The organism is Paludibaculum fermentans, assembly GCF_015277775.1.
In the GTDB taxonomy this organism is placed as follows: Bacteria; Acidobacteriota; Terriglobia; order Bryobacterales; family Bryobacteraceae; genus Paludibaculum; species Paludibaculum fermentans.
Genome location: NZ_CP063849.1, coordinates 3,400,986 through 3,516,328 on the forward strand (window position 1 = coordinate 3,400,986; position 115,343 = coordinate 3,516,328).

At 63.5% G+C, this 115,343-nt stretch carries 85 protein-coding genes (2 of these 85 cut by a window edge); 47 read left to right on the forward strand and 38 right to left on the reverse strand.

What is annotated here, in order from left to right:
* Positions 1 to 612: the beginning of a GNAT family N-acetyltransferase gene (locus IRI77_RS13245; protein ID WP_194452522.1), read on the reverse strand. The gene continues 750 nt to the left of window position 1, outside the view; only the first 612 of its 1,362 coding nucleotides appear in the window; the start codon lies at positions 610 to 612; its stop codon lies beyond the left edge, outside the window.
* A 289-nt stretch (positions 613 to 901) separates the two neighbouring features.
* On the opposite strand from IRI77_RS13245, the gene IRI77_RS13250 reads away from it, so the two are divergent.
* From IRI77_RS13250 to IRI77_RS13305, 12 genes are read left to right on the forward strand one after another with little or no spacing between them, the layout of a single operon-like run.
* Positions 902 to 1,882 carry a polysaccharide biosynthesis/export family protein gene (locus IRI77_RS13250; protein WP_194452523.1) on the forward strand — a complete coding sequence of 327 codons (981 nt, stop codon included), beginning with the start codon at positions 902 to 904 and terminating at the stop codon, positions 1,880 to 1,882.
* 24 nt (positions 1,883 to 1,906) lie between these two features.
* Positions 1,907 to 4,126 carry a GumC family protein gene (locus IRI77_RS13255; RefSeq protein WP_194452524.1) on the forward strand — a complete coding sequence of 740 codons (2,220 nt, stop codon included), beginning with the start codon at positions 1,907 to 1,909 and terminating at the stop codon, positions 4,124 to 4,126.
* Positions 4,127 to 4,137: 11 nt separating this feature from the next.
* A complete protein-coding gene (locus IRI77_RS13260; RefSeq protein ID WP_194452525.1) occupies positions 4,138 to 5,391 on the forward strand; it encodes a lipopolysaccharide biosynthesis protein in 1,254 nt (417 codons plus the stop codon).
* Positions 5,388 to 6,617 (forward strand): O-antigen ligase family protein, encoded by a 1,230-nt coding sequence (locus IRI77_RS13265; protein WP_194452526.1) that lies wholly within the window; start codon positions 5,388 to 5,390, stop codon positions 6,615 to 6,617. Before IRI77_RS13260 ends, IRI77_RS13265 begins: the two co-directional genes overlap by 4 nt.
* 1 nt (position 6,618) lies before the next feature.
* Positions 6,619 to 7,758 (forward strand): glycosyltransferase, encoded by a 1,140-nt coding sequence (locus IRI77_RS13270; protein ID WP_194452527.1) that lies wholly within the window; start codon positions 6,619 to 6,621, stop codon positions 7,756 to 7,758.
* A complete protein-coding gene (locus IRI77_RS13275; protein ID WP_194452528.1) occupies positions 7,758 to 8,954 on the forward strand; it encodes a glycosyltransferase in 1,197 nt (398 codons plus the stop codon). Before IRI77_RS13270 ends, IRI77_RS13275 begins: the two co-directional genes overlap by 1 nt.
* The gene (locus tag IRI77_RS13280) at positions 8,951 to 9,712 is read left to right on the forward strand and encodes a hypothetical protein (RefSeq protein WP_194452529.1); all 762 of its coding nucleotides are present in this window, start codon (positions 8,951 to 8,953) and stop codon (positions 9,710 to 9,712) included. The genes IRI77_RS13275 and IRI77_RS13280 overlap by 4 nt, the downstream gene beginning before the upstream one ends.
* A gap of 5 nt (positions 9,713 to 9,717) precedes the next feature.
* Positions 9,718 to 10,461 carry a DUF2334 domain-containing protein gene (locus tag IRI77_RS13285; RefSeq protein ID WP_194452530.1) on the forward strand — a complete coding sequence of 248 codons (744 nt, stop codon included), beginning with the start codon at positions 9,718 to 9,720 and terminating at the stop codon, positions 10,459 to 10,461.
* Positions 10,462 to 10,473: 12 nt separating this feature from the next.
* Complete coding sequence (locus tag IRI77_RS13290; protein WP_194452531.1) at positions 10,474 to 11,613, forward strand: glycosyltransferase family 4 protein; 1,140 nt, start codon at positions 10,474 to 10,476, stop codon at positions 11,611 to 11,613.
* 2 nt (positions 11,614 to 11,615) lie between these two features.
* Positions 11,616 to 13,034 carry an undecaprenyl-phosphate galactose phosphotransferase WbaP gene (gene wbaP / locus IRI77_RS13295; protein WP_194452532.1) on the forward strand — a complete coding sequence of 473 codons (1,419 nt, stop codon included), beginning with the start codon at positions 11,616 to 11,618 and terminating at the stop codon, positions 13,032 to 13,034.
* 17 nt (positions 13,035 to 13,051) lie between these two features.
* Positions 13,052 to 14,302, forward strand: coding sequence for a right-handed parallel beta-helix repeat-containing protein (locus IRI77_RS13300; RefSeq protein ID WP_194452533.1), 1,251 nt, complete (start codon positions 13,052 to 13,054; stop codon positions 14,300 to 14,302).
* A 15-nt stretch (positions 14,303 to 14,317) separates the two neighbouring features.
* Positions 14,318 to 15,310, forward strand: coding sequence for a polysaccharide deacetylase family protein (locus IRI77_RS13305; protein WP_194452534.1), 993 nt, complete (start codon positions 14,318 to 14,320; stop codon positions 15,308 to 15,310).
* On the opposite strand, the gene IRI77_RS13310 is transcribed toward IRI77_RS13305, so the two are convergent.
* The 4 genes from IRI77_RS13310 to IRI77_RS13325 all read right to left on the reverse strand — a co-directional run bounded on the left by IRI77_RS13310 (position 15,277) and on the right by IRI77_RS13325 (position 19,708).
* Positions 15,277 to 16,281 carry a VOC family protein gene (locus tag IRI77_RS13310; RefSeq protein WP_194452535.1) on the reverse strand — a complete coding sequence of 335 codons (1,005 nt, stop codon included), beginning with the start codon at positions 16,279 to 16,281 and terminating at the stop codon, positions 15,277 to 15,279. The genes IRI77_RS13305 and IRI77_RS13310 overlap by 34 nt on opposite strands.
* An 83-nt stretch (positions 16,282 to 16,364) precedes the next feature.
* Positions 16,365 to 17,774 carry an L-fucose/L-arabinose isomerase family protein gene (locus IRI77_RS13315; RefSeq protein ID WP_194452536.1) on the reverse strand — a complete coding sequence of 470 codons (1,410 nt, stop codon included), beginning with the start codon at positions 17,772 to 17,774 and terminating at the stop codon, positions 16,365 to 16,367.
* 3 nt (positions 17,775 to 17,777) lie between these two features.
* Positions 17,778 to 17,990, reverse strand: a complete 213-nt coding sequence (locus tag IRI77_RS13320; RefSeq protein WP_194452537.1) for a hypothetical protein — start codon at positions 17,988 to 17,990, stop codon at positions 17,778 to 17,780.
* A 5-nt stretch (positions 17,991 to 17,995) separates the two neighbouring features.
* On the reverse strand, positions 17,996 to 19,708 hold the full coding sequence (locus IRI77_RS13325; protein WP_194452538.1) for a sodium:solute symporter family protein: 1,713 nt from the start codon (positions 19,706 to 19,708) through the stop codon (positions 17,996 to 17,998).
* A gap of 524 nt (positions 19,709 to 20,232) precedes the next feature.
* Here IRI77_RS13325 and IRI77_RS13330 point away from each other — a divergent pair.
* Entirely contained in the window at positions 20,233 to 21,093 is an 861-nt protein-coding gene (locus IRI77_RS13330) for a dienelactone hydrolase family protein (RefSeq protein ID WP_194452539.1), read from the forward strand.
* Positions 21,094 to 21,178: 85 nt separating this feature from the next.
* Here the strand turns inward: IRI77_RS13330 and IRI77_RS13335 are convergent, their stop codons facing one another.
* The 3 genes from IRI77_RS13335 to IRI77_RS13345 all read right to left on the reverse strand — a co-directional run bounded on the left by IRI77_RS13335 (position 21,179) and on the right by IRI77_RS13345 (position 23,266).
* Positions 21,179 to 21,601, reverse strand: coding sequence for a DUF1398 domain-containing protein (locus tag IRI77_RS13335; RefSeq protein ID WP_194452540.1), 423 nt, complete (start codon positions 21,599 to 21,601; stop codon positions 21,179 to 21,181).
* A 57-nt stretch (positions 21,602 to 21,658) separates the two neighbouring features.
* On the reverse strand, positions 21,659 to 22,126 hold the full coding sequence (locus IRI77_RS13340; protein WP_194452541.1) for a MarR family winged helix-turn-helix transcriptional regulator: 468 nt from the start codon (positions 22,124 to 22,126) through the stop codon (positions 21,659 to 21,661).
* A 330-nt stretch (positions 22,127 to 22,456) separates the two neighbouring features.
* A complete protein-coding gene (locus IRI77_RS13345) occupies positions 22,457 to 23,266 on the reverse strand; it encodes a DUF899 domain-containing protein (RefSeq protein WP_194452542.1) in 810 nt (269 codons plus the stop codon).
* A 107-nt stretch (positions 23,267 to 23,373) separates the two neighbouring features.
* On the opposite strand from IRI77_RS13345, the gene IRI77_RS13350 reads away from it, so the two are divergent.
* From IRI77_RS13350 to IRI77_RS13360, 3 genes are read left to right on the forward strand one after another with little or no spacing between them, the layout of a single operon-like run.
* Positions 23,374 to 24,594 (forward strand): helix-turn-helix domain-containing protein, encoded by a 1,221-nt coding sequence (locus tag IRI77_RS13350; RefSeq protein ID WP_194452543.1) that lies wholly within the window; start codon positions 23,374 to 23,376, stop codon positions 24,592 to 24,594.
* A 9-nt stretch (positions 24,595 to 24,603) separates the two neighbouring features.
* On the forward strand, positions 24,604 to 25,245 hold the full coding sequence (locus IRI77_RS13355) for a Vgb family protein (protein ID WP_194452544.1): 642 nt from the start codon (positions 24,604 to 24,606) through the stop codon (positions 25,243 to 25,245).
* A gap of 30 nt (positions 25,246 to 25,275) precedes the next feature.
* Complete coding sequence (locus IRI77_RS13360; RefSeq protein WP_194452545.1) at positions 25,276 to 25,644, forward strand: VOC family protein; 369 nt, start codon at positions 25,276 to 25,278, stop codon at positions 25,642 to 25,644.
* Between the two features lie 283 nt (positions 25,645 to 25,927).
* Here IRI77_RS13360 and IRI77_RS13365 read toward each other — a convergent pair whose 3' ends face one another.
* Both IRI77_RS13365 and IRI77_RS13370 read right to left on the reverse strand, forming a co-directional pair.
* Complete coding sequence (locus tag IRI77_RS13365; protein ID WP_194452546.1) at positions 25,928 to 26,938, reverse strand: hypothetical protein; 1,011 nt, start codon at positions 26,936 to 26,938, stop codon at positions 25,928 to 25,930.
* Complete coding sequence (locus IRI77_RS13370; RefSeq protein WP_194452547.1) at positions 26,917 to 27,675, reverse strand: ABC transporter ATP-binding protein; 759 nt, start codon at positions 27,673 to 27,675, stop codon at positions 26,917 to 26,919. Before IRI77_RS13370 ends, IRI77_RS13365 begins: the two co-directional genes overlap by 22 nt.
* A 1,653-nt stretch (positions 27,676 to 29,328) precedes the next feature.
* Here IRI77_RS13370 and IRI77_RS13375 point away from each other — a divergent pair.
* The 5 genes from IRI77_RS13375 to IRI77_RS13395 all read left to right on the forward strand — a co-directional run bounded on the left by IRI77_RS13375 (position 29,329) and on the right by IRI77_RS13395 (position 35,530).
* Entirely contained in the window at positions 29,329 to 30,480 is a 1,152-nt protein-coding gene (locus IRI77_RS13375; RefSeq protein ID WP_194452548.1) for a hypothetical protein, read from the forward strand.
* Positions 30,481 to 31,422, forward strand: a complete 942-nt coding sequence (locus IRI77_RS13380; protein WP_194452549.1) for a M26 family metallopeptidase — start codon at positions 30,481 to 30,483, stop codon at positions 31,420 to 31,422. It begins immediately after the preceding gene.
* A gap of 172 nt (positions 31,423 to 31,594) precedes the next feature.
* Positions 31,595 to 32,416, forward strand: a complete 822-nt coding sequence (locus IRI77_RS13385) for an ABC transporter permease (protein WP_323745349.1) — start codon at positions 31,595 to 31,597, stop codon at positions 32,414 to 32,416.
* 382 nt (positions 32,417 to 32,798) lie between these two features.
* Positions 32,799 to 34,544: an AIPR family protein gene (locus IRI77_RS13390; RefSeq protein WP_194452551.1), complete on the forward strand. Its 1,746-nt coding sequence runs from the start codon at positions 32,799 to 32,801 to the stop codon at positions 34,542 to 34,544.
* A gap of 323 nt (positions 34,545 to 34,867) precedes the next feature.
* Positions 34,868 to 35,530 (forward strand): hypothetical protein, encoded by a 663-nt coding sequence (locus IRI77_RS13395; RefSeq protein WP_194452552.1) that lies wholly within the window; start codon positions 34,868 to 34,870, stop codon positions 35,528 to 35,530.
* Between the two features lie 1,051 nt (positions 35,531 to 36,581).
* Here the strand turns inward: IRI77_RS13395 and IRI77_RS13400 are convergent.
* A complete protein-coding gene (locus IRI77_RS13400) occupies positions 36,582 to 37,292 on the reverse strand; it encodes a hypothetical protein (RefSeq protein WP_194452553.1) in 711 nt (236 codons plus the stop codon).
* Between the two features lie 445 nt (positions 37,293 to 37,737).
* On the opposite strand from IRI77_RS13400, the gene IRI77_RS13405 reads away from it, so the two are divergent.
* Both IRI77_RS13405 and IRI77_RS13410 read left to right on the forward strand, forming a co-directional pair.
* Entirely contained in the window at positions 37,738 to 38,877 is a 1,140-nt protein-coding gene (locus IRI77_RS13405) for an RCC1 domain-containing protein (protein WP_194452554.1), read from the forward strand.
* A 681-nt stretch (positions 38,878 to 39,558) separates the two neighbouring features.
* Positions 39,559 to 41,865 carry a GH92 family glycosyl hydrolase gene (locus IRI77_RS13410; RefSeq protein ID WP_228486723.1) on the forward strand — a complete coding sequence of 769 codons (2,307 nt, stop codon included), beginning with the start codon at positions 39,559 to 39,561 and terminating at the stop codon, positions 41,863 to 41,865.
* Between the two features lie 318 nt (positions 41,866 to 42,183).
* Here the strand turns inward: IRI77_RS13410 and IRI77_RS13415 are convergent, their stop codons facing one another.
* On the reverse strand, positions 42,184 to 44,583 hold the full coding sequence (locus IRI77_RS13415) for an ABC transporter permease (protein WP_194452555.1): 2,400 nt from the start codon (positions 44,581 to 44,583) through the stop codon (positions 42,184 to 42,186).
* 264 nt (positions 44,584 to 44,847) lie between these two features.
* On the opposite strand from IRI77_RS13415, the gene IRI77_RS13420 reads away from it, so the two are divergent.
* On the forward strand, positions 44,848 to 45,801 hold the full coding sequence (locus tag IRI77_RS13420; protein ID WP_194452556.1) for a lipase family protein: 954 nt from the start codon (positions 44,848 to 44,850) through the stop codon (positions 45,799 to 45,801).
* Between the two features lie 34 nt (positions 45,802 to 45,835).
* Here IRI77_RS13420 and IRI77_RS13425 read toward each other — a convergent pair whose 3' ends face one another.
* The gene (locus IRI77_RS13425; RefSeq protein ID WP_194452557.1) at positions 45,836 to 46,150 is read right to left on the reverse strand and encodes a hypothetical protein; all 315 of its coding nucleotides are present in this window, start codon (positions 46,148 to 46,150) and stop codon (positions 45,836 to 45,838) included.
* Between the two features lie 547 nt (positions 46,151 to 46,697).
* Between IRI77_RS13425 and IRI77_RS13430 the strand changes: the two genes are divergently transcribed.
* The 6 genes from IRI77_RS13430 to egtD all read left to right on the forward strand — a co-directional run bounded on the left by IRI77_RS13430 (position 46,698) and on the right by egtD (position 53,745).
* The gene (locus IRI77_RS13430) at positions 46,698 to 47,633 is read left to right on the forward strand and encodes an aldo/keto reductase (RefSeq protein ID WP_194452558.1); all 936 of its coding nucleotides are present in this window, start codon (positions 46,698 to 46,700) and stop codon (positions 47,631 to 47,633) included.
* Between the two features lie 120 nt (positions 47,634 to 47,753).
* Positions 47,754 to 48,533: an ATP-binding cassette domain-containing protein gene (locus IRI77_RS13435; protein WP_194452559.1), complete on the forward strand. Its 780-nt coding sequence runs from the start codon at positions 47,754 to 47,756 to the stop codon at positions 48,531 to 48,533.
* Complete coding sequence (locus IRI77_RS13440) at positions 48,530 to 50,053, forward strand: glycine betaine ABC transporter substrate-binding protein (RefSeq protein WP_194452560.1); 1,524 nt, start codon at positions 48,530 to 48,532, stop codon at positions 50,051 to 50,053. The genes IRI77_RS13435 and IRI77_RS13440 overlap by 4 nt, the downstream gene beginning before the upstream one ends.
* 63 nt (positions 50,054 to 50,116) lie before the next feature.
* Positions 50,117 to 51,517, forward strand: a complete 1,401-nt coding sequence (locus tag IRI77_RS13445; protein ID WP_194452561.1) for an FAD-containing oxidoreductase — start codon at positions 50,117 to 50,119, stop codon at positions 51,515 to 51,517.
* Positions 51,518 to 51,519: 2 nt separating this feature from the next.
* Positions 51,520 to 52,773: an SUMF1/EgtB/PvdO family nonheme iron enzyme gene (locus tag IRI77_RS13450; protein ID WP_194452562.1), complete on the forward strand. Its 1,254-nt coding sequence runs from the start codon at positions 51,520 to 51,522 to the stop codon at positions 52,771 to 52,773.
* Positions 52,774 to 52,779: 6 nt separating this feature from the next.
* A complete protein-coding gene (egtD, locus tag IRI77_RS13455) occupies positions 52,780 to 53,745 on the forward strand; it encodes an L-histidine N(alpha)-methyltransferase (RefSeq protein WP_194452563.1) in 966 nt (321 codons plus the stop codon).
* A 68-nt stretch (positions 53,746 to 53,813) separates the two neighbouring features.
* Here egtD and IRI77_RS13460 read toward each other — a convergent pair whose 3' ends face one another.
* The 4 genes from IRI77_RS13460 to IRI77_RS13475 all read right to left on the reverse strand — a co-directional run bounded on the left by IRI77_RS13460 (position 53,814) and on the right by IRI77_RS13475 (position 56,367).
* Positions 53,814 to 54,746: an SMP-30/gluconolactonase/LRE family protein gene (locus tag IRI77_RS13460; RefSeq protein WP_194452564.1), complete on the reverse strand. Its 933-nt coding sequence runs from the start codon at positions 54,744 to 54,746 to the stop codon at positions 53,814 to 53,816.
* Between the two features lie 214 nt (positions 54,747 to 54,960).
* On the reverse strand, positions 54,961 to 55,161 hold the full coding sequence (locus tag IRI77_RS13465; protein ID WP_194452565.1) for a hypothetical protein: 201 nt from the start codon (positions 55,159 to 55,161) through the stop codon (positions 54,961 to 54,963).
* Positions 55,162 to 55,237: 76 nt separating this feature from the next.
* Positions 55,238 to 55,831 (reverse strand): hypothetical protein, encoded by a 594-nt coding sequence (locus IRI77_RS13470; RefSeq protein WP_194452566.1) that lies wholly within the window; start codon positions 55,829 to 55,831, stop codon positions 55,238 to 55,240.
* On the reverse strand, positions 55,828 to 56,367 hold the full coding sequence (locus tag IRI77_RS13475; protein WP_194452567.1) for an RNA polymerase sigma factor: 540 nt from the start codon (positions 56,365 to 56,367) through the stop codon (positions 55,828 to 55,830). The genes IRI77_RS13470 and IRI77_RS13475 overlap by 4 nt, the downstream gene beginning before the upstream one ends.
* 170 nt (positions 56,368 to 56,537) lie before the next feature.
* Here IRI77_RS13475 and IRI77_RS13480 point away from each other — a divergent pair, with 170 nt between their 5' ends.
* The gene (locus IRI77_RS13480) at positions 56,538 to 56,807 is read left to right on the forward strand and encodes a hypothetical protein (protein WP_194452568.1); all 270 of its coding nucleotides are present in this window, start codon (positions 56,538 to 56,540) and stop codon (positions 56,805 to 56,807) included.
* 16 nt (positions 56,808 to 56,823) lie between these two features.
* Here the strand turns inward: IRI77_RS13480 and IRI77_RS13485 are convergent, their stop codons facing one another.
* Positions 56,824 to 57,534, reverse strand: coding sequence for a low molecular weight phosphatase family protein (locus tag IRI77_RS13485; RefSeq protein WP_194452569.1), 711 nt, complete (start codon positions 57,532 to 57,534; stop codon positions 56,824 to 56,826).
* A gap of 235 nt (positions 57,535 to 57,769) precedes the next feature.
* Between IRI77_RS13485 and IRI77_RS13490 the strand changes: the two genes are divergently transcribed.
* Positions 57,770 to 58,861, forward strand: a complete 1,092-nt coding sequence (locus IRI77_RS13490; RefSeq protein WP_228486724.1) for an alkene reductase — start codon at positions 57,770 to 57,772, stop codon at positions 58,859 to 58,861.
* Positions 58,862 to 58,906: 45 nt separating this feature from the next.
* On the opposite strand, the gene IRI77_RS13495 is transcribed toward IRI77_RS13490, so the two are convergent.
* Together IRI77_RS13495 and IRI77_RS13500 are read right to left on the reverse strand one after the other, a co-directional pair.
* Positions 58,907 to 60,547: a carboxylesterase/lipase family protein gene (locus IRI77_RS13495; RefSeq protein WP_194452571.1), complete on the reverse strand. Its 1,641-nt coding sequence runs from the start codon at positions 60,545 to 60,547 to the stop codon at positions 58,907 to 58,909.
* Positions 60,548 to 60,831: 284 nt separating this feature from the next.
* Positions 60,832 to 64,149, reverse strand: a complete 3,318-nt coding sequence (locus tag IRI77_RS13500) for a TonB-dependent receptor (protein WP_194452572.1) — start codon at positions 64,147 to 64,149, stop codon at positions 60,832 to 60,834.
* 547 nt (positions 64,150 to 64,696) lie between these two features.
* Between IRI77_RS13500 and IRI77_RS13505 the strand changes: the two genes are divergently transcribed.
* Positions 64,697 to 65,605 (forward strand): 3-keto-disaccharide hydrolase, encoded by a 909-nt coding sequence (locus IRI77_RS13505; protein ID WP_194452573.1) that lies wholly within the window; start codon positions 64,697 to 64,699, stop codon positions 65,603 to 65,605.
* A 24-nt stretch (positions 65,606 to 65,629) separates the two neighbouring features.
* Here the strand turns inward: IRI77_RS13505 and IRI77_RS13510 are convergent, their stop codons facing one another.
* From IRI77_RS13510 to IRI77_RS13520, 3 genes are all read right to left on the reverse strand, one after another.
* Positions 65,630 to 67,207, reverse strand: a complete 1,578-nt coding sequence (locus tag IRI77_RS13510; protein WP_194452574.1) for a tannase/feruloyl esterase family alpha/beta hydrolase — start codon at positions 67,205 to 67,207, stop codon at positions 65,630 to 65,632.
* 67 nt (positions 67,208 to 67,274) lie between these two features.
* Positions 67,275 to 69,821 carry an AMP-binding protein gene (locus IRI77_RS13515; protein ID WP_194452575.1) on the reverse strand — a complete coding sequence of 849 codons (2,547 nt, stop codon included), beginning with the start codon at positions 69,819 to 69,821 and terminating at the stop codon, positions 67,275 to 67,277.
* Positions 69,822 to 70,163: 342 nt separating this feature from the next.
* Positions 70,164 to 71,777: a right-handed parallel beta-helix repeat-containing protein gene (locus IRI77_RS13520; RefSeq protein WP_194452576.1), complete on the reverse strand. Its 1,614-nt coding sequence runs from the start codon at positions 71,775 to 71,777 to the stop codon at positions 70,164 to 70,166.
* Positions 71,778 to 72,186: 409 nt separating this feature from the next.
* Here IRI77_RS13520 and IRI77_RS13525 point away from each other — a divergent pair, with 409 nt between their 5' ends.
* Together IRI77_RS13525 and IRI77_RS13530 are read left to right on the forward strand one after the other, a co-directional pair.
* Entirely contained in the window at positions 72,187 to 72,597 is a 411-nt protein-coding gene (locus IRI77_RS13525; protein WP_194452577.1) for a hypothetical protein, read from the forward strand.
* A 16-nt stretch (positions 72,598 to 72,613) separates the two neighbouring features.
* Entirely contained in the window at positions 72,614 to 73,729 is a 1,116-nt protein-coding gene (locus tag IRI77_RS13530) for an RtcB family protein (protein WP_194452578.1), read from the forward strand.
* A 102-nt stretch (positions 73,730 to 73,831) separates the two neighbouring features.
* On the opposite strand, the gene IRI77_RS13535 is transcribed toward IRI77_RS13530, so the two are convergent.
* The 3 genes from IRI77_RS13535 to IRI77_RS13545 all read right to left on the reverse strand — a co-directional run bounded on the left by IRI77_RS13535 (position 73,832) and on the right by IRI77_RS13545 (position 77,075).
* Positions 73,832 to 75,415, reverse strand: a complete 1,584-nt coding sequence (locus IRI77_RS13535; RefSeq protein ID WP_228486725.1) for a carboxylesterase/lipase family protein — start codon at positions 75,413 to 75,415, stop codon at positions 73,832 to 73,834.
* Between the two features lie 149 nt (positions 75,416 to 75,564).
* The gene (locus tag IRI77_RS13540) at positions 75,565 to 76,503 is read right to left on the reverse strand and encodes an NAD-dependent epimerase/dehydratase family protein (protein ID WP_194452580.1); all 939 of its coding nucleotides are present in this window, start codon (positions 76,501 to 76,503) and stop codon (positions 75,565 to 75,567) included.
* 200 nt (positions 76,504 to 76,703) lie between these two features.
* A complete protein-coding gene (locus tag IRI77_RS13545; RefSeq protein WP_194452581.1) occupies positions 76,704 to 77,075 on the reverse strand; it encodes a hypothetical protein in 372 nt (123 codons plus the stop codon).
* A 214-nt stretch (positions 77,076 to 77,289) separates the two neighbouring features.
* Between IRI77_RS13545 and IRI77_RS13550 the strand changes: the two genes are divergently transcribed.
* Positions 77,290 to 77,661, forward strand: coding sequence for a VOC family protein (locus tag IRI77_RS13550; RefSeq protein WP_194452582.1), 372 nt, complete (start codon positions 77,290 to 77,292; stop codon positions 77,659 to 77,661).
* 71 nt (positions 77,662 to 77,732) lie between these two features.
* Here the strand turns inward: IRI77_RS13550 and IRI77_RS13555 are convergent, their stop codons facing one another.
* Positions 77,733 to 79,271, reverse strand: coding sequence for an alpha-N-arabinofuranosidase (locus tag IRI77_RS13555; protein WP_194452583.1), 1,539 nt, complete (start codon positions 79,269 to 79,271; stop codon positions 77,733 to 77,735).
* Between the two features lie 366 nt (positions 79,272 to 79,637).
* Between IRI77_RS13555 and IRI77_RS13560 the strand changes: the two genes are divergently transcribed.
* From IRI77_RS13560 to IRI77_RS13570, 3 genes are all read left to right on the forward strand, one after another.
* Positions 79,638 to 80,255 carry a PadR family transcriptional regulator gene (locus IRI77_RS13560; RefSeq protein ID WP_194452584.1) on the forward strand — a complete coding sequence of 206 codons (618 nt, stop codon included), beginning with the start codon at positions 79,638 to 79,640 and terminating at the stop codon, positions 80,253 to 80,255.
* Positions 80,256 to 80,311: 56 nt separating this feature from the next.
* Positions 80,312 to 80,959: a class I SAM-dependent methyltransferase gene (locus tag IRI77_RS13565; RefSeq protein ID WP_194452585.1), complete on the forward strand. Its 648-nt coding sequence runs from the start codon at positions 80,312 to 80,314 to the stop codon at positions 80,957 to 80,959.
* A gap of 230 nt (positions 80,960 to 81,189) precedes the next feature.
* Positions 81,190 to 81,525: a hypothetical protein gene (locus IRI77_RS13570; protein ID WP_194452586.1), complete on the forward strand. Its 336-nt coding sequence runs from the start codon at positions 81,190 to 81,192 to the stop codon at positions 81,523 to 81,525.
* A gap of 219 nt (positions 81,526 to 81,744) precedes the next feature.
* Here IRI77_RS13570 and IRI77_RS13575 read toward each other — a convergent pair whose 3' ends face one another.
* Entirely contained in the window at positions 81,745 to 83,832 is a 2,088-nt protein-coding gene (locus IRI77_RS13575; protein WP_194452587.1) for a winged helix-turn-helix domain-containing protein, read from the reverse strand.
* 195 nt (positions 83,833 to 84,027) lie between these two features.
* Complete coding sequence (locus IRI77_RS13580; RefSeq protein WP_194452588.1) at positions 84,028 to 84,735, reverse strand: hypothetical protein; 708 nt, start codon at positions 84,733 to 84,735, stop codon at positions 84,028 to 84,030.
* A 343-nt stretch (positions 84,736 to 85,078) separates the two neighbouring features.
* Between IRI77_RS13580 and IRI77_RS13585 the strand changes: the two genes are divergently transcribed.
* On the forward strand, positions 85,079 to 87,553 hold the full coding sequence (locus IRI77_RS13585; RefSeq protein WP_194452589.1) for an ABC transporter permease: 2,475 nt from the start codon (positions 85,079 to 85,081) through the stop codon (positions 87,551 to 87,553).
* 32 nt (positions 87,554 to 87,585) lie between these two features.
* On the opposite strand, the gene IRI77_RS13590 is transcribed toward IRI77_RS13585, so the two are convergent.
* The 3 genes from IRI77_RS13590 to IRI77_RS13600 all read right to left on the reverse strand — a co-directional run bounded on the left by IRI77_RS13590 (position 87,586) and on the right by IRI77_RS13600 (position 95,767).
* Positions 87,586 to 91,329, reverse strand: coding sequence for a response regulator (locus IRI77_RS13590; RefSeq protein ID WP_194452590.1), 3,744 nt, complete (start codon positions 91,327 to 91,329; stop codon positions 87,586 to 87,588).
* Between the two features lie 266 nt (positions 91,330 to 91,595).
* A complete protein-coding gene (locus IRI77_RS13595; protein ID WP_194452591.1) occupies positions 91,596 to 92,411 on the reverse strand; it encodes a DeoR/GlpR family DNA-binding transcription regulator in 816 nt (271 codons plus the stop codon).
* A gap of 176 nt (positions 92,412 to 92,587) precedes the next feature.
* Entirely contained in the window at positions 92,588 to 95,767 is a 3,180-nt protein-coding gene (locus IRI77_RS13600) for a DUF5107 domain-containing protein (protein ID WP_194452592.1), read from the reverse strand.
* Between the two features lie 108 nt (positions 95,768 to 95,875).
* On the opposite strand from IRI77_RS13600, the gene IRI77_RS13605 reads away from it, so the two are divergent.
* On the forward strand, positions 95,876 to 97,960 hold the full coding sequence (locus tag IRI77_RS13605; protein ID WP_194452593.1) for a WD40/YVTN/BNR-like repeat-containing protein: 2,085 nt from the start codon (positions 95,876 to 95,878) through the stop codon (positions 97,958 to 97,960).
* On the opposite strand, the gene IRI77_RS13610 is transcribed toward IRI77_RS13605, so the two are convergent.
* From IRI77_RS13610 to IRI77_RS13620, 3 genes are all read right to left on the reverse strand, one after another.
* Positions 97,957 to 98,793 (reverse strand): PAS domain-containing protein, encoded by an 837-nt coding sequence (locus IRI77_RS13610; protein WP_194452594.1) that lies wholly within the window; start codon positions 98,791 to 98,793, stop codon positions 97,957 to 97,959. The two genes, IRI77_RS13605 and IRI77_RS13610, sit on opposite strands and share 4 nt — an antisense overlap.
* A gap of 4 nt (positions 98,794 to 98,797) precedes the next feature.
* Positions 98,798 to 99,811, reverse strand: coding sequence for a diguanylate cyclase domain-containing protein (locus tag IRI77_RS13615; protein ID WP_194452595.1), 1,014 nt, complete (start codon positions 99,809 to 99,811; stop codon positions 98,798 to 98,800).
* A gap of 72 nt (positions 99,812 to 99,883) precedes the next feature.
* Positions 99,884 to 100,753 (reverse strand): DMT family transporter, encoded by an 870-nt coding sequence (locus tag IRI77_RS13620; RefSeq protein WP_194452596.1) that lies wholly within the window; start codon positions 100,751 to 100,753, stop codon positions 99,884 to 99,886.
* Positions 100,754 to 101,131: 378 nt separating this feature from the next.
* On the opposite strand from IRI77_RS13620, the gene IRI77_RS13625 reads away from it, so the two are divergent.
* The 6 genes from IRI77_RS13625 to IRI77_RS13650 all read left to right on the forward strand — a co-directional run bounded on the left by IRI77_RS13625 (position 101,132) and on the right by IRI77_RS13650 (position 107,253).
* On the forward strand, positions 101,132 to 102,631 hold the full coding sequence (locus IRI77_RS13625; RefSeq protein WP_194452597.1) for a hypothetical protein: 1,500 nt from the start codon (positions 101,132 to 101,134) through the stop codon (positions 102,629 to 102,631).
* Between the two features lie 70 nt (positions 102,632 to 102,701).
* Entirely contained in the window at positions 102,702 to 103,841 is a 1,140-nt protein-coding gene (locus IRI77_RS13630) for an SIS domain-containing protein (RefSeq protein WP_194452598.1), read from the forward strand.
* Positions 103,835 to 104,758 carry a carbohydrate kinase family protein gene (locus IRI77_RS13635; protein ID WP_194452599.1) on the forward strand — a complete coding sequence of 308 codons (924 nt, stop codon included), beginning with the start codon at positions 103,835 to 103,837 and terminating at the stop codon, positions 104,756 to 104,758. Before IRI77_RS13630 ends, IRI77_RS13635 begins: the two co-directional genes overlap by 7 nt.
* Positions 104,739 to 105,665, forward strand: coding sequence for an amidohydrolase family protein (locus IRI77_RS13640; protein ID WP_194452600.1), 927 nt, complete (start codon positions 104,739 to 104,741; stop codon positions 105,663 to 105,665). The genes IRI77_RS13635 and IRI77_RS13640 overlap by 20 nt, the downstream gene beginning before the upstream one ends.
* Positions 105,662 to 106,114, forward strand: a complete 453-nt coding sequence (locus IRI77_RS13645) for a secondary thiamine-phosphate synthase enzyme YjbQ (RefSeq protein WP_194452601.1) — start codon at positions 105,662 to 105,664, stop codon at positions 106,112 to 106,114. Before IRI77_RS13640 ends, IRI77_RS13645 begins: the two co-directional genes overlap by 4 nt.
* Positions 106,111 to 107,253, forward strand: a complete 1,143-nt coding sequence (locus IRI77_RS13650) for an amidohydrolase family protein (RefSeq protein WP_228486726.1) — start codon at positions 106,111 to 106,113, stop codon at positions 107,251 to 107,253. The genes IRI77_RS13645 and IRI77_RS13650 overlap by 4 nt, the downstream gene beginning before the upstream one ends.
* A gap of 20 nt (positions 107,254 to 107,273) precedes the next feature.
* Here IRI77_RS13650 and IRI77_RS13655 read toward each other — a convergent pair whose 3' ends face one another.
* From IRI77_RS13655 to IRI77_RS13665, 3 genes are all read right to left on the reverse strand, one after another.
* Positions 107,274 to 108,374 carry a winged helix DNA-binding domain-containing protein gene (locus IRI77_RS13655; RefSeq protein ID WP_194452602.1) on the reverse strand — a complete coding sequence of 367 codons (1,101 nt, stop codon included), beginning with the start codon at positions 108,372 to 108,374 and terminating at the stop codon, positions 107,274 to 107,276.
* A gap of 35 nt (positions 108,375 to 108,409) precedes the next feature.
* Positions 108,410 to 111,670 carry an outer membrane beta-barrel protein gene (locus IRI77_RS13660; protein ID WP_194452603.1) on the reverse strand — a complete coding sequence of 1,087 codons (3,261 nt, stop codon included), beginning with the start codon at positions 111,668 to 111,670 and terminating at the stop codon, positions 108,410 to 108,412.
* 141 nt (positions 111,671 to 111,811) lie between these two features.
* On the reverse strand, positions 111,812 to 115,343 hold the 3' portion of the coding sequence (locus IRI77_RS13665) for an outer membrane beta-barrel protein (RefSeq protein WP_194452604.1). The gene runs 71 nt beyond the window's last position; only the last 3,532 of its 3,603 coding nucleotides appear in the window; the start codon falls outside the window, past its right edge; it ends in the stop codon at positions 111,812 to 111,814.

A 115,343-nucleotide genomic window follows, 5' to 3' on the forward strand; every position in this document is an offset into this window, starting at 1 on the left:
GATCTCGAAAAGCTGCGGCAGCAAGGCCAGGGCCTCAGCCCGCTGGGCATCGAAATCGATCGTCCGGAACTCATACTGGCCCATTGCGGCCAAACGCCGCTCATAGGACGGAATGCGCTGCTGGAACTTCTTGTTCGACTTCGACGCTTCCGCCGTCCCGGGCGTCAGGACACGGTAAGGACAACCCTGCACCGTCATCGACTCCGCGCCCGGCAGTAGCTTCAGGAGAGGATCCCCATCCGCCAGCTCCCGCCAATCCGCCACCAGGGGCTGCGGTGCGTCCATCAATGCATCCCGGACCGCACCCAGCACCTCTTCCGAACACTCGCCGGCAAGCCCCTGTCGATCGGCCCGCCCATCCGTGGCGAAACCCAGCCGCGTCACCCCACCGCCCAGGGTAGTCAGGGCGAACGGCGCAAACGCCACCATCTGCCCCTCCCGGAACACGCCGACGAAGAAGGCCCGCGCCCCGGCCAGCCGGCGGATGGAGTCCCAATAATGATGCAGCCAGCCCGCGCATTGAAACGGTCCGGGTGCATGTTCTTGAAGAAAAGGGACATAATGCGGCCGAGCGGCTTCCTCTGTCCGCCACACGGTAACCAGTAGAGACATCCCATTCCTCCTTAGTGAGCGCCATGGCGCATAAGTGCCCGCAATCCTGGCACTCACCTCTCTATCAGGCCTGACGGCGGCTCTAAGGCGTGAGAGAGAACGGCTCTAGTACCCCACCCTTCCGGTACTGGAACTATGGTTCGACAAACTCTCGGGTAGTCCCTAGTCCTGGTACGCGCTGGTACCACCAATCCATGGCGGGTCTCGCACTTAACCATCAGACTTCGTTTGTGGGGCGATTCCGGTAGCCCGCCTCGGTCAGATGGGGCGCCGGAACACCAGAGGGATCATGACTAACCAGACCTGGAAACTGCAAGGCAATACGTGGAGGAGACTGGCCGCATTTGCCGTCGTACTCGCGGCGGCCATCCTACCCGCAAGCGGCATTGATCAGGCCCGCAACTCCGATCAGCTCGGCGCCGGCGATCAAGTGATCATCCGCGCCATGCACGTGGCCGAGATCTCCGACAAACCGATTCGCATCGGCGACGACGGCACTCTGCAACTGCCGCTGATCGGCCGCATTAAGGCCGCCGGCCTCACCGTCAACGAGCTCTCCGATCAGATGCGCAAGCGCCTGGCGGAATTCCTGGTCGAGCCGGAAGTCGCGGTCGAACTGGTCGAAATGAAGAGCCATCCCGTCTCCGTCATCGGCGCGCTGGTCACCCCGGGCGTCTACCAGTTGCACGGCCAGAAGCGGCTGCTGGAAATGATCTCCGGAGCCGGCGGCCTGCGCGACGACGCCGGCAGCATGGTGCGCATCACCCGCGTCCGGACCCAGGGCGCCCTGCCCCTGGCCGCGGCCAGGCTCGACGCCACCGGCGAATACTTCGTCGGCGAAGTTCGCGTATCCGATTTGATGTCCGCCAAAAACCCCGCCGAGAACATCCTGGTCCGCCCCGACGATGTCATCAGCATCCCGCGCGGCCGCCTGGTCTACGTCATGGGCGAAGTCCGCAAGCCCGGCGGCTTCGTACTGCGTGAGCAGGAGACCCTCTCCGTGCTGCAGGCCCTGGCCCTCTCTGAAGGCCTCATGCCGACCGCCGGCCGCAAGAACGCCCGCATCCTGCGCCCCACCCTGGACGCCGGCCCGGGCAAGAAGGAAATCCCCGTGGACATCGCTTCCATCCTCTCGGGCAAGACCAATGACATGGGACTTCAGCCGGACGACGTGCTCTTCATCCCCAACAGCGCGCCAAAGTCGGCCACGCTGCGGGCCGTGGAAGCGGCGGTGCAGATCGGCACCGGCGTCGTGATCTGGCGGCGGTAGGGAACGGCGGAGGAGGAGATAGACATGAAGCAACTGAATTCAACAGCGTGGGCGTCCGGCGATGGCCAGCTCACCAGCGTCGCTCAAGTGATCCCCGCCCGGCCGATGCTCGCCGAACTGCCCCGCAACTCTGAGGCCCACGAGTTCGCCAGCTTCGGCGGCATCTTCAGTGCGCTGCGGCAGCGCTGGATCCTCATGACCGCCTTTGTCGCGGCCGGCGCCGCGCTCGCCGTCACGCTCGCCTTCTCCCAGGCCAAGGTCTACGAAGCCAAGGCGTCCATTGAGATCAACAGCCCCAACGGCGACTACCTGAACAGCCGGACGCTCGACCCCAGCTCCAACGCCGACATCCTCATCGAGCCTTACCTCCAAACCCAGCTCCGGCTGATCCAGAGCGACTCCCTGCTGGTGCGCGTCGCCGCCAAAACCAATCTCGCCGATCGCCCGGAGTTCCGCGGCGGCGCCTCCAAGCCCATTCCCACCCGCGAGAAGCTGCTCGAAAAGATTCACGACCGCCTCACCGTCCGCCTCTTCGGCCAGACCCGCATCCTGGAGATCCTCTTTCAGGCGCAGGATCCCGCCCTCGCCGCCCGCTTCGCCAACACGCTCGCCTCTGAATTCGCTGAACAGTCCCTGGAACGCCGCGTGAGCGGCACCCGCCACACGGCGGAGAGCCTGGCCGGCCAGGTGGATGAGCTCCGCGCCACCCTCGAGAAGTCTGAAGCGCAGCTCGAAGATTTTGTCCGTCGCAATCAGCGCACCAGCATCCCGGAGAAGGAAGACGTCGCCGACGCCCGCCTCCGTCAGCTCCAGTCCGCCTTGAGCACCGCCCAGGACGCCCGCATCGCTGAGCAGTCGCGCTACCAGTTGGCCCGTGCCACCGCCGCCGCCCAGGAGAACGGCCTCCTCGACAGCGACACCCTCCGCGCCTACCGCGCCCGCCAGACCGAACTGCGCCAGAAGCTGGCCGAGGCAGCCAGGATCTTCAAGCCCGGTCATTATAAGGTGCAGCAGATTCAGGCGGAACTCACTGAAGTCCAGAACGCGATGGACCGCGAACGCGGCCTGTCCCTCGAACGCCTCCGCGGCGCCTACGAATCCGCCCAGCTTCGCGAAGACGCCTTGAAGTCCGACTTCGAAAGCCAGGCTCGCCTCGTCAACGGCCAGACCGTCCTGGACGTGCGCTACACCGCCCTGCGCCACGAAGTGGACACCAACCGCGTCCTCTACGAGTCCACCCGCCAGAAGTTCCGCGAAGCCAACATCTCCTCCGCTTCGCAGGCCAACACGGTTCAATTGCTCGACTCCGCCGCCCAGCCCGAACTGCCCATCAAACCGAACAAGCGCATGTACGGCGCCATCGGCCTCTTCGGCGGCGGCTTCCTGGGCCTGCTCACGGTCCTGCTGGTCGAAGGCAAGGATCGCCGCATCAAGAGCCCCGACCATGCCGCGCAGAGCCTGCGCTCGCCCATGCTCGGCGCCATCCCCTCCGCCCCCTGGGCCCTCACCGACAATGCCCGCCCCGCCCTGCCCATGCGGCCCACCTCCGGCCAGACCGCCGCCGTGCAGGGTCACGGGGAGCAGCTCGAAGCGCTGCTCAAGATGCGCCGCAACCCGGCCGTCGCCAACGCTTACCGTAGCGTCCTCGCTTCCCTGCTCTACTCCCCGCAGTGCGAACGCCGCCCGCAGGTCATCGCCATCACCAGCGCCGAGGCCGGGGAAGGCCGCACCAATCTGGCCTGCAACCTGGCCCTGTCCCTCGCCGAAGCCGGCCGTAACGTCCTGCTGGTCGACGCCGACAGCGAGAACCCCCGGCTGCACGACATCTTCGGCGTGCCGAACGACTACGGCTACTACGATCTGGTCGCCACTGCGCCCCAGGAACGGACCCGCGAAATTATCGACTCCATCTACGTCACGGCGATGCCGGGCCTGCTCTTCCTGCCCGCCGGCCGCTCCGGCCACGGCACCACCCTGGTCGACAACCTCCGCGTCGCCGAACTCATGATGCTGCTGCGCTCCGAGTACGACGCCGTCATCGTCGACGTACCCCCGGTGCTGCGCTCCGCCAACGCGCGCGGCCTGGCCCGTCAGGCCGACGGTGTCGCCTTCGTCATCCGCGCCAACCGGGTACCGGTCGAGGTCGCCTCCAAGGCCCTGCAGCAGCTCTCCAGCGATGGCGTGAAGGTCCTCGGCACCGTGCTCAACGATTGGGAGCCGGAAGGGCTCACCCTGGCGTCCTAAGGATCCACCCGATGCAAGCCGCCGCCAACACCAACATCCTGCCCGCCCCGGCGCCGTCGCTCCGGCTCAACTTCGCCTGGACGGCCGCGGGCAACGGCGTCTACTCGGCTTGCCAGTGGGGCATGGTGGCTGTCCTGGCCCGCACCTCTTCTCCGGAGCTCGTCGGCCGCTACGCCCTCGGAATGGCGGTCTCCGCGCCCATCCTGCTGCTCGCCCAGATGAACCTGCGAGCCCTGCTGGCCACGGACGTCCGGGGCGAGCACCGCTTCTCTGACTACACCCTCCTCCGCTTCGTCACCCTCCTGGCCGCGGTCGCCCTCTCCGCCGGCTTCGCCCTCTTCGGCGGCTACGCCCCCGAGGCGGTCTGGACCATCGTCCTGGTCGCCGTCGCCCAGGCCATCGAAGGCATGAGCGACATCTACCAGGGCCAACTCCAGCAGGCCGAACAGATGGACAAACTGGCGCTCTCGCTCAGCGTGCGCGGCCTGCTCTCGCTGGCTGCCGTCACCGCCGTGATGATGGCCACCGGCAGCCTGCCCGCCGCCCTGCTCGCCATGAGCGCCTGCCGCCTCGCCGTCCTCTTCTTCTACGACCGCCCGGCCGCTGCGGCCTGCGCCATCCAGGCTGAGAACAGCCAGGACGTGCTCAGCCGCCGCCTGTGGAGCCTCGTGCGTCTCGCGGCGCCGCTCGGTGCCGTCATGATGCTCGGCTCGCTCTCCACCAATGTGCCCCGCTACTTCATCGCCCGGGCCATGAGCGAAGCGTCCCTCGGCATCTTCGCCGCGGTCTTCACCTTTGCCTCCGCCGGCAACATGGTCGTCAATGCTCTCGGTCAGGCCGCCACCCCCAAGCTGGCGCGCCTCAGCGCGGAGGGCAACCGCGCCGGCTTCCTCCGCTTGAGCCTCCGCCTCGGAGCCATGATCGCCGGCCTCGGCGCACTCTCCGCCCTGGGTTGCCTCCTCTTCGGCAAAGCCGTACTCACCCTCGTCTTCGGACCTCTGTATGCCGGTCACAGCGCCGCCATGGTGGCCGCTGCCCTCGCGGGCGGCGCCGGCTGGCTGGCCTCCATGAGCGGCTATGTCCTCACCGCGGCCCGCTGCCTCGGTCCGCAGGTACCCATCCTGCTGGCCTCCGTAGCCGTCACCGCCGCGGCCTGCGCCTTCCTCATTCCGCCCTTCGGACTCATCGGAGCCGCGGCCGCCCTTGGCGCCGGCTCGCTGGCCCAGGTCACCGGCAACTGCATCGCCATGCGAGGCAAGCTATGAACCCGAACCGCTCGCTGTTCGCCCGCTTCGCGTTCATCACGATGTGGATCTTCATCTTCGCGCTGTCGTGCGAGAAGAGCCTGGAACTGCCCGGCATCGGGTCACTCGGCCGCGTCACCGGGGCACTAGCCATGGGCGCCGGTCTCGTCGCGATCCTCGCCGAGGGCAGGTTCCGGATCCCCTCCCCGGCGCACATCGCCCTGATGCTGGTCGTTCTCTGGTCGTCCCTCACTTACCGCTGGACGGTCTCCACGGCCGCCACCGAGGAACGCATTACCACCTATGTTCAGCTGCTGTTCATCGTCGTCCTCATCTGGCAGCTCTGCCTGGAAGTGACCGACGCGAAACTGCTGATGGCCGCCTATGTCCTGGGCACGCTGGTGCCCGCGCTGGATACCTTCCGCCGCTATCTCACGGCGCAGGAGACCTTTTATCAGCGCTACGCCACCGTCGGCTTCGACCCCAACGACCTCGCCCTCACCCTCGCCATCAGCATCCCCATGTCGCTGTACCTGGCCGCCAACAGCGGTCCGCTGCTCACCTGGTGCTGCCGCCTGCAACTGCTCGCCGTCGTGGCCACCATCCTGCTGACCGCCTCGCGCTCCGGCACCGTAGCCATGACCGTCGCATTCTCCTTCGCCCTGGTGCTCTGGCACGGCGCGCCGCGCAAGCAGAAGATGCTCTCCGCCGCCGCCGCCGGCGTCATGGCCTGCATCATGATCGCCGCCGTACCGGCCAGCAGCTGGCTGCGGATCGCGACTCTTGGTTCCGAAGTGAAAGAAGGCACGCTCAACAGCCGCACCGTGCTGTGGGGCGCCGGTGTACGCGCCCTGGGCGACGTACCCCTGCAGGGCGTGGGCGCGGGAGCCTACCCCGACGCTATCGCTTCCGTGGTCGGCCGCCCCCAAACCTGGACGCCGGTCGCTCACAACACCTTCCTGTCCCTTCTGGTGGAGACAGGCTTTATCGGTTTTTCGCTGTTCCTGGCGTTCTTCGGAATGCTGCTCTGGACAGCCTTTCGGATGCAGGGACAGTCCCGCTGGATGTGGCTGGCCTGCCTGTTGGCGTGGACCATCGGAGTCTCCGCCTTAACGTGGGAAAATCGCAAACCCACCTGGATGATCTTCGGCCTGCTGCTCGCCCATTCCGCGGCCCGCGCACCTGCACTGGCGAGCCCGGGCAAGCGACAGGCCCTGCCAATGACTCCTGTCTGGAGGATGAGTTGAGATGAAGAAGCGGATTCTCCATGTCGTGCCCGACCTCATGCCGTATGGCTTGGAGCGGGTGGTCTGGTCGCTTGTTACGCGCGCCGATCGCGACGAATATGAACCCGGTGTCGTCAGCATGTACGACGCCGAGCCCGGCAGCATGGGCCCTGAGCTCGAGCGCCGGGGCGTGAAAGTCTTCCACCTGGGCAAACGCCGCGGCTTCGATCCGCGTACGTTCGGCTCCATGGCCTCAGTCCTGCGCGACTGGCGCCCGAACCTGCTACACACCCACAACTACGTTTTGCGCTATGTCCTGCCCGCGGCCGCCGCGGCCGGCATGCCGCCCATCGTGCACACCATCCACAACGTCGCCGATCGCGAAGTGGAACGTGTCGGCCAGTGGCTCCACCAGCTCGCCTTCCGGCGCTGGGTTCGCCCCGTGGCCATCGCCGACGAAGTCGCCGCGTCCTTCCAGCGCGTTTACAAGCTCGATCATCCGGCGCTCATTCCCAACGGCATCGACCTGACCCCCTATGCCGCCGCCCGGCAGGACCGCGGCGCCTGGCGGCAGCGTGAAGGTTTCACAGAAGACGAACTGCTGCTGGTCTGCGTCGCCCGCTTCTACGAACAGAAGAATCACAAGACGCTGCTCGATGCCTTCGCCCAACTCAAGGACGAACTGCCCAAAGCGCGCCTGCTGCTGGCCGGCGACGGCCACCTGCGCGGTGCGGTGGAACAGCAGATAGCTGCCCTGGGCCTCGGCAGCCGCGTCACCCTGCTGGGCCGCCGCGACGACGTCGCCGGCATCCTCGGCGCCAGTGACATCTTCGTGCTGCCCTCTCTCTGGGAAGGCAATCCGCTGTCGGTAATGGAAGCCATGGCCGCCGGACTCCCCGTCGCGGTCACTGCCGTCGGCGGCGTCCCGGAACTCGTCGAGACGGGCCGCAGCGGCCTGCTCTGCAACCCCGGCGACGTCGACAGCCTCGCCTCCGCCCTTCGCACCTTAGCCGGCAGCGCGGCACTCCGCCGCGGCTTCGGTGAACAGGCCATGGCGCGGGCCGAAGCCCGCTTCGGCGAACAGGCCATGGTTCGCGCCTACGAACAGCTCTATGCCGAAGAACTGGCCGGCAGGACTTCGAATGTAAGGAGGGCCGCGTAATGGCGACAAGCGTGGCACTGGAAACGAGAGAGGCTCGCCGGATGGGCGACGGCCGCCGCATCCTAATGTTCCTCACCAGCCTGGATGATGAAGGCGGAGCCGAGGTACAGGTCGTTCAGCTCGCCATTCGGCTCCACAGCCGCGGCTGGAAAGTCATGGTGGTCTCCATGCTCCGGCCCCAGTCGGCCGAAGCCCGCCTGCGCTCGGCCGGCATCCCGGTCTTCGGCTTGAATATGACACCGTCCGTGCCCGATCCGCGCGCCCTGCTTCGGCTGCGCCGCATCGTCGCCGGCTTCAAGCCGCATGTCATGCATGCCCACATGGCGCACGCCAGCCTGATGGCCCGCTCCCTGCGCCTGGTCGCTCGCATCCCGCGGCTCATCTGCACCCTGCATGGCGCCCGCATGTACAACACCCGCGGCCAGGGCTGGGCGCTGCGGGAACTCGCTCACCGCTTCACTGATCCCCTGGCCAACCGCACCACCGCCGTCAGCCGCGAGGCCGCCGCCCACTACACCGCCACCGGCGCCGTCTCGCAAAAACGCATGTTTGTCGTGTACAACGGCATCGATTGCGAGAAGTACAACTTCGACGCCGGCATGCGCATGATGATGCGCAGCGAGCTGGGCCTCACCGGCCAGTTCGTCTGGCTGGCCGCCGGCCGCCTGCAGCAGGTGAAGGACTTCCCCACCATGCTCCGCGCCTTCGCCCTGGCCTGCGACGACAGGCCCGACAGCCTGCTTCTCATCGCCGGAGACGGTGTCCTGAAACCGGAGCTCCAGCAACTCGCCTCGGAGCTGCATATCGAATCCAAGGTGCGCTTCCTCGGCCGCCGCAAGGACGTGCCGGCCCTGATGAGCGCCGCCGACGGCTTCCTGCTCACCTCCGTGTTTGAAGGTCTCCCCCTGGTGCTGCTCGAGGCCGCCGCCAGCAAACTGCCCGCCGTCGCCACCAACACCGGCGGAAATTCGGAAGCACTCGTCGATGGCCGCACCGGCTACCTCGCCGAGGTCGGCAATCCCGCCTCCATCGCCGCCTCCATGCTGCGCCTCTGCCAGCAACCCCAGGCCGAGCTGCAGGAAATGCAGCACGCCGCCCGCGAACATGCCCGGAACAACTTCGAGTTCTCCGGCATCGTGCGGCAGTGGGAACGAGTTTACGAAGAAGTCATCGCCCCCCAAGGAGCAAAGCGTTGATCACCTATTCCAAGAAGGGTCTGCGGGTCGCCGAAGCCTACTACGACGAGCCGGCCATCCAGTCGGGCGCGGACGTGCTCCGCTGCCTGAACTACGCGCAGCCCATCCACGGCGCCAACAGCCAGGTCTTCCATACCATCCACGTCGATCTCAGCCTCACGCCCGAAGAGATCCTGGCGCAGATGAAGCCCTCCACCCGCAGCGACGTCCGCCGGGCCGAGCGTGATGGCGTGCGTTGTGAAGCCACCGCCCAGCCCGACAACCGCTGGCTGGACGAGTTCTTCGCCTTCTTCGAACAGTTCGCGTCGGGCAAGGGCCTGCCCTCCCCCAACCGCGACCGCATCACCGGCATGCGCGATGCCGGCATCCTCGACCTCTCCCGCGCCCTCGATGCCGACGGAAACGTCCTCGTCTGGCACTGCCAGTACGGCGCCCAGGCCCGCATCCGCCAGCTGCACTCCGCCTCCCTGTTCCGCCATACGCCCGACAAGGACCGCGCCCGCCTCATCTCGCGTGCCAACCGCTACCACCACTACTGCGACATGCTGCGCTTCCGTGAGAGCGGCTACGCCATCTTCGACTTCGGCGGCTGGTACGCCGGCAAGGACGACGTCGAAAAGCTCCGCATCAACGAGTTCAAGGAAAGCTTCGGCGGCCAGGTCGTTCGCGTCTTCAACACCGACCGCGGCCTCACCGTGAAGGGCGTCCTCGCCGTCTATGCGCGCCAGGCGCTCGACCGCCTGCGGGGCGAGAGGTAACCGCCATGGGCAACCGCTGGACCACTCGCTACCTGCTCCGCTTCGACGACATCTGTCCCACCATGAACTGGGCCGTGTGGCGCGAAGTCGAGCCCATCCTGCTCGACAACGGCATCCGCCCCATCCTCGCCGTCGTGCCCGACAATCAGGATCCTCACCTCGTCAAGGGCGAGCACGACGCGGCCTTCTGGTCGAACGTCCGTGCTTGGCAGGCTCGCGGCTGGACCATCGGCCTGCACGGCTACCAGCATAAGTACGAGACGAAGTCCGCCGGCATCATCGGCCGCAATCCATACAGTGAATTCGCCGGCCTGCCCGAGGCCGAACAGCGCCGCAAACTGGCCGCCGCCTTCGGCATCTTCCGCTCACAGGGCGTCTGGGCCGACGCCTGGGTCGCCCCCGCTCACTCTTTCGACGCGCTCACCGTCCAGCTCCTGTCGGAGTTCGGACTGCACACCATCAGCGACGGTTACTCGCTGCTGCCCCACCTTGGCCCGCAGGGGACGCTGTGGGTACCCCAGCAGGGCGGCCGGTTCCTGCCCGTGCCCTGCGGCACCTGGACCGTCTGCATGCACTTCAATAGCTGGACCCGTGAAGACATCGCCAGGTTCCGCGCCGACGTGACCAGGTACCGGGCCCACATCGCCACGTTGCCCGAAGTCGTGGCCTTGAACGCGCAACGCCCCGAGAGCTGGCACGACCGCCTGTTCTTCCAATCACTGCGCACCCTGCGCGGAATGCGCGGGTAAGTGGAGCAGACGATGCATATCGCCTTTCTCATCACCAGAGCCGATGCCGTGGGGGGCGCCACCATCCACGTGCGCGACCTCGCCCGGTCACTGGCGCAGCACGGCTGCCGCGCCACCGTGCTGGTGGGCGGAGAAGGGCCTGTCACCGAAGAGTTCCAGCGTTACGGCATCGCTTATGAGAGCCTGCGCTGGCTCAGCCGCCCCATCCACCCCGTGCGCGATGCCCTGGCCACGGCTGAAATCGCCCGTGTCCTGCGCCGCCTGCGGCCCGACCTGGTGTCGCTGCATACCTCCAAGGCCGGCCTCGTCGGCCGTGTGGCGGCCGCCATCGCCGGCGTGCCGTCTGTCTACACCCCGCACGGCTGGACCGTCGGCGACCGCATCTCGCCAGCCGCCGGCAAGGTCTTCACGCTGGCTGAGCGCCTGGCCGCGCCCCTGTCCAAGCGCATCATCAATGTCTGCGAGGAAGAACGCGCCCTTGCTTTGCGGAAGCGCATCGCTCCGGCCGCTCAACTCGCCGTGGTTCACAACGGCATGCCCGACGTCGCCGCGCACCTGCGCGCCATGCCCGGACGGCAGCCCGCCCGCATCTTGTGTGTAGCCCGTTTCGAAGCGCCCAAGGATCATGCGACTCTCATCGAGTCACTGGCCCTCATTGGCCACATGCCCTGGGAAGCTGAGTTCATCGGCGAAGGCCCGCTCGAAGAAGCGGCCCGCCAGTTGGTGGAGGCGCGCGGCCTGGCGAATCGGATTCGCTTCGCAGGTGTCAGCGCCAAAGTGGCCGACCGGCTTGCCGCCGGCCAATTGTTCGTCCTGCCGACCCTGTCGGAAGGCTTTCCGCGCAGCATTCTCGAAGCAATGCGCGCCGGCCTGCCCGCCGTGGCGTCGGATGTTGGAGGTGTGAGGGAGGCGATCGTCGATGGAATCACCGGCACGGTGGTTCCACGCTCTAATGCCGCGGCCATGGCCTCGGCATTGGCGCAGTATGTGGCCGACCCGGCCTGCCGCGAAACACGCGGCGCAGCCGGCAGAAGCCGCTACGAATCCATGTTCACATTCGATCGCATGCTTGCCAGGACTCTCCGCGTTTATGAGGAGATTCTGCCGGCCAATTCCACGCTGCGCGCCCTGGTACCCCTCGGAGGTCAATAGAAATGGCTGCCACTTACCCCCTCTCCCTTCCCGCATCCCGTACTTTTCGCCCCGGACTGTGCACAACCGTCCTCTTCAGCGGCGACCTGATCGCCGTCGGCTTGTCGTTGGCCGTCGCCGCCACCATCCGGTTTGCACTCGGCGGCGAATACTCGCCGTCGTTCTATCTGCGGCTCATGCCGCTGTCAATCCTGTTTGCCCTCGTCTATGGTCTGTTCGGGCTCTACCCCGGCATCATCAATAGCGCCGTGACGGAGATCCGCAAGCTCTCCCTGGCCACCACCGTCGTCTTCGTCCTGCTGGGCACCCTGATGTTCCTCTTCCGCACCGGCGTCTACTACTCCCGCGCGGTGTTCTTCATCGCCTGGCTGATGGCGCTCTTCGCCGTGCCGCTCACCCGCGCCCTCGCCCGCGCCATCTTCGGACGCAGCGACTGGTGGGGTTACCCGGTATTCGTGATCGGACCTTCGGCTCTCACGGAAAGAGTGGTCGACGATATGCGCCGCCATCCCGAAGCCGGCCTGCGGCCTGTCGCCAGCTACGAAGCGGAAGCACTGGAAGAACTCGACAACTCGCATGGCGGCAGCTGGCTCGCCCAGTCGGCCAAGCTCCATGGCGTCGAACGCGCCGTCCTCGCCCTGCCCGAAGCCGGCCGTGAGGATATCCTGCGCTTCCTGGAATCCGAAGACTCCGTCTTCTCCCGGGTCTACCTCGTGCCCGGCATCGGCGGACTGTCCAGCTTCGGCGTCGAGACCCGCGACTTGGGCGACAGCCTCAGCCTCGAGGTTCGCCAGGATCTCGCGCTCTCCCGCTATCAGCTCGCCAAACGCCTCGTCGACCAGAGCCTCAGCCTCTTCGTCCTGCTTACGCTCAGCCCCGTGCTGGCGCTGGTGGCCGCCGCCATCCGGCTCGACTCCCGCGGTTCCGTCTTTCACCGCCAGACTCGCCTCGGGCTGGGCGGCAAGCAGTTCCGCATCTGGAAATTCCGCACCATGCACAGGGACGCGGCCCGCATGCTCGACGAGCACCTCGCCGCCTGCCCCGAAGCCCGCGAAGAGTGGGAAGCCAACCAGAAGCTCAAGAACGATCCGCGCATCACCCGCGTCGGCCGCATCCTGCGCAAGACCAGCCTCGACGAACTGCCTCAACTCGTGAACGTCCTGATGGGCGACATGAGCCTGGTCGGCCCGCGCCCCATCGTCCACAATGAAGTGTCCAAGTATGGCCGGCACTTCTCCATGTACACCCGCGTGCTGCCCGGTCTCACCGGACTGTGGCAGGTCTCCGGACGCAGCGATGTAGGCTACGGCCGCCGTGTGGAACTCGATACCTACTATGTGCGTAACTGGTCTCCATGGCTCGATGTCTACCTGTTGGCTCGCACAGTGCCCGTCGTGATCAAGGGCTCGGGCGCCTGCTAGTCCGGAGATCCGGAGAGATGCTTCGCACCGTTTCCATTCTGACCTTCCTCGGGCTGGCGCTCAGCGCACCGGTTCCCGCGGCGACCTATTACGTCGACCGCGTGAACGGCTCCGACGACGCCGACGGACAAGCGTCCAACAGCGCCTGGAGCAGCCTGGCGAAGGTCTCGAATTCGAAGTTTCAACCCGGCGACCGCATTCTGTTGCGGCGCGGCCAGCGCTGGAGCGAACGCCTCGTGGTGCCCTCCTCCGGCAGCCTGGATCTGCCGCTGTATGTCGGCGCCTTCGGGACCGGCAACCGGCCCATCCTCGATGGAACGAACGTGACTCTAGCCGACGATGCCTACGGCCTGTTGACCATCGAAGGCCACCTGAATGTCACCGTCTGCGGCCTGGAAATCCGGGGCTCGGCCAGAAGCGGCGTTCACATCTACACCTCCTCGGGCATCCGCCTCTGCGACATGTCCTTGAATAACAATGTCGGGAACGGCGTCCTGGTCTTCGACTCCAGCCAGGTGGTCATCGATCGCAGCGAGATCTTCTCCAACAGCCAGGCGCCCTGGGAGTCGTTTGCCGGCATCCGGATCGATGGCGCCGGCGGCGACTGGAAGTCGTTCACCATTCAGAACTGTAAAATCCACCACAATTTGGGCGGCGCGGACTGGGCGTCAGGCAATGGAATCGCCTTAGGCAACACGGGCAACAACATCCCGTTCCTGGAGCAGGTGCTGATCGAGAACAACCAGATCTACAACAACGGTAATCCTGACCAGAACCAGGCAGGCCGCGGCATTACAGCCAGCGCCCACGGGGATGTGACGGTGCTGGGCAACTCCGTCATGTCCAACGCTTCCGCCGGCATCTACCTGGGCGACTACGGTTTACGCCTGAACATCACGATCGAGCGCAATTATTTCTACAACAATGCCCTTAGGCAACTCGGGGGAACAACCGAGGGTTGGGCCACCGCCCGATACAATACAATTCTCGTTGATACGCCCGACATCACCGCTATGGGTGTCGAGATCGGAGGACTGGGCACCTGGACGATCACCAATAACGTATTTCGCTATACCACCCCCACGGACGATACTTGGCGGGGCTTCATTCGAATCAACGACTCCGACCAGGAGCAGCATCTGGTATCGGACTACAATCTGTTTTACTCTGCGGGCCCGAGACGCTGGAAACGATCAAATGACCAGGTCATCGATTTCAGGACCTGGCAGAAGTTCGGCTTCGACCAGCACAGCGTGGCGCCGCAGTAACGAAAAGGACTCTTCATGGCCGGAATACTGACCATTTCTCTGGACTTTGAGCTCATTTTGGGGAAGCTCGACAAGCCGGGATGGCAGCGCTTCGAGACGGTGTGTGAGACAGAACGCCGGGTTGTCTTTGACGGCCTCATGTCTTTATTCTCCGAATTTGACGTAAGCGCGACCTGGTGCACTGTTGGACATCTGTTCCTGGATCAATGCAGGCGGCAGACCGGCAGTCCCTCGTCTAGTCACCATTCGCACGCTGGCCCATGCTTTCCTCTCGACCCTTGTTCGAACGAACAGACCGCGCCGCTCTACTACGGCAAGGATCTGATCGACCGCCTGATAGCGTGTCCGACTCCGCAGGAGATCGGCTGCCACACCTACAGCCATGTCATGTACGGCGATCCGAAGTGCACGGAAGCGATCGCGGAACGGGAAACCGCGAAGTGCGTCCAACTTGCTGAGGAGCGTGGACTGAAACTGCGATCGTTTGTGTTTCCGCGCAACCGTGTGGGCCACCTGCCCGTCTTGGCCCGCCATGGCTTCGCGGTCTACCGTGGGCCGTCGCCGCGCTGGTTCGACCAGCCGGAAACGCCGCGCCTGTTGCGGAAAATCGGGCACCTGGCCGATATCTTCACCGCCCGCACGCCTCCTGCCGTGGAAGCGACGCCGTCGGTGGATGGCCTGGTGAATCTGCCGGCGTCCATGCTCTTCACTCCGGCTTTCGGGATGCGCCGGTTCGTGCCGGTCTGGCTGCGCGTGCTCCGCGCCCGCCGCGGCTTGCGCGAAGCGGTGAAGCAGGGCAAGGTGTTCCACCTCTGGTTCCATCCGACGGATCTGGCCGTACGGCCGGAAGCCATGCTGCAGGGCCTGCGGCAAGTGCTGGAAACCGCGGATGAACTGCGCCGCGCCGGGGAATTGGCGATTCTGCCCATGGGTGCCTTCGCGCCCCTCGAATCGCCCGCGCTGGTCCAATCCCGTTACTTGCCGGCCCGCGCCGTAGAGGCCTGGTAGGTCCACAACAGCTCGACGTCAACTCCTCCGGCCGCGTGCAGATCGTGGTACGCAAAGCGGCCGGAGCCCGTCGCGCCCTTCTCCCCCCACGCCCCTGACATCGTTTCGGGGAAGCCCAGTTCCTTCCAACGCTCCGACTCTGTCTCGAGATTCTTGGCATCGAAGGCCACGTGATGGAAGCCTTCTCCCTGCTTCGCCATCTGGTCTTCATAAATGGACGGGCCCTGCACGGGCTGGATCCATTCCATGACGATCGGGAACTGGCGCTGAAAGCCGAGCTTCATCTCAAAGCGTCCAGCCGCGCCCTTATACAGCTTGTCGCGGATCTCCGTGTGGGACTCCGTGATGGGGGCAAAGCCAAGTTTGGCCCAGTAGGAGGCAACGCGGGTCATATCCTTGGCGATGAGAGCCAACTGGGCAACCTGCGGACCTTTGCTCTCGGGCACGGGATCGGGCTCGGCGTCATAGTAGAGGCATAAGGTGAACTTCCCCTCGCCCCCGGTGTCGAGCATGACATACGGGACCTTCCAGCCCTCGTCGAACTCGAAAACGCCCTCTTCCAGGCGGGAGACACCCAGCGACTGGAGGCGGGCCGCCTCCATGACCATCTCCCCCATGGATGGCACTCGGAACATCAGCCCGAACACCCCTGGTCCGCGCTTGTCCAGGAACTCCTTCCAGGCCGAATCGCCCTTGACGGGCTGGATCCAATCCGCGCGCAGGTTGCCGAAGTAACCGCTGAGCATCGAGAACTTGTGCCCGCCGGCCTTGCCGCGAAGTTCCACTTTCACCGCCTGGTAGGGCTCCATATCCCCTTCATTCGGCACGCCGGCCTTCTCCCAGGCATCCGCCGTCGCCTTCGCGTCTCGCACCACCCACATCAGCCGGGGTGTCTGTTTGTAGAAATCGGGAGCTTGCCCGAAGAGGGGCAGGACGGTCGCCAGGAGCAGGCAGAAGGGGAGGCGGCGCATGGAGCGAACCGGCCTTATTGTACGATGCACCGGCGGCGGCTCACAATTCCGCGCTCCGCCGCCAGTGTTCTCAAGGCGTTGAACTAACGGTGCCAGTGAATGTCCCAGCCCATGTACTTGGTCAGGGCTTCGTGGACCGCGGGCGCCACGCGCGCCATGTTGGCCGCCACGTGATGCTCGAAGCCGTTCTCGCAGATGTAGCGCAGCAGGGTCTGCAGGTTCGGGATCTCCACGACACCGGCTCCGCCGAACGTCTCCAGCGGGTCGTCGGTGAAGTTGCCTTCGCCGATGTAGCCGCTGATCTTGCCCTTGCTGTCGGTGGTGGACACGCGCAGGTAGGTCATCGGGCTGGCCTTGACCTTGCCGACGACGGTACCAAAGGTGTTCAGCTTGCCCACCGTGCCGGCAATGATCTCCTGGTAATCCATGCGGGCGGACTCGAAGAAGTGCTTAGGCAGGTTGGAGCAATGGAAGCAGACCGCCTTGTTGGGGTCGCTGCCGTAGTTGTTGTTCCAGTCGAGCAGGGCGCTGGGCGTTTCCGAAGCGAGGGCGAGGGCATACATACCCACCACGCCCGGCACATCCACTTCGCATGCGCTGGGGAAGAGGTTGTTGCTCATCATGCTCATGATGGTGCAGGGCACGACGCCGAAATACTCTTCCATCGAGGTCCAGCACTGGATGGCGGTGACGGTGATCTCGTTGTCCTTCATCCAGCCGTCGATGACCGCGCCGAGCTTCGCCATCTTGATCAGGGCTTCGGCCGAGATGCCGGCGGTGGAGACATACTCGTGGATCTGCGCCAGTTTGGCGGTGACGGCGGCATCCTCATCCTTCAGCCGGTTGATGCGGCCGAAGATCTCTGAGAGGTCGATCGGATCAATGTCGATGCCGGAGCCTTCGAAGAGCTTCTCGCTGTAGCGCACGGTGTTGAAGGCCGTGGGACGCGCGCCGATGGCGCCCACGCGGCAGTTGCGCAGGCCCTTGACCACGCGGCAGACGGCGGCGAAATCGGTCAGGTCCTGGGCGAACTCGGGCGAATCGAGCGACTCCGTGTGGAGCGTGGTGAGCGAGTAGGGAATCTTGTACTGCTGCAGGTTGTTGCAGGCGCTCATCTTGCCGCAGAAGCTGTCGCGCCGCACGGCGATGGTCATGTTGTCGGCGCGATCGGGCGTGGCCTGGATCAGCACCGGCACGCGCAGGTCCGCCAGATTCAGGGCCTCGACGATTCCGCGCTCCTCGCCGAAGTTCGGCAGCGTGACGATGATGCCGTCGATCTCTTCGCGGTGCAGCTTGAATAGGCTCGCGCATTTGCGCGATTCGGCGCGCGTCTCCACGGCCCCATACTTGCTCTCTTCCGGCGACAGCACCACGACGCCGTAGCCCGCGGCTTCCAGCACGCGGATGATGTCTTCGCGGCCGGTCTTGGCCAGGTGGTCAGGGAAGAAGCCGCGGTTGCCGACGATTACGCCGAATGTCATTTTGCGTTGCATGAATTATTCCTTTCCGGACGGCACGAACTTCCAGCAGTAGAACGCGCCGATTAAGGTGAGTGCGACGCCCCACCAGATGTCGATATGCAGGCTCTCCAGGACTACGGGGTGTTCCGGCGGGTTCGAGAGGGCATAGATGCCGGCTCCGAAGATGATCACGCCGTAAACCAGCAGGAGGACGCCGGTGAAGAACCAGATTGAGATGTGTTTTGGCATGATGCTTACCAGAAGATGATCTGCAGAATCACGAAGACGATGGCAATGAGGATGGCCCAGAAGGCCGGCCGCTCATACAAAGGTACCTGACCTTCGCCTGGGATCTCGGTGCAGCCGTAGACCAGGCCGACCAGTTCCTTATCCGGCTTGGGTTTGGTCAACAGGCTGACCACGATGGTGACGACAAAACACACCAGCCAGGACCAGAGGGCGCGATACATGTTTTCGGCCATGTCCTTGGCGTTGGACGAGAAGGCGATGTAGCGGAGAGCGGAGGGGTCGGCTTTGACCCACGCCCACATGGCGATGGAGGCGCCGGTGCCGGTGAGCAGGCCCCAGAAGCCGCCCTGCGGAGTGGCCCGTTTCCACAGCATGCCGAGGATGACGGTGCCGAACAGCGGGGCGATAAAGAAACTGAAGAGCGCCTGGACGTAGTCCATGATGCTCTTGAACTCCATGACGAGGTACGCGGTGCCGATCGAGATGAGCACGCCGAGGACGGTGCACCAGCGGCCCATGAGAACGTAGTGGGCATCCGTCGCGTCCTTCTTCACAAACGCGCGGTAGATGTCGTAAGTCCAGACAGTGGCGAACGCGCTGACGTTGCCGGCCATGCCGCTCATGAAGCCGGCGATCAGGGCGGTGATGCCGAGCCCCAGCAGGCCCGGCCCGCAGTAGCGCGCCAGCATGATGGGCAGCACTTCGTTGTAGCTGTGGCCGCCGGCGGCGAGGGCGGCGCCTTCCCCGGTGAGCTTGAAGGGCAGCACGGCCAGGGCGAGCAGGCCGGGCAGGATAACGATGAAGGGGACCATCATCTTAAAGCCCGCGCCGATGATGGGCGCCATCTTGGCGGCGCGCAGATCCTTGGCGGCCAGCACGCGCTGGACGACCAGAAAGTCTGTAGTCCAATAGCCGAACGAAATCACCCATCCGAGGCCGAGCACAATGCCCGTCCAGTGGATGCCCATGGGGTTGTCGGTGAACGAGCCCATGGTGCTCCACAGATGCGTGTAGTCCTGGCCCTGCCAGTTGGCGTGGATCTTCTTGACCATGCCGTCCCAGCCGCCGGCTTCGACAAGCCCGACAACGGGAATGACGAGCGCGCCGACCCAAATAAGGATGAACTGCAGGACCTCATTGAAGATCGCCGAACGCAGCCCGCCGAGAGCCACATAGATAGCCACGGTAATCGACGAGACCCAGATGCTGAAATTGATGTCCCAACCCAGCACGACCTTCATCACGAGGGCCATGGAGTACATGTTGATGCCGCTCATGAGCACGGTCATGAAACCGAAGGAGACAGCGGAGAGGGCGCGGGAGGGTTCGCCAAAGCGCAGTTGCAGATAGCCAGGAACTGAGTGGGTCTTGGAGATGTAGTAGAACGGCATCATCACGATGCCGAGGAACAGCATGGCGGGGATGGCGCCGATCCAATACCAGTGCGTGGCCAGGATGCCGTACTGATAAGCCGCGGCGGCCCAGCCCATCAATTCGAGGGAGCCCAGGTTGGCCGAGAGGAAGCTCAGCCCGGCGATCCAGGCGGTCATCTCGCGGCCGGCCATGAAGAAGTCCTCGCCTGTTTCGGACTGACCCTTCAGGTAGAAACCGATGAGGAGGACGACGACAAAGTAGATGGCGATGATGGAGATATCGACGCCACCCAGGGAGATCAGTCGCGACGGAGCGGACTGCAAGAGCAACAGAGCTGGATTCATTCGGAAAGGCGCTCCCGTAAATCTGCAAGCGTTTGCAAAGGGCAATTATATGCCCTCGCCAGAGAAGATTCAACACTATCACGGAGAAGGCGGAATCAGAGCGGGTTTGGGATCGTTTTTCTACCGCCCGGCGGGGATGATTGGATTCATCGCGAGCATCGGGCTCGAGCGCCGCACAGCACCGCCGCGCAGGCTGATGACGGGGGCTCGACGCCATCCCGCCTCATTCCAAAGGATTGATTCCCATACATCGGAAGAGAGTTCGAATGCACGTTGCGTCCGGCCGCCTGGGATGCGGCGTCGAACCGATTCATTCCAGGAACGGAATGGCCGCCGGCGCGCCAGCTTGGGTGGTAGGTTTGCCAGGAGGCAGCGGATCCGGATAAAACCGGGTGGCTCCGTTTGCAGGGCACGGGCGGAGGCGCGGTGACCCGGGACCGCGCGCCAAACCGGAAAGCGTGGGTATAATGACGCGATATGCGCGGGTTGCAACCCGCGGAACTGGGCGTCGATCAGGAGGGACTATGTGCGATCAGGACCATTTTGAAGAGGACCGCCAGGAGTATGAAGCTCGCGGGCTGGTGACTCGCAAGCAATTTGGCGCCTTGTTGGGCGCCGGGGTCACGATGATGCTGCCGCAGGTGGCCAATGCCGTGACGGTGACCGAAAGCGAAGTGACTGTCACGACACCCGACGGCTCGGCCGACTGCTACTTCGTGCATCCGGCGAGCGGCTCGGCCGCGGCTGTCCTGATCTGGCCCGACATCTTCGGCCTGCGGCCGGCGTTCAAGCAGATGGGCAAGCGCCTGGCCGAGTCCGGCTACTCGGCGCTGGTGGTGAATCCCTTCTACCGCATGAAGAAGGCGCCGACTTCGGAGGGCGGCGGGTCGACGAACATCCAGGACGTGATGCCGCTGGCGAGGGCGTTGAACGAGACGACCCACATGACGGACGCCAAGGCGTTCATCGGGTGGCTCGACGAACAGAAGTCCGTCGATAAGAAGAAGAAGGTGGGCACGCAGGGCTACTGCATGGGCGGCCCGATAGCGTTCCGGACCGCGGCGGCGGTGCCGGGCCGGGTGGGCGCGGTGGCGTCGTTCCACGGCGGCGGCCTGGTGACGGATGCTCCGAACAGCCCGCATCTCCAGGCGTCGAAGACGAAGGCCCAGTTCCTGATTGCGATCGCGGAGAACGACGACAAGCGCCTGCCGAACGACAAGACGGTGCTGAAGGAGACCTTCGAGAAGGCGGGCCTGCCGGCGGAGATCGAAGTCTATGGGGCCGCACACGGCTGGTGCCCACCGGATTCGAAGGTATACAACCAGGAGCTCGCCGAAAAGGCCTGGAGCCGGCTGCTGGCGCTGTACGGGAAGGCGCTCGCTTAACTGGGCAAGCGGTTGTGGCGTGGGCCGGCTTTCGCGAATCTCCCGACGGGCGGTTCTAAGGCCGGCCGGGCAGATGACGGCGCTGCTATCGTTCTGCCACGGCTACGGCCGGATAGGCCTCGACATACTCTTCGCCGCCAGCGCCAGTGTAGGTGACGGCCCGCAGGTCGAAGTTGACCTCGTAGCGGACAACACCAGCGCGCCAGGTGGACGCCAGGAACTCGGCAAAGGTGCTCTCGCCTGCCTGGTCCGTCCGCAGGGCCTTGATGAGGGCCTCGCGATGGAAGGCCGGTACATCGACGGGTCCGCTGACCAGAGGCGTGCCTTGGATCACGACCGGTCCGAGGCGGGTCAAATAGAGGCTCTGGCAGGCAGGCAGGCTCCACTGATTGCTCGTTACACCCGCCTGCCGGAGCGTCTCGGCCAGATAGGGGAAGCCGCCCACCCTCGGCCGGCCTGCCATTGCCCGCTGCAGCGCGGCTTTCAAATTGTCCAGCGCGGCGCTCACCGGATCGCTCCCATGCAGGCAGTCTTCGTCCAGGACATCTCCATTCGGTGGTTCTCCTTAAGCGGTCGGCATTCTCTTTAGCTGGTTGGCGGCGACGAGCTTCCGGAGTATCGACACAAGCTGTTCCCTCTCCTTCGCGGGCAGGTGAGAGAAGAACTCTTCGTCGTTCCGGTCAGCGAGGGCGGCCAATGCGGGTACGGCCGCACGCCCCGCGGCCGTTAGGTTCACTTCCTGAAACCGGCGGTCATCGCCGGCCTCCTTGCGGGTCACCAGGCCCTTGAGAAGGAGCCTGTCGATGAGTTTTGACACCGCCCCGCGCGTCAATCCGCTGGAAGCCGCCAGCCGGCTAGGTGACGTCTCCCGGGCGTCAAAGAGTTCACGGAGGATCACCCATTCCGCGACGGTCACTCCGGTGTTCTCCAACTTACGGGCGAAGCCCTGAGACACATGGTTGGACACGAATCGCAGCCAGAAGCCGATGTGGCTTTCCAGGCTGCTCACGGCCGGGGCGGCTTTGCTCTTCACAGTTCCATATTAGTTTCCTATTCAACTATTGTCAAGGAAACTGTATGAGAGAAGACTCCACTGCCGCGCAACGGGACCGGACGCTTCTTCGGGCACGCGATGTCCGCCGCCACAGGAAGACGGCCACGGCGGCGGTCCACAGCAGCAGGATGCCGGTCCTCATCCAGGTGACCGTGGCGGCCGAGATGGTGAGGCCGGTTGCCACGGTCAGCCAGGCCGCCAGACACAAGGGGCATTTCGGCAAGATCAGCAGAAGCAACCCGGACAGGATTGAAGCAGCGGCCCGGGCGGGCCGGCGTGGTACCGGCCCGCAGGCGCAACCCGGGGCAGTCATCGCGCCACGGCCTCGTGGCTGCAGCAGGCCGCCGCCGCCTGGACCCGCGGATACTCATCGTGACGCCGCCACCAGACGCCTGCCTCGTTGCGGCCCTTGGGGGCACGGTCGAGCCACTGGTACATGCCCCAGAGCCCGTCGACGCCACGCGCATAGCTGGAGTAGCAGTGGTAGATGGCTCCCTCCTCCTGCACGAAGGTACTCACGCCGGGCCGCTCGCGCCGGTATGCCGCCGTGTCGGTCCCGCACATGGCTGCGAACTGGGCAACCGCACCACCACTTTGCTGGGCGGCCGGCAACGGCAACGGCTTTTCGCGGCGATAGTTGTACTCGATCCCTTCGCTCTGTTGCTGCGGACTATAGGAGGCCGAGTAGTCGAAGTTGAAGCCTCCGTCCACGGAAGACGCCCAGGGGAAGGTCCAGCCCATGCGCTGCCGGTAAGCCAGCAGCTTCTCCAGAGGCGCGCGGGACACGGCCCAGAACATGACGTCGTGGTTGGCCAGGTGGACGGCGACGCCGTTGAAGCCGTCGGCCACGGCAGAGCAGGACGGGCAGCCCGCCTGAAACTCGGGGCCGTACATGAAGTGATAGACCAGGAGCTGCGAACGCCCGCGGAAGAGATCCGCCAGCGAGGCGCTTCCCTGCTCTGTATCGAACTGGTAGTCCCTGTCGAGGCGCACCCAAGGCAGTTCCTGCCTGCGTTGCGCCAGTTCATCGCCGCGACGCGTCAGTTCCTTCTCTTCATTCAGAAGTTGCAGCCGCGCGGCCAGCCACTCTTCGCGGGTTCCGGTGGTGTGTTGTGTCATTGTGTTTGTCCTCATTTCCTTCGGTAGAATTCAGTAATCGCTGCCTGCAAGACCAACTTAGGCCCGGATGCTGAAATCGCGGGAGTGACAAGCGTGGCGGGATTCCCATGGACTCACTGATCACGGCCGCGGCGCGGGCGCTGGCCGCGGGCGATCCGCTGGGCGCCTTGAAGCGTGTCGCCCTGCGTGACGATGCGCCGGCCCTGGCATTGCGAGGGATCGCGATGGCGCAACTGGGCGAGTTCGCGCGGGCGAAGATGCTGTTGCGCAGTGCCGCCCGGGCGTTCGGTCCGAGAGAGGCGGTGGCCCGTGCGCGCTGTGCCGTGGCGGAGGCGGAGGTCGCTCTGGTTTCGCGAGACCTGGGCTGGCCGGCGAAGGCCCTGGAGGCGGCGCGCACCACACTGGAAGCTCATGGCGACCGCTTGAATTCCGCCTATGCACGGTATCTTGCGATCCGGCGCCTGCTGTTGATTGGACATCTGAAGGAGGCGGAGCGAGGGCTGGCCGAGCTTGACCCGTCGTTGTTCCCGGCCCCCTTGCGGGCGACCCACGAACTCGCCGTGGCCGGGGTTGCGATGCGGCGGCTGAGGACGCAGTCCGCGCGGGATGCGCTGGACCGGGCAGAGGAGGCGGCGCGGCAGGCGAAGATCCCGGCGCTGATGGCGGAGGTGGAGAGCGCAGCCCGCTTGCTGCAGACTCCGGCGGCCCGGCTGATCGCGAGCGGCGAAGAGAGGCTGCTCCTCCTGGAAGAGGTGGAAGCGGTGTTGGCGTCGCGGGCGCTGGTGGTGGACGCATGCCGGCTGGTGGTGCGGGACCGAGGAACCGTTGTGCCGCTGGCCCGGCGGCCGGTCTTGTTCGCGCTGGCGCGAACCCTGGGCGAAGCGTGGCCTGGAGATGTGCCCAGGGATGTCCTGCTGACACGGGCGTTTGGAGCGAGGCTTGCCGATGAATCGCATCGGGCGCGGCTGCGGGTCGAGATCGGACGGCTGCGGAGGGCGCTGCGAGGGATGGCCGTGGTCAGCGCGACCAAGCGAGGGTTTGCGTTGGCGCCGAGCCGTGCCGGCGAGATCGTCGTGCTGGCGCAGCCCGTCGAGGATGAGCATGCGGGGGTGCTGGCCTTCCTGATGGACGGGGAATCGTGGTCGAGTTCCGCGCTGGCGCTGGCGCTGGGCACAAGCCAACGGACCGTGCAGCGGGCGCTCGACTCACTGGCGGCGGCAGGCAAGGTGCAGTGGGTGGGCCGCGGCCGGGCACGGCGCTGGATGACGCCGCCGGTGCCCGGATTCACGACGATCTTGTTACTCCCTACGTTGCTGCCGGTTGATTAAGGTGGACATATGAAGGAATCACCAGCCGAGATAGTGCGGGAGTATGGGCCGTTTCCGGGGGTTGAGCGCGTGAATGGAGTCACGTACGACGGGGCGAGCGTCTGGTTCGCATCGGGCGGCCAGTTGAATGCACTGGATCCGGCGAGCGGGGCGATGACGCGTTCGATCGAGGTGGCGGCCCATGCGGGTACGGCCTTCGACGGGCAGCACCTGTTTCAGATTGCCGAGGACCGGATCCAGAAGATTGATCCGCAGACGGGCCAGGTGCTGGCGACGATCCCGGCGCCGGGCGGCGGCGGAGACTCGGGCCTGGCGTGGGCGGAGGGGTCGCTGTGGGTGGGCCAGTACCGGAGCCGGAAGATCCACCAGGTGGATCCGGGGACGGGGGCGATCCTGCGTACGATCGAGTCGAACCGGTTTGTCACGGGCGTTACGTGGGTGGATGGCGAGCTGTGGCACGCGACTTGGGAAGGGGATGAGAGCGAACTGAGGCACGTGGATCCGGGTACGGGCGAGGTACTGGAGCGGTTGGAGATGCCGGCCGGCGTGAATGTCTCCGGGTTGGAGTCCGATGGCGGGGACCGATTCTTCTGCGGGGGTGGGGGGACCGGCAAGGTGCGAGCGGTGCGGCGGCCGAAGTGGCAGGAGTGACGGCGCGGGCCTCTGCAGTAAAATTGGGCCATGATCCGTCAGATTGCGCCTTTGTTCTTCACGTTGGACATTCCCGCTACGCTGGCCTATTACAGCGAGAAGCTCGGTTTCGAGTGCCTGGGGACCTGGCAGGATCCCCCGGTCTATGCGATTGTGGCGCGGGACGGGCACGCGATTCATTTCCGGTGCGCTGAGCCTCCGACGGCGAATCCGGGCAAGTACGAGGATGAGCTGCTCGACGCGTATTTGTTCATTCAAGATGCGGACGCGCTGTATGCGGAGTATGCCGCCAAAGGGGTGGAGTTTGCGCGCGGGGTGGAGGATATGCCGTGGCTGGCGCGCGAGTTCGTGGTGAAGGATTGCGATGGCCGGCTGCTGGCCTTCGGGGCGAATTTGTAGGGGGGGCGGTGGGGCCGTACCGTTGGAGGCGCGGGGGGAATGGGTCGTCCGAATGGGGTCGTTGCAGCTCTTCAGCGGGCTATCCGCTCATTTACATTCGCGGCTCAATGCGGTTGCTCCGCTTTGGCACGTGGCTCGCTCCTTGCCAGTCGCGGTTCGCAGCGCGGTGGGGAGCCCTCCGGTGAGGAGGGCGGGCATGGGGGCGCGCTGCTGAATGGATTGGGGTCTTTCGGGGGCTATCCGCTCACTCACGTTCGCGGCTCCGTTTGGGGACGCGGGGCGGTTAGGAGTGGCGGCCGTACCACTGCAGGGAGGCCCACCAGATGGCGGCGGTTGCCACGGTCACTAGCGGGCCGTACTGGTTAGTGGTCGAGACGGCCAGGATCACGGCGAAGATCTGAAAGAGGCCGGTGGGGATCAACTGGCCGGCGGCGAATTGCCAGCGGGTCTGTTCCGTGGGCGGGCTCAGGACCGTGCGGTGGCCGGCGGCCAGGACCAGGAAGCCGGCGGCGGCTGTGCGGTGCCAGCCGTAGGGGGACGTGAGAACCAGAAGCACCACGAACCAGGCCATGTCGCGGGCCAAGAGGACGTCACGGCCGGTGAGGGGCAGCAGGAGGCGCCGGGCTATGGCCGATTCCGCGTCGAAGGCCGAGGTCGCCTGGGCGGCCGTGCTGAGGAGGATGACGATGAGTCCTCCGATGACGACCGCCGCCATGGGGTCGGGGTGCGGGTAGAGGATCCGGTAGAGGCAGCCGCCGAGGCTGAGGAGGGCGGCGAACCAGAGGTCCAGGGTCTGGAGGAGTTCGCGCAGGCGGTTCTGGACGAGTCCGCCGAGGCGACCGGGCAAGCTGGGCACCAGGCGCAGGAGGCGGGGCGGGTTCTTCCAGATGCGGAAGGCTCCGAGGGCGATGGGGGCGAGGATGCCGACGGAGAAGAGTCCGGTGCCGACGGCCGGGTGGCGGCTGAGGACGGCAAACATCACGGCCAGGGGCAGCATCGGGTTGAGGAGCAGGTTGACGGCGAAGACCGCGGCGCGCTGCCAGGCGGTGAGCGGCCAGAGGGCCATGCGGGCCTCGGGGATGCGGCGGGCCATGTCGCCGGCCAAGGGGAGGGCCGCGAGTGCTCCGATGACCAGATAAAAGATAGCGGTGCTGCTGGGGCGATCGAGCGGCTCTTCCGCCATCAGGATGAGGATCACAGCGAACAGGTTGTTGTGGGTGACGGAGCCGAACCGGCCGAAGCTGCGCTGCGCGCTGCGGCCGAGCGCGGCGATCAGCCCTGTGAGCCCAGCCATTGGAGTTCCGGAGCGGAAGGTTGTTCGACGAGCTGGAAGTAAAGCTCCTCGACGGTGGAGTGGGGCATCGCGCCAGCGGGTTCGTTGTGGAGGATGCGGCCGTCGCGCAGGAGGACGATGCGGCTGGAGATGCGGTCCACCAAAGAGAGGATGTGCGAGGTGAGGAGGATGGTGACTCCGCGGCGGGCGGCGGTTTCGAGCAGGACCCGAATGACCTCGACGGAGGCGGGATCGACGCCTTCAAAGGGCTCGTCGAGCATGAGGACGGACGGGTTGTGGAGGAGCGCGATGGCGAGGGCGGTCTTCTTGCGCATGCCGTGCGAGCACTCGCGGGCGTAGGTGTGGCGCTTGGCGGAGAGGGCCAGCGCCTGGAGGAGTTCCTCGGAGCGGGCGCGGGCGGTGGCGGAGTCGAGACCGTAGATGGGTCCGGTGAGGCGGAGGTGTTCCTCGATGGTCAGTTCGGGGAGGAGTGCGAGGTTTTCCGGGACCACGCCGATGCGGCGGCGGAACTCGAGGCGGGTGGCGGGCTGGGCGGGGTCGAAGCCGGCTACGGAGATGGAGCCGGAGTCCGGGCTGGCGAGTCCGCAGAGGAGACGGATGAGGGTGGATTTGCCGGCTCCATTGGGTCCGAGGATGGAGCAGATCTCGCCGGCGGGGACATCGAGAGAGACGTCGTTGACCGCTGTGAGGGAGCCGAAGCGGCGGGTGACCTGCCGGCAGTGGATGGGGGAGGACACAATCGCAATCTAGCACTGCGGGGAGGGACGGGCGTGTAACTTCCGGGTTGAGCGGTGGGGGCCGAGCGATGCGGAAGGGGGGCCTGAGGTGGCTTTGTTCCGTCGGAGCGAGTGGAATGACGGGATCGACTGGCTTGGGATGGCCGACTGGCGGTCTTCTGCTGGAATGGGTTTGATCGCTCAAAAATGTGGGATTGCGGAGGCGGGTGCGGCGTTGGGGGAGTTGCGGGCCGGGGGGAGATTGGCTTTGTTCCCTCGCAGCGAGCGGATTCCGGGATCGACTGGCTCGGAATGGCCGCTTGAGTGTCTTCCGTACGAATGGGTTTGATCCCTCAAAAAGGCTGGGTTTCGGAGACAGGTGCGGCGCTCGGGGAGTGGTTGGCCGGGCGGAGATTGGCTTTGTTCCAGCGCAGGGAGTGGATTCCGGGATCGGCTCGCTCGGAATGACCGCTTGAGTGTCTTCCGTACGAATGGGTTTGATCCCTCAAAAATGGTGGATTGCGGGGGCGGGTGCGGCGCTCGGGGAGTAGTTGGCCGGGTGGAGATTGGCTTTGTTCCAGCGCTGCGAGTGGATTGCTCGGGTCGACTGGCTTGGGATGGTCGCCTGGGGGTCTTCCGCTGGAATGGGTTTGATCCCTCAAAAATCACGGGATGCGGACCGGAGTGTGCCGCTGCGAAGCATTGGGCGGCCTGGACGTTCGCTGCGTTGCTCCTGATTTGCTGGAGGTCCACGGCGGCCGCGCTCCAAGACTTGTTTCCGGCCATTGGAGCGCGGGCTAGCATCCTGTGGCGGAAGCCGTGCGGCTAGCGGGACTTCCGCCACAGACTGCTCAGGTGCAGGGGGAGGTGAGATTGTCAAAGATCTCCGGTTCCGGCGGCCCAGGAGGCAGCAGGATCCGTGCGGTCAGGAGTTGTCCCTGCCGCGCACAGATCATGGCACGCCGATGTGCCGGAATTTAGAGGACCAAGGAAGAAGCTATTGAATCCAAAGGAGAAATTATCCTGCTTCCACGGGTAATGAAGGACGCTTAATGGGGAAATCCGGACGGAAGTGGAGTTTCGTAGATGGGTTCAGGGGCCAGGCAGGCTGTGGCGGAAGTCGCGCAGCGGGACTTCGCCACAGACGGCTAGGGCGATCATTGGGGGTGTAGCGTCTGGAGCCGACCTAGCATTCTTGTAGGCGAGGAACCGCGATGAGAGAGCGGATTCTGAACGAGCGTTGGAGCACAGGTTGCGGGGCTTGCCGAGCTCCACAAGAGAGGCTGCTGGCGGTGCAGCCCAAGCGCTTTGGGGCACATCAGTGCTTCCGGGCAGAGCTGCAAAGGGGGAGGGCGACTACCTCCCGCCCGGTTGGCTGTGCCGCTCAATGAAACTGGAGGCACAGGCAGAAGACACTGGTAAGATCAACTCACGAGATAGTCGTGGGCTCGGCGGCCGCGTCGGCGCTGGCCGCGAGAAGCGCCAGGGTTAGTTCATGGGGTTTCATCCTGGGGGATGGCGCTCCTGTTTGATGTAGACGGCGCTGGGGCTGTCGAGCTGAAATACCCGTCCTACTTTGGGGGATCAATGTCGCTAAGAGGGTGGCGTGCGGTTACCTTTATTTGCAGTCTGGGACTGCTTTTGCACTTCCCTTCCACCATGAGGGCTCAGGGCGTGGCGGCTGGAGATGTTTTTGCCAGCGGCAGCCCCTCCGGCGCACTCATGGGGGCAGTTCGCAGCCTGCGCCAGGATGCGGCGAATGGCACGGGGGCGCCCCAATTGGCGGCGGGCGCCGAGTATCCGTCCAGCCTGCCGAAATGGAATGCGCTCCGAGGCAAGTATCCGGCGGATGCAGCCGCCTTCCAGCCCTGCGTCGATCCACTGCTGGAGGCCTTTCGAGAACTGAAGCAAGTGGGCCCGCTGATGAGCGGCAAGAACTACGCCGCGCAGGTGAACGCCGGCGTGAAACGCGCCAAAGCGTTGGTACGCCAAGCCGATGATTGCATCGCCAAACTGAATGATGAGGGACTGACGGCCACCGCGGGCCAACTGCAGCAGCAGGCACAAGACCAGACGCCGCGCTCCGGTTCAGATGATTTCGGATCCAATCCGCAAGGCAACGGCCGGCCCGGCGGAGGGGGCTATCCGTATAAGCCGCCGAAGTATGACCCTCGCCGGAAGAACCTGACACCGCATGCGCCGTACACGTCGGCTACGCCGACAGCAGACATGATGAAGGACTGCATCGAGGAGGCCACCTTGAACAATGAGTCCCGTCCTGATTCGGAGGTGCGCGAGATCTGCGCTCAGGTGGTTCAGAATATCAAGATGAATTTAGCCAAGCCCGATTGCGTTGTACCGGACGGCTCTGCGGGGCTGGTGGCCCAGACACCCACGCTCGACGGCGAGAGTCCGACTCCGCTCTGCGGCGGCCTGAAGGATACCCGGGCCATTTCGGTGAGGATCGGGACCGGAGCATCGGCAAGGACCGTTAAGTTGAACTTCGACGGCAATGTCCCCTATTTCAATGGATACATCGATGGTTACGGGACCCGGCCGATTCCGATCACGATTGACATCACCAGAGAAGGGGCTCAATTGCATTTGAACCGTGCGATCAGCCAGAACGCCTTTCCGAACTACCTGGAGGGTACGATCACGCCGGTGGTGGGCACGGATGGGGTTTCCCTGGTGGCCATGAAGCTGGAGATTACCCGGATTGGGAGCGGCCCCAAGGGTCAGATCCATTCGGTGCCGCCCGGGAAAGTGGCCAACCTGTTTCCTAGCGCGACGAGGCTGGTCCAGCCGCAATGGACGGGGTTTTGAATGAGAAAGAAGGCGGTTGTTGGTTGTATTGGGGGATTGTTGCTGCTGGCGGCTTGCACGACTTCGCGCGGGACACCCCCGGCGTCGACGCGCCGGCTGGAGGTGGATGCCGAGCATTGGCCGATCCATCTGCTGGAGCTGGCTCAATCGACCATTCACCTGGTGCGCGAAAGAGGCGAACCGGCCTACCTGATCCAGATCTCAGTTCAGTTGCCGGACGTGAATCCGCCCGCCACCACGGGGGTCACGTTTCAGTTCTATCTTCCCAAAACACGGAAGCGGCTGAATGTGACTTATGCGAGTTTCTCGGGCAGCGGCGTGACGTTGCCTCCGGATCAACTGGAAGCGGCGCGGAAGGCGGGGGTTGCGCGCATATTTGAAGATGCGGCGAAGGCGGCGGTGGCTCCGGTTTTCACTGAACAGCCGCCGCCGGAATATGACTTTGTCCCGACTCCGTTGTTAGGGGTGCAAGTTGACATGCGCGATGCCTACCAATTGGCCCGGAAAGGGGGGCTCCTTCGCGCCAATAGCATCGAGCTCAAAGTGAGCGTGAAGAATCCCAAGGTCCCCCTGGTGATCTGGAGTTTCGGGGGCCGTCACGACCTGGAAGACACCAAGCAAATCCACGTGAACGCGTTGACGGGCGCGCTGGTGGATGAAGATGACATTACGGCCATCACGCGAGCAGAGCGACACGCGCGTGAGGACGCGGACATGGCGATGATTCGAGCATTCTTTGCCCGCCGTGGGCATAGCGGGTGGACGCCACCGGGGCTGACGCCGGAAGCCGCCGCCGTTGTCAATGGTGGTACGGGCCAGCAGCAACACGGGATCTACTTCGACGGGTTGCATGACTACACCGTCGGTCCCGCAGCGGATTGCGCAGCGCGTGGAGGAACCAACGCAGGCCCATCGAGCTTCGGCGGGAGTTTCTGCTACTGATGCCGCGGGCCACGTAGCAGGCGCGTGGCTGGCATTCTCAGCCGGGCTGAATACACTTGCGCCTTCGCTCTCGCTTACGCCAGCGCCGGGATTGACCGGAGTCTCCGACTGACGCCTGATCCGGATTCCGGGCCACCTCGGGCACGAGGTCGATGCCGCGTTCCCGCACATTGTGGCGCATTTCTTCGAGACGGTGGAGATTCGATTGCTTGAGGGCCGGCCGATTGACGAGCGGGCCGTGGCCGCGGGCGCGAAGGTGGAGGTCGGCAATGAGGATTTCGCCGCCAAGTACTTCGAGGGGGCGAACGAGGTGGGGCGCCATTTCTACCGGGGCACGGCCGGCCCGGAGATGGAGTTCGAGATCGTGGGTGTTGCGCGAAACGCCCGGTATCCCTCGCTGAAAGATGAGTTGTCGCCGGTGGCCTATGTGCCGTCTACGCACAGCCCGAATTCCATGGGGCACCTGACGTTCCAACTGCGCGCGGCGGGGGATCCGCCGATGCTGGCGAATGCGGTGCGGGCGGTGGTGCGGCAGGCGGACTCGCGGGTGGCGCTGGCCGGGGTCCGGACGCAGGACAAGATTGTTGACCGGGCGATTGGGCAGGAGCGGACCTTCGTCGAGTGGTGCATGGTGTTCGCGGCAGTGGCTGTGGGGATTGCGGGTGTCGGCCTGAATGGAGGGTGCAAACGCGTTTGTACCTATTGTGAAATGTGCCGACGGGTTAGTCCTGGTGGCCGGACTGGCGCGGTCGTTGGGCGCGCAGCCCGTGACGACAGCCTCGAAGCGGGCAAAGAAATGGGTCACCCCCGCCGGGCTCCTGCGCACTCAAACCTAATTAGGGACTCGGTTCTCATCATTCGCATAGCGAGCGGACAGGCGATAGGGCATCCGAGGCTCAGTCGAGCGGACGCGCGCGAAAGTGAAGCGGGGCGCAGCATTTTGGTCATGTTTCCGGCGCCTTCCTCACAATCACTGTTGCGCCAAACACGCTAAAGGTCGGCGTTCTGGACGGGTAAAGTCATTTCTTTCGTGCAGCATCCTATCCGGCCGGACTTGGGTCTCAGTCACCTTCACAACCTAGTCCCAAACAGCGGACAGCGGTTTGCCGCCTTCGGTTTGCCCCAAATCGCCCCAGGACACCGACATTGGTTAGTTTCGGAGGTTTCCAGGCCCATTCTGCGGCGCTGGGCGGGTGCTCCGCCCTGGCCGGAAGGCCGGGCGAGAAAACTGTATTGGACAAGAGTGATTCCCGATCGGAGATCTACGTTTGGAGATTCGTGGCTGTACGGGTCAAGCTTAAGGACACTCTGCTGGCAACACTGATGACAATTGCGCTAAAATGACTTCGATTCGCTGCAGGCCATCAAGAACGACAATGCCAACCGCACATCAGCTTGCTCAAACCTATTCCTTTATTAGGCCTTTGCAGGGCGACCCAGTACTTGCGAAGTATGGCGACAATGCCTTGCCACTGTTCGCAATTGCACTCCATCTGGACATTGACGACCTCGCCAGCTTCGCAACAGAGAGCCTCACGGACCACGCTTCGGACAAAAAGGCCGATATCATTTACATCAATGAGGCGGACGGAGTCGTCTGTGTCGCTCAGGGCTATACGGCTAGAAGCTGGGGAAAGCAAGCTGCACCAGCGCGAAAAGCTAGCGACCTAAATACGGCAGCGGCATGGCTACTTAGCACTCCAATCCATAGCGTGCCGAACAGAATCCGGACTCACGCGAAGCTATTGAGAGATGGGCTTCAGAAGCGAACTATCACAAAAATTATCTTCGCCTACGCTCATAATGCATTTGAATCTCAAAATGTCGAAGACGAGTTAAAAACCGTCAGACATCTCCTCAACAGCCTGCCCCTTGTTAGGGGCGCAGATGTGGAGGTAGTTGAACTCGGGCTCAGACGGATCGAAGCTCTTTACCTAACTTCGCTTGGCTCAATCCAAGTCACCGATGAGGTAATCCTCCCGGCAAGAGAAATTATTCATCAGACAGGTCCTGGCTGGCGCGCGTTCGTGCTGTCTCTCAACGGGGAAATCCTTCACGACCTGTATGAGACACACAAGAATGCTCTCTTCAGCGCTAATCTCCGAGACTTCCTAGGCGCAAGAAGAGTCGCTGGCAACGTGAACAACCGCATACAGGAAACGGCACAAAAGAGGCCAGAAGATTTCTTCGTCTTGAATAACGGAATAACAATCGTCACGAAAAAAGCCAAACTCGACGCCAAGAAAGGTCACTTGATAATCAGCGGTGTCTCGGTAGTCAATGGGGCCCAAACGACCGGGGCAGTCCATGGTGCCGGAAGAGGACCCGCCAAGAAAGTGTGCGTCTTGGCACGCATCATCACAGTAGACAATCACTCAACCATCTCTGCCATCGTATCCGGCAACAATACGCAAAACTCAATTGTTGCTTGGGACCGGAGGAGCAACGATGCGGTCCAGAAACGAGTAAAGCAGGAATTCCAAGCTCGCGGCGTGGACTATGTGCACCGAAGAGACAGTGCACGAAAGCCCGCGACTTCGATCTTCGCGGATCAAATTGGGCAGATGCTTTGCGCGTTTCGCGGCGATCTCCAAACCGCTATTCGGGCGAAGGCTGATATCTTCGAATCGGATGTAACGTACAGCAAGGTATTCCCTCAGTCGCTGAGCATCGCCCACATCTACGCTATCCAGGCACTAGGATGGGCCTATGATGCCCTAAAGCAGGAGTTGAAGGCGAAGTCGGAATCGGGCAACATGACCGAGATAGAACAGAAGCAGCTTCGACTACTCGACTTCCCGGCATCAAAACAATTCCTCATTTTTGTTGCTGGCGGGCTGAGGGAAGAAATAGCGGGAGCGAAGTTGACGGAGCCAATGAGCTTTCAACTCAAGGCAGATGCAATACACCCCGACAACAAGGAGGTCGTGGGGGCCTGGCTCAAAGTACTGAAGTCTATCTTACCGATTTTGGTATCGAGCTTGCCGGTGGAGGAATATCAGCTTGTCCGATCAACGGAGCATGCTGAGGCCGTGATCAAGACAACCAGGGCTGTGCTGGCCGGTGTCGCAATCGTCCAGTCGACATTTGAAGATCTACGAGCTTTTATAGGACCCCGTTAGGCGGCCGTCGTGGGGCGGCAATCGGGCATTTCGCCTCCGGACGAGGCCCGCAGAATGAAATCTAACTGCGGTGGGTCACTTGGCACGCTCGCCGATGTACTGATTGCGTTGTAGTCCATAGATGTGAAATGCTGACCGGCTCTTGATGCCGCATCTGTTTGAGACAATCTGATCGAGACAATCAGTTACCAGGTGCAGTTCGGCCCCGGGCAACGCCGGTAGCCGGCGGCGCTACACTTTGTGGCATGGTTACTCGCCTTCTGGTTGTCGGCCTGTGGCTGTTGGCTGCTGCCGCCACCCGAGCGGATGAGGTGGTCCAGTGTATGAGGGTGAGATACAGGCCTGTTGATGCCAAGCCGGGGAGGGGCATAGGAGAAATTTATGATTTTACCGTCGAGAATCAATGCGATCAGGACGTCGTTGCGTTCACAATAGCGGTGAGGCGGCCTTTTGATGGCGAGATGCACACGACTGATGCGTGGCCGCTCGATCTGGCGCTTCGTGGCAACGACTTGTCGGAGCTCGATTTCGACGCTCCCGAGCCCGGCAAGATCTTTACGACGGGCAGTCGCAGCCAGTATCGAAGAAATCCCGTACATCCACTCGGCGAGCACGACCGTGCGGCTATTACTGCCGCTGTGTTTGTCGACGGCAGCACCTCTGGCCAGCTGCCCGACCTCCAGTTCTTGGCTCGGCAAAGGTGTAGCGTGCTCGATGGCTTCCTGCGTATCCAAGGAGATCTGGAAGCAACGCGAGACTTCGACCAGGCCAAGTACTACTGGAATCAGACCGCCCTCCAAGCTGACAATACAAACCGGTCGCCCAGCGTGGCGGTCGAGCGTGGCTTCCACGCAGCTACCAGGAGATTTCTAAAGGCGGCGGATGCGGCGGCGTGGGCGGCTTATCACGATGAGAAGATGCAGTGGGTGTCGAGCCATATTGCCAGCATCCGTGAAGTGAAGAAGAAATTCGGCTGCAAAGACTGAGATCACCGAACCCGAAAGACGCCAGCCAGACGGGGTGGCATGCGGGGTCGAGAGAGCCGAGGTCGAAGCGGGAGCGCGCGCAGGAGATTGCCGCAGACTCGGGCGGACTCCTCGGGATCGTGTTCGAAGCCCTTGGGTCTGTGCGGCGTTCGAACCCGAACGGGAATGTGGCGTCGCCCGCAAAGGTTGGGCGTTCGCCTCCGGACGCCAGGCGGACCTCGCCTTGGGCGGGTGTGTCTCGGCACGTGCGGCAGGCGACCATGACCGGCGCGTGGAACGGGGCGTAGATGATGCGTGGGTGTCCGTGGCCCGCTCCTTGCCAGTCGTGGTTCGCAGCAGGGGGACGACTCCCTGACGGTCGTGGTTCGTCGCGGCTTCGGTTGATTTCGCGGCCAGGTGGGCCATGGGGGACTCCCTGGATGACTCTTTGACGATGCATCCCGTTGTTGAGTTGGTTGGAGCCTTTCGGTGGCTATCCGCTCATTTACATTCGCGGCTCAATTTGAGGCGTCCGCTTTGGTGGTGCGGGGGACGGGTGGGGGCTCGGACGAGGTTCGGATGGATGTGGTGCCTCTTTTGCTGGTGGGTTGGGGCTTGGCGTTGCTCCCCCGCTCCTTGCAGTCGCGGCTCGGTTTGCGGGTTTGTGCGGGGCGGCGGCGGTGTTTGGGCCTTGGGGTCGCCGGGCTCGTTGTGGTTTTCGGCGCGGCGGGGACCACTCCATTGAAGGCGCCCGCGTAGCCCGTCGCTGCGCTCCGGGACTGGGGATGTTGGGGCGGCTTCCTCCGATTTGGCGGCCCGCAGGGCCATACTGAGACTCCCTGACGGTCGTGGTTCGTTGCGGCTTCGGTCGATTTCGCGGCCAGGTGGGCCATCGGGGACTCCCTGGATGACTCTTTGACGATGCATCCCGTTGTTGAGTTGGTTGGAGCCTTTCGGTGGCTATCCGCTCTAATCGACATTCGCTGCTCCGTTTGCGGCTTCCTTCGTTTGCGGCTGCCTTCGCTTTGGCAGGGCATCGAAGACCACGGTGGAGCCCAGCGACTCAATCAACTCAGTAGGCTGGCCTGTCCTCTCGTGGATGCGGCCCGACATGATTCGCGAAAGGATGTACTGCTCGGTGAAATTCTTGGCTCCGATCCGTACCGGCCGCGCTCCCCGCCTGCGAACGCGCCAGCCAGTCGTGCGAGCGCCACGCCGCCAGCGCCGCGAATACACACAACGCGCCGATCCAGAGTGCCCGGCGGCGCAGCCTCAACCCCAATTCGACCACGCGAATCAGTCCGTCCAGCGCCAGCGCCAGCAGCGCCGCCGCCACACAGCCCACCAGCACCGCCGCATAATTGCGCGTTTGCAGGCCGCTGAAGATGTAGTTCCCCAGGCTCGGCGCGCCCACCGCGTAGAGAGCGTGGCCGTGCCCACAGTCCACACCGTCGCCGTTCGGATCCCCGCAATGATCATCGGCAGGGCCAGGGCAGTTCCACGCGGAAAAGCTGTTCCCCGGAGTCATGCCAACGCTCTGTGCTGCCTCGAGAAGCGCCGGTTCGATACTGGCCAGGCCCACCAGCGTATTGCGCAGGATGGGCAGCACACTATAGAGACACAGCCCGATGAGCGCCGGCAGATAGCCGATGCTCTGCATGCCCAATGCCGCCAGCGCCGGCACCATGAAGGCCAGCAGCGCCAGGCTCGGTACCGTCTGGATCACGCGGCCAGGTGGGCCATCGCCGTCGGGGACTCCCTGGATGACTCTTTGACGATGCATCCCGTTGTTGAGTTGGTTGGAGCCTTTCGGTCGCTATCCGCTCATTCACATTCGCGGCTCCGTTTGCGGCTTCCTTCGATTTGGCGGCCCGCAGGGCCATGATGGGACTCCTTTGAAGGCGCGCTGGCGAAGGGTCGTGAGACTGCCGGTGTGGAGCCTTTCGGTGGCTATCCGCTCATTTACATTCGCGGCTCCGTTTGCGGCTTCCTCCGGTTTGGCGGCCTGCGGGGCCATGGGGACTCCTGGCCAGTCGCGGTTCGCAATGCGGGGGACTTGCGCCTTGATGGTCGGGGGTCGTTGCGGCCTCGTCCGTCTTCGCACTGTGCGGGCTATGCTGGACTCTAAGAACCGGTGGGGACGAAGAGTGTCAGTTCGGGTTCCCGGGGATGCGGGCGGACGCGCGGCGGCCGCTCATCCACAACGAAAGGGCTGAGGATCGCGGGTCATGAAACTACCTCTCACTCTCCTTCTCAGCGCGGTCCTTGTTGCCGCGCAGAGCACCAAAGTGCCAGTGAAGGTCGATGGGGAATCGCACAAGCTCATTCTCTTTGCGGATGGCACCATTGGCGGCTGGGGCGATAGCCGGGACGGACAACTGGGTCCGCGGGCGGCCATTCCCAATTCGAGCGGGCACTCGACGGCTTACGTGCCCATCGCCCTTCCTGGTAAGGCTCGCGACATTGCCGCCGGCGCGCGCACCTCCTATGTACTGCTGGAGAACGGCACGGTGGTCGCCTTCGGCGCAGGGTTCGATGGCCAACTGGGCTGCGGTGAACGCGGTCTTTCGGGCTCGGAGACTCCGGTGGAGGTTGCGGGGCTGACGGAGGTGGCGCGGATCGTGGCGCGATTCAATTCCGCGTTCGCCGTGCATCGCGATGGCAGCGTCAGCATGTGGGGCGGCCGCTTCCTGGGCGAGGGAGAGCGCCGGATCGTCACGCCGGAGCGCGCCGTGGGTCTTCCGCCGGTCACGCAGGTTGCCCTTGGGGGTGGATTTCTGATGGCGCTGACGCCCGAAGGCCGGGTCTGGATGGCGGGCAAGCTGCCGTTCGGCCGGATCTACGCCGATGATCCCGTCCAGCCCCTGGCGGAGGTGCCCGGCCTCACCGATGTCGCGGGTATTGTCGCCACGCAGGTAGCGGCCGTGCTCAAGAAGGATGGCACGGTGTGGGTGTGGGGCAATAATGACCAGGCGCAGTTCGGGAATGGGCGGCGGGACATTGATGAGCGCACGCGTGTGCCTGTTCGGGTTCCCGGCGTGGCGAATGTCACGGCGCTGTGCGGCGCAATGTCCGGCCGGCATTTTCTGGCGCTGCTGAAGGACGGTACGCTGCGCACTTGGGGCAATACGGATTGGGGGCAGGCCGGCATCGGCGTTACGGGGCGCGAGCAGGCGACGGTGGCGACGCCACGGATCAACGGAGTGAAGGCTGTCTTTGCGGCGGGCAACAATTCCCTGGCCATCCTGCCCGATGGGTCGCTTTGGATCTGGGGTAACGGCTCTCCCTATCCAGGAGTGTGGCCGTTGACGCGGAGGGCTCCGTTCCCAGTGCAGTTGCAGATCCCGGAGGGGGTTGTGCAGAAGTGAGGGGTGGTTATCCGGTCCGTTGAAGACGCGACGGTGCCAGGTACCCGTTTACTGCCGTGCGCGGTTCGTAGCGTAGTGGGGACCCCTCCCTGACGGTCGGGGTTCGAGGCGGCTTCCTTCGCATTGGCGGCCCGCTGGGCCGTGCGGGACTCCTTTGAAGACGCGTGGGTGGTTGTGCTGGGGAGAAAGATGGCCGGCTCGAGAGCCGGCCCGCAAGCCTGGTGGCTCGCCCCACCTTTCTAACTGATTGGAGCCTTTCGGAGGCTATCCGCTCACTTATGTTCGCGGCTCCGTTTGCGGTTTCCTCTCATTTGGCAGCCCGCAGGGCCATGCGGGACTCCGTTGAAGACGCGACGGTGCCAGGTACCCGTTTACTGCCGTGCGCGGTTCGTAGCGTAGTGGGGCCCCCTCCCTGACGGTCGGGGTTCGTAGCGGCTCCCTTCGCTTTGGCGGCCCGCTGGGCCGTGCAGGACTCCTTTGAAGACGCGTGGGTGGTTGAGATGTGGAGAAAGATGGCCGGCTCGAGAGCCGGCCCGCAAGCCTGGTGGCTTGCCCCACCTTTCTCGCGGGGCGAGGTGGGGCTCCGTGAAGTTGCTTCTCGCCCTGACGCTCAGCACAGCGGAGGGGCTCCCGATACGCGAGCCGGAGGTCCGAAATGCGGTACTTTGAGAGGGAATCGCATTGAAACTCCTTACTCTCTCCCTCATTCTGGCTGCCTCCGCGGCGGCTGCCGAGCCTGGTATTGCTTACCGGTCCGTTGATCCTTTCATTGGAACGGGCGAGGACGGCCATACTTTTCCGGGCGCTACCGTGCCGTTTGGCATGGTTCAGTTGAGCCCCGATACCCAGATCCGCCACTTCAAACAGAGCTATAAGTGGGCGGCCGGGTACCGGCACGAAGACACGACCCTGCTGGGGTTTTCGCATACCCATTTCTCCGGGGCGGGCCACTCCGATCTCGGCGACTTCCTGGTGGTGCCGATTTCCGGCCAGGTGCAACTGGAACCGCAGACGGCCGAGAAGCCGGGGTCGGGGTATGGGTCGCGGTTCAACCACTCTTCGGAGATCGCGCAGCCTGGATATTATGCCGTGACGCTGGAAGACTCGCGGATCCGCGCAGAGCTGACGGCCACGACGAGGGTAGGCGTGCACCGGTATACGTTCCCGGCCGGTGCTCCGGCGCGGATCCTGCTCGACTTGCGGTCGTCCATCTATAACTACACGGGGAAGGTGCTGTGGTCGCGAATTCGCACTCGCGGCGACGGCACGATGACCGGGCTACGCGAGACCCGCGGGTGGGCTCCCGGGCGGCAGTTGTATTTCGCGATGCGGTTCTCGAAAGCCCCGGTGAAGCGGGAGTTGATGAACCGGGAGCCGGCGGTGGAGTATCGCGGGTTCAAGACGCCGGGTACGAGTGCTGAGGATACGGCGGCGCTGGAAGGTCGCGGACTGGTGGGCGTGTTTGATTTCGGCGAGCTGAGCGGTCCGCTGGTGGTGAAGGTCGGGCTGTCGACTGTCAGTGAGGATGGAGCGATCGCGAACCTGAATGCGGAAGTGCCGGGGTTTGATTTTGACGCGGTGCGGTCGGCCGCGCAGGCGACGTGGTCGGCGGCGTTGGAGGCGGTGGAGGTGAAGGCTCCGGCGGATACGCTGAAGAACTTCTATACGGCGCTGTATCACACGCTGATGGCACCGAGTGTGGCGATGGATGTGGATGGCAGTTATCGCGGTCCGGACAATCAGGTGCACAAGGCGAGCGGGTTTACGTTTGTGTCGACGTTCTCGTTGTGGGATACGTACCGGGCCGAGCAACCGTTGATGACGTTGATCCAACCGGACCAGCGGACCAATGACGTGGTGCGGTCGCTGGTGGCGTCGCAGCAGCGGAGTCCGTATGGGATCCTGCCGATCTGGCAGTTCCAGGGGATTGAGACGTGGTGCATGATCGGGTATCACGCGCTGCCGGTGATCGCCGATGCCTATATGAAGGGGATCCGGGGCTATGACGCCGATGCGGCGCTAAAGGCGATGATTGCGAGCGCGACCTATGGGCCGTTCGGGCATCTGGCGGATTATATGAAGCTCGGGTATGTGCCGACGGATCGGGATGCGGAGGGCGCGTCGCAGACGATGGAGTATGCGTTTGACGACTGGACGCTGGCGCGGATGGCAAGAGCGATGGGGCGGGCGGAGGTGGCCGCGCAGTTCGAGAAGAGGGCCAACAACTGGCGGAATATCTTCGATAACCGGCTGGGGTTTGTGCGGCCCAGGAAGGCCGATGGGACGTTCGCGGAGCCGTTCGATCCGGCGCTGGCGGGCAAGGATAGCGGGTTCACTGAGGGCAATGCCTGGCAGTACTCGTGGTATCAACCGCAGGACGAGGCGGGCCTGATCCGGCTGCTGGGCGGCGATGACAAGCTGGTGGCCAAACTGGATGCGATGTTCGATGCGAAGGTGGACCCGAAGCAGTACGCGCATGTCGAGGACATTTCGGGGATGATCGGGCAGTACATTCACGGGAATGAGCCGAGCCACCACCTAGCGTATCTATACAACTATGCCGGACAGCCCTGGCGCACGCAGGAGCGGTTGAAGCAGATTGTGGAGAGCCAGTATAAGCCGTCTCCGGAGGGTCTGGTGGGGAACGATGATCTGGGGCAGATGTCGGCTTGGCTAGTGTTTACTGCGTTGGGGTTTTATCCGGTGGCTCCCGGGTCGAATGAGTATGTTCTCGGGCGGCCTTTTGTGGAAGAGGCGAGTCTGCGGCTGCCGAACGGGAAGGTGTTCCGGGTGACGGCGGAGGGGCTTAGCGAGGGTAACCGGTATGCCGGGCAGGTGCTGTTGAATGGGAAGCCGCTGGTTCGGGCGTTTCTGCGGCATGAGGAGATTCTGGCTGGGGGTGAGCTGAAGTTTGTGATGAGTGCGCAGCCGAATAAGACTTGGGGGACGGGGGAGCGGCCGTTTTCGATGTCGACGCAGGGGCGGTGACGGGGGGGGCCAGGGGGACGGGCTTGGCGGGATTCCATTGGATGGCAGAAGAAGAAGGCCGGCACGATTGCCGGCCCGCAAGCCTGGAGGCATACCCCACGAAAGACCTGGGGCTGGATAGTTTCCTGGTTTTTTTGGGGGGTGGTGGGTCTGGCGGATTGCTTTGAAGAGGCTTGGGGATTTGCGGCGCCGGTGGGTTGATTGGAGCCTTTCTGGGGGTCATCCGCTCACTCACGTTCGCGGCTCCGTTTGAGGTTCGTTGCGGCGGCCTTCGGTTTGATGGGGTGGGCTTCGCCGGGCTCAGCCTTCCCAGGACGATTATTCGCTTCGGAGTACTGTGGCCGGGTCGACTCGCATGGCGCGCCTTGCGGGGGCCAGGCTGGCGGTTAGGGCTACCGCGAAGAGGAGCAGCGCGACGGCCAGGTAGACTCGCGGGTCCTGCGGCTCCAGGCCGTCGCTGGCGGCTCTTAGTAGCGGCGTGACTGCGTAGGCGGCGGGCAGGCCCACTAGCAGGCCGATGCCCGCCTGGCGGGCTCCGCCCTGGAGGACCATGCGGAAGACGGAGCGGTGGGTCGCTCCCAGGGCGAGGCGGATGCCTATTTCCCGGATGCGGCGGGCGGCCGTGTAGGCCATGACGCCGTAGGTTCCGACCGCGGCGAGGATGAGGGCGATGATCGCGAGTCCGAATAGGACCTTGGTGGTGGCGCGCTGGCCGGAGGTGCGGGTGAGTAAGAGTTGCTCCATGGTCTGGAGGCGGAAGAGCGGCTGCTCGCGGTCGAGCTGCCAGACGGCGGCGCGCATGGAGCCGGCCGCGGACTGACCGGCCTGGCGGCTGCGGGCGACGAGGGTCATGATGCGCTCGGCGGCCTGGGCGTGGGGGCGGTAGATTTCGGGGCGCGGCGGATCGTCGATTCCTTCGTGGCGGACGTCGCGGGCCAAGCCGATGACGGTGAGCCAGGGCTCGTTGTCGTGAGCGATGCGGAGGCGGCGGCCCAACGGGTTGGGATCGCCGGGCCAGTAGCGCCGGGCAAAGGTCTCGTTCACGATGACGACCCGCCTGGCGGATGAATCGTCCTGGGGGGAGAAGTCGCGGCCGGAGAGGAGGGGGATCTTCAAGGTGCGAAAGTAGCCGGGGCTCACGATCATGCTGCCGGCGGCCTGGTCGCGATCTTGCTCGCGGGTACCTTCCACCTTCACGGAGAGATAGCTGTTGTCACCGGTGAGGGGCAGGGTCTGGACGAGGGCGGCGGACTCCACCTGGGCGTCGCGGCGGAGGTTCTGGAGGGCGCGGTCGTAGAAGTCGACGACCTGCGGGCCGGTGGCATAGCGGGTCTGAGGGAGCAGGATGTAGGCGACGGTGAGGTTTCGCGTGTCGAAGCCGGGCGTGAGCGACTGTTGGCGAATGAGACTGCGGATCATCATGGTGCTGGCGGTGACGAGGACCAGGGCCAGTGCCATTTCGGCGACGACGAGGCTATTGAGGACGATGTGGCGGCCGGAGGAGGAGCCGCGGCCCGCGTCCTGGAGCGAGCCCGCCAGATTACCGCGCGTGAGGAGCAGGGCGGGCAGGAAGCCGAAGACGACGGCGCAGCCGACGGAGAGAGTGAGGCCGAAGGCGAGGGCGGAGAGGTCGACATGGGCGAGTTCGAAGATCTGCATTTCGGGCGGGGCGATGCGCTTGAGGAGGGGGACGGTGCAGTAGGAGGTGAGGACGCCGACGGCTCCGGCCAGGAGGGAGACGAGGAGGCTCTCGACGAGTTGGAGACGCACCAGTGTGCCGCGGCTGGCACCGAGGGCGGCGCGCAGGGCGAGTTCGCGGTGGCGCTGGGTGCCTCGGGCGAGTTGAAGGCTGGCGACATTGGCGCAGGCGATGAGGAGGACGAAACCAACGGCGCCGAACATAGCTCCGGCGGATGCACGGGCGGCCTTGGGGATGACACGATCAGAGAGAGGGCGGACGGAGCCGCGCCACTGCTCGCCGTTCTGCGGGTCCTCTTTGGCGATGCGTTCGGAGATGGCGCGGACCTGGGCGTCGGCCTGGGCGGGGGAGACTCCGGGATGGAGGCGGGCGATGGCGTTCAGGCCGCGCGCGCCGCGGGTGCGCTGGGCTGGCTCGAGGGCAAGGGGCAGCCAGAGGTCGGACTGGCGGTAGAGGAAGTGGAAGGTGGCTGGCATGACGCCGATGACGGTGTAGTTGCGGCCGTTGAGGCGGAGGTCGCGGCCGAGGACATCCGACGCGCCCCGGAAGAGGCCTTGCCAGAGGGCATAGGAGATGACAGCGACGCGGGCTTCGGTCGTCGGCCCCTCGGAGGGAGTGAAGGCGCGGCCCATGGCGGGCGCGACGCCGAGGGTCGGGAAGAAGTCAGGAGTCACCTGCATGGCGGGCAGGTGCTGGGGTTCGCCCTCGCCGCTGTAGGCGACGGGCCGCGAGGTGTAGGCGGCCAGGGAGGCGATGCCGGCGGCGGCGCGCCAGTCGGCGATGTCCTGCAGGCTGACGGAGGCCTGGCGGAAACCGCGGGCGGCGTTGGTCTGGGGGACTCCGGCGAGTTCGGACACATGGGGATAGGGCAGCGGCACGGAGATCATCAGGCCGACGACGGAGAAGATGGCGACGTTGGCGCCCACGCCGAGCGAGAGGGCGAGGATCGCCACGAGAGCCCAAACGCGATTGCGCGCCAGCATCCTGGCGGCGAGATGGAAGTCCTGCAGGAGCGCCATGTATTCAGGTACGAAGGTCCGTTGTGGAAGGTTCCGTCGGGTGGAGTGGCGTCGGGCAGGCTGCCGGGGTTTGTCAGAGATGCAGAGGTCAATGTTCCCCTGCCGGATGCTCGACGCTCCTCGATCGTGATTGGGTTCGATTGGGAATGATTGCCTGGAAGTTAGGCTCCTGCAGGGAAATGGCGGGTTATACTTGACACCTCGCCAGTGGAGCCGACGGGCGGCCTTCGGAGCAGTCACGCTGGTGCAGAGGGAGGTTCCAGGATGAAGAGCGCGTTCCAGTTCGATCCCAACGCCACCGAGTACACGACCAGCAATGCCGCGTTCCTTTGCGACGCCGCCGCACAGGCCTATGAGAATGAGGGCTCCTGCCGGGCGTGGGCGGCAGAGAACGGCTTTGCAGAGGGTTTCCACTTCATCGACACCAGCAAGCTCGACCCGCAGAGCGGGACACAGGGCTACGTGGCAGAGAGCGAGGCCGCGATCCTGGTTGCTTTCCGGGGGACCGAACCGGCGCAACTTCCCGATGTGGGCAGCGACCTCAAGACGATTCCGATCCCGTGGGAGGGCCTGGCGCGCGTTCACGGCGGCTTCTTCCGTGCGTTCTTCGCTGCCTGGAATAAGGACTTCGGCGGAGGCCGCATCTTTCCGGATCTGCTCCGGAACAGTGGCGGCCGCAAGATCTGGATCACGGGCCACAGCCTGGGTGGGGCGCTGGCGCAGATCTGCGCGACGCAGACGGAACTGCGCGATGCGATTCCGGTTCACGCGGTCTACACGTACGGCCAGCCTCGTGTCGGCGACGAGCAGTTTGCGCGGATCATGAACGAGAAACTGGGCCACAAGATCTTCCGGCTGGTGAATGACCGCGACATCGTGCCCCGGGTCCCGCTTTACACGATGGAATACCGCCACTATGGGCGGCAATTTTACTTCGACCGAAATCGCAGCATGACCGAGAGCCAGGCCTCCGTGGAGACCCTGATGGAGGCCTTGAACTCCTTTCGACAGACGATCCGGATGGATCAACTGCAGGGCGCGTTGGCGGATGCGGTGCGCCACCTGATTGGGCCCTCCCGCGGCGGGCTGGATGACGGGAGCCTGCTGAAAGAACTGGAACAGGCGCTGGACCTAAAGAAACTAGCCGCTGAGAATACGGAGCAGATCGGCGACCATCTGATGCCATCGGGATACAAGCTGCTGTTCCCGGCGAGCTAGCCGGTTCCGCTTGAGGCCGATTTCCCGGAAGGCCCTATTTGGGGTTTGCCGGTTTGGCTGGTTCGGCGGCAGGCGCGTCCTTTGACTTGGCCAGCGACTCGTTGACGCGTTTCACAAAATCGCCGGAGTCGTTGTGTTCAAAGCCGCTGTAGTTGGACTGCACCTCCATCTCGCAGCCGGACCCTTGAGGGTTCAAGGAGACTGTGTTGGGGCGTTGGCGGAGGGTGCCCGTGACGGTGACGTGCGCTGAGTGCTTCACGCTGTAGGTGGCGATCATGCGGGTCTCATCCGAGACTTTGATTGTGTAGTTTTCCGCGTTCCCGAGGGTGGCCTTGACGGCTGTCCACACATCGCCGCAAGCCTGGGAGTATGTGGATTTGTGAGCCTTGCCGCGTACGGGGAGGGCGCATACGCAGAGAAGAAGAGCAACTGTGGCTAATCTCAGCATGGCATTTCGTCCTACTTCGACCGTTTTCTCCTGATTAGAGAGGAGACCAGGGGGGAGTATACGTCCGCGAACGTGTGGGAGCAATGGGTGGGCAGGAGATGTGGGCAGGAGATGACTTTGCTCCGGTTGGTTGGGGGAGTCCGGTGAACTATTCGTTGAACACGCGTGGGGGGCCGTGGCCCGCTCCATTGACGACGCGCCGGCAAAGGGTCGTCCGGATGGGGTCGTTGCAGCTCTTCAACGGGCTATCCGCTCACTCACGTTCGCGGCTCAATTTGCGGCTTCCGCCGCTTTGGCGGCCCGTGGGGCCACACAGGGACTCACTTAGCTGCGCGGCTCCAAACAGGGCACGACATCTTGCCGTGGCGCCGGGTGAGGACCGGGCTCAACGGACTTTCCGGTCTGGAATTGGAGTAAGATACGAGGTCGTCCAGGGAGGACGCTCCTCGTGAATCGAAGAGTTTTTGCCGGCGTGGTGTTTGCGGGTCTGGCAGCGCCGAGAGCGGCGCGGGCGAAAGCGGGCGATATCCCCATGCGCACGCTGGGGCGGACGGGGGAGAAGATCACCATCATCGGCCAGGGCGGCGCGCGCTTCGGCCTGATTCCGCTGGATGAAGGAAAGGCCGTGGTACGGCGCGCCTATGAACTCGGGATCAACTATTTCGACATGGCTCGCGCGTACACCAAGGGCTATGGCGAAGAGGTCTACGGGGCTGTGATTCCGGAGTTCCGGAAGGAGATTTTCCTCACCACCAAATCGCTGCAAAGGACAAGGCAGGGGGCGGAGGCGGACCTGGAAACCTCGCTGCGGACGATGAAGACCGATCACGTGGATCTGTGGCAGCTACACATGGTCTCGACGATGCGGGAGGTGGAGCAGATCTTCGCTCCGGGCGGCGCGATCGAGGCATTCGAGGCGGCAAAGAAGGCCGGCAAGTGCCGCTACATCGGATATACGAATTGCCGCGATCCCCAGGTGCATGTGGAGATGCTGAAGCACGCCGAGCGGTTCGACACCTGCCTGATGCCGCTGCATGTGGCGGACACCTGCTTTTCCGAGTCCCCGAAGATGAGCTTCGAGCAGACGGCCCTGCCGGCAGCGGTGGAGCGAGGGGTGGGCATTTTCGCCATCAAGGTGTTTGGCAATGCCTTCCTGCTGCGCACATTCAGCGCGGGGGATTGCCTGCGGTACACGCTGAGCCTGCCCATCACAGCAACGCCGCTGGGCGCGTGCACGCTGGGGCAGATCGAGGATGATGTGCGCATCGCACAGAAGTTCAAGCCGCTCACCGCGGAGGAGAAGCAGGCCCTGGTGGCGCGGGCAGCGAGCGGGAAGTTCGATGCGATTCGGGGTCCGGCGCTGGAGTACTGGAAGACGCGCTGAGAGGCTGGACTGGGCCGATTGGCGGCCTCACCCAGCGGGCTGTGATGGTGAGATACAGAGGCCAGGAGTCGACACACCCAGTCGACTTTCCGTTGCTCTGAATGCTAGACTTTGGCGATCATGATCCAGCTGGAGGCGCTCACCCGGCGCTTCGACGGGCAACGGGCGGTGGATTCGGTTTCACTGGAGGTGGCCGAGGGCGAGCTGCTGGTGCTGCTCGGCGGGTCGGGCTCCGGCAAAACCACGACGCTCAAGATGATCAACCGGCTCATCGAGCCGACCAGCGGCAGGGTGCTGCTATCCGGTGAGAACGTAGCGGGGATGAAGCCGTACGAGCTGCGGCGGCGCATCGGGTATGTCTTCCAGCGGATCGGGCTGTTTCCCCACATGACGGTGGCCGAGAATATTGCGATTACTCCGGTGCTTCTGGGATGGGATCGGGACCGGATCCGCTCGCGCGTGGATGAGCTGCTGGAACTGGTCGAACTGGGTCCTGCCATGTATCGAGATCGCCGGCCGGAGGCGCTCTCGGGCGGCCAGGCGCAGCGGGTGGCCGTGGCCCGGGCGCTGGCGGCGGAGCCTCGGGTCATGCTACTGGATGAACCCTTCGGCGCGTTGGACCCGCTGACGCGGGGCAGGCTGCAGCAATCGTTCCTGCGGATCAGGCAGACGCTTGGGCTCACGGCTATCTTTGTCACGCACGACGTGATGGAGGCGATCCTGCTGGGTGATCGTATCGCAGTCATGGATTCAGGGCGGGTCAAGCAGGTGGGCACGGCGCGGGAGCTACTGGACTCACCCGTGGACGAGTCCATTCGCGCATTGATCAATGCGCCCTGGAGCCAGGCCGAGATTGCATCGGACCGCGTGGGCCGCGGTCACGGGACCACGCCAGCTTGAACGAGCAACTCCAACTCCTGCCGGGGTACCTCTCGGCGCACCTGGGCCTGACGCTGGCGGCGATCCTGGTGGGTGTGCTGGTGAGTGTCCCGCTGGGTGTGCTGGTGGCGGGGTCGAAGCGGCTGGAGCCGTTTGTCCTGGGGACGGCGAGCGTGATCCAGACGGTACCGAGCCTGGCGCTGCTGGCCTTCATGGTGCCGGCGCTGGCGGCATTGGGCATGCAGAGCATCGGCTATCTGCCGGCGCTCATCGGGCTGTGTCTCTATAGTGTGCTGCCCATCCTGCGCAATACGCTGGTGGGCCTGGCCAGTATCGAACCGGCGCTTCTCGAGGCAGCACAGAGCGTTGGCATGACTCCGGGGGAACAGCTTTTCCGCGTGGAACTGCCCCTGGCCCTGCCGATGATCATTGCGGGGATCCGAACGGCGACGGTGTGGACTGTGGGCACGGCCACGCTCTCTACGCCGGTGGGCGCGCCGAGCCTGGGGAACTACATCTTCAGCGGCCTGCAAACGCGCAATTATGCGGCGGTGCTGGTGGGCTGTGTGGCGGCGGCGCTGCTGGCGCTGGCGCTGGACGGACTGATTCGCGTGGTCGAATTGGGGTTGAGGCTGCGCCGCCGGGCACTCTGGATCGGCGCGTTGTGTGTATTCGCGGCGCTGGCGGCGTGGCCGCTCGCACGACTGGCTGGCGCGTTCGCAGGCGGGGGAGCGCGGCCGGTACGGATCGGAGCCAAGAATTTCACCGAGCAGTACATCCTTTCGCGAATCATGTCGGGCCGCATCCACGAGAGGACAGGCCAGCCTACTGAGTTGATTGAGTCGCTGGGCTCCACCGTGGTCTTCGATGCGCTGCGAAACGGGCAGATCGATGTTTATGTCGATTACACGGGGACGTTGTGGGCGAACATCCTGGAGCGCAAGGACCGGCCTCCGAACCGGGCGGAAGTGCTGGAGGGCACGCGGAGCGGCTTGCGCGAGCGATTCGGCGTGGAACTGCTGGCGGCGCTCGGCTTTGAGAATGCGTATGCGCTAGCGATGAACGGGCAGCAAGCCGAGGAGCTGAACGTCAGAAAGATCAGCGACCTGATCCCGTATGCGCCGAAGCTGCGATTGGGCAGCGACTACGAGTTCCTTTCGCGGCCGGAATGGAAGGCGCTGGAGGCGCGGTACGGACTCAGGTTTCAGGAGCAGAGGTCGATGGATCCGGCGCTGATGTACCAGGCGTTACGGAGCGGCGGGGTCGACCTGATCAGCGCGTTTTCCACGGATGGGCGGATCGTGCCATATCATCTTCGTGTGCTGGAAGACGATCGCGGAGCCATTCCGCCGTACGATGCGGTGATCCTGGTGAATGCCGTGTTTGCCCGCGAGCAACCCGCGGTGCTCGACGCTTTGCGTTCCCTGGCACAGAGCATTGATGGCGAGCGGATGAGAGCGTTGAATGCCGAGGTCGACCAGAGCCGGCACTCGCCCGCAGAAGCGGCCGCGGGGTTCCTCAAAGGCGCGGGCCACCGTTAAGCAGCTCAGTGCGAAATTGCAGCGGTTGTGCGGGAAGGTCCCAAATCGCGTTATCATCGGCGCATGGACCGGGCTGTTACGGGGCAGTACAGCGCGATCGTGATCGGAACTGGGCAGGCGGGACCGTCTCTCGCCGCGAAGTTAGCGGGCGCGGGACAGAAGGTCGCCATCATCGAGCGTGCCAAGTTCGGAGGCACGTGTGTCAACACAGGGTGCATTCCCACCAAAACCCTCGTCGCCAGCGCACGGGCTGCCTACATTGCGCGCCGTGCGGCCGACTTCGGGGTGATGATCGACGGCTCAATCAGCGTCGATATGAAGCGCGTGAAAGCGCGCAAGGACCAGGTCTCCGGGGCGTCACGAACAGGCCTCGAACACAGGCTCAAAAATACGCCCAACTGCACGGTATACGAAGGACATGCGCGATTCCTGTCCGACCGTGAAGTACAGGTGGGCGACGCTGTCCTGACCGCTGAGCGGATCTACATCAATACCGGAGGACGGGCCACGGTGCCGGCCATTTCCGGCCTGGACCAGGTGCCGTATCTCACCAACTCGTCGATGATGGACGTCGACTTCCTGCCGCCGCATCTCGTCATTATCGGGGGCAGTTACATCGGCCTCGAGTTCGCGCAGATGTACCGGCGGTTTGGCAGCAAGGTGACGATTGTGGAGCGTGGCGCGCGGCTGATCGCCCGGGAAGATCCGGCGGTTTGCGATGCGATCCGGACGATCCTGGAAAACGAACAGATCGAGGTCCGCCTGAACGCGGATTGCATCGCGGTGGCGAAGACGGCCGAGGGCGTGGAAGTCCGGGTGAACTGCGGCTCCGGCGACAACACGGTGCACGGATCCCACCTGCTGCTGGCGGTGGGACGGCAGCCCAATACGGACGACCTGGGCCTGGAGAATACGGGCATCCGGCGCAACCGGCGAGGCTACATCGAAGTCGACGACCAACTGCAAACCAGCGTACCCGGCGTATGGGCGATGGGCGATTGCAATGGACGAGGCGCGTTTACGCATACGTCCTACAACGACTTTGAGATCGTGGCGGCGAACCTGCTGGACCACGATCCGCGGCGTGTATCAGACCGCATTACGGCTTACGCACTCTACATTGATCCGCCACTGGGGCGTGCCGGAATGACTGAGTCAGAGATCCTGAGCTCAGGACGCCCTGCCCTGGTTGGAGCGCGCCCGATGACACGGGTTGGGCGGGCCAATGAGAAGGGTGAAACACAGGGCTTCATGCGGGTCACGGTCGACGCCGAAACGAAGATGATTCTCGGCGCGGCTATTCTCGGCGTCGAAGGCGACGAAGCAATCCACTGCATTCTGGATGTGATGTACGCGAAGGCCCCGTATACGGTGCTGCAGCGGGCGATGCACATTCATCCCACCGTCTCCGAACTCATCCCAACAGTGTTGGGCGAACTGAAACCACTCGAGAAAACCACCTAACCATGGCAACCCAGGAAGCTGTTGCCCATGACCGCACGACACTAATTGGCCGGCTGCACGAGGCGAGAGAGGAGACGGATGCGCTCCTTGACATCGTGCTGCCCGAGGCGCTGTATGACCGGCCCATTCCCGAGCGCCACCGGATTGTTTTCTACCACGGCCACCTCGAGGCGTTCGACTGGAACCTGCTGAGCGGGCCGTGCGGCCTAGCCAGCAGCGAACCGGAACTGGATCGCCTTTTCGCCTTCGGCATCGATCCAATTGACGGCAGGCTGCCTTCGGATGCGCCGGGCGATTGGCCGCGACCGGAGCAGGTGGCCGGATACAGAAACCGGGCCAGACGGGCGCTCAATGAAGCCATCCACCGCGTACCGAATCCGGAACTGCTGCTGAATGTCGCCATCGAGCACCGGCTGATGCACGCCGAGACGCTGGCCTACATGTTCCACCAGATGCCCTTCGAAAAGAAGGCGCGCCGGGCCGTGCGCCGCGTGCTGAACGGCGGTGAGTGGACACCGGCATCGGTGGAGATTCCCGAGGGCCAGGCCGTGTTGGGGCTGCGCAGGGAATCCGGTGTTTTCGGCTGGTGCAACGAGTTTGAGGAATGCCGCGCGCCAGTGCCCGCGTTCCGTGTCGACAAGTACAAAGTGAGCAATGGACAGTTCCTGCGGTTTCTGACAGAGGGCGGATATGACGACCGCGGGCTCTGGCCGGATGCGGATTGGGCCTGGAAGTCGGAGCACGGCATCAAGCATCCCGCATTCTGGTTGAATCGCGGCGGCCGGTGGGTTTACCGGTCGATGTTCGATGAGTTGCCGCTGCCGCTGGACTGGCCCGTCTATGTCAGCCACGCCGAGGCGAGCGCCTACGCCCGGTGGGCAGGCAAGCGATTGCCGACAGAAGCGGAATGGCATCGCGCCGCTGAAGGTCCGGCCCAGCAGCATGCGGATCCGCAGCGCGACATCTGGGATCCTTCACCGGTGCAGGTCTGTGGATCCAGCGAATTCGGAGTCGAAGGCCTTTTCGCCAACGGGTGGGAGTGGACGTCCACATCGTTTGCGCCATTGCCCGGATTTCGGGCATTTCCGTTCTATCCGGGGTACTCGTCGGATTTCTTCGACGGCCAGCACTTTGTGTTGAAGGGCGGCAGCGAAAGAACGGCCGCCTGCATGCTGCGCGGAAGTTTCCGCAACTGGTTCCAACCGCATTATCAATACGTCTACGCGGGTTTCCGCTGCGTGAGAGTGGAGGACTGATTCGCCATGGCAGCCACAGCGACCGCCGTTGCCCCGCTGGAGCAGTTTGCTACCGACGTCCGGAGCGGACTCGCCAAGCCGCGGAAGGAGCTGCCGTCGAAGTACTTCTACGACGCGTTAGGTTCCGCGCTGTTTGAGGCGATCTGCCTGCTGCCGGAGTATGGCCTGACGCGCGCGGATGAGCGAGTTCTCTCCCGGCATACCCAGGAGATTGTGAGCCGCATTCCGCATCCGGTGCTGGTCTCCGAGCTCGGCAGCGGCAGCGGACGGAAGACGCGCCAGATTCTGGGCGCCTTGTGCAAGCGTGGGCCGGTTTCGTACTACCCGATTGAGATCTCACCTAAGGCACTTGCCTCTTGTGCAGCGGAGCTGGATGACATCGACTGCCTGAGCATCGTGGGCATCGAACGGGAGTACCTGGACGGCCTGAGGTCCGTGGCCGCGGCGCGGCCCGCGGGCGCGCACATGCTGGTTCTATTCCTCGGCAGCACGATTGGCAATTTCGATACAGGCGCCGATGCAAGGTTTCTGCGGGAGGTTCGAGGTACTCTGCGACCCGGTGATTCGCTGCTGCTCGGAACGGACCTGGTCAAACGAGCCGACCTGATGCTGGACGCGTACAACGACTCACTTGGGGTCACGGCAGCCTTCAATCTCAACCTGCTCTCGCGCATTAATCGCGAGCTGGAGGGAAACTTCGAGCTGCGCCAGTTCGAGCATCTGGCGCGATTCAACGAAGCAACGTCGAGCATCGAGATGCACATCGTGTCCAAGCAGCGGCAACTGGTCAGTGTGCGGCACAGCGGGATTGCGACCACATTTGAGGAGGGCGAGACCATCTGGACGGAGACGTGCCACAAGTACACTCGTCCCGAGATTGCGCGTCTCGCGGCTGCTTCCGGATTCCGCGTCGAGGCCCAGTGGGTGGATGAAGCGTGGCCCTTCGCCGAGAGCCTGTTTTTGGCCGAATGAACAGCAGGAAACAGAGCGAATTGGATCGAGGGTGAGGCTGGCGGCGATTCGCCCGCCAGGGTCGAAAGCTAACGTCCAGGGGGCTGGCCGCCTGGGGCAGTTGGTAACGGGACGCCTCGGCGCCTGGCCGGGCGCCGGTAGATTCTGTCCACTTCGGTTACGTAGAGCCACTGAAATCCGGTGCCTCCAAAGAAGACATTGGTGAGGCCGCCGGTACCCGGAGGCCGAAGGATTGCGCTGACCCGGCCTTGTGGATCGCATACCTGCACACCCTGCTGTGTCGCGACGTACAAATAGCCTTGCGAGTCAAATGTCATGCCGCCGGAATCGATCCCGGAGGTTGCGTCTCCGGCCTCCAGGCCGCAGAACTGTTTCGGGTTGAGCAGGGAGCCATCGCCGCCTATCTGAAAGAGCCAGACCCAGGGGGTGCGCGAATCCGCAATTGCGAGAAGCGGCTGGGTATTGGAAGCACGCACTCCGCGCGGCCACTCCATGCCTTCGTGAACAACACGCTTACGCCCATCCGGCTTTACCAACCACACCATGTGGGCGGGAGGCTGGCTGAGGTAGATGTCATTCCGAGCGGTGACCGTGAGGTGGTGCGACTGGACCCCTTCCGCAAGCACCGACTCCTCGCCGCCGGGCGAGAAGGCCACGACTCTTTTGCGATCGTGCTGGCCGGCGTAGAGGCGGCCGTCCGGGCCAAAGGCAATGCCATGCGCGCCGTTGCTGTTCTCCTTCCAGGTGGTGATCCTGCCGGCGGGATCGACCTTCATGATCCGATTGCGGTAGGAGTCGGTGAAGTAGACATTGCCGCTGTTGTCCACGGCGGAATCCGCGGTGAGCTGATAGCCCTGGCCTAGCAGCACCCACTGCTCGCCGGGTGTGAGGATCGCGCCGGCACCGCGGCCATCAATGGGAGTTGTGGACCGGGTGTCCTGCGGGTACACACGCGCAATCGAGACGAGAGCCAGGAGTGCGAGCGGGACGGTGCGAAGCATGGACACAGTATTCCATGGCATTCGCGCCGGCGATGCTGAAATTGTGCGTGGTGGCGCAGTTGATACAGCCGGTGGGTAACCGGACCGGCTCGGTTCTTCCCGCAGGGCGTTGGCAAGTTCCGGATGAACGGTCCGGCGGCAGGATCGAGTCGCCCTCCACTTGTGATGGTCACCGTATGATAGCCACCTGCCGCACACCGCCTCAGGGGTGAGTTCATCCAGCCGCCGGCGTCCTGTTCCTGCAGGCTTTCCGGAAGACGAGGCGGTAGCCCACCGGCAGCAGGCTAATGATCGCCGCGGCGACCCAGAAGGCGGTGGCGGGCACGGCGATGTAGGTGTGGTAGTAGGCGTACGCGATCATCGCGCAGGCCGTACAGAGAGCGGTGATGATGTTCGAATCGAATCGTCTGGGCATGTTCACCTTCCGTCAGTTGGATCGCCTATCGCATTCGGCGGGCGTCATTGCTCCAGTCGCGCGAAGGTCCCGAATCTTACATTTCGCCCATGATTGCCTGCAGCTTGCTGCCGAGGTGCTGAACCTGGGCACGCCGCGCTCGCTCCAGCAGGAGACCAGCGAGCATCATGGCCAAAATCGCCGCCACACCTGCCCCCGTCTGCAGGGCATGAAGCCGCGGGCTGACCACACTTGCCTGCGACGATGCGCCGAGGCCTGCCGCCTTCGCCGCCAGGTAGGCGATGATTGCCCCGAGGGGTGCGCCCACGTAAAGGCATCGCGCGAGGAAGAGATCGCGCTTCGCACGCACAATCATCTGCCTGAGCAGGCTGACCATGTCCCGCGTTACCAGACTGGCGAGACTATTCTGCTGGCGGCGACGGTAGATAACGCCAAGGGCAAGCCCGAGCGTCCACAACGCGCTGAGAATTCCATAGGACGAAAGACGCCCGGTAGCTTCTTCGAAGATCAGCAGGATATCGAAAGCGCACAGGATCGCCACGAGGGTCCGGCGCAACCGCAGGTGCAGATGCTTCAGGCGCTCGAGTTCCGATAGCAGATGGCTGGTATCGGCCGCTGGAGTAGTTTGCCAAAGGGCAATTAGCGGATCGCTGGGGGTTTGAGGGGTCATAAAGGATCTCCCATGCTGAGCCTGATGGCCGATTTGACGCGATGGAGCCGGACTGAGACATTGCCTTCGCTGATGCCCAGGGCGACGGCAATCTCCCTGATCGGCATCTCCTCGAGATAAAGGGTTGCGACCGCTTTGAGACTGTCCGGCAACGCCCGCACCGCCTCCAGGAGACGATTGACGCGAGCGGACTGTGCCATCGCGTCGTGAACAGGCATGGCCGGATCAGGGAAAGTGTCCGTAAGAGCCTGAGCAGGCCGTGCGACGGCGCGGCGGACATGGGTAACACATACATTCTGGGCGATTCGGGCAATGAATCCCCTGATGGTGGCCTGGTTCCTCAGCAGCGGCAAGGCCCGCCAGACAGCGAACCAGATGTCCTGCATGAGGTCCTCGATGCGGCCGGGATCGCGTTCATAGACTGACGCGATGCGCCGCACCATGGATGCGTGGTGGTCGACAATCTCGTGAAACTCAGACATTCCGCCCAACGCCAACTTCCATTGCGCCTTCGCCTGAATCATAGTCGCTGACAATGGCCGAATCTTACAAACTCACGCGCTTGCGGAGCAGCGGCCTTACCGTGGCCCATTCCTTACCGCACCTGGCCATGAGCTAACTGGCCGGATCTCACGCCTTACCGGCGATGAGCTGCATCGCCGCGAGTATCCGGCTAAAATGCGCCGGGAGTTGATAGATTGAAACGGTGTTCAAACGAGTGATGCTGGCGATGGCGTTTACAGCCGCCGCTTATCCCGCCGTGAAGCCCCGCGTGCTGGTTCTGACCGACATTTCGAGCCTGGCCGCGGGCGTGCGGGAGCCGACCAAGGCGAAGCATCCACCGAACGTGAAGCTGAGGGTGAATGGAGACCGGTTGGACGCTCGCGGCGCCAACGATCTGGACCGAGATCAGCCTGACTCACGCCACACCGCACTGCCGGGTACGATCCAGGCGCGGGACACGGAAGTGAACTGACGCCCTGGGCGCCGGGTTACCGCGCAACAGGTGGTCGAGGCTTAGGCCGAGGGGACCGGGCGCCGACCACGCGCCGCAGCCTGGCGAGGATCTCCCTTCGTTCCCGCTCAATTACGTCAGGCTGGTCTATTGACTCGTACTTCCTGACTGTCATGAAGCGGTCCGCCAGAGTGTAGAAGGAGCCGTTGTGCTCTAGAGACCGGCGCCAAAGGTACGCCGAGATTATGTAACGATGCTCGCCGTAGTGGCCTTCATCCATTCCGAGAACATAGTCGGCGGTGACGAAGATCGGAGAAGCCGAGATGCCGGGTTGCCGGATGAATTTGTGCTCGCTCTGGTTGGATACGGTCGTATCCGACAGAAAGAGGTCTTCCAGTGTTTCGTCCGGTCCGGGGCGCAGAAGCGCGAAGTGGACACGCCATCCGCTTACTCCGCCGCTGGCCACCGAGAATAGCAGCGCCGAAGTGCCCCTGCTGATTTCCACGATCTCGGCCCGGGGAAATCGCCCAAATTCCTCCTCGGCTTTGTAGCATTGGCGCCGCGGGGGGCCCTCCAGGCAGAGAGAGGCCGGCCCTTTGGGGAAGAACCCATCGGCGTCCAGCGCAGGTTCCGTGATCGTCACCGGACGGCCCAGGAAGCGCGCAGCAGCGTGGCGATCCGGGACCGGCTGAGCGGTGATGGCCGCGGCCGAAATCAGCCAGGCTGCCGCTAACGGGAAGGCACGCATATTCGACCCGATTCTAGCTGTTTCTTCCCTGCCCCCGTTGATTCCTTCGAAGGAACCGGTCCCGTTCGAAGAGTCTTGCCCGCGCTCGCAGAACCGGAGGCCTGACATACGGAGGCCGGCCGGTAGGACTGAGGCTACCTGCCATGACAGGATGGTAGTTGCGGACGTTGGGCCAAGGCCACCCTGTGTTGTGCAATTCGAACACGGGAGCGCCGCGCGGGGGAATAGATCTACGGTGCCTGAGCAAAAGGGACTGTTTTCGCCGATTGTGATCGGTGAGCTGGAATTGCCAAACCGGATTGTCATGTCGCCCATGACACGGATCCGGGCCGAGGAGGACTGCTCGCCTAGTGAACGCATGGTCCGCTATTATGCGCAGCGGGCGGCGGCGGGGCTGATCGTTACCGAAGGGACGCATCCCAGCCCGATGGGACGCGGCTACACCTATCCTCCCGGGCTGCACACCGAGGAACAGGCAGCCGGCTGGCGAAAGGTAACGGATGCGGTCCACGATGCCGGGGGGCGCATTTTCGTTCAGTTGATGCATGCGGGGCGTGTTTCCCACTCGTCGCTGCTACCGGATCACGCGCTCCCGGTGGCTCCATCGGCCATCCCCATCTACGGAGAGATCCACGCCTTCGACGGAAAGTTTCCGTTCGAAACGCCGCGGGCGCTGGAAACCGGGGAGATCCCTGTAGTCGTCGAAGAGTATCGCCTGGCAGCAGAGTTGTCCATCGCGGCTGGTTTCGACGGTGTGGAACTGCATGCGGCGACGGGCTACCTGCCTAACCAGTTCCAAGTCACGGGGTCGAACCATCGGACCGATGGCTATGGCGGCTCACTGGAAGGCCGGACCCGCTTCACGATGGAAATCATGGACGCACTCTGCGGGGTGAGGGGCGCGAACCAGGTGGGCATCAAGATCGCACCGGGCTTCACCGTGAATGACACGTACGACGAAGATCCCGCGCAAACATATACTTATCTCGCGCAGCGCCTGAACTCGTACGGGCTGGCGTATCTTCACGTAGGCTACGACAGTGGCTACGCCCGGGGCACGCCTCCGTCTTTCAATCCCATCGATCTCATTCGCTCAGTTTACAGCGGGACGCTGATGGCCGTGGGCGGTTTCACCAAGGCATCAGGAGTAGCAGCAATCGCGGCCGGGCGGGCCGACATCATCGCCTACGGCCGGCCCTTCATCTCCAATCCCGATCTGGTCGAGAGATTTAAGATTGACGCGCCATTGACTCCCTGGGACGTTCGAACTTTCTACGGCGGGGACGACCACGGCTACACGGACTATCCGGTGCTCAGCGCAGAGTAGGGCGGGCACACGCGCGAATGCAAGTTGAGACGGGACAGGGACCGGTCATTTTAGCCGTGCCCTGAGCCCCTTCACGTCCAGGTCGCAGAACGCGGGCCGGCTCTTGGCCCGCGCCTGGACCTGGCCCAGCCGAGTGAACTCCATCGAAGCCTGACTGCCGGCATCGAAGGCCGGCCAGTTGGGGAGTTTGGGTCCATTCGGGTTCCCGGTCTTGGCGAAGTTCGTCCAATAATCCATGATGGATTCGCCCAAAGCGTAATCGACCGGCTCAAAGGGAAGCCAGTTCCAGGCCGCTTTGCGGAATGCGCCGAAGACGTAAGGCAGTTCGAGGCTGTGGAAGGAACCCAGCGTCTTCTCTCCCTTGCCGGGTATGGAACGCAGGAACTGATAGACGTAGGCAGGGTGACCGGTGCCGGCATTCAGCAACGACATCGCCATGGCCGGGCAGGCGCAGACGACGTCATTGATCCAGCTATCGGCGGACTCCGTCCGGCCCAGGACGTTGTTGATCACGAAGAGCCCGGTCACAACCGACGCAGAGCCTGCGTAAAAGATGCGGATGGTTTCCTTGACCGAGTCGCCGGCCAGGCCGCGATTCGCACTCCCTGAGGAAGACGGGCCTCGAAAGACGCTCATCTCCCGGCCGTTGTTGCCGATCATCAGATCCACCGGCAATTGACGGCCCTCGGCAAATATCTTCGCCGGAGGCTCGCGCAGGCACCATCCATCCAATACGAACCCCGGATCCGCTGCATGGGTTGCCGCCTCGCGAGCCGCATTGACCACACTGTCAGGAGACGAGTCGCGCAGCTTCTGAAGATTGGCGGGGGCGCCGAGGGAACGGGCCACGCTCTCACCGAACAGCTCACCCTTCTCCCGCGCGACCGGGTGATGGGCCAGGCTGAGTACCGGACCACTCTCCAGAATGACCCGCTGGAACAGGCCCACCGACAGCGGGGAGCAAAGTAGAAGCCCCGCGTTGATGGAACCGGCTGATTCGCCGAAGACGGTGACGCGCTTGGGATCACCACCAAACTGAGCGATGTTCTGCCGGACCCACTGCAGCGCCGCTAGCTGATCGAGCAGGCCGTAGTTTCCGGAGGCGTGATGGGGTGACTCGCGAGTGAGCTCCGGATGAGCAAAGAAGCCAAGCACACCGAGGCGGTAGTTGAGAGTGACGACCACGACGCCTTTGCGAGCCAGGGCAGCGCCGTCGTAGCCGTTCTCGCCGCCGCTGCCGATTGTGTTTGAACCACCGTGAATCCAGACCATGACCGGAGCCGGGTTCCTGGCCGGCCACTGGGGCGCCCAGACGTTGAGGTAAAGGCAATCCTCGGAGATCGTGATGGGCGTGTGGTTGTATTGCGTGCCGTACCGCTCGGCCAGCGGCTTGAGGAAACGCCCGTTGCCAAGCGCAGGCTGGATGCAGGAAGCGGACACCCGGTTGGCGTCGCGGACGCCCTTCCACGGCTGAACGGGCTGTGGCTCACGCCAGCGGAGATCTTTCACAGGCGGCCGGGCGAACGGGATGCCTTTGAACACGCCTCCTCCGGGCAATGAGGAATCGAGCAGGCCGCGGATCGAGCCGCCAGTCACGCTGGCGACCGGTGCTTCGGCCGCAGCCGGAGAAGTCGGGTTGGACAAGGCGGCGAGCGTGAAGAGGAAGAGGCCGGCTGCAGTTCGCACGATTCGTCGGTTCAAGAGTCCTGGTCCTTTCGCACATGCAGACCGGCTGAAGTGAACCGGACCGCTGTGGATGAAAGACAAGGATATCCGCTCAGCCGGGCGATTGGGGCAGGAGCGGAATCGGGGTTCCCAGGCGAATCTGATTCTTGTCCCGGAGACGGGATGGATCGCAGGAAGACGTGTCCACCGGGGAGAAGATTGGGAAGGCGAAAGGGGAAAGGGGAAAGGGCCGGCCGTGCCCGTTGAGAGCTCGGCCGGCCCTATCGAGGGATCACAAAGCAGGACTAGAACAGGATCTTCAGGGCCAACTGGCCGATGCGGGGATCCTGGGCGCTGGTGATGGTGCCGAAGCCGCCGGCGCTCTGGGTCACGTTCGGGTTGTTGAAGTTGGCGTGATTGAAGACATTGAAGAACTCCGCGCGGAACTGAAGGTGGTAGCGCTCAGAGCCGAGGGGGAAGTCCTTGAAGATGCCGGCGTCCCAATTGACGAGCTTGGGCCCGTGGAGGGCACCCTTGCCCATATTGCCCCAGTTGCCGGTGACGGGGAGGCCGAAGGCAGCGGGATTGAGGTAGGAGACGCAGGTGCCGGAACCGGTGCAGGCATTGGAGCCGTAGGAGTCGCCGCCGAGGTAATTGGCGCGGTCGCTGCCGATGCCGGTCTGGGACTGGTCCTTGCCTGCGAGGAGCGTGAGCGGGCCGCCGGTCTGAACGGTGACGATGCCGGAGAGCTGCCAGCCGCCCAGGGCCGTGCGGACAAACATATTGGAACCGGCGAGCTTCGGCACATCGTAGACATAAGAGGCGACAAACCGGTGACGGTGGTCGAACTCCGACAGGCCGCGATCGAACTGGTGGCGGCCGGTCATGTACCACGGGACGGGCGAGTTGCTGCCCTGGGCAACACCCGTGATGCCCATGTTGGCAGGGGTGCTGTCGATGGACTTGGACCAGGTGTAATTCACCATCGTGGTGAAGCCCTTGGAGTAGTGTTTCTGCAGGGTGGTCTGGAATGAGTTGAAGCTGGAGTTCTCGTCAAACGAGGCCTGGCTGATGGAGCCGTAGGGCTGGAACAGGCGGCGGGCGTCGGCTGACAGCTTGCTGCCGGCAGTATAAACCGCGGGATTCATCTCGATGGCTTCGCCGAGATGGGAGCCGTGAGATCCGACGTACGCCACACGGCCGACCCACGCATCCGCGAGCTGGCGTTCGACGATGAGGTTCCAGTTGTAGATGACCGGCGCGACGGCCTTGCCGCCATTGGCCGGATCGTAGGAGATCACCAGCACCGGACCGGGGAAGGCGACGTCCTTGGGGGGCGGCCAAGCGGCTGGATAGGGGTTGGTGATGCCCTTGTACGGGTTGGAGAAGGAGCCCTGGGGCTGGGTCAGACTGATCTGGGGGCTGAAGGGTGTGACGTCGACGAAGCGGTTGTTATAGACGCCGGGCTGGAGCGCATCGTAGAACATGCCGATTCCGCCGCGGAGGCTGGTCTTGTTGTCAGAGGTGAGGGCATAGGCGAAGCCGGCGCGGGGGGAGAAGTACTTGAGGTTGGACTTCTGACCCCAGAAGGGCATGCCCGAATCGCCAGGGAAGAGGAGGCCGGCCGGGGCGTTGGTGTAGACGGAGGAGTGCTTGTTGGCGATGTAGTCAGCGGGCGAGAACTGCTCCATGCGGTTCTGCATTTCGTGCCACGGGAAGAAGGGCTCCCAGCGCAGTCCCATGTTGACGGTGAGGCGCTGGCTGGCATGGTAGTCGTCCTGGATATAGAGGCTGTAGGAGTACAGCTGATTGTCCTTGTACTCGCCGTAACCCTGCGCGAAGGTGCGGACGTAGCCCAGCATGAAACTGGCCAGCGCGTCGTTGGTGTTATCCGCGGTGAAGCTGAAGGATCCGGAGGTGCGGAACAGGTTGCGCAGCAGGACCTGGCCGCGAATGGCAGCGCCGCCGAAGGCGATGTTGTGCTTGCCGCGGATCCAGCTCACGTCGTTGCTGAGGTTGTACTGGTTGCGAATGAACGAGGCGGGATCCGTTTGTCCCTGGCTGAAGAAACCGGAGACGGAGATGCCGTTGAGCGCCTTAATGGTGGGCTGCCAGATATTCACGCCGAGGTCGGCCAGGTTGATGGTGTCGAGCGACGGGCCGCGGATCGAAGTCTCACGGGAGAAGGAGGCGCGGAACTCATTGATGACCGAAGGCGAGAACATGTGCGTCTCGCTGATCAAAGCGTTCTGGCTGATGATGGTTGAGTAATTCGAGTTGGCGAGATAGTTCGCCTGCTCCAGGAAGCTCTTGTTGCTGAACTTGTCGTAGAAGTAGCGGGCGCTGAGGCGATCTTTCTCGCTGAACGTGTGGTCGCCGCGAGTGAGGAACTCGTTGAAGTTCTGCGCGAGCGGAGTGGAGTAGAAGATGCGGCCATTGCCGGAGCCCTGGACCGGAATGTACTTCATGAACTTCACAGCAGCGGGGTCGAGGCGGCTGGTGGGGATAATGTTGCCGGCGAATGGGGTGCCCGTGGTGGGATCGAGGACGGTGGTCGCTTTGGAGAACGGGTTGGCCGGGTCAGTGGCACTCAGGACATTGGAGAAGTCTCCTGTGGTGTTCTGGGTGAGGGGCACGTAGGCGTTTGACGTGTTGCCGACGTTGCGGATGAGGGTGCCCTGATAACCGAAGAAGAAGAAGTCTCTGTTCTTACCGTTATAGACGCCAGGAATCGTGATGGGTCCGCCGACGGTGCCGCCGAACTGGTTGCGCTTGAGCAGGTCGCGCTTGGCGGCGAAGAAATTGCGGGCGTTGAATTCGGCATTGCGGACAAATTCGAAGCCGCTGCCGTGGAACTCATTGGTTCCTGACTTCGTGACAACGTTGACGACGCCGCCGGCATTGCCTCCAAACTTGGCGGCGTAGTTCGAGGTCTGCACGGAGAACTCCTGCAGGGCGTCCGGGAAGGGGAAGGGCTGGTTGACGTTGGTGTAGATGTCGTTGTTGTAGGAGCCGTCGAGACGGAAGGAGATCTGGTTCTGGCGGCTGCCGTTGGTGGACACCGTGACAACAGACGGGAAGGTCTTCGTATTGCCCTGGTCAACGTCGTTGGCGGGCGCAGGGATGGCGCCAGGCACGACGAGCAGGAGGGAGGCGGCATTGCGGCCGTTGAGCGGCAGATCCACAACGCGGCGCTGGTCTACGACAGCGTTGGCGGTGGCGCTGGTGGTATCGACCTGGATCGATTCGGCACTGACGTTGACGCTTTCCACCGCCTGCTGAACGGAAAGCGGAAGATTGACGGTGAGGTTCTGGTCCGCCTGCAGTTGGATGGCTTTGCGGGTGAGGTTGGCAAAACCGGAAGATTCGACCGTGATGGTATAGAGCGCGGGCCGAAGGGCAGGCACGACGTAGTAGCCCTGGTCGTTGGTATTGGTTTCGCGTGAGTTGGCTGTGGCTTCGTCGGTGATGCGAATTTTGGCGGAGGGAACAACGGCACCCGTGGGGTCAGTAACTGTACCGACAATGGTGCCGAAGCCCTGACCAAAGGCGGCGAGGCCGGTGATCGACAGGAGGAGGAGTGGCGCAACTTTGCGCAGTGAGCGAAGGCATGGTGACGACATGGTAGAACCCTTCCGGCGGGCTGGAAGGAGACTCACTCTGTCGAGGGTGCGAGTTTCCATTCCGACCTGCATTTCTATTCGTACATGCGCAAGGATCGGGATCAGACCCTTTGCAGCAAAACTGGCTCAGTATGCACCTACATCTCATTGTCATGCCAGTGTGATGAAGAGACCGGCGATATGTCACCCCAGGAATCGCTACAACTGACTGATAAATCAGTAAAAGATCGCGCGTCAAGCGTGGGACAGACATCAACGGCACTGAGTGTGTATTCCGCAATGCGGAATTAACAAAAATAAGCGCTTACATGAATTCGGCCAGGCAAGACTCAATGGCCAATCTTTCGAGAGGAGCGGGATCGGCGAAGCCATGGGCGATGTGGCATTCGCCCACGCCAGCGGGAACCCAACCGCAGGGGTTCACTCTTACCGGTTGCTATCGATTGATCAATCCACCCCCGGTTGCAGGGAGCCGGCGGGTCCCGGGCAGGATTGGGATAGACTCCTATTGATCTGGAAACGTTCTCACCGAAAGGCGCGCAATCTCATGACAGCATCCCGTGGCCTCGTCGCCCGCCTCGTTCGTCCCAGGCTCTCCCTGGGCGCCGCCCTTACCCTCTGCCTGGCGGGGCTCCCCGCTGGGTTATCCGGCCAATCCGTACCACCAGCATTGGAGTCCCCTGGGGTGCGTCCGCCCCAGACGGGCCCCAATGGCGAGAAGTACATCGGCATGCCCAAGTTTCACGAGCCGGCGCCCTATGACATTAACGAGCACACCGGGTACCACCAGATCTTTGATGGGAGCAGCTTCCAGGGATGGGATGCCGACCCCGGCATCTGGCGTGTGGAGAACGGCGTGATGATTGGCGAAACACTGGAAGGCAAGCCGAAGGGAAACAACTACATCGTCTACAAAGGCGACAAGCCTCGCGACTTTGACCTGAAGCTCCAGATGAAGATCGAGAAGGGCGGCGGAGGCGGGATTCAATACCGCAGTGTAACGGGAATACCCTGGACACGGCCGCAGCCGCAGGGACAGCCGCCTTACGACCTCAAGTTCATGATGACCGGACCGCAGGCGGATTTCTGGTTTCCGGTGACCGCGCGCACGTCGGAGTACACCGGGCAATGGTACTCGGAGAACACGATGCAGGGCATCCTCGCGTATCGAGGCCAGGTCACGCAGGCACTGCCGGGCCAGACCAACCGGCTGGTCGCGAACATCGGCGACCGCCAGGCCCTGGGCGGATATGTGAAGGTGAACGAATGGAACGACTACCAGATCATCGCCCGCGGCGGAGTGATGATGCACATCATGAACGGCCAATTGATGGCTGTGTTCATTGATGACACGAAGGACTCAGTCAACAACCAACCCGGGCTGATCGGCTTCGAGATCGAAAGCCAGCCATGCAAGATCTCCGTAAGGAATATCTGGCTGCGGAAATTTGATTAGGGAGCATCGCGGCGCCCTGGAAGGTCAGGGCTGGACGCAAGTGAAGTTCGCCGCCTCGTCGATGCTGCCGCTGCCTTTGTACCTGGCGACCTGCGGGTAGGCGCACAACGGCCGGGTGCGCACCGGATTCCCCTGCACTACCCTGGCTGCTTCGATGCGGGTGGGTGCCTTGGCCTGCTCCACCCAATTGAGCAGCGGGGTGGTTGCGTCGAACTGGCTGGTGCCCACGCCGCCGCCGCAGTGAAACATTCCAGGCACCATGAAGAGCCGGAAGAAGTCGGTGGTGGAGTCGCCCATGGCGGCAAGCACGCGCTCGTAGTATTCGACACCCATCAGGGGGTTCAACTGCGGGTCGGCCCAGCCGAAGTACATGAGCAGCTTGCCGCCGTGCTTGCGGAAGGCGGTCAGATCCGGATCGTTGGCGTCGATGACCTGACGCAATTCCTCCACCTGCGGCGGCGCGCTATCGATGTCAAACAGGCGAAATGCCTCCGCCGGATTGTCGTCGACTTTGCCCCCTAGAACGGCCGGCGCGACGTAGCGCAGGAAGTTGTAGCCGTAAGAGGTCCAGGCGCCCGGGCCGTTCGAACCGGGTATCTCCTGCCCGATCCAGCCACTCTGCCCGTTGGGCCCGGCCACTTCCGGGCCTACCGGCCATCCGGGAAAGAATCGCTTTCCATGGCTCATGACGTCGCTGTAGATCCGTTCCAGCGACTTCACCTGATCCGCTGTGACGCAATCGGCACCGTCGACTCCGGCGGCGCAGCGGGGCAGATCCCGAGCAGGTTTGAAATCGCAACGCCGCGGATCTTCGATGAGCCCATCCTTCAGGCCATCCCGGGCATCGCACTTGTCGTAGACCACCTGGGCCAGCAGCCCGAGTTTCGAGGCCGGGAACGGGTTGGCGTTCATCCCCTGCATCCAGTAAGCGCGAGAGAGATGAGTGGCTGTCTGGAACAAACCGGGAGCACCGGCGATGATGCCATCGAAGTCGTTGGGGAAGCGCTGCGCGAGTGTGAGTCCCTGACGCCCGCCCTGCGAGCAGCCTTCGTAGTAAGACTTGCGGGGCGCTTCTCCATAGAACGTCCTGGCCATCAGCTTCGCTAGCTCCGCGGTCAGATGCAGCGACCGGAAGCCGTAGTCGAGCAACTCCTGCCGGTTGAGCGCGAAGCTGGCGCCGGGCTCCGCCGCGGCCGAGTGCCCCGTGTCTGTCGAGGCGGTAACAAACCCGGCCTTCAGGCCCCGCGCGGCTGTCGTCAGGCGCCCAGGGGATTCAAAGGATTCCCCCGCCCAGCCACCGTTGCCGAACATGTAGAGACGCCCGTTCCATGCGGTGGGCAGTTTGACCTCGATGTTCAGAGCCGGCTGGATGAAGATCCGCACCTGACAGTGCTCAGGTGCCGCGGTGCTGGCGTCGACCACGGTCGCGCTCACTACGGAGTACTCGAAGTTGGTCAGGCTTCGCAGGTCCGCACACAGGATGGCCGGCTTACCAGTGGGGGCGGGCACCGGCCAATCCCTTAGGGGTACAACCTGGGCCGACAGCGCGGCGGCGCAGAAGAGAGGAAACAGCGGCTTGAGTTTCGAAATAGTCTTTCGCATCACGGGAAGTTTCGAGTCTATCCCATGCCGGCGTTCGCAACCCGCCGGGGCAGGCTGACCGGAGCCGCTAAGGGTGGACGAGTACGCCATCCAGCGCAGCCCGCATCCGCCGGGCGAGAACCCGGACATGAGGCTGCCGGAAAATCCGGTCGGCTTTGCCCGAAGTGGCCGCCACTTCGAACTTTCCGCGAACGAACTCCCGCCAGGCCGTCAGCGGATCATCCAGCACCGTCGTGCTGTGCTCCTCCTCGGCGGACACCAATTGCAGCACATCGCAGTGCAGCGGCTTCAGCCGGTATTCGCGCCCCGCCTTCCAGTTGGGATGCTCGTCGCGCGCACTGGAATGCGCCAGGGGAGCGAGGACAGCCACGCGCCGCCCCATGGAAAAGGCTCTCTTCCGGCACAGGCCGAGCAGGACGCGGGCGTGCGACTGCAACTCCTGGAACCCGACTTGACGTTCGCCCTTTAAGACGGCCATGGCTTGCCGGCCGTAACCCTTCCAGTGGCGCAGCACCTTGGGATAGCCCGGAGCGGGCGTCTCAAACAGCACAAGCCTGTCGACCCTGTGCCCTTGCGCCACCAGTTGACGCGCCATCTCGTAAGCGACAATCCCACCAAAGCAATGTCCGCCGAGCAGGTAAGGACCGTCCACCTGAACGGCGCGGATCTGATCCACAAAGCGTGCCGCCATCTCCTCAACGGTGTAGGCGGAGCGGTCTTCCATCGGCCGCGGATCCCTGACGATGTAGAAGGGCTGCTCCTCGCCATGCTCCTGCGCCAGTTCCCTGAAGTAGTAAGGGTTCTCATCCGCACCCGGCACGCAATAGAAAGGAGTGCGGCCACCATGCCTCTGCAGTGCCAGCAGCGGCTGCCTGAGCACGTTCTGCTTCCGGAATGGAGCGGCGGTCTCTCCCTCCAACAGGCTGGCAAGGGTCGCGATTTCGGGCGTCTCAAAGAAAGTGGAGGTATCCAGGGCCGTGGCGGCGGGGCCGAATTCCGCTTCGAGCTCCGCCATCATGAGGGTGACCGCAAACGAGTCGCCGCCCAGATCGAAGAAGTCGTCGTGAACGCCCACTCGCTCCACATTCAGCACCTTGCGCCAGATACCCGCAATCGATCTCTCCAGGCTGGAGCGCGGCGCCTGGTGGTGTGCGATGCGAGTGGACAGATCCCTTGCCAGATCGGCGCGCCGCACCTTGCCCGTCGCGCCGACGGGGATGGCCTCGACGAAGAAGATCCGACGGGGCACTTTGAAAGCCGTCAGGTGTCCCGCGGCGTGGCTGCGCAATTCCCACTCGTTCGCCCGGGCCCCTTTGTGCAGCACCACCGCAGCAGCGACGTCCTCGCCAAGCGTGGGATGCGGCCGCCCGAAAGCCGCGGCCTTCTTCACAGACGGATGCGCCAGCAACACATCTTCCACTTCCGCCGGCAGCACCTTTTCGCCGCCGCGGTTGATCATCTCCTTGATGCGGCCCGTGACGTAGAGGAAACCCTCTTCGTCCAAGTGCCCCAGGTCGCCAGTGAGAAACCAACCGTCCTGGAAGGCTCTGCGCGTCGCCGCTTCATCCTCACGGTAGCCCCGCATGACAGAAGGGCCCCGCACGGCGATCTCACCCTCCTGCTGAGGCCCCAGCCACGTTCCATCGGAACCCAGAATCGCGACCTCCGGACCGCAACTCCTGCCGACCGATCCGGGCTTGCGCTGTCCCGGCGGGCACGCATTGCTTGTCACCAGGCCTGTTTCTGTCAGTCCGTAGCCCTCGAGCACAGGCACGCCCAGGGCCTTCTCGACATCCGCCATCAACTGAGGCGCCATGCGCGCACCAATGGAACGGACGAACCGCAGGCGGCCCGCTTCGACAGATCCCGCGGAGAGGATCGCGCCGTGCAGCGCCGGCCCTGCTGTGTACCACGTCGGCAAGTATTCGCGGATACACGCCCCGAGCCGGCCCGCTTCCAATCCACCGAGAAACACGATGCTTCCGCCGGCCAGCAACTGCGACAACGTACTAATGAGTCCCTGCAGGTGGAACAGCGGCATCATGCTGAGGAACCGGTCGTTCTCGCTCAATGCCAGCGCCCGCTGCGTACTGGCGAGCATTGCCGCCAGATTGCCGTGCGTCAGCGGAACGCCCTTGGCGCGGTCTGTCGTCGCCGACGTGAAGATCACCACGGCGACATCGCTGCTCCCAGGCGAGTCGAGCGCCGGTACGCGCGCGTCCACCGCCGGAAGTTCCGGAAACTCAATCACCCGCAGGCCCATCACAGCCGCCACTGCGGCGGCGGCGCTGTCGCGACTGTCCACAACCAACGCACGGGGCCGCAGTTCACCAAGCGAGAATTCAAACTCCGCCCGGGAGGAGGCGGGGTTCAGTGGCGCGCACGCGGCCACAGAGGTGATTCCGGCAAAAGCCAGCACGAGATCGACCCCGTCCGGCAGGACCATCGCCACGACGTCGCCATGCTTGACGCCGGCATCGGCGAGATACTTCGCGATGGTTCTCGTGGCCGCCACCAGTTCGGCACGGCTCACAGGGTCGCGTCCGGGGGACAGCAAAGCGGGCGTCTCCGGCGACGCCGCTGCCCACCGCGTCAATTCGTCAAGGATGCCCATTCTCGCTTTGTCACCTCCCCGATGCTACGGATGCAGCGGAGACTCCTCAATCCGCCGGGCGCGCCACGTCCCTCACACGGTATCGAACTGATTCCAGAGGCAAAAACCAAGTTAAGCATATCTGTGACAAACGTTACAAAGCGAAGAGGCCGGGATCCACTTATGTGGATGAGTGCACCCTGATGCGGGCTATCCGGCTGGGGAGAGCCTGTATTTGGAGGCTTTCGCCGCCGGCCAGGACGATGTGCGAACACCCCAGGGTCGTGAACACAAGGAGGGCCGAAATCCGAGTCTTCTCCCCGCTGGCCTGGACAATCGAGTGCAGCATCAGGCGTGCGCCGGCTACCTCGTCCGATGCTGGAACGCCCCTATATCCAGGGCGCCGGCCGGCAGTGAATTGCCCCAGAAGTCGCGGCCGCCGCTATTTGCGATCGCGGCACCGCGCCCCAGGCACGGTGAATCGGCCCGAAGCTGATAGCCCTCCAGGCTGTCGAGTCCGATGCCCCCCCGGCCGGGCGCGACAAAGAGAGGATCTTGCGTCTTGCCGGGCAGGTTGGAATCATTGGGGCCGGCGCCCACCCAGGGACCGAAGTAGCAGTTTTCGAGGAAGAGGCGGTTGTCGCCCGGATTGAGGTCAGGCTGCGTGGGCGCGAGGTAGAGCACCTTGAACCGTCCCTGCCCGGCGGCGTAGAAGATGTTGTTGCGCAGCGGCACGCCGGCTTTGGTCTTGTCCCTGATCTGCGGGTTGTCCATCATCTCGATCTCGACCGTTCCGTGATCGACATAGAAGACATTGTTGTGAATCAGGTTGCCGTCGTCGAGGTTGGAACGCAGCGCCAGCAGGTGCGTCTGATCGTTCTCACTGATGTTGTAGCGCGCGATATTGCCTGAAGTCCGCTGCATGATCAGCAGCAGTCCGTAATTGTTGCGGCTGTAGTTGTACTGCAGAATGCAGTCGCGGCAACCGAAGTCGAAGTCATACGCCTCGCCGTCGCCGTTCCCTTTGCAGCGGCCGGTATCGTAGACCTCGTTGAACTGCATAATGCCGCCGGTACAGTTCTGCAGCCAGATGGCGGCCGAGTGCGGATTGTAGCGCTTGTCCGCCAGGGTGAGATCCGGATCGCCAGTGCGCAGGCAGGAACGTGTTACGATATTGCGCTCCACCAGGACGCCATCGCAACCCTCGGGAAAGATGCCGTCGCCGCCGAGATTCTCCATGCGATTCTGGCGGATCACCACACCCTTGCCCCCACGCCAGACGATGATGCCGCAGCGGTCAACCCGCTCGATGCGGTTCCCTTCGATGAGCAGGTTCTCCACGGAGCCGGTGCGGTGCCGGTCAGTCTGCCGACGGCCGGCAAAGATTGCGGAGCTGTTGTACATATCCAACGGCCCGCCGCCGCCCAATGTGCCCCAGACATCGTGGATGAAGCAGCCGCGGATCACGATGTTTGAGCAGGTGCCTTCTCCAGTCACCAACGCAACAATCCCCTGCCGGCCGATCCTGGGAACCGCCGGAGCACCGCTGGTCACCTCGATCCCGGAGATCTGCCACCAACTCCGGTTCTCCAGCAGCACGGCTGCGCCTTCCACTGCGCCCATGTCAATGACAGGCAGCGGACCACTGCCGTAACGCCCCAGAACAATGGGCTTATTCTCGGCTCCGGAGCCGTGCAACTGGAGCCGCCCCTTCCAGGCGTCGCCGGACCTCAGCAGAACCGCGTCGCCGGGCTGGAAGGTCTCCCGACTCACTCGCTCCAAGCTCTTCCACGGCTTCTTCGGAGACAAGCCGCTGGCCGAGTCATCGCCGCCCGCGGCGACGTGGAACTTGCGGCCGGCGGGAGCCGCCGCTGCGGTGTCGATGAATCCCAGGGCGGACGAGACGACACCGGCTGTCGCGTCTCTAAGAAAAGAGCGTCTGTCCGTCGAACCAACACGATCTTCCAAGGTCGCCACTGTTCACTCCTTCAATAATTCGGATCCGAATACCCGCTCCGCGCCGCCAAAGCCAAGATACAGGATCATCAGGGCCGCCGCGTGGCGATGCCTACCGGCGGTGTGGAAAGTCAGAGTTTCTGCCCTCGCAGTTGACGGGATCTTGCATTTCGCCACGGAGACAGGCCAAAATACTGGAGGGAATGCGCGGGCTCGCGTATTTTCCAATTCTCGACCCAAGGAAGCGGAGGCCAGTATGTCCCCTATTGCACACCGCCCGATGCCGTCGAGCCCCCTCGCCCTGGCATAACCTAAGCCTGCCGGCCGGGCTCACGCCCATCGCGCTCACCCACACAAACCGCAGTTGAGAGATCTCCGCACCCGTGTGCGCGGAGCTCGGGTATTCGTGTGTGCAATTAGGGGAACATTCTTGAAAAAGCATAGCCGCGGCTCGAGGGAGCCGCATTTGATCGATCCGGACTTCGTGGAAGCCCTGGACGAAAGCGAATCGTGCCGCGCGTCAGCCCGCCGGCAGGAAGAACGAAAGACACTGCAGTTTTGCCGCCAGGTTCAGCGGGCATTGAACGTCGCCCTGGCGGGCCGTGGGACCGGTGAGGGCATCGACGTCTTGTTCGTAGAGGAGGTTTCCGCCGCACCCGATTGCGGACGCCTCTTAGTACACGTGCTCATCCCGGACGGCCGGCCGGTGTCCGAGGTAATGGGCCTATTGAGCCGCGAGACCCCGCGTCTCCGGTCGGAAGTGGCAGCGGCAATCACTCGCAAAAGAGCACCGGAGCTACTGTTTGCGCCTACGTGGGCCGGAGGTGGCGATGAGGAGTGAGCCGCAGCTTGCCCCCATGCGAACCTGGCTCACGGCGCCACTCAGCCACGATGTGTCGGGGGCGCTCGAACGCCTCCGGCGCGCTCCGGATGTCCAGCAACTGGCAATCATGCCCGATGTGCATCTCTCCGCCGACGTCTGCATCGGCGTAGCTGTCGCCACAACACACCTGCTCTATCCGCAGGCCGTGGGAGGCGACATCGGCTGCGGCATGTTTGCAGTCGCGCTGGATATCGAAGCGTCGGCGCTGGCGTCACCTGGCATCGCGGGGAAGGTTCTCGCGGAGATCGGCCGGGCCGTGCCGGCGCGCCGCCGGAACCGGAGATTGGTCATCGAGCAGCCGGAAGCAGCCGTGGGCGGTACACTAAGCCATCCCAGCCTTGAGTCCCTTCGCCGCAATGAAGGTGCCCTTGAGTTCGCAACCCTGGGCGGCGGAAATCACTTCCTCGAGATCCAGGCTGACGAAGAGAGCCGGCTCTGGCTCATGGTGCACAGTGGGTCGCGGGCACTGGGCCAGGCAATTCGCGATCACCATCTGTCACGAGGGGAACCCGTGGACCACCGCCTTCGGGTCCTCGACGCCAACTCCACCGCAGGTGCGGAGTACCTTCACGATGCCTCCTGCGCGCGGCGTTACGCGGACGCATCACGCAAGGCCATCGCGGAAGAGGCCGGCCGGGTGTTGGGCAATACCTTGGGGGCGAAGGTCTGCTGGGAGACCGCCATCACAACGGACCACAATCACGTCACGCGGGAGGAGTTCGGAGGCCGGGACCTCTGGATCCATCGGAAGGGCGCGATGCCGGCCCACCAGGGCGAAAGTGGTGTGCTGCCCGGATCGATGGGCAGCCCCAGCTTCCATGTGGCGGGCCGCGGCCATGAACCCGCGCTCTGCTCCAGCGCGCACGGGGCGGGCCGCGCCATGAGCAGGACTGAAGCTCGTTCGCGCATCAGCGAGCGGACGCTTCGTCGTGAGATGCAGGGCGTTTGGTACGACACCCGCCTCGCGGGGCAACTGCGAGACGAGGCCCCTTCCGCCTATAAGGACGTCGGCACCGTGCTGAGGGCGCAGAGGGAACTGGTCAAAGTCATCCGCACGCTCCGCCCGATTCTCAACTACAAAGGGGTGTGAACAAACAAGCCGGCGCGGGTGCCGGCTTGTCACGCGCGACGGGCCATCCTCCGGGTGGGACACCCCACCCGGAGAAGCCAGGCCGCGTTTCCACGCGTCCTACTACTTTGCCAGAGCCGAATCGATGGCCAGATAGCGGTTCCGATGCGCCTCGGGCTCTGCGTGCGACTCCACGTCGATCCGCATGATCTGGTAGTTGTCGCCGGAAGTGTAAGCCGGCCAGTTCGGGAGCCCGGCTCCATTCGGATTGGCCGTCTTGATGAAGTTCACGAAATAGGCCTGCATCTGCTTGGAGACTTCAAAGTCGGCCGGCTCCCAGGTGTAGCGCTTGTCCAGGATGAGGTTGCCCATCGCATACTGGATCTCGGCCGAGTGCACGGCACCCTGGGGCCCGGCGGGCAAACCGGCCGGAGCGGCGGGTGGCGGTTGCCCAGGCATCCCGAGGTACGGTGGCCGCACGCGTGCATAGAGATACCGGTAGACCGGCTTGGTGCCAGACTTCATCTGCAACTCGGTCCACTTCCATGTGCCGTGGGAGATGAAGCGCGCGCTGGCGAGGTGCCGTGCGGCTTCGTACACCTCTTCCGTAGTCTTGGCAGCATAGGCTTTCTGCACCGCGTCTGCCCGATCGCCATAGAACTTCGTAATTGCATTGGCGAGGGTCTCGGGCGTCGGTTCGCCTGGGCCCAATACAAACCTCGCCGACTGCTCCTGTGTGTTGGAGCCCGCCAGCAGCGGGATCTTCGCCTGCTCGCCCGCCTCGAAGATCGCGACCAGCGGCTTGGGCAGGAAGTAGCCATCCAGAGTCGCGCCAAAGCGGAATCCCTGGGTTTTGCTGACGGCTTCCTGGACCTGCTCCGCGGTCATTGTCCGGAGTGCAGTCAACGTAGCGGCCCCAACCGCCGTTCCGAACCTCGCGCCATTCTGCTCCGCCGCGGCGAGGGGCTGCGGCGGCAAGCTGGAGATCATCGCTCCGCTCTCGCCGATCGCCCCGGCCATCAGATCTCTTGAAAGCGGAGAAGCCATCAGCGCGCTGACCGAGATGGAACCGGCCGACTCGCCGGCGATCGTGATGCGCTGCGGATCCCCGCCAAACGCGGCGATGTTCTGCTTGACCCACTGGAGGGCCGCCACCTGGTCGAGCAGCCCATAGTTGCCCGCCGCGTGGTGGGGCGATTCCTGGGTGAGTTCCGGATGCGCGAAGAAGCCGAAGATATTGGTTCGGTAGTTGATCGAAACCGCGACCATCCCTTTGCTCGCCATGTTTTCGCCGTCATAGCGAGGCTCGGAGCCATCTCCGTTCTGGAAGCCGCCGCCGAAAACATAGAAGAGCACAGGGAGCTTTTCCTTGGATGAGTTGGCGGAGGTCCAGACATTCAGGTAAAGGCAATCCTCACTCATGCCATTGCTGCGGAACCAGTAGTCGCCGCCAGGGCCGGTGCGCTGCATGCAGCGCGGCCCGAACTGGTCGGCTTTCCGGATCCCCTTCCAGTTTTTGACAGGCTGCGGAGGACGCCAGCGGAGGTCGCCCACTGGCGGCTGGCCGAACGGGATGCCTTTGAAACTGCGTACGCCGTCCTTCGGCGCGGTAGTGGATTCGAGAATGCCATTGGCCGTCTTGACTCGATCGGCGGCGAACGCCGGCTGAAGAACTCCGGCACAAATCGCAAGGAGGGGAAGGATCACCAACTGGGGGGACTTCATAGGTTTTGGACTCACGGGGATAATATCACCGCCAGAGGAACCCGGCGGAGGGCGACACAGCGGGCAATCGTCCCTGGAGTACGAACGCCGCCCTGCGGATCATGGGGTACGGCAGTTCCAGCAGTTGCGAGCTAGCGGGACCGCCACCAGAGCAGCGACTCCCGCACCGCCTCATCAGACCGGTAGCGCGGACGGTAGTCGAGCAGGCGCTGCGCCTTCGCGATGCTGCAGTTCGGCGAACGCGCAATGTGATCCCACGTCATCTCCGCGTCTTTCTGCGACACGGTCTCACGCCACTCGTTCCAGGGCAGGAACGAGAGATTCGCTTCCTTTCCGAACCAGCCGGCCACCCGCTCGGCAAAGCCGCGCAACGTCAGGGCCGCGGGAGAGACGATGTGGAAAGACTCGCCTGTCGATGCAGACCTGCGCGCGACAGCATTCGTGAACGCCTGCGCCACGTCGGCGGCGTGCACGTGATGCACGGTCTCCAGTCCGAAGTTCGGAAGGACCACTGCCCCACCCTGCGCCAGTTTCTCGAATACCTCCGGATTGAAGTTTGCCGCTGGGTTGAGCGGCAGCCAACCGCAACCCACCAGGTGTCCGGGATGCAGCAGCGTAGCCGGAAACCCGTGCTCGCGCGCCTCGCCGAGCAGGTACTCCTCGATCGCAGCCTTCTGGCGGCCATAGTCGCTGATGGGTCTTCGCGGTTGATCCTCAGTCGTGGGGACCTCCACACTGTGGCCGTGGATCCAGATGGTTCCGCAGTGGAGAAAGTGGCCCACATTGCCGCGCAGCGCCTCCACCAATTGCCGCGCACTCCCGAGCGTGTAGCACGTGAGGTCGATGACCGCGTCGGCTTTCAGTTCCGCAAGGCGCGAGCCAAAGGTACCCGCGGCCTCTTCCACCATGCGATCCAGCGGGACGTGCTCTACCACGGCCCACCCATCGTGCGGTTGATAGGGCTGACGCTGGCCCCGGCTGACACACAGCACGGCATGGCCGGCCTCGACGAGTTGTGGAATGAGATAGGTCCCGATGTGTCCGGAACCACCAATGACGGCGATACGCATGAGGGTGAAGTACTCTCAGATTAACAGCTCGCCTGGTGAGTGCAGCGGGAGATGAGACCCTGGCGGATAGGCGAAACGTAGCGTGGGCTCCCACGCGCATCCGGCCACCGGCCGCACCGTCAGAGGCAGCATTCCCGCAGGCAGGGAACGGCGGAGCAGCCCCGCGCATATTGGGAATCCCGGCGAATTACCGCCTGGTGCTATTTGGCCAGGGTCGCCGTAAACTCGCCCTCGACGCTGTATTCTTCCACCAGCACACTACCCGTGATCTTGCTTGTTCCGTCCAGCGTGCCCTTATACTTGATCGTCAGCGGCGCGCCGTTGTACTCCGACTTGAACGTCCATGCGACCGTCTTGTCCGCCACTTTTCCGGCAAGCTTGCCCGTTGCCTGGTCGGAGTCGCAGGTGCCGGTGAGATCGCTGCCCTCCTGGGTTAACGTGCAGGTCTGGTCACTCTCGTTACCGGCAACGTTCAAGTGGACCTGCCATTTTCCGCTGAGTGAAACCCTATCCTGAGCACTGGCAACCACCGCCGTGGAAACGAGCAGGAGTTGGAGGAGCAAGAGTCGCATTTGGTGGCCTTTCGGGGACGAGTTTGGCTTGTGGGCCATAGGGGCAGTATATTGGCACACAGTGCCAAAGTCAACATTAACTGACATGAATGCTTCTTTGTGAAGGTTGCTGCCTTGAGAGGCAGCAGTTCAGTTCCGCCCGCTCCCCTGGCGGAGGCACTCCCCCCGTTCAGACCTCCGCCCAGCGGCGGGAAAGGGTTGGAGAGAATGCAGCATGGCCCAAATCGTGAATTCGCGCTGCGTGCTGGCGGTTCGCAACCTCCAGGTATCCACTCGCTACTACACGGATGTCCTCGGCTTCCGCAAAGATCCGATCGATGCCGAAGGCTGGAGCTTTCTCACTCGCGATTGCTTCCGCGTGATGCTCGGCGAATGCGTGGACGAGATCCCCGCCGGCGAACTCGGCAACCACTCCTACTACGCATACTGGAATGTCGTAGGCGTGGATGACCTGTTCCGCGAATTCGCCGCGAAGGGGGCACTCATCACCTCTTCGCCAACGAACAAACCATGGGGTCTGCGAGAGTTCGGCTTGAGCACCCCGGACGGACACAGAATCGTCTGCGGTGAGCCGATCGGAGGCTAGCTCCCCAGACAGGCTCACCGCAGAACCCCTGATTCCCATTCAGGGGCCATTCGCGAACTGACGACAGGCGCCTACTGCACGTCGAGCATAACGACGGACTTTGCGGGAAGGACAACCTTCAGCTTGCCCGCTTCGATGCTGGCGCCGGTGAAAGCCGCGGGCTTCACAGCCGTGGGCTGATCGAACGTGTTGTGCGTGTTGATCTCCGGGGCAGTGAGCACGCGTCCGGTGACGGAAGCAGCGGTGATACCGGCCAGCTCAGCCGTGACCGTCACGGCAGCGTTGGGATCAACATTCACCAGGCCGATATGCATAAGGCCATCCTTGCCACGCACCGCGGTGGCGCTCACGGCGGGCAGCGTCGAGCCGTCTTTGCTGTACCAGGGTGATTTGACGTCGATGGGCAGAGCCGTGGCGTCCTGATAGGCCTTGAACATCTCGAAGACGTGATAGGTCGGCGTCAGCACCATCTTCTCGTCCTTCGTGAGGATCATGGCCTGTAGTACGTTGATCATCTGGGCGATATTGGCCATCTTGATGCGGTCAGCATGCCTGGTGAAGATGTTGATGTTCAGGGCGGCCACGATAGCGTCGCGCAGGGTGTTCTGCTGGTAGAGGAAGCCGGGGTTGGTGCCGGGCTCTGTGTCGAACCAGGTGCCCCACTCATCCACGGCCAGCCACACCCGCTTCTGCGGATCGTATTTGTCCATGATGGCGGCGTGCTTCGTGATGAAGCCATCCATGCGCATCGTGGCCTGGAGGGTCGTTGCGTATTCGGATTCGTCGAACACCGTGGCGGAACCCTTCACGCGCCAGTTTTTGGTGATCGTGTAGTAGTGGAGGCCGATCGCATCGAAGTAGCGGCCGGCGTCACGCATCATGACTTCCATCCAGTGGTAATCTTCATCGGAGGGGCCGGAAGCGGACTTCAGGATTCTGACGCCCGCGGGGACCTTGATGAAGGTGGAGTAGCGGCGGGTGACGTCCGCTGCATACTCGGCACGCATGTTGCCGCCGCAGCCCCAGAGTTCATTGCCCAGCCCGATGTAGGGCAGCTTCCAGGGATCCTTGCGTCCATTCGCCGCACGTTCCGAGGCAAGCGAACCGGCCGGTGAAGTGACGTACTCCACCCATTCAGCCAGTTCACGGGGCGGAGCAGAACCGACGTTCCCGCTGATGTAGGGCTCAGCGCCGACGAGTTCAGCGAAGTCGAGGAACTCATGGGTGCCAAACGAATTGGGCTCGGTCACTCCGCCCCAGTGCGTGTTGATCTTGACGGGACGCTTGGCGCGCGGCCCGACGCCTTCCCGCCAGTTGTACTCATCGGCGAAGCAGCCGCCGGGCCAGCGGATGACGGGGACCTTGAGGTCACGCAAGGCTTGCAACACGTCGTTGCGATAGCCGCGGGTGTTCGGAATCTTCGAGTTCTCTCCAACCCAGATGCCGCCATAGATGCCTGCACCGAGATGCTCGGCGAACTGGCCGAAAATCTGGCGGTTGACTTGGGGACCGGGTTGGCCGGCCTGGATGGTGAGGCTGGCGGAGAGGGGTTGCTGGGCAGAGGCGGAGAAAGCCGCGACGAGGAAGGCGATCAGCGTTCGGATAGGCATAGTGCTCTTCTGGAGTGCTTACATTCTATAGAAGGAACGGACCCGGCGCGCTACCACCCGCGGCCGGCCGCGGTTTCCCCGGCCGGAACCCTTGGACTCTGCCTTCCCTCCGTGTAGGTGGTTGAAGCAATTGTCAGAGCCCAAAACCCGGCAGGAGGAATACATTGCGGAGGGCGGTCACCTGCCGCGCCCCGGCCTATCTGGAAGACCGGTTGCCCCTGGCGAGTGCCGCCGCCGCTGGGAGAGGAATGCCCTCGCACATCGCCGTCACGCGCGGCTTCAGCCTTTCTCATTGCGGATTTCCCTTGCGCAAAGATATATCTTGCGCTATATCTTGAGATATATCGAAGACAAGGAGAGTGAGTGATGTTTGAACGATTCTTTGGAATGCACGAAGCCCACGCAGCGCCGGAGCGCTGCTTCGCCAGGCGGCCGGGTTTGGGCGGCCCTGGCGGCGGACCCGGCTTCTGGGATCGATTCCAGGGCGGACCGCGCGGCGGATTTGGCCGTGGTTTCGGCGGCGGCCGCGAACGGCTGTTTGAGGGCGGCGATGTCAAACTGGTCGTGCTGAAACTGCTGTCTGAGCAACCCAGCTACGGCTACCAGTTGATCAAAACGATGGAGCAGCGGCTGGCCGGCGGTTACACGCCCAGCGCCGGTGTCATCTACCCCACCCTCACAATGTTGGAAGAGGAGGGACTAACCAGTTCGTCGACCGAGAACAACAAGAAGGTCTACGCGGTCACCCAGGATGGACTGGCATTCCTGGAGGCGAACAAGGATCGGCTCAGTGAGCTCTTTGAGCGCATGGACGAGGCCGGCAAGGGCTTCCAGCGCGGCCGGTCTCCGGAGATCATGCGCGCTTTCATGGAGTTGCGGAGTGCCGCGGTGGCGCGCCTCTCGTCCGGGCAGGCGACGCCGGAGCTGACAAAGAAGATTGCGCAAACAATCCGCGCGGCGGCGCAGGCAATTCAGGAACTCTGAGCCCCGCCATGGCCTTCGAATCCTCTCAGCACCAATAATTCAAAGGAGATAGCTCAATGCCGAACGAACCAGCTTCCGTCCACGACGAATTCACGCAAATGTACGCCGGCAACCCGCCGTGGGAAATCGGCCGGCCACAGTCGCCCTTTATCGAGGCCGCCGGCCAGATCATCAGCCCCGTCCTCGACGCCGGCTGCGGCACAGGCAATGTGTCCCTTTACTTCGCGGCCCTGGGACACCAGGTGACGGGCATCGACTTTGTGGAGGAGGCGATCCTCCGGGCCCGAGCCAAAGCCGCCGCGCGCGGCCTGCCTGTCCAGTTCGAGATCAAAGACGCCATGACCCTGGGTGAATGGGACCAACGCTTCGCCAGCGTGATCGACAGCGGTCTGTTCCACATCTATCACGGGCGGGAAAGAGAACAGTACGCCCAAGGCCTGGCCCACATCCTGAATCCCGGCGGCCGTCTCTTTCTGTTCGGCTTCAGCGACCAGGAGCCGCCGCGTCCCGGCAGACCCGTGGGCCTGTCGCGGCGGGAGCTCAGCGACGCCTTCTCCGACGGTTGGACCATCGAATCCCTCAACCTGGTGCGAGGGGAGTTGAACCCCGCTTTCCTGGCCGAGTCCCCGCAGAGTGCAGGGGACGGTGGTCCGCTGATGTGGTTCGCGGTGATTCGGCGCGCAGCGCCGGGGGTCGAACTTTGAGGCCTCGCAGGGAAGGCCAATGGGCCTGCCTGGACACCCGCCGGACAAAGAAGTAGTGAATATGAACCAGCTAAAACGGTGTCGCCCACCACGCCATGGTAAGGAACAGGCACCAGGATGTCTCGTTTTATCAGTGCATTGGAAAGGGAGGCGGATTCCATGCGACTTCCATCCCGAAGAGATGGAGATTAGCACTCATTTTGGTTGAACTGGTGAACAGGGAAACCTCTATGAACATGCTCAAGACGCTCTTTTTCGCCGCTGCCCTCACCATCGCCAGCCTGACACCAATCTACGCAAAGTCGTATGATTTTTCACTTTCGGCCCCGGCGACTGCCGGAACCGTCAAGTTGGAGCCCGGCCGCTACACCGTGAAGGTGGACGGAACCAGTGCCACGTTGATCCTGGCCAAGAACAACAAAACTATTGAAGTGCCCATGAAAGTCGCGGAAGGAACCACGAAGTTCAAGACCACGGCAATCAACACGAAAAGTGGCGGAGCCATCGTCGAACTGACCTCCATCGATCTGGGCGGGTCCAAGATGAAGGTGGAATTCAGCAAGTAGCCCCGGCCGCATGCCAAGGATCTTCCTTGGACCTGCTCGCCGGAAAATGAGAACGATCCAGGAGTCTGTCTCTCTCCGATCCTTACCAACCCCCACCGCTGATGACCGGCCGGGACAGCGTGCCCAGCGTGTTGCGCGCGGAAGCCGGCCATCGGGTTGTGAGAGACAGATTCCTGGAGTCAAAACCCACCGGGAGCAGCCTGTGCCGGTGTTCCGCGATTAGCGCTGCGCGAACTCGAGCTCATAGACCTGTGGGCTGTTGTGATCCAGGGTCCTGAGTGGGGATCCGTAGTTGGACATACCAATCCCGTGCAGGAATCCGCCCAATTCCCCTACCGGCAAGTCGGATACAATCTCGGTCTTATTGCGGCTAACGTCGTAACGCATCAGATGGTTACGGGCGAGATAAAAGATCGACTTCCCATCCGGCGACCACACCGGCCAACGGCATTGCAGGTCGGACAACTGGACCCACTTCCGGTCCTCGAAACGATAAAGCATCAGGTTGCGCGTTCCAATCAGTCGCAGGGCGGCTACCATTGTGCCGTCCGGAGACCAGCGCGGACTGAACAATCCATCCGATCCATCAAACTTCGACACCTTGCCCGTCTGCAGGTCAGCCAGTCGCAGATAGACGTTTTCCCGCGCACTGCTGGCGCTGACGCCGAACATCAGCTTCCGCCCATCCGGCGACCACGTGGGATCACTCTGCGATCCGGCGTCGGACGGGACAGCCAGGCGCATCGCTCCGGTGTCTGTATCCACGATGTACGTCCGCATCGGCTTGTCCGGGGCCTCCTGCGCGGAGAAGGCGATGTTATGGCCGTCAGGGGACCAGCGCGGCAGCAGCGGCACCATCGGCGGGCTGGTAAATTGGATGGGCCGCGTCCCATCCGACTGCCTAACCCACAGTGAGCGCTGGGGATAGCTCACGTATGCGATGCGTCGGCCATCGCGGGCATACTCGGCTTGTTCGGCCGAAATCCCATCCAGCACAGGCACCCAGGTCTTCGATGTCATGTCGAAACTCTGGAGTTCCCCCAACCGGTCGATGCCAATGGCGTGGAACTTGGCCCCCCCTTGCGACCTTACATAGCTCGAGAACTCCGGTTCGTCGGTGGTGAGCTTCGTGGGCTGCCGGGGGCCCGGTTGAAACAGGCTCGGCTCAGGCATCGCCCAGAAATTGCCGCCAGAGGATAAAAGCCCAAGTTTGCCCTCCAGGGCCCAACCGGCCGGCACAAACGTGGGAGCGTCCCATTCCGGCGCCAACCGGCGGAGGCGGGAACCATCCGTCCGAACCTCCCAGGCGGAGGCCTGTCCCGAAAGCGGATCCCGCCGGGAGAACCTGAGGTGATCGTCGCTGCGCGACCAGCTGACGGAATCGACGAAGCTGTCCCTGAGCTCGATGACCCGTTGGGCGGGCGCACCATTGCGAGGGGCGATGTACAGCTCGCTTTCCGTCGAGAACGCAATCTGGGTGCCATCAGGGGAGAATGCGGCCGAGGTGGCCAGGACGCTCCCGACCCGCCGCGCGGTTCCATCCCCGATGCGCAGGCTCCAAAGCGGCCAAAGCTTTGTGCGGCCAGAAGTTGACGTTGCCGTCAGCAACAGTTCCTCACCATCCGGCGACAGATCGTGGAGCGTGCAGTCGGGCCCGGGCAGCGTGATGGGCAGCTTCATGGGCAGTCCGCCGCTGGCCGGTAGCTGCGCGATGAACTGCTCTCCACGGTAGCCGGCCAGGAAATAGAGGCGGCTGCCATCGGTCAGGACCGGCGGAACCTTGCTGTAGTTATCCGTGGTGAGTTTGCGCCAGTGCGCCGACGGCACGGACGGCTGGGTCCACCGCAAAGCAAGGAAGGCGCCCGCGGCCACGCTCAGGCCAACGACCGCGAGAATCCACTTCCACCGGATATGGCTGGGTTGTGACTCCACTACCGGGGGTGCTTCCGCCTCGATCGGCCCTATAAATCGATATCCGCGCCCCGGCAGCGTTTCGACGTACCTGGGGTTGACCGCCGTGTCGCAAAGCGCTTCCCGGACCTTGTTCACTGAACGATTGAGCCCCTGCTCGAAATCCCCGGCGACATCATCGCCCCAAAGGATCTGCCGCAACTCCTCGCGGGTCACCAACTCGCCCGGATTGCGCAGCAGGGCCACCAGAATGCGAAACGGCTGATCCGCCAGTCGGATGCGAATTCCATTCTTACTGAGTTCACCAGTCCGCACATCCGCCGCAAACAGGCCGAACTTGATGACCGAGTCGCGGTCGCCGACAGGCTCCCACGACCTTTTTGTACCAGACAGCATCTATCTATTCGATGTCTTCTTCGGTCTGGAGGTTACAGGATGTTGCCTGTAATCATCAACTTCCCCGGGGAGTTGATGTAACGAAATCGAGTTACTCCGCTCAGGAGACAGGTACTTGTCCCATTGACCGATTAGGGACTAAATGAATCCCTACAGCGGATTTAAGGCACCCGCCAGGTCGTCCATCACTCGCTCTCAGTCCGTCAGCCTGACCACTTCCTCAACAAGCCCGTGCTCACTCCACTGATGGACGGCCAGTTGCCGGTAGAAGCCCAGCGGCTCGGTCCGCACGAACGCCCGCACCAACCCAAGCGCGGCGGCAGGGTCTTGCTGGCCCAGCAGCCAGCGGGCCCGCTCCCCCATTTCGTTGTACCGGACCAGTCCTTCCTGGAAGAGGACAGATAACGCCTCCACCCGGCTGTCAAACTCGCCTTGAGGAATCTGACCATCCGCCACCCCAAACGACTGAACAGCGCGTTGCAGCAGACGCCGGTGCCTCCGCAAGTCCCGCTCTCGATGGCTCGGAGGGATGCGGCAGAACAGCCGCAGCAGCTTCAGCGCCTCAGGAAGGCAGGCCTCGTAGACGTGCTTCAACCCCAGGCGAATGCGCAGTTGGGCCTCCGCGTACCGGCTGTGATGAAGGAGAATCTCCACAACCTGAATCTGGTGACACAGATAGTTGGACTGGCAGGAGAAGGGCAGATCGTCGCGTTGACGCAGGCTGCGCCAGGCAGCGGCCAAATCGCCGGCCTCTTCCTGGATCCCGGCCTGCATTGCCAGGGCGTTCCCCCGGAACTCATTCAGTCCCTCATGAACCCGAGTTCTCCTCAGGAACGACTGCACTTCCAGCAACGCCGCATCCAACTCGCCCTGATGCCAAAGGCGCACCGCCCGGACCGCCACGGCACGCCACTCCTCGTGCTGACTCTCGGAGACAACGCACGCCGGACATCGGAGAACCCGCTGCCGTCCGACCTGTACTTCTGTCAATCTTCGACGCCGCTTCCCACACACGCCGCAGCGGACTTCGCCGGGCATGCCCAGCCGGATTCCGGCGGTTGCTTCGGCTTCCGGCCGCTGAACCTCCAATCTCTTCGCCATCCGCAGTTCTCGCATTCACGATAGCAACCATCCGAGCCCCCGCACCGGCAAGCTCCGCCCCCGCCGCAACACCCCCTCCGCTCCGCTAAGCTGACATCCAGGACCCATCGCGCCTGGCGCCCAATTCAATATCCGGAGACCTTCGATGCTCGACACCCTCCAGCAAACCCTGCGCCAGGCGCTCCGCTCGCTCCGGACCTCTCCAGCCGTCACCGGCATGGCTGTCCTCTCTCTGGCCCTGGGTATCGGCGCGAACACGGCCATCTTCAGCCTGATCAACGCCCTCATGCTGCGGACCCTGCCTGTCAGCCACCCGGAACAACTTCTCCAGGTCACCATGGACTCGCCCCAGTTCTTCAGCAATCCCCTGTGGGAGCGGATCCGCGACCGCCAGCAGGTCTTCGCGGACCTCTTCGCCTACGGCCGCTGGCGCTTCAATCTCGCTTCGGGCGGTGAAGCCCGCTACGCCAATGGGATATTCGCTTCCGGCCAGTACTTCGACACCCTCGGCGTCCGGCCGGCCTTGGGACGCGCCCTGACGTCGGCGGATGACTGGCGGGGCTGTCCAGGCGCGGCGATCCTCAGTCATGGTTTCTGGCAGAAAGAGTACGGAGGCCAAACCGGCATCCTGGGCAAAACGATCTCGCTCGACGGACACCCCATTCCCATCGCCGGGGTCACCGGAGCCGGCTTCACCGGCGTCGATGTCGGCTCCACCTTTGACGTGATCGTGCCGCTCTGCGCGGAAAAGATCCTGCATGGAGAGACCAGCAATCTGGACATCCACGCGGCTCCGGGCAACTACAATACGCTCTACGCCTGGCTGCGCCTGGTGGGCCGTCCCAAAGCAGGCATCAGCCCCGATCAAGCCACGGCGCAAATGAAAGCACTGGCGCCGGGCATCTTTCAGGCCACCGTGCCCTCCCACTGGCGCGCGCCGGAACAGCAGCGCTACCTGCAGCGGACACTCGTCACCAACCCATTCGCCACCGGCCTCTCCTATCTGCGCGAGCAGTACCTCGACGCGCTGATGGTGCTGATGGGCATCGTCGCGGTAGTCCTGTTGATCGCCTGCGCGAATGTGGCCAACCTGCTGCTGGCTCGCTGCGTGGCGCGGCGCCGGGAGTTCGCCATCCGAATGGCCCTGGGCGCCGGCCGCGGCCGCCTGATCCGGCAACTGCTGGCGGAAAGCCTGCTGCTCGCCGGACTAGGCGCCCTGCTCGGCTTGCTCTTCGCCAACTGGGCTACCAGCGGCCTGCTGGCTATTCTCGACGTGCCGCTGGATGCGGCCCCAGACTGGCGTGTGCTCGCCTTTACCGCAACTCTGGCCTTGCTGACCAGCGTGCTGTTTGGACTCGCGCCGGCATGGAGAGGCACGCCCGTCTCACCTTACGCGGCGATGAAATCGAATTCGCGCGATGTGATCGAAGGCTCCAGGTTCAACACGGCGCGGGCACTGGTTGCCGTGCAAATCGCCCTGTCGCTCCCGCTGGTTGTGGGCGCCGGCCTGATGCTCACAACCCTGTGGAAGCTGCTGGGCAGTGAGACCGGCTTCGCGAAAGACCAGGTACTGTTGGCCAGTGTCGACCTGCGCAATGGCCGCTATGCCCCGGAACGCCGCCGCGGCGCCTACCTGCAAATGCTGGCGAAGTTGCGGGCCTTGCCGGGCGTCCGCGCCGCCAGTGTTTCCAACCTGACACCCGCCTGCGGCTGCGCGTCCACCCGCGAACTGGCTCTCGAGGAGGCGCCAGGCCGGACCGCTCCCGTCGTCGCCGTGGACAGTAACCTCGTCAGCGAGGGCTTCTTTGAAGCACTCGGCACCACGTTGACCGCCGGCAGGGACTTCGACGCGCATGACACGCCGGACTCGCCCTCAGCCGCCATCATCAACCAGGCCATGGCGAAGCGCTACTTCGGCACGGATAGCCCGTTGGGCCGGCGTTTCCGGATCCAGAAGCGCAACACAATGAGCGATCCGGTCGAGATCGTCGGCGTTGTGGGCGATGTGCGTTACGGCTCGATGCGCGACACGGTCCGGCCCATTGTGTACCTCGCCTGGAATCAGGACCCTGAGCCTTATCCGATGACGAACTTCGAACTCCGCACCGGAGGCACGGCGCCCGCCGTATTGACCGGCGCGGTCAAGTCCGCCATCGCGGAGGTCAACCCCGCCGTGTCGATCGAATTCACGACCCTATCCACACGGGTGGAAGAATCTCTCTCCAGGGAACGGCTGATGGCCGTGCTCTCCGGCTGCTTTGGAGCTCTCGCATTGCTGCTGGCGGGCATCGGACTATACGGAGTCGTGTCCTACGGCGTGGCGCGCCGGACCAATGAAATCGGGATCCGGATGGCGCTCGGCGCGGAGCAATCGCGAATCCTGCGCATGGTCCTGCGGGAGGTGCTCGCCACGGCTTTCGCGGGCGTGGTGGCGGGCCTCGCCATCACGCTCGGCCTGACACGCTTCCTCACGGGACTCGTCTATGGCCTGGCCCCGAACGATCCGTCGACGTTCTGCCTGGCAGCCGCGATCCTGATCACCATCGCCGCCTGTGCCGGTTATCAGCCGGCCCGCCGGGCTGCGCGGATTCAACCACAGGCAGCGCTGCATGAGGAGTGACAGCCAGCCGGGGGTCCATTGAGAGGCTGAGCCTAAGGCGTGCCGTCACCAGGCTTGGGATCATCCCCGCCTGCGGTGCCCGACACCGCTTTCAACAGACCAATCAATTGCTGGATCTGGATCGGCTTTGAGAGGTAGCCATCCATGCCGGCATTCAGGCAGATCTCTTCATCGCCGCGCATGGCATAGGCGGTCATGGCATAGATCGGTGTATGGCTGCCCCGTTCCTGTTCCAGTTTACGAATGGACGCGGTGGCCTCCAGTCCATCCACCTCTGGCATCTGCACGTCCATGAGAACCAGATCGAACCGATCCTGCGCGAACATCTCCACGGCTTCTCGCCCATTACCCGCCAACACGGTCGCGTGCCCGCTCTTCTCGATCATGCGCATCGCCAGGCGCTGATTCACTGCGTTGTCTTCGGCCAGCAGCACCCTGAGTTTCCGCAGTCCAGGCTGCTGCCCCGCATCCTGCTCAGCCTCAACGGCAGCCGCACCCTGCGTCGGCGTCTTGTGGAACAGCGAGCCGATTGCGGCGGCCAGTTCCGCCTGCTTCACGGGTTTCAGCAGGTAAGCATCGATGCCGGCCTTGCGGCATTGCTCGATGTCTCCCGGTTCTCCCGCCGAAGTCAGCATCAGCATCCGGGTCGCCTGCAGGCCGTCGCGCTTCCTGATTCGGCGCGCGAGTTCGAAGCCGTCCATGGTGGGCATGTTGAAGTCGAGGATCACGAGGTCGTCCGGTTCACCGGCGGCCAGGCCCTCGTCGATCAGGGCGAGGGCTGAAGCGCCATCCTGCGCCAGCCGTGTCTTCATCTTCCACGCCGTGCACGTCTCGCTGAGGATTCCGCGATTGATACGATGATCGTCCACAATCAGCACACGCAAACCGGCGAAGCCAGGAATATCAATCTCTGCAGGCAGCACAAGCGGCCGCCCGATTCCGAACTTCGCCTGAAAATGGAACACGCTGCCGGGGCCGCCTTCCACACGTTCCTGGGCCACCCAGGGACTCTCCACCCAGATCACGCCGCCCATCAGATGCACCAGCTTCGAGGAGATTGCCAGACCCAGGCCGCTGCCGCCGAAGCGGCGCACGGTGGAACCGTCAGCCTGCTCAAATGGAGCGAAGATCCTCACTCGCTTGTCCGGCGGCACGCCGATACCCGTATCCGCCACCTGGAAATCCAGTACGGGCCCGTCAGCCTCCATTCGTTCCACTCGCACGCGCACCAGCACCGCGCCCACCTCAGTGAACTTCACTGCATTGCCGACAAGATTCATCAACACCTGGCGCAACCGCCCCGCATCCCCCAGAAGCGTGTCGGGTACGTCCGGGCGAATGTCCATCGCCAGTTCGATCCCCTTCTCATGAGCGCGGATGGCCAGCAGCCGCAGGCAGTCGCCCACGCTGTCGCGCAGGCTGAAATCACCGAACGTCAACTCGAACTTCCCGGCCTCGATCTTCGAGAAATCCAGAATGTCGTTCAGGATCGTCATCAATGCATCGGCCGATTCCTTCACCGTGGAGAGGTACTCTGACTGCTCCGGATTGAGGTTCGTCCTCAGCGCAAGTTCGGTCATGCCAATGATGCCGTTCATGGGCGTCCGGATTTCGTGGCTCATGTTGGCCAGGAATTCGCTCTTCGAGCGGCTGGCACTCTCGGCCGCGAGCTTCGCCCGGCGCAGGGCGTGGAAGCTGCGGGTCACCGCAAGAGTCAGCGCCGCAATCACCATCAGCGCCGCGAATGCGATCGCATGGAACACCGGCTGCCGGTACCAGGGAAGCAGGACCTGAAACTCGAAGGTGGCGCCTGCTCTGTCGATGTTCGCATTCCGGTCGGCCGCCCGGGCCGTGATGCGATGAGTCCCGCCCGGCAGGCGACGCAAACTCATGATGGGGTTCGCGGAGAACTCAGACCAGGCGCCATCGTCCAGGCGGTAGGAGAAGATCATTCGGGAAACGTCGGTCTTCTTCCACCGGTCAATTGCGGCGAAGGACAGGGCGGCATCGCCTTGGGGCGACACCTCGGCGCGATTGATGCCCTTCGGGATGAACGTCACAGGCGGCCCCTTGTCCGCTTCGGGATTGAACAGGCTGACGCCCTGCGCGGTGCCCGCCCAGATCCGGTTCCGGCTGTCCTCGAAAAGCGAATAAGAGACACCCGTGGGCAGGCCTTCATCCGTGTCATTCGTGATCAGGATTCCGTCCTTCAGACGGTGGATGCCGTTCGCCGCCGCGATCCAGATGGTCCCGTCGTGGGCTCGCATGACGTGCCGCGCACGCTCCAGGCCGCCGTGCAACACTGTCCATTTGCGGCCGTCCCACTCCGATACCACGGCGCGGCCGCCCAGCAGGAGCCGCCCCGGCGCCACCTCCGCCAGATGGAAGCCGCCCACGCCGGCAGGCCCCTCGGGATGCACCGTCGAAACACGCCGGCCCTGCTTCCAGCCCGAAAGCTCCAAGCCGCCACAGATCCAAAGGACCCCGTCGGCAGACTGCGCCATGGAGCGAACATCTTCGTCCAGGACGCCCTCCGGTAGTTGCTGGAGAGTGGAAAACCGCTCGCCATCGAACAGCTCGACATACTCGGTATTCTTGGCAGGGTCCTTCGTGATCACCAGCAGCTGGCCGTCATACCGCGTGCTGGCGGTGCGCACCATCCTGCCGCCGGGGTGGCTCACCCATCCGAAATGAGAGGAAGCCGGATTGAACGAAGCCAACTTGCCGTTCTCACAGAGAAAGTAGAACAGCTCCCCCATTGCGGCCACGCTCCCGGTGTGGAGCGTCTTCGGTTGCATCTCCTCTGGCAGCTCGTACCTCGACCATTGGTTGTGGTCGTTCAGCAGCAGCATTGATTCGTGGAGGAACCACAGCCGGTTCCTGTGATCCTCGACGATCCCCGAAACGATCTGATCCGACTCCGCGCCCTGGGGAGTCCTCCACATCGGCTCGAAGTGTCGAGCCACGCCCTGCGACGTAGCCACCCAGAATGTGGAACGCCCGTCGGGCACGGCATCGTAAATCAAACCGCCCATGGCGCCGTGCTTTTCGACTCGGGTCCAGCTTTCCCCCGTCTGGGTGTAGAGCCAGTTCCCTTCCTTTCTCCACAGCGCTCCACCACTGCGCCAACCCCATACGGGAGCACGGCCGCCCCGGTAGACTTCCGTCCACCGGCCATGGTCGAACTCCACCAGCACGGCCCGGTTCGAGACCTGCTCCCGGCCGCCCACCATCAGCACACCGCTGCCATCGGCCCACGGTTTGATCAACGCAGTCAAGCCCGCCTTGGCGCTGAGGAACTCATTCCACTGCACCGAACCTCGGGGACGGCAGGCAATGCCGTTGTCGAGAACCAGCCAGGTGGCGGACGCATCCGATATGACCGTGTTCAGCCGGCCCAGTCCGCTCTCGCTGCGCCACAAGGTTGTGGTTCTGCGGTTCGCGCTGTCATACAGGTACAGCCGGTCCGCGCCGGCCAGCAGCACACCGCCGTGCTCGTCCACAGCAATCCGTCCTGGACCCGACAGTTTCTCCTCGTCGAACCCGGGCACAACCTGTCGCACCCACTTTCCGCCTTCGAGGTGGAACAGCCCCCCCGAATTCAGCGCCCAGGCCTCGCCGGAAGCCGCCACCGCAAGGACCGAGCCGCGGCCCGGCGTCGGCAGGTGTTCCGTGCTGTATCCGTTCAGGATCGACAGATTCGACACGGCCCCGTGCACCACCCAAAGCCGCCCGGCCGGATCCAGGGTGATGGAGTGGGCATACGACTCGTTCATGCCATCCGAACGGTCCCAGGAACGCCATTCAGCCGGACCACTGCCCGGTGCGGCCCATACGGACAACGCGGCGCCCACGAGGCAAAGTGCCCCACGCTTCAGTTGCCGCGAATTGGTGCAATCCAGCATGTTCCGTTCGGTATGACGAAGTCAGGCGTTTGCCTGACCCGCATGCGGATGCGGAGAGGGTCGCCTCTCTTATCATCGGCACGGAACGGTGCGCTGATTAGGGTGAAATGCTCAGTGGATTATTATTGTTGCGCGGATTATACGGTGAGAACTTCGAGACCCTGCTCTCGCAGCGCCTCTACTACCTGCGGGTCCGCTCCAGTGTCTGTAATCAACCGGTGAATCAGGTTGACCTTGCAAATGACTGAGAGGCTGCGCCTGCGCAATTTGCTGGAGTCCGCAACCACGGTCACTTCCCGCGCCACCTTGATCATTAAGGCATTTAGCTGCGCTTCCAGGATGTCTGGAGTGCTCAAACCCAGTTCGGGATCCAGCGCGTCCACACCCAGGAACAGCTGATCCGCGTTCAAGTCCCGTAAGGTCTGCTCGGCTTGCGGCCCCACCAGCGAAAATGACATCGGCCGCAGAATTCCGCCCAGCATCACCACCGAAAGCTCAGGGCTGCTGCTGAGTTCCATGGCGGAATTCAGCGCGTTCGTAATTACAGTCACCGGCCTGACTTTAAGGTGTTTCAGGCGTCTGGCAATTTCCGCCGTGGTGGTGCCGGAGTCCAGGATGATGATCTGCCCGGGCCGGATGAGTTCCGCCGCTGCCTGGCCAATGCGCGCCTTTTCAGCACTATGCAGCGTTTCCTTGAAGGCAATGGGGTAGTCGGTGCGTGGATCGATGCGCTTGATGGCACCGCCGTGCGAGCGGATCAGGGACCCCGACTTCGCGAGCGAATCGAGATCTCCGCGCACTGTTACCGAAGAAACGCCGAACCGCTGGACCAAATCCTCCACGGTGACGCGTTCTTCCGCCTCAAGGATCTCCAGGATCTTCCTGCGCCGCTCTTCGGTCAGCAAACGGGGACCGCGGGACAGGACATCTTCACTCTGAATCGACTTTGGCATGAACTGCTTCGAGAGTAGCGCAAATCGCGGCAAATCGAAAGCAAAACAACGCGCGATGCGGCATTCATTCCCGCCGCGTCTGAGACGCTGAGAAATATACGCTGAAGATTCTTTAACTTAGAGCAAGAGTCGAATCGGGACGAGCTTTCGTTTCACGAGTCTCTGCTTATCTATGCTTACTCCAGAGGCGCCTGTCGAAGCGCCAAAGCACTGAGATGGTGCGCCAGCCCCCGGTCGTCCAGCAGCAGCGCCCGCCGGAATTCGGCCAGGGCTTCGGCTTCACGCCCCGCGCTCCGCAGCAGTTCGCCGTGGCCGTAAGTGGCGATCCCGCTACCCGGAGCACTGCCGCGCGCCAGCCGCTTCTCCATGGCCTGGGGATCCAGGGGCTTGCCCAGTTTCCGGGACGCGCGCGCGGCATAAGCAAGTTCAGCATCCGATCCGCGCCCCGCTCGGTCCATGGCCCGGCGCCAGCACGCTCGAGCCTCGTCCATGTGGCCGGCCTCCGCCTCCAACTCGCCCAGAATGTACTGAATACGGGCATTCTCGAGAAACACGGCCATGCCGTCCCTGGTGAATTCGAGACCGGGAACGGGCTGTCCCAGCTTGCGGCCAAGCACGATAGCCTCCTCCTTCCGGCCTGTGCGCGCCAGCTCCTGTGCATGCTGAAGTTCAATCTCAACATAGACTTGGCGGATGTTGGTACCCAGCTCTTCGCGCGCAAAAAACCGCCCCGAGATCAACTGGAGGGCCACGGCGGCCTGCCCGCTCGCCGCGACAGTCAGAGCCCGCCGGATCAACAGGTTCTGGGGCATTCCGGCCGGATCGGGATAGCGCTGCAACGCGGCGGCTCGCTCGGACGGTGGACTTGCCTGGATACTCAACGCCTGGTCCAGCGCCTCGTAGACGGCCGGATTGCGGGGATCTACACCCAATCCCTCCTGCAAAACTCGCGCAGCTTCTTCGGGCTGGTTCTTGATTCGCAACAGGGCGAGGCCGAGATTCCGGTGTAGCGTGGCCAGCTTCGAGGATCCTTGCCGGGCAAGTTGCCATTCCACAATTGCTTCATCGACCTGCCCGGCGGCCATCAGCAGGTCACCCAACAGGAGCTTAGCCCCTGTGTCGGCAGGGTTTAGCGCGATAGCCCGCTGCAGGACCGGCAGCGAGTAGCGCCTGCTCGGGAAGATATAGTCCAACGGCAGGCGCGCAGCCTCCAGGTAAGCCGGCTGGGCGGAGACGCCTGTCTTTTCCAGGCAATAGGCGCGGTAATAGGCAACCAGGGCATGCCGCTGGGGCAGGACGCTGCCCGGCTCACGCCAGGTCTCGTCCACCTCCGGATACTGATGGTTCAGCAGTTCCAGGGCCTCCGCCCAGAAGCCCAGATCCATATCGTCTTCAGCGACTTCCAGCACTCGCTCCGGATCCGCGGCAAGCACTTTCCAGGTCGCATCATCGGCGGAGCGCAGATACCGCAGCCCTACGTTCGTCGGATCCTGAATGAGCCCCTGATTGACCACTGTGGCCGCTTCTTGGGACCGTCCGAGTCGTTTTAACAGCGCGGCTTGGAGCACCGCCGCACGCACGGCCTCCGGGCCGGATTTCCCTATAAGTGCCAGCGCCTCAGTCAGATGGCCCTGCCGCGCTTCCAGCAAACCCAGTTGGATGGCCGCCGCTGGACGGTAAGCCGGAAACAGCATGGCATGTTCCCACTGCGTCCTGGCGCCCCGCTCGTCGCCCAGTTGGAAGAGGGCTAACCCCAAGAGGTAGTGCGTTTCCGGATCGTTGGTCAGTTGGTTCTGCGCCGCTTTGAGATACCCCGCGGCCTCCTTGTACCGGAAAAGATCCAGGGCCAGCCGCCCCGCCGCCAAACCTAACTCGCGGCTTTCGGGGAAGCGTGCCAGGCCGTCCTGATAGAGGGTCCAGGCCCGCAGCCGGTCGCCGTTCAATTCCCGGTCGCGGCCATCCTCCAGAATCCGGACCTCAGCCGATTTCGATTCCGGCACGGGCTGTACTGGACCAATCGGTATCGATCCAGCCGGAGCCATGTCGTACTCATCCTCTGTGTGGGTCAGCAGCACGCGGCCGTCGCGGCCGGTCAAATTGACGGTGATTTTACCGTCAATGGACGGCAACTCCACGGTGAAAACGCGGTCTGGCGCCAGGTCGGCTGTCTTGTCGGCTAGAATCCTGGTTCCCTGCCGGATCGACACTCGGGCCCCCGGGATCGGATGGGTCACGTTGCAGCGCAGCTTTGTGGCCGTGCCCGAGTGGTCAATGTTCACGATCGCATCCAGATTTGCCCGGACAAACCCGCCGGTCTGCCGGACGGGCATCCAATATTCGGTGAACTCGAGCGTCTGCTGCGGCTCCAGGAAAGCATAGGTTTCCTGGTTACGGAATACCCCGCCCTGCACCTCGACATAGGCCGATTCATCGTCGGAGAGGGCCTTGCGCCAGTCGCGGCCATCGGGGTCGACGCCCCAGGCCCAAATCTTGCGGTGAGGTGCCTGCGACGGCAGAGAATAGTGGATGACGCCCGCGTCGGTCTTCGGATGATACACACCCGCAAAGGGTTCGCGGGATTCGTGCGCGAACTGCGAGACCGGGCCGGCCGTGTGATTGCCCACCACGCTGAGGTCGAGGCCCGCATGGTTGATGGGCCAGGTGTCGATCTCCTTGAAGCCGTGCGAAGCCGTATACCGCTGAGGATAAAGGATGCGCGAATCATCCCAGACCCGTACGGCGGCGTTTGTCCACCAATAGAAGCGGTGCCGCGTGGCGCTGCGGTTGTAGAGAAAGTTGTGCTGTTCCAGTACGGTGGAGCCGGGACGGAGCTTGAGCTCGACGCGCCACTGCATCCCGTAAACCCGGTCCACATTGGACACCCAGACGGAAGCCGACCCATCGCTATGCCGTTGAATCGCATAGGGAACCGGCGAAAGGGAGACCCAGTTGTGCGAGACCGGGAAATTGAACTCGATGCCAAAGGCAGCCCAGGCCCCACGGTAGCTGACTTTGGCCTTCTTGATGCTGCGGTTGGCGTAGAACATCTCCGCCCCATTGGTCTTGTCGGTACAACCATAGAGGTGGCCGCCCAGGTCGGGCAGCACCGTGCAGCGCAGGTACTGATTCTCCAGGACGACCGCGCGGTACGTCACAGGCACGGTTCGCTGCGTGATTTCGTCCCGTAGCGTATAGGGATAATTGAACTTGGAGCCGGCGAACTGGTCGAACGGCGGGTTGGGATCAGGCTTGCCCTCCACCGAGGACGGCAGAGTCAACGATTGCTCGGATACCTGGACCTGAGCGAATGAGACCCCGCACAGAATCAGGCCGGCCACCCACGGAAACAACTTCACAGGATCCTCCGTAACTCCGAGTGTAGGCGCTGTCTGGCTTCCTTGACACTCCCTCCTCTACATGGTAAGAAACAAAAAGCAAAGCTAGCAATACGAAAATCTTACAACATGTTTTTCTTCCGTTTTCTCCTGATCGCAGCACTGCTGCCCGTGTCGACCTCGCACAACGGCTGGAGCGTCGTCGGACCGGGCGGCGGCGGAGCAATGTTCCATCCGACGATTAGCCCGCACGACCCCAACCGCGTGCTGGTCGGCTGCGACATGACTGGCAGCTATCTGTCGGAAGACGGCGGGAAGAGCTGGAAAATGTTCAACTTGCGCGGGCCTGCCAGGTTCTTCCTGTTCGATCCGTCCGACCCCAAAGTGGCTTACGCCAAGACCATCGGCTTGTGGCGCAGCGCGGACTCCGGCCACACCTGGACCATGGTGTACCCAGCCAACGCAGCCATTGAGGCGGATGGCGATCACGCCGACGAGCGCGTGGTGAGCGACGAACCAGGCATCGACGCCTTGACCATCCACCAGGGCAGGCTATGGGCCGCGATGGGCACGGCCCTCAAGAGTTCGCGGGATGGCGGCAAGACCTGGGCACCGGTTGCGACACTGCCGGAGCGCGGCATGCACATCGTGGGAGACGCGGGCCGAATTCATGTGATTGGAGCGAACAGCCTCTCGACGGTGGAAGGCGGCAAATCATCCACCTGGCCGCATGCAGCGTTTGTCGACGTTGCCGCCGGTATTGAGAATGGCAAAGTGTACTTTTATGGAGCCTCGAAGGAGGGACTTTTCATTTCCGGGGACGGTCAGTCCTGGCGCAAGTCCAGCCTGCACGGCTCGGTGCGGGCGGTGGCGGCCTCCGAACGGAATGGGCGCACCGCCTATGCCTCCTACCAGGACGGAGCCAGCTTCGGGGTAGCGCGCACAGCCGATGGCGGCGAGACGTGGACGCTCGGCTGGAAGGAATCCAGGCAGAAAGCGGTGAATGTGGACGACGGCTGGGTGAGCGACCGGTTCGGCCCAGGCTGGGGCGAGCATCCGCTGACGCTGGGCGTGTCGCCGACGCAGCCGGAACTGGCGTACGGCACCGACCTCGGCCGCACTCTGCGAACGACAGATGGCGGCGCAACCTGGAGGAACACGTACACGAACAAGATGCCCGATGGGTCGTACGCTTCCACCGGCCTGGATGTCACCACCAACTACGGCATCCACTTCGACCCGTTCCGGTCCAGCCACCTGTTTCTCAGCGTGACCGACATCGGCATGATGATGAGCGAGAACGGCGGCCAGAGCTGGCGCAGTGCAACGGAGCATGGAGTTCCGGAAGCATGGTGGAACACCACCTACTGGATCGAGTTCGATCCCCAGGTCAAAGACCGAATCTATGCGGTGACCGGCGACACGCACGACCTGCCGCGGCCCAAGATGTGGCGTTTCCGTTCGCCCATGCAGTTCAAAGGCGGCGTTGTCCGCAGCGACGACGGCGGCAAGACCTGGCGGGCCCTGAAGAATGGACTACCCGAGACATCGGTAACGCATCTGCTGCTCGACCGGGACAACCACGAGCGCCTCTATATCACCGGCTTCGGTCGAGGAGTATTCCGCTCGGACGATGGTGGCACTTCCTGGCAGAAGAAGAGCTCGGGCCTGCCCGAAAAGGAGCCGTTCGCCTGGCGGCTGGCCCAGGATTCGAAGGGGACCCTGTACCTGGTGGTGGCGCGGCGCAGTGAGGATGGCAGCATCGGCAACGACCGCGACGGTGCCCTGTACAAATCAGCCGATCACGGGGACACCTGGCAGCGCGCGTCGCTGCCTGAGGGAGTGAATGGCCCTAACGGGATTGTGGTGGACAGCAAAGACCCGCGACGGCTCTATCTTGCGGCCTGGGCGCGCAAGGGTGCAAAGAACGGCGGCATCTTCCTTTCGGAAGACGCGGGCGTCTCGTGGAAGAATGTCCACAGCGCTGACCAGCACGTCTACGATGTGACGCAGGATCCGGCTCGACCGGAAGTCCTATACGCGACCGGCTATGAATCGTCAGTCTGGCGGTCAGGCGATCGCGGAGCCACCTGGAAGCGGGTGCCCGGCTACGATTTCAAATGGGGCCAGCGTGTGACGGTGGATCCGTACGCAAAGGACATGATCTATGTCTCCACGTTTGGCGGCGGCGTCTGGCATGGACCGGCGCGCTAGCCGGATGCGTCCGCCAGTGGATAGCAGAGGTGCGCGATGGCGCGCAGTGCTCCGTTCTGCATCAGTGGCTTGAGCACCACATCCACGGGAACCAGGCCGCCGCCCTTATGCAGGTGGACCATGCGCAGTTTCCGGGTAGGCCGCATGGTCTCGAGTACGGCACGGCACGCGTTGGACTCCCGCACCTGCTCGTCCTCCGGCAGCAGGAACCAGACGTGATGGCCAAGCACCTCCTGGCTGGAGTAGCCGAAGAGCTCCTCAGCCCGGTGGTTCCAGGTCTGGACTACCCCGTCGACCCGTTTCGAGAACACGGTGAAAGGCACCGAATCAACGAGCAGCGACGATTCGAGCGCGACGGCATCGAGGCCGCGGAGCTGGGAGATGTCGCGATAGTTGTGGACTATCGCCAGGACGCTGGGATTGTCGAGCATGTCGGTGACAGTGCCTTCCACCCAGACGTGCGACCCGTCCGGCTTCATCAACCGTAATTGATGCTGGACGACGCCCGCGCGCTGCTCGATGAGGCGCTGGTAGCTCGCGCGCATGGCCGGCTGATCGTCAGGGTGGGTGATATTAAGAAAAGACGTCCCGGCCAGGGCAAGGGGTGCATAGCCGAGGATCGACTTCACCACACGGATCACAGTGGCGTCGGCCGTCGTGAGGGTGATGCCGTCGCGGCTGCCGGCGAGAAGAGACTCGAAGAGAAGGGCGTTCCGGCGGACGGCGTCCTCCAGCCGCTGGAGATTGCCGACCCGCTCTTCCAACTCGGACACACGCTCCAGCAGGAGCTGATGCACGGGGTCTGGAGCGGCGATGGGTTCCTGTGTGGTCATGGCGTTAGCAGTAGTCGAGAGGAGTCTGGGATGCGATGAACTTGCTGATGAACATGGAGGTGTTCGTGATGGGCGGGATGAGAGCGATGACGGACCAGGCAATGGAGAGCGGCAGCAGGACCGAGCGGCCGCCAATGTCGACTTCGTTCTGGAGCGGCACATCCAACGCGCGCTTGAGCTTCGAGCGGATCTGATCGATGGTCTCCTGGCGAGGCAACAGCGCCACAAGTGTGGGGCCGGTCCAGCGGAAGATCTGCTCCCCCTCCTGCATTACTTGAGCCTGCACGTGTTTCTTGAGCAGGCGCAGCATCTCGTCGCCGACGGCCTGGCCAAAGCGGGCATTGATGGGCTGCATCCGGCCCACGACCAGCGTAAGGACGTACTTGCGGCCCGCAGTCTTCAACCCTTCCTGAAACGCAGTCATGGCAGCAGCCTGATCCGGGAGGTTCGTCACTGGATCCAGGCTGGAGCTTTTGAGCTGGGCAACGGGCGCTTGCGCACGCAGCAGGTGGCCGCGCAGCTCATTGATGGCCGCGTCGTTCTCCTGTTTCTGGCGGGTTGCCTCGTCGCGCACTTTGACGAGACACGCGCCCAGCCGGGACTTCAAACTCTGCACTGTTTCAAAGGAAGCGGCCTGCTCCAGGTCTGTACGGATCTCGTTCAGCGCCGGGGCTGCCCGTTCGTTACCTCCGCTGATGGCAATGACTGTCTGTGCCAGCATATCGATCATGTTCTGGAGTTCGGAGTCCTGACGCCGGATGGCACGAGTGGTGCGGACAGCGTAGCAATCGAGCGCGTGGATGGCGGCGCCGGCGATGACCAGCAGTTGATCGTGACTGCAGTCCTGATTAGCCGCTTCCTCGATAGACTGCATGTCCTGCCGGAAGCTGTCGTGCTCCTGCGGGTCGGCGCAGACGGCGTGATCCGCCATGCCATGCAGTAGCATGGATACGATTTTGTGCAGCCCGATCTCGTCATCCGAGTTGCTGAGGTACCTCTTGAGCGTGATCAGGGGCATGAGTCCGCCATGACACTGGACTCATCGGCCCGAACGCCGGGCCTTTCAGTAACTTTGCTGTCTCTCCTCCAGCTATCGCCCCAACGAGAGAGTCACTACGCCCGAAGCGATCGAAGCGGCGCTGAGCAGTCGTAGGCGCCCCTGCCGTTCTCCGAGCACCGCTGCGCCCAGCAGGACCGCGAAGAGCATGGAGACCTCCCGTGCAGGGGCAACCCTGGTCACCGGCGCGTTCTGCATCGCCTGTAGAACCAGGATGTACGCCATGGGCGCGAGCACGGCCACGACCAGGGCGGCCCGGCCGTGCCGGCGCGCGGCGTCCACAAGATGACGCCCGCGATGCACGACAACCGGCAGCAGAATCAGGGTGCGTGTTGCGTTGGAGAGGTAATCCAGCAGCAGCGGCGGCATGCGCACGACGCGGACAGACGTCGCGTCCACCACGGTGTAGAGAGCAATGCACACGCCCGTCGCCAGGCCATAGAGGATTCCGCGCCGGCGGGCGCCAGGGACGGCGGCCACGTGCCCATCCGGCCGCGACAATCCGAGGATCCCCAGCACCACCAGGACCAGGCCGGCGGCGGACGCCAGGGTCACGCGCTCGCCCAGCAGCACGACGGCAGCCAGGCTGGAGAGCAGGGGACCTGTTCCGCGCGCCACCGGGTAGACCACGCTGAGGTCCGCCACCTGGTAGCCGCGCTGGAGCACGAGCCCATACACCACATGGAGCATCCCGCTCAGCGCCACCAGTGCCCAGCCGCGCCAGCCGATCGTGGCGGGCATCGACGGCCAGAACCACACAGCGGCGGGCGCATAGACGAGGCAGGTGAGGCTGGAGTAGAGAATGACGAAATCCGCTCCGGCGGCCGCGCGTTTGGCCGCCAGGTTCCAGGTGGCGTGCAGCAGGCCGGAGAGCAAAACAAGAAGAAGAGCGGTGACAGGCATGGGGGCAATCCCTCCAACGCACAGATTGGGTAGCCCGACTTGTCCGCCTCTGGGGTTTTGTCCCTAGGGTGCAGGCCGCAAACACGGCTCTCTGTGACGCTCGGACCGTGCGCTTGGCCAGCGCGGCCAGCAGGAACCCTAGTCACCACTCGGTCGAGTGGACTCAGTCTAGCATGGGGCCGGCCGGCCACGGCGAGGTGCGATCGGCTGCGCCGGCTCAGCCGCCGGCAGGCTCGCGGTGACGGCGCTCTTGTCAAATGATTTCCCTGGTTTTCCTTTGCTTGTTATTGACAGGGCTAACCAAACTTGTAGAAGGTAAAGAAACGATAGCCCGGAGCTTGCCGGGGTGCCGGAGATCGCTGCCTGTGAGGTGCCAACGTGAGTACAGTTTCCCGCCGTATTTTCCTGCAGACAAACGTGTCTGCCGCCGCGTTGGCGGCCGCACAGGCCCCCGCCTGGACGGGTCCCGCAGCCGCCGATCGCCTGGATCAGGGGCCTTTTGAAGCCGAGCAGGACGACGGTTGGATGACACTCTCTTCAACGTCGGCTCACGAAGGCCCGCTGCGGAATCCAGGACTGGGCCTGATGGGCTACACATGGGAGGAAGGCGGCCCGTCGCTGGCGGCGCGTAGTGGAAAAGAGACCCTCGAACAACATGTAGACCGGTTATCGAGCCTGCCCTTTGTCGACATTCTGTACATCCGGTGCGACTGGCGGCATGTACAGAAACAGGCCGGCCGGCTGGATCTGCACCCCATCTGGAAGCTGACGCTGGATGCCGCCAAAGCGAGAGGGCAGAGGGTGGCGTTCCGCGTCCAGCTCTCCAATCCCAGCGCGCCGGATGAGCCTATCGCCATGCCGGCCTTCGTCCGCGAAAAGGTGCCGCTGGTGAACATCGGGCGCGATCGGGCAAACGGCCAGACGAAGGATTCGTTCGAGCCGCGCTACGACCATCCGGAGTTCCGCAAGGCCTTCAGGGAATTGAACGAATTGCTCTCGGCACAGTTCGACGGGCATCCTCAGGTGGAGTTCGTCGACCTGATGCAGTACGGGTATTGGGGCGAAGGCCACACGGCCAATCTGCACAATCCCTTTCCTGACTATGCGACAGCCGAGCGGACGTTTGTGGACTTCACGCGGCAGCAGCTCGAGGCATGGAAGCGGACGCCGCTGGCAGTGAATACCGAGCCCGACATCAGCCTGGTGGGCAACCGCCGGGTGATCGAGATGTGCACCGGCGCCGGGGCCTGGCTGCGTTCGGACAGCATCCTGGTGGAAGAACCGATTCAAATCGACATGCTCGCCAACCGGCCGCCCTGGCTGGCGGTGATCATGGAGGACGGCTATGACAGGCAGTACAAGCTCGCCATGCAGCCGAGGCTGGAACGGGCCATGCGGCACGTGCTGAACGTCGGAGGGAACTACTGGTCGCTGTGGACCGAGGCCGCCAACCTCGATGCGTTTCACAAGGCCTTCCCGCGGGGTTTCGAGAGCCTGCGCAGCCGCATGGGTTACCGCCTGCGCCCGGGCTGGCTCTGGCAACGTAAACGCCGCGGCGCCTATGAGTTGGTGACCGCCATCGTGAATGAAGGGGTGGCCGGCGTGCCAGGTGTTCTGCGGGTGAAAGCGGCCACGCCTGACGGTAAGTTCCAGGCGCAGGGATCGCTGGATCCAGGACACCCTTACGCGGGCAAGCTTCGGCAGTGTGCCTTTGCCATCCCACGGGAGTTGGAAGGGCAGACACTGCGGCTGGAGGCGGAAATCGAGTTGCGGCCCGGGGTGCGGCGTCCGGTCCAGTGGGCCTCCGAGCCGCTGGGGCAGCCCGTCGAAGTGCAACTGATGCGTTGGTCGGATGCTCGCTGGCGCAAGAATATTTAACACGAAATAAATCAAACGAAACTCTTGAAAGCTTCATTTGCTTTCGTTAGCATGCTAACAGGAAGATCCAATGAACCTTGCAATGAGGACGGACTCCGACACCCAGCGGGAGATCTGGCAACAGCCGTCCATCTGGAGGAACACGGCGGAGCGCGTCATGGCATCCTCCGGGCGGCTGCAGGAGTTGCTGGAAGGGTGTGGCGCCGTCGTCTTGACAGGTTCAGGCAGTTCGCAGTTCGCGGGTGAGTGCGTGGACGCCGCCCTGGAGGCGCGATTGGGGCGCCCGGTCCGTACCGTCGGCGGCGGAGCCCTGCTGACCCATGGAGCGCTGGCCCTGCCGCCCTTGCGGCCCCTGCTGCTGGTCTCGTTGGCGCGCTCGGGCGACAGCCCGGAGAGTGCCGGCGCCGTGGAATTGATGCTGCGGGAAGAGCCGGAAGTCCGGCACCTGATCTTCACCTGCAACCGCGAGGGCCGCCTGGCACGGAATCTGCGGCAGGAGCCGCGCGCGGGCGTGGTGGTGCTGGACGAGCGCACCAACGACCGCAGCCTGGTGATGACCAGCAGTTTCACCAATCTTGTGCTGGCGGCCCGCGCCCTGGGCTGGCTGGCGGACGCGGCCGGTTTTCAGTCGATGGTGAGTGACCTGAGCCGGGCCGGATCGGCCATACTGGAGAACGCCGAGCAGTTGGAACAGGTGGCGGGATGGCGTTCGCGGCGGGCTATCTTCCTGGGCTCGCACTGCCGGTTTGGAGCCGCGCGCGAGGCGGCTCTCAAGACACTGGAAATGACGAATGGGCGAGTCATGACAGCGGCTGACACGTATCTGGCACTGCGCCACGGACCCATGTGCGCGATTGACGACCGTACGCTGGTGGTGTGTTTTCTATCGAACAGTCCGACGGTGCGGGCTTATGAATGTGACCTGATTGAGGAGCTCAACCGGAAGCGGCTTGGGCGTAAGCTACTGGTAGGGTCAGGCGTGCCGACGGGGCTCGCCGCCGAAGAGGATGCGGTTTTCGAGACCGTGGAGGCCGGTGCGGTGAACGACAATGACGCGCCGGTGCTCGATGCGCTCGTGGGTCAACTGCTGGGTTACTTCCGTTGCCTGGAAGAGGGTTTGTGGCCGGACGCTCCGTCGAAGGACGGAGTCATCAACCGTGTAGTGGAGGACTTTCGTCTGCACACCAAGGTCGAGGACGGCGGATGGTGAGAATCCTGATTGCCGGTGAGCTGAATCCGGACCTGATCCTGCGCGACTTCAACAAGTTCCCCCGGTTGGGGCATGAAGTCGTGGTGGATGACATGGCCCTGACGCTGGGCAGCGCGTCGGCTATCTGCGCGGTCGGACTGGCCCGGCTGGGTGATGCGGTTTCGATTCTGGGCAAGGTGGGCTGCGATGGCTGGGGCGATTTCTGCTGTGACTTCCTGAGAAGGTCCGGCGTGGACATCTCCACGGTGATCCACGATCCGGCGGTACGCACCGGCCTCACTGTTTCCATCACCTCCGCCGCCGACCGGGCGCTGATCACCTACCTGGGCGCCATCGAGAATCTGAAGGCCTCGGAAATCCAGCTGCCGCATGGCTTCACACACCTGCACATCTCCTCTTACTTTCTGCAGCGGGGCCTGCGGGCCGGCTGCCTGGGTCTGTTCCGGGAGGCACACAGCCGCGGCTGGACGACATCTCTGGATCCGGGCTGCGACCCAACAGACGAGTGGGGCTCGGACATTCTCGACACCCTGGAGGAAGTGGACATCTTCCTGCCGAATGAGGTCGAACTGGCGGGGATTTCGCGGCTGAGCGATCCGGAGAGGGCGCTGCGGCGGCTGCAGAACGGGCGGACGCTTACGGTAGCCAAACTCGGTGCGAGAGGCTGCATGACGCTGGACGGGGGACGAGTGATCCACGCTCCGGCGCTGAGAGTGAGACCGATCGACACGACCGGCGCTGGCGACTCGTTCGATGCGGGTTTCCTGCATGCCTGGCTGGGCGGCCGGACCCTGATGCAGGCACTGCGGTTCGCGGTGGTATGCGGAGGAGTTTCAACCCAAGGCAGCGGCGGCACGGGCTGCCAGGCATCTGAGGAAGAAGCGGAGGAGAAGCTGCGTGAACTGGCCTGGCATTGACTTCCATACGCATCCGGTGCTGGTCCGCGAAATGGTACGCCGCCATCCCGGACTGGAAACAGCGGCGCGCGAGCGCTTCTACATTGGGAACACATATCAGCCACTGGAGACGCTGCATCTGGAACTGGATGCCTCCGGACTGAGCCAGGCCGTGGTGCTGGCCATGGATGCACGCTCCAGCGGCAAAGGCACGGTCTATTCGAACGAGGAAATCGCCGAGTTGTGCGCGATGAGCGACCGGCTCATCGGCTTCGCCAGCGTGGATCCGGGCTGCGCTGATGCCCTGCCGAGGCTGCGGTCCGCGATTGAGGAACTGGGCCTGCGCGGCCTGAAGCTGAATCCGGCGATGCAGGAGGTCTTCCCTGATGACGAGCGGGCCTTCCCCATCTACGAGCTCGCGCAGGAGTTGGGCATTCCCATCCTGTTCCACGCGGGCATGAGCTGGGAGCCGGGCAGCCGCCTGGAATACGGCCGGCCCGGCCGTTTTGAAGCAGTGGCCGCCGGGTTCCCGCGGCTCGACATCGTCCTGGCGCACCTGGCATGGCCATGGACCATGGAGGCCGTGGCGTTGGCCCTGAAGTACCCGAACGTCCACCTGGATACCTCAGCCTTGTATTTCGAAAACCCCAGGGACTTCCTGAGCTTCGTCATGTCGAAACAGATTCCGCTGGGCGTCTTCGAGCACAGCCTGCGCAAGCAGATCCTGTTCGGCTCGAACTATCCGCGTGTCGAGATCAAAAACATGGCGAGAGCCGTCCGGTCTCTCGGGTTCTCGGAAGATTGCCTGGACCTGATCTTCCGCGCCAATGCCGAGCGGCTGCTAGGGAAGCGGAAGCTGAACCGGCACGAGCCGGTGGACGACGCCCTGCTGGCCGGCGGCGTGGCGCATGGCGGAGTGACCGCATGATTATCAAGCTGGAACGCATTGAAGTGCAGTCGCGGCGCGATCTGGAAATGATCGACATCACGAATGAAGTGGATCGGGTGGTGACGGCCAGCGGCGTGCGCGACGGTGTGGTGATGGCCATGACGACGCATACCTCGTCGGGCCTGCTGGTGACGGAAGGCGTGGAGTGCCTGGAACGGGACGTACTGGCGCATCTGGAGCGGCTGGCCCCCAAGGATCCGCCGCGGGGCGAATACAGCTACTGGCACAACCGCTACCTGGATTACGATGGACGTCTGGGCTTCAACGCGGGCGACCATCTGAAGAGTATTCTAGGTGGAACGCAGTGTTTCTTCCCGATTGAAAACGGCAGGACGATGAGAGGAGGGCGGCAGAGAGTGTACTTCGTCGAATATGATGGCCCGCTGGCGCGCACGGTGGCGATTCAGGTGTTAGGAGAAGGCGGGTGAGGCGCCGGGACCTCTTCCCCGCCCTGGCTGGAAGCTGCCTGGCGGCTCGCGCAGCGCAGGATCCACAGGACCCGCGGCTGCCGCTGCCCACCTATCAGCCCAAGAGCATGCTCTCGGTGCACGAGACCCGCATCGAGAAACCACGCTTTCCGCTCATCGACATCCATACGCACATCTCGTTCTCGCGCGGCGAGAAGATGCAGTTCCCGGCCACACCCGAGGAATTGCTCGCCGTGATGGACAGCTGCAACATCCGCATGATGGTGAACCTCACCGGCGGACGGGGCGCCGGGCTGCGCGAGGCAGTTGCCGGATATGACAGGAAACATCCCAAGCGGTTTCTGACCTTCACCGAACCCTGGTGGAGCAAGGTGAACGAGCCCGGCTATGCGAAGTTCCAGGGGGACGAGATCGCCAAGGCCAAGGCCGACGGCGCACACGGCCTGAAGATCCTCAAAATGCTGGGGCTCACCGTGCGGGACAAAGACGGGCATCTGGTGAAAGTGGACGACACTCGCTTCGACCCCATGTGGGCGGCGTGCGGCGACCTCAAGATGCCGGTGACGATCCATGTCTCCGACCCGCTGGCGTTCTTCGAGCCCATCGACCGCTTCAACGAGCGCATCGAGGAACTGGGCAATCATCCCGACTGGTCGTTCCGCGGCAAAGACTTTCCCAGCAATGCCGAACTGCTGGACGCGCGCGACCGCGTGATTGCGCGCCACCCGAAGACGCAGTTCATCGTCCTGCACGTAGGCAACTTCGCCGAGAACCTGGCGCATGTGTCCGCGCGCCTCGACAAGTACCCGAACATGTTCGTCGACATCGGCGCGCGCGTGGGAGAACTGGGCCGGCAGCCGAGAACGGCACGGAAATTCTTCGATCGTTATCAGGACCGGATCCTCTTCGGCACGGATGCCACGCCAAAGGGGAAGGACTTCCCGCAACAGTACTTCTGCAAGGAGCTGTATCAGATTTACGCGCGCTTCCTGGAGACGGAGGACGAGTATTTCGACTACGCCCCCGCGCCAGTGCCGCCTCAGGGCCGTTGGAGGATCTACGGCATCGGGCTGCCGGAGCAGATTCTGCGGAAGGTCTACTACGGGAATGCCGAGCGATTGCTGGGGCTGCGCTCGTAACCCTGGCCGCTTATCCTTCTTCAGGCGAAAACGACTTCACAACGCGGCGCGTCGCCGGCCAGGAACTTCACCAGGCCGGCGGCCTCCGCTTCGACCGCCTTCTTCACCTTGGCTGTCAGCGGGCTGAACGGCTTCACGGTTACCGTGACCACGGTCTTGCGCAGGGTCACATCCCAGGTAGCGGCCACGAATCCATCGGCCAGCACGGTAGGCAGCACCTGCAGGTTCTTCGTGGTCACGAGCGAGCGGTGCTCGTCGGCGATGATCCGCGAGCGGTCCTGGTGCGCCAGGATGGCGTTGTCGAAGCCGGGCAGGAAGCGGACCGGCGCGGGCGTATCCTCCTGCGGCAGCGGCGCGCCCGGCACGTCGAAGAGTTCCTTGCCGTTCTCGTCCTTGTACACATCGAGCTTGGGGCGCAAGGCTTCAAATGCCGGCTTCAGCTTGCCCAGGCCGGACCAGCATTGGGCATCATTGACGGACGCAGGTCCAAAGGCTGCCAGATAGCGCAGCAGCAGGCCGTCCAATCCACCGGCATCGGGCACCGGCTGGCCCAGCCAGTGAGTCGCGGGCGTGAAGATGGGATCCGCACCATAAGCGAATGGGCTGTCATCCGGCACCATGCAGAGCGGAAGCTGCATGCGGACGGCGTAGCCCATGGCTCGCTCGTCCACACCCGGGAACTGCTCCATCAGCGTGGTGCGTAAATCCTCAAAGGTCTGGGGCCGCTTGCCGAAATGGCTCTCGGCCGCCTGCACGACCGCCTCGATGTCCAGCACCGCGCCACGCTGTTTGAGGATGGAATGCATGCCCGCGCTGAGCACAGGCTGCATCGCCCCACGCAAGGCGAGGTAGTCCGTGGTGGTGAGCAAGTGCAGGGTGCCGCGCAGATGGGTGACACGCACCACTTGCCGGTCACGCAGCAAGGCTGCCAGCTCAGGCGCCGTGAAGCCGTCGATCCGTGTCCAGAGCCCGATGAACGGCGGGCGTGGCTGCTGGGCCTGCATCGCGATCAGACGTTGGATCACTTCCAGCACCGGCGTACGCTCGCGCCGCAACAGCATCTGGCGTTCGAGCAGGGCTCGATTGAGTTCACGTTTCGTCAGGATCCGGGTCGGCGGCATGAATCCACCAGTGTAACCGCCCGGCGGCCTGCGCCTCAGAACAGCAGCTTCAAACCGAACTGCACCAGGCGGGGCGCGCCGGCCGTCAGCACGCGGCCGAAGTTCGACGAGGAGATGTCGTTCTCCGGCAGCCCGAAATTGGCGTGGTTCGCGATGTTGAAGCACTCCGCCCGGAACTGCAGGCGGGTTCGCTCCGTCAGGGCGATGGACTTCAACAGGGAGAGATCGACGTTGGCGATGCCGGGCCCGCGCACCGTGTTGCGGCCCGCGCTGCCGAACTGCCCGGATTGCGTCAGCGGATCCAGGCGCCGGAAGGCGGAACGGCTCACCCACTGGTCGGGCGAGTGCGAACCCGCATTGGGATCCGCGATCGCGTCGGGCCGGCTGGAGTAGAAGCCCGTAATCTCGGGCGCGCTGCCCTGCAGCGAGACATTGGCGCTGTCATACACCGTGAACGGCGTGCCGGACGCGAAGTTCATGATTGAGTTGAGCTGCCATCCGCCCAGCAGCGCGCGGGCCGCCGGCGCCGCGGACTTCGAAGGCCCCGGCAGTTGATAGCTGCCGCTGAAGACGAAGCGATGGCGGGCATCGAATAGCGACGGACCGTGCTCGGCTTTCAGATTGAAAGGGTCCTGCGCGAGATCGTTCTCACCTCCAACCAGGCGCGGAGCCGAACCGGCCACGTTGAAGCTGGACACGTAATCGAGCGTCTTCGAATAGGTGTAGGACCCCAGGAACGACAGACCGTCGCGGAACCTCCGCGAGACGGAGAACTGCGCCGCATGGTAGGTGGAATTCGTCTGGTTTGTGATGAGACCGACGGAGGCAAAATCGCACGGCCCGCCGGCTCCGCGGCACCCCGCATAGATGCGGCGCTGGTCGGCGTCATTCGAGCTGGCGCCCGGACCGTAGACGGAGGGATTCGCCTCAATCATCCGCGGCAGGCGTGTGCCTTTGTTGCCGATGTAGCGGAGTTCAAACAACACATCCTGGACCAGTGCGTGCTGCACGGAGAAGTTCCAGTTCTGGGAGTAAGGCGGGCGCATGCCGTTCTCAATCGTGAGGACGGTGGTGGGCTGCGGGAACGTACCGGCGACAAACGGGTTGGCGCCGTTCCAGGGATCCGTGAAGTTGATCGGCGCCGAAAGCTGGCGCGCCTGGGTCCAGGGCAGTGCGCTGAGAGGCGCCTGCAGCGGGCCGCCGACGCCGTTGGTGAAAGAGTCGTAGTAGATGCCGTAGGCTGCGCGGACCGAGGTGCGGCCATTGCCATTCGGGTCCCAAGCCAAGCCCACGCGCGGCATCAGGCTCTTCCAATAGACGGGCGCGATGCCATCCGGCACGCCGGCATCACCGGGGAACAGCAGGCCCTTCGGAGCGTTCGGGTATACCGTCGACTGCTTGCCCGGCGACCACGAGTTCATCCGGTTCCGGATGTCGACGTAGGGCGTGCTCACCTCCCAGCGGGCGCCGTAGTTCAACGTCAGCCGCGAGGTGACGCGCCACTCATCCTGGCCGTAGGCGGCGAACTCCACATTGCGCAGGCCGCGGTTCATATCTCCGCCGCCCTGAAAGAAGACGACCGGAAATCCGATCAGGAAGCTGGCAAACGAGTCGCTGATGGGAAAAGGGGCAAAGACAAAGAAGCCGTTCGAGGCGATGCCCTGCGTCATGTTGATCTGGTTGCGGCGGAAGTCGACGCCGAACTTAAAGCTATGCGCGCCGCGGACGTGCGACAGGGAGTCATTCACCTCATAAGTATTCTGGGAGGTATCGCGCGGGCCGGTGATGGGATTGCCGGTGCTGGCATAGCCGCTGACGATGAAGAAGGGCGGGCCTTGCGCGGCGCTCAGCGTCGTGTCGTAGTTGAACCCGAGCTGACGAGTCGTTGTCCGGTTCTCCGGGTTGCCGGTGAAGAACACGTTGCGGAAGAACTGGGCGCGGAAGTTGTTCACCGTGGCGCCGCTGAACAGGTGCGTCTCCGACACGGCAGCGCGCGTCGTGGTGATGTCTTCGCTCACCGGGAAGCCGGGCACATTTGCCCCCGCAATGGAGAGCGGGTTGAGGTTCGCGTTGGCCGAACGGGTGAAGTGCGCCGAAAACTGGTCGCGATCGTTGAACAGGTGGTCGAACCGGAGCCCGCCCTGGTCGGCCTGGTTCTGCATCGTCTGCGTCGTGATATAGAGATTCGGACCAGCGTTGGCGTGCGGGTAGAACTCCATGATCTTTAGCGCAACGGGGCTCATGGCCTGGGTCGGAATCTGGTTATTCGGAAAGGGCTGGCCGGTGAAGTAGTTGATCAGCGGCACCGGCTGGCCGGTCTGCGGATCACGCAAGCCGGAGAAGTCGCCGGCCCGCTGGGCATCGCTCGGCACGGTCGCGCCGCGCGTGACGCCCTGGCGGTTGCGGAAGCCTTCGTAGTAGCCGAAAAGGAAGTCGCGATTGCGGCGGATCGGGCCCCCGAGCGTCGCGCCAAACTGATTCTGCTTGAGGGTCTCCACCTTGGACGCGAAAAAGTTCCGGGCATCCAGCTTGTCGTTCCTCAGGAACTCATAGACCGTGCCATGCACCTCATTGCCGCCCGATCGCGTGACCACGGTCGTGGTGGCGCCGGCCGTGCCGCCATATTCCGGCGGAGCAGTCTGCGTGAGAATGCGGAACTCCTGAATCGCATCGACCGGTGTCTTCAACGCAAACCCGCCGTCGACGCGGTTCACGTTCGAGACACCGTCCAGCAGGTAGTTGTTCGACTCAGGGCGTTGCCCATTGACGGCGTAGGCTTGTCCGGCACGCAGGGAGCCGCCCGCCTCCGAAAGCCCCGCCGTCATGGGCGCAACACCCGGCTGGAGCAACCCCAGCTGGGTGAAATTGCGGCCGTTCAGTGGCAGATCCACCAATTCCCGGCCGGAAACAACATTTCCGATTGTGTTTGAACTCGAATCCACAAGGGTGGCGGCCGCGCTGACATTCACCGTCGTCTTCGACCCGGCCACCTGGAGTTGGACGTCCACGCGCACTGTGCGGCTGACGTTCAGAATAATGGCGTTTTGTTTGAACTCGGCGAGGTTCGGGGCGGTAATGGAGAGATCGTACTCACCAACAGGCAGCGCGAGGTGATAGGCGCCCGCATTCGTGGTGGTCTGCGACCGGGCCAGGCCGGTTGTGCGCTCGGTCGCGCTGACAACGGCCCCCGCGACAACTCCGCCCGAGGCGTCGGTCACGTGGCCTTCCAGAACGGCGCCCGTATCCTGCGCCCACACGGCTACACATAGAACGAACAGACTGAGTGCGTTCCTCATCCCCAGGCAATGCCCCCTTCGGCACTACGTGAGAATAGCGGTATCGATATCAGTTATTCAATAATCAAAATGCACTAGACAAAAAGAATGAGGCGTGGATTTTCACCCACGCCTCTCTGAAATAGAAACTATGCGCAAAGACTAGAAGTTGATCTTGGCCCCCAGTTGGATCTTGCGCGAGCTGCTCAGGACGGTATCGCGAATACGCCCAAAGATAGAGGAAGTCGCGGTGGCCGTCGGCGCACCAAATTGCGGAGTGTTCGTCAGGTTGGTCATGTCGGCACGGAACTCGAAGTTCACACGCTCAGTGATGGGCGTGCGCTTCAGGAAAGAGCCGTCGAGACCCCAACCGCCCGGAGCGCGGAAGAAATTGCGGCCGGTGTTGCCGAGCTCACCCATCGCCAGAGGCTTGAACTTCGCCAACTGGTCGGCCGAGAAATACCACTTCACGCCACCCGGCCCGTCCAGCACATTACCCATGGTCGGCGTGCAGCCGTCGCAATTCGCAAAAGACTGCACGACGTTGTTAAACGTGTTGAAGCCGGAGTACACAGAGAAGGGACGTCCGCTTTGGAAAGTACCGACTCCCGCCACCTGCCAGCCACCCAGCAGGCGCTGGGTCCAACCCGAGGCGTTGCCTACAAACTTGCGACCCTTGCCGAACGGGAGTTCATACAACCAGTAGGTCTGCGCCACGTGCCGGCGGTCAAAATCGCTGGGCCCATAGTTCAGGCGGCGATTGTTGACATCGAAGGGCGTGCTGCCGGCCGTCGTGGCATTTGCTGTACCCACCGTGGAAAGAGCCGGATCGAACGACCGTGTATCCAGCGACTTCGAGAACGAGTAGCTGAACTGAACTTCCAGGCCGTTCGTCATGTGCCGCTGCACCTGAGTCTGCAGTCCGTGATAGGTGGACCAGTCGTTTGAGTCCACCACATTCAGTCCATTGGCGAACTGCGGATAGGGGATGAAGAAGAAAGGCGACAGCCCCGCCGCCTCTGGCTGGCCCTTGCCGCCCACTGAGCGGCGGGAGAGATCCTGCGCGATGAAGGCGACGTTGTTGTTGGTGAGGTCCACCGAGTAGATGCGGCGCATCGCCGCCGAACCTGTTTCGGATGCGGTCCGGCGTGAGTCGACCGACATCAACTGATTGATGAGTGGACTCTCGCCGCCGGCCTTCACGGTACTCAGCGCGCCGATGAATCCGTTGTTACGAATATCCGCCTGGTTGGCGTTATAGGCGCCGAACAGGTTGTAGGCGCGGCGGCCGACATAGTTCACTTCGACAACGGTGTTGTGCAGGACCTCGCGCTGGATGCCGAAGCTCCACTGGTGAGTCGTCGGAGCCTGGAAGTTCGGATCGGCCACGGTGATGTTCCGAGTCGAGAAAGGAACCGGCTGTGCCAGATCGGACGGTTTGCCTGTGGGCGCATTCAAAGTGGGCAGGCTGGTCAACCGGCCGCCGTTCTGGCCGAAGGTCGTGTTCTGGTCTCCAATCACGATTCCGGGTAGATTCTGGAAGACGGTCGAGCTGAAGACAAACGTGTTGATGCGATCGTAGGCGATTCGGTAGTTGCCGCGGATCGACGTCTTGCCGCTGTTGAACGGATCCCAGGCGAAGCCGAGCGAGGGACCCCAATTGTTGATCGCATTGCGGTACAGGCTGCCGGGCACCCAGGTGAGCGAATTGGACGGGAGCCCACCGGCGACCGCAGCCTGGTTGGGCAACCGCACACGGCCATCGGGATTGGTCGGCGCCATCTTCATCTCCAGGCGCAGGCCCATGTCGATGGTCAGATTGCGGCGGGCCTTCCATGTATCCTGTGCGAAGAAGTCGTACTCGTTGAACCTGGTTTCGAAGTTGTACACATCGACCACATAGGAGTCGGCGGTGGAGGGGAACCCGCGGTTGGTATTGCCCACGCGGCCCAGCAGGAAGTTGATGCTCGACTCCAGCGGGTTGCGGTCGTTTGCCTGGTTGATATCCGTGGGCAGGCCGAACTTCGTCGCATCGACCGTATTGACGGTACGGGAGAAATCCACGGCCTGGGTCACGTTGAAACCGCCGATGGAGCCGCGCGTATCGGTATGGCTTCCGAAACGCATGTTGGTGCCAAACTTCAGGCTGTGCGCGCCTTTGAACCAGGCGAAGTTGTCGACCACCTGCCACGTCTTCAGTGCGCGCTGATTGCCCACGGACCAGTCATCGGGATTGGCGACCGGCAGCGAAGTCAGGTTGAGCTTGGTGATGTCGGCGCGGGGATTCTCGAAATTGAAGGCAAACTGGTTCAGGCCGAACACCAATTCGTTGGTCGTCGAAGTGCTGGGCGTGGACCGCCAGTTGAACGCGTAGTTCTTCGGGTCGCGCATCGTGTTCACCAGGCAGGGGGTGGTGGGAAACACCGGCGCGCCGCCGTTGCCGCGGTCGCAATTGGAGTTCTGGTTGCCCAGGCTGATGCGGGCGAACAACGTGTTGCGGCTGTTCAGGATGTAGTCGAGCCGGGTGGTGAGGTCGTACTGCTTCTCGAACTGCAATGCGGTGAAAGTATAGGCCGCCGTGTTCAGCCCGTCTCCGATGGAGAAGTTGTTGGGCAGCGGCGCACCCTGTGCAACGGCCTTGGTTGTAGCATTGAGGCCCAGGCGATCCGGATCGCTGGTGGCGATGTTGTAGGTACCCAGGTTCACACCGGCCAGCACATTGCCCTGCGCGTCGACCGAAGCTCCAGTGACGCCAGCCGGCTGATTGCGGCCGCCCTTAACATAGCGCCACAGTCCATCACGGGCCGATTGCGTATACACGGTGCTGTTGACGATAGCCGATTCGCGCGTCCGCAGAATCTGCAGGTTCGCATAGTAGAACAGCTTGTTCTTTAGCGCCGGACCGCCAACCGAGAAGCCGGGCATGTTCTGAACATACTGCCGCTTGCCGACGTTGTTCAGATTACTCTCCCACTCGTTCGCATTGAGGCGCGGCGTGCGATAGAACCAGAACAGGCTGCCGTGCAGTTCATTCGTGCCGCTCTTGGTGACCATGGCCACCTGGCCGCCGGAGTTGCGCCCGTATTCCGCCGTCGCGTTCCCGGTGAGGACCTTGAATTCCGCGAGGCCGTCAGGATTCATGCGGATCGGTGCGAAGTTCGACCCGCCGGCGCTGGTCTCATTGGCGTCGATGCCGTCCACCGTGTAGTTCCAGGCTCGATCCCTGGCGCCGTTCACGTGCACGCCGCCGCCGGTGTTCGCGCCGCTGACGACGCCCGGTTGCCTCACCACGAGGTCGAGTGGATTGCGCCCGCGGGTGCCGACGATGGGCAGGTCTTTGATCACTTGCTCGCTGAACAGGTTACCGATGTTACCGGAAGTGGACGTTTGTACGACTTCGGCCGTGTCCGCCACGGTGACCACCTCGGAGATCTGGCCGAGTTCCAGCTTGACGTTGACGGTAGTCGGCTGGCCGATCGCCACCCGGTTGCGCGGCGAGCTGAACTTCTTGAAGCCCGTGGCTTCCACGGTTACCGTGTACAGACCGCTCTGCACGGCTTCAAAGAAATAGGCGCCGTTATCGGCAGTCTTCGTGGAAAATGTTGAGTTCGTGCCCTCGTTGATCAGCTTGACCGTCGCGCCTATGACAGGCGCGCCACTGGGATCCTGCGCAATGCCGATCAACCGCGATGTT

What these genes read in the sequence shown, in the direction of transcription:
- IRI77_RS13415 (WP_194452555.1), bottom strand. Translation starts at nt 44,583, where the DNA reads ATGGCGCTCCTGCAGGACTTCCATCTCGCCGCCAGGATGCTGGCGCGC.
- IRI77_RS13300 (WP_194452533.1), top strand. Translation starts at nt 13,052, where the DNA reads ATGCTTCGCACCGTTTCCATTCTGACCTTCCTCGGGCTGGCGCTCAGC.
- IRI77_RS13555 (WP_194452583.1), bottom strand. Translation starts at nt 79,271, where the DNA reads ATGCCTATCCGAACGCTGATCGCCTTCCTCGTCGCGGCTTTCTCCGCC.
- IRI77_RS13305 (WP_194452534.1), top strand. Translation starts at nt 14,318, where the DNA reads ATGGCCGGAATACTGACCATTTCTCTGGACTTTGAGCTCATTTTGGGG.
- IRI77_RS13255 (WP_194452524.1), top strand. Translation starts at nt 1,907, where the DNA reads ATGAAGCAACTGAATTCAACAGCGTGGGCGTCCGGCGATGGCCAGCTC.
- IRI77_RS13540 (WP_194452580.1), bottom strand. Translation starts at nt 76,503, where the DNA reads ATGCGTATCGCCGTCATTGGTGGTTCCGGACACATCGGGACCTATCTC.
- IRI77_RS13635 (WP_194452599.1), top strand. Translation starts at nt 103,835, where the DNA reads ATGGTGAGAATCCTGATTGCCGGTGAGCTGAATCCGGACCTGATCCTG.
- IRI77_RS13570 (WP_194452586.1), top strand. Translation starts at nt 81,190, where the DNA reads ATGAACATGCTCAAGACGCTCTTTTTCGCCGCTGCCCTCACCATCGCC.
- IRI77_RS13550 (WP_194452582.1), top strand. Translation starts at nt 77,290, where the DNA reads ATGGCCCAAATCGTGAATTCGCGCTGCGTGCTGGCGGTTCGCAACCTC.
- egtD (WP_194452563.1), top strand. Translation starts at nt 52,780, where the DNA reads ATGGCAGCCACAGCGACCGCCGTTGCCCCGCTGGAGCAGTTTGCTACC.
- IRI77_RS13320 (WP_194452537.1), bottom strand. Translation starts at nt 17,990, where the DNA reads ATGCCAAAACACATCTCAATCTGGTTCTTCACCGGCGTCCTCCTGCTG.
- IRI77_RS13265 (WP_194452526.1), top strand. Translation starts at nt 5,388, where the DNA reads ATGAACCCGAACCGCTCGCTGTTCGCCCGCTTCGCGTTCATCACGATG.
- IRI77_RS13615 (WP_194452595.1), bottom strand. Translation starts at nt 99,811, where the DNA reads ATGCCCCTGATCACGCTCAAGAGGTACCTCAGCAACTCGGATGACGAG.
- IRI77_RS13355 (WP_194452544.1), top strand. Translation starts at nt 24,604, where the DNA reads ATGAAGGAATCACCAGCCGAGATAGTGCGGGAGTATGGGCCGTTTCCG.
- IRI77_RS13400 (WP_194452553.1), bottom strand. Translation starts at nt 37,292, where the DNA reads ATGCATCGTCAAAGAGTCATCCAGGGAGTCCCCGACGGCGATGGCCCA.
- IRI77_RS13345 (WP_194452542.1), bottom strand. Translation starts at nt 23,266, where the DNA reads ATGACACAACACACCACCGGAACCCGCGAAGAGTGGCTGGCCGCGCGG.
- IRI77_RS13270 (WP_194452527.1), top strand. Translation starts at nt 6,619, where the DNA reads ATGAAGAAGCGGATTCTCCATGTCGTGCCCGACCTCATGCCGTATGGC.
- IRI77_RS13620 (WP_194452596.1), bottom strand. Translation starts at nt 100,753, where the DNA reads ATGCCTGTCACCGCTCTTCTTCTTGTTTTGCTCTCCGGCCTGCTGCAC.
- IRI77_RS13485 (WP_194452569.1), bottom strand. Translation starts at nt 57,534, where the DNA reads ATGCGTGCCTTCCCGTTAGCGGCAGCCTGGCTGATTTCGGCCGCGGCC.
- IRI77_RS13500 (WP_194452572.1), bottom strand. Translation starts at nt 64,149, where the DNA reads ATGTCGTCACCATGCCTTCGCTCACTGCGCAAAGTTGCGCCACTCCTC.
- IRI77_RS13530 (WP_194452578.1), top strand. Translation starts at nt 72,614, where the DNA reads ATGCGAACCTGGCTCACGGCGCCACTCAGCCACGATGTGTCGGGGGCG.
- IRI77_RS13585 (WP_194452589.1), top strand. Translation starts at nt 85,079, where the DNA reads ATGCTCGACACCCTCCAGCAAACCCTGCGCCAGGCGCTCCGCTCGCTC.
- IRI77_RS13630 (WP_194452598.1), top strand. Translation starts at nt 102,702, where the DNA reads ATGAACCTTGCAATGAGGACGGACTCCGACACCCAGCGGGAGATCTGG.
- IRI77_RS13275 (WP_194452528.1), top strand. Translation starts at nt 7,758, where the DNA reads ATGGCGACAAGCGTGGCACTGGAAACGAGAGAGGCTCGCCGGATGGGC.
- IRI77_RS13655 (WP_194452602.1), bottom strand. Translation starts at nt 108,374, where the DNA reads ATGCCGCCGACCCGGATCCTGACGAAACGTGAACTCAATCGAGCCCTG.
- IRI77_RS13595 (WP_194452591.1), bottom strand. Translation starts at nt 92,411, where the DNA reads ATGCCAAAGTCGATTCAGAGTGAAGATGTCCTGTCCCGCGGTCCCCGT.
- IRI77_RS13420 (WP_194452556.1), top strand. Translation starts at nt 44,848, where the DNA reads ATGAAGAGCGCGTTCCAGTTCGATCCCAACGCCACCGAGTACACGACC.
- IRI77_RS13515 (WP_194452575.1), bottom strand. Translation starts at nt 69,821, where the DNA reads ATGGGCATCCTTGACGAATTGACGCGGTGGGCAGCGGCGTCGCCGGAG.
- IRI77_RS13645 (WP_194452601.1), top strand. Translation starts at nt 105,662, where the DNA reads ATGATTATCAAGCTGGAACGCATTGAAGTGCAGTCGCGGCGCGATCTG.
- IRI77_RS13545 (WP_194452581.1), bottom strand. Translation starts at nt 77,075, where the DNA reads ATGCGACTCTTGCTCCTCCAACTCCTGCTCGTTTCCACGGCGGTGGTT.
- IRI77_RS13435 (WP_194452559.1), top strand. Translation starts at nt 47,754, where the DNA reads ATGATCCAGCTGGAGGCGCTCACCCGGCGCTTCGACGGGCAACGGGCG.
- IRI77_RS13510 (WP_194452574.1), bottom strand. Translation starts at nt 67,207, where the DNA reads ATGCGAAAGACTATTTCGAAACTCAAGCCGCTGTTTCCTCTCTTCTGC.
- IRI77_RS13505 (WP_194452573.1), top strand. Translation starts at nt 64,697, where the DNA reads ATGACAGCATCCCGTGGCCTCGTCGCCCGCCTCGTTCGTCCCAGGCTC.
- IRI77_RS13460 (WP_194452564.1), bottom strand. Translation starts at nt 54,746, where the DNA reads ATGCTTCGCACCGTCCCGCTCGCACTCCTGGCTCTCGTCTCGATTGCG.
- IRI77_RS13250 (WP_194452523.1), top strand. Translation starts at nt 902, where the DNA reads ATGACTAACCAGACCTGGAAACTGCAAGGCAATACGTGGAGGAGACTG.
- IRI77_RS13405 (WP_194452554.1), top strand. Translation starts at nt 37,738, where the DNA reads ATGAAACTACCTCTCACTCTCCTTCTCAGCGCGGTCCTTGTTGCCGCG.
- IRI77_RS13330 (WP_194452539.1), top strand. Translation starts at nt 20,233, where the DNA reads ATGTGCGATCAGGACCATTTTGAAGAGGACCGCCAGGAGTATGAAGCT.
- IRI77_RS13325 (WP_194452538.1), bottom strand. Translation starts at nt 19,708, where the DNA reads ATGAATCCAGCTCTGTTGCTCTTGCAGTCCGCTCCGTCGCGACTGATC.
- IRI77_RS13365 (WP_194452546.1), bottom strand. Translation starts at nt 26,938, where the DNA reads ATGGCTGGGCTCACAGGGCTGATCGCCGCGCTCGGCCGCAGCGCGCAG.
- IRI77_RS13390 (WP_194452551.1), top strand. Translation starts at nt 32,799, where the DNA reads ATGCCAACCGCACATCAGCTTGCTCAAACCTATTCCTTTATTAGGCCT.
- wbaP (WP_194452532.1), top strand. Translation starts at nt 11,616, where the DNA reads ATGGCTGCCACTTACCCCCTCTCCCTTCCCGCATCCCGTACTTTTCGC.
- IRI77_RS13605 (WP_194452593.1), top strand. Translation starts at nt 95,876, where the DNA reads ATGTTTTTCTTCCGTTTTCTCCTGATCGCAGCACTGCTGCCCGTGTCG.
- IRI77_RS13660 (WP_194452603.1), bottom strand. Translation starts at nt 111,670, where the DNA reads ATGAGGAACGCACTCAGTCTGTTCGTTCTATGTGTAGCCGTGTGGGCG.
- IRI77_RS13575 (WP_194452587.1), bottom strand. Translation starts at nt 83,832, where the DNA reads ATGCTGTCTGGTACAAAAAGGTCGTGGGAGCCTGTCGGCGACCGCGAC.
- IRI77_RS13445 (WP_194452561.1), top strand. Translation starts at nt 50,117, where the DNA reads ATGGACCGGGCTGTTACGGGGCAGTACAGCGCGATCGTGATCGGAACT.
- IRI77_RS13560 (WP_194452584.1), top strand. Translation starts at nt 79,638, where the DNA reads ATGTTTGAACGATTCTTTGGAATGCACGAAGCCCACGCAGCGCCGGAG.
- IRI77_RS13290 (WP_194452531.1), top strand. Translation starts at nt 10,474, where the DNA reads ATGCATATCGCCTTTCTCATCACCAGAGCCGATGCCGTGGGGGGCGCC.
- IRI77_RS13450 (WP_194452562.1), top strand. Translation starts at nt 51,520, where the DNA reads ATGGCAACCCAGGAAGCTGTTGCCCATGACCGCACGACACTAATTGGC.
- IRI77_RS13360 (WP_194452545.1), top strand. Translation starts at nt 25,276, where the DNA reads ATGATCCGTCAGATTGCGCCTTTGTTCTTCACGTTGGACATTCCCGCT.
- IRI77_RS13310 (WP_194452535.1), bottom strand. Translation starts at nt 16,281, where the DNA reads ATGCGCCGCCTCCCCTTCTGCCTGCTCCTGGCGACCGTCCTGCCCCTC.
- IRI77_RS13350 (WP_194452543.1), top strand. Translation starts at nt 23,374, where the DNA reads ATGGACTCACTGATCACGGCCGCGGCGCGGGCGCTGGCCGCGGGCGAT.
- IRI77_RS13610 (WP_194452594.1), bottom strand. Translation starts at nt 98,793, where the DNA reads ATGACCACACAGGAACCCATCGCCGCTCCAGACCCCGTGCATCAGCTC.
- IRI77_RS13470 (WP_194452566.1), bottom strand. Translation starts at nt 55,831, where the DNA reads ATGACCCCTCAAACCCCCAGCGATCCGCTAATTGCCCTTTGGCAAACT.
- IRI77_RS13590 (WP_194452590.1), bottom strand. Translation starts at nt 91,329, where the DNA reads ATGAACGAGTCGTATGCCCACTCCATCACCCTGGATCCGGCCGGGCGG.
- IRI77_RS13260 (WP_194452525.1), top strand. Translation starts at nt 4,138, where the DNA reads ATGCAAGCCGCCGCCAACACCAACATCCTGCCCGCCCCGGCGCCGTCG.
- IRI77_RS13380 (WP_194452549.1), top strand. Translation starts at nt 30,481, where the DNA reads ATGAGAAAGAAGGCGGTTGTTGGTTGTATTGGGGGATTGTTGCTGCTG.
- IRI77_RS13395 (WP_194452552.1), top strand. Translation starts at nt 34,868, where the DNA reads ATGAGGGTGAGATACAGGCCTGTTGATGCCAAGCCGGGGAGGGGCATA.
- IRI77_RS13285 (WP_194452530.1), top strand. Translation starts at nt 9,718, where the DNA reads ATGGGCAACCGCTGGACCACTCGCTACCTGCTCCGCTTCGACGACATC.
- IRI77_RS13315 (WP_194452536.1), bottom strand. Translation starts at nt 17,774, where the DNA reads ATGCAACGCAAAATGACATTCGGCGTAATCGTCGGCAACCGCGGCTTC.
- IRI77_RS13465 (WP_194452565.1), bottom strand. Translation starts at nt 55,161, where the DNA reads ATGCCCAGACGATTCGATTCGAACATCATCACCGCTCTCTGTACGGCC.
- IRI77_RS13565 (WP_194452585.1), top strand. Translation starts at nt 80,312, where the DNA reads ATGCCGAACGAACCAGCTTCCGTCCACGACGAATTCACGCAAATGTAC.